The 115343-nt window shown below is 63.3% G+C and carries 104 protein-coding genes, 1 tRNA gene and 1 pseudogene (2 of these 106 cut by a window edge); 52 read left to right on the forward strand and 54 right to left on the reverse strand.

The features are described 5' to 3' along the window. Nucleotides 1-94, reverse strand: partial view of a LysR family transcriptional regulator gene (locus FA04_RS16120; protein WP_034802325.1) — the 5' portion only. 851 nt of this gene lie to the left of the window's left edge; the window shows 94 of its 945 coding nt (coding positions 1-94); its start codon is at nt 92-94; the stop codon falls past the left edge of the window. 122 nt (nt 95-216) lie between these two features. On the opposite strand from FA04_RS16120, the gene FA04_RS35205 reads away from it, so the two are divergent. The 3 genes from FA04_RS35205 to FA04_RS16130 all read left to right on the forward strand — a co-directional run bounded on the left by FA04_RS35205 (nt 217) and on the right by FA04_RS16130 (nt 3267). Further along, nucleotides 217-363: a hypothetical protein gene (locus tag FA04_RS35205; RefSeq protein ID WP_156553007.1), complete on the forward strand. Its 147-nt coding sequence runs from the start codon at nt 217-219 to the stop codon at nt 361-363. A 62-nt stretch (nt 364-425) separates the two neighbouring features. Further along, entirely contained in the window at nt 426-2021 is a 1596-nt protein-coding gene (locus FA04_RS16125; RefSeq protein WP_034802327.1) for a GMC family oxidoreductase, read from the forward strand. A 241-nt stretch (nt 2022-2262) separates the two neighbouring features. Then, a complete protein-coding gene (locus FA04_RS16130; protein ID WP_371273172.1) occupies nt 2263-3267 on the forward strand; it encodes a Tim44 domain-containing protein in 1005 nt (334 codons plus the stop codon). A gap of 74 nt (nt 3268-3341) precedes the next feature. Here the strand turns inward: FA04_RS16130 and FA04_RS16135 are convergent, their stop codons facing one another. Next, nucleotides 3342-4271: a LysR family transcriptional regulator gene (locus FA04_RS16135; RefSeq protein ID WP_234798713.1), complete on the reverse strand. Its 930-nt coding sequence runs from the start codon at nt 4269-4271 to the stop codon at nt 3342-3344. Nucleotides 4272-4351: 80 nt separating this feature from the next. Between FA04_RS16135 and FA04_RS16140 the strand changes: the two genes are divergently transcribed. From FA04_RS16140 to FA04_RS16180, 9 genes are all read left to right on the forward strand, one after another. Continuing rightward, a complete protein-coding gene (locus tag FA04_RS16140) occupies nt 4352-4840 on the forward strand; it encodes a DMT family transporter (protein ID WP_034802333.1) in 489 nt (162 codons plus the stop codon). 257 nt (nt 4841-5097) lie between these two features. Then, nucleotides 5098-6342, forward strand: coding sequence for an MFS transporter (locus tag FA04_RS16145; RefSeq protein ID WP_034802335.1), 1245 nt, complete (start codon nt 5098-5100; stop codon nt 6340-6342). Between the two features lie 63 nt (nt 6343-6405). After that, nucleotides 6406-7884, forward strand: a complete 1479-nt coding sequence (locus FA04_RS16150; protein ID WP_034802338.1) for an aldehyde dehydrogenase family protein — start codon at nt 6406-6408, stop codon at nt 7882-7884. A gap of 116 nt (nt 7885-8000) precedes the next feature. Continuing rightward, nucleotides 8001-8921, forward strand: coding sequence for a polyphosphate kinase 2 (ppk2, locus tag FA04_RS16155; RefSeq protein ID WP_034802341.1), 921 nt, complete (start codon nt 8001-8003; stop codon nt 8919-8921). 122 nt (nt 8922-9043) lie between these two features. Next, the gene (locus FA04_RS16160; RefSeq protein ID WP_034802348.1) at nt 9044-9886 is read left to right on the forward strand and encodes a MurR/RpiR family transcriptional regulator; all 843 of its coding nucleotides are present in this window, start codon (nt 9044-9046) and stop codon (nt 9884-9886) included. A gap of 292 nt (nt 9887-10178) precedes the next feature. Further along, on the forward strand, nt 10179-11642 hold the full coding sequence (locus tag FA04_RS16165; RefSeq protein WP_034802351.1) for an MFS transporter: 1464 nt from the start codon (nt 10179-10181) through the stop codon (nt 11640-11642). Then, entirely contained in the window at nt 11639-12298 is a 660-nt protein-coding gene (locus FA04_RS16170) for an aspartate/glutamate racemase family protein (RefSeq protein WP_034802354.1), read from the forward strand. Before FA04_RS16165 ends, FA04_RS16170 begins: the two co-directional genes overlap by 4 nt. 132 nt (nt 12299-12430) lie before the next feature. Further along, nucleotides 12431-13021 carry an ankyrin repeat domain-containing protein gene (locus FA04_RS16175; RefSeq protein ID WP_034802356.1) on the forward strand — a complete coding sequence of 197 codons (591 nt, stop codon included), beginning with the start codon at nt 12431-12433 and terminating at the stop codon, nt 13019-13021. 22 nt (nt 13022-13043) lie between these two features. Beyond that, a complete protein-coding gene (locus FA04_RS16180) occupies nt 13044-13547 on the forward strand; it encodes a YHS domain-containing (seleno)protein (protein WP_051659626.1) in 504 nt (167 codons plus the stop codon). A gap of 27 nt (nt 13548-13574) precedes the next feature. Here the strand turns inward: FA04_RS16180 and FA04_RS16185 are convergent, their stop codons facing one another. Next, nucleotides 13575-15794, reverse strand: a complete 2220-nt coding sequence (locus FA04_RS16185) for an adenylate/guanylate cyclase domain-containing protein (RefSeq protein WP_034802358.1) — start codon at nt 15792-15794, stop codon at nt 13575-13577. A 170-nt stretch (nt 15795-15964) separates the two neighbouring features. Here FA04_RS16185 and FA04_RS16190 point away from each other — a divergent pair, with 170 nt between their 5' ends. The 3 genes from FA04_RS16190 to FA04_RS16200 are packed head-to-tail and all read left to right on the forward strand — an operon-like array spanning nt 15965 to nt 19285. Further along, nucleotides 15965-17383 carry a DUF1254 domain-containing protein gene (locus tag FA04_RS16190; protein WP_034802360.1) on the forward strand — a complete coding sequence of 473 codons (1419 nt, stop codon included), beginning with the start codon at nt 15965-15967 and terminating at the stop codon, nt 17381-17383. A 17-nt stretch (nt 17384-17400) separates the two neighbouring features. Further along, complete coding sequence (locus FA04_RS16195) at nt 17401-18423, forward strand: DUF1254 domain-containing protein (protein WP_034803068.1); 1023 nt, start codon at nt 17401-17403, stop codon at nt 18421-18423. Between the two features lie 34 nt (nt 18424-18457). Continuing rightward, on the forward strand, nt 18458-19285 hold the full coding sequence (locus FA04_RS16200; RefSeq protein ID WP_034802362.1) for an alpha/beta fold hydrolase: 828 nt from the start codon (nt 18458-18460) through the stop codon (nt 19283-19285). Between the two features lie 48 nt (nt 19286-19333). Here FA04_RS16200 and metH read toward each other — a convergent pair whose 3' ends face one another. The 4 genes from metH to FA04_RS16220 form a co-directional block, all read right to left on the reverse strand. After that, nucleotides 19334-23104: a methionine synthase gene (gene metH / locus FA04_RS16205; protein WP_034802365.1), complete on the reverse strand. Its 3771-nt coding sequence runs from the start codon at nt 23102-23104 to the stop codon at nt 19334-19336. Nucleotides 23105-23269: 165 nt separating this feature from the next. Next, nucleotides 23270-24424: an AGE family epimerase/isomerase gene (locus tag FA04_RS16210; RefSeq protein ID WP_034802367.1), complete on the reverse strand. Its 1155-nt coding sequence runs from the start codon at nt 24422-24424 to the stop codon at nt 23270-23272. Between the two features lie 9 nt (nt 24425-24433). Further along, complete coding sequence (locus FA04_RS16215; protein ID WP_034802370.1) at nt 24434-24928, reverse strand: heme-degrading domain-containing protein; 495 nt, start codon at nt 24926-24928, stop codon at nt 24434-24436. Nucleotides 24929-24933: 5 nt separating this feature from the next. Next, nucleotides 24934-25830 carry an ROK family protein gene (locus FA04_RS16220; protein WP_034802372.1) on the reverse strand — a complete coding sequence of 299 codons (897 nt, stop codon included), beginning with the start codon at nt 25828-25830 and terminating at the stop codon, nt 24934-24936. 252 nt (nt 25831-26082) lie between these two features. Here FA04_RS16220 and FA04_RS16225 point away from each other — a divergent pair. Both FA04_RS16225 and FA04_RS16230 read left to right on the forward strand, forming a co-directional pair. After that, nucleotides 26083-26159 (forward strand) — tRNA-Arg (locus FA04_RS16225). 54 nt (nt 26160-26213) lie between these two features. Beyond that, nucleotides 26214-26750, forward strand: a complete 537-nt coding sequence (locus tag FA04_RS16230; RefSeq protein WP_234798714.1) for a GNAT family N-acetyltransferase — start codon at nt 26214-26216, stop codon at nt 26748-26750. Between the two features lie 7 nt (nt 26751-26757). Here the strand turns inward: FA04_RS16230 and FA04_RS16235 are convergent, their stop codons facing one another. Next, nucleotides 26758-27660: a LysR family transcriptional regulator gene (locus FA04_RS16235; RefSeq protein WP_034802377.1), complete on the reverse strand. Its 903-nt coding sequence runs from the start codon at nt 27658-27660 to the stop codon at nt 26758-26760. A 112-nt stretch (nt 27661-27772) separates the two neighbouring features. Here FA04_RS16235 and FA04_RS16240 point away from each other — a divergent pair, with 112 nt between their 5' ends. Beyond that, nucleotides 27773-28495: an SDR family NAD(P)-dependent oxidoreductase gene (locus FA04_RS16240; protein WP_034802380.1), complete on the forward strand. Its 723-nt coding sequence runs from the start codon at nt 27773-27775 to the stop codon at nt 28493-28495. Between the two features lie 282 nt (nt 28496-28777). After that, entirely contained in the window at nt 28778-29047 is a 270-nt protein-coding gene (locus FA04_RS16245) for a hypothetical protein (protein WP_034802382.1), read from the forward strand. Nucleotides 29048-29087: 40 nt separating this feature from the next. Here FA04_RS16245 and FA04_RS16250 read toward each other — a convergent pair whose 3' ends face one another. The 3 genes from FA04_RS16250 to FA04_RS16255 form a co-directional block, all read right to left on the reverse strand. Beyond that, on the reverse strand, nt 29088-29456 hold the full coding sequence (locus FA04_RS16250; RefSeq protein WP_034802384.1) for a VOC family protein: 369 nt from the start codon (nt 29454-29456) through the stop codon (nt 29088-29090). 126 nt (nt 29457-29582) lie between these two features. Then, nucleotides 29583-29744, reverse strand: a complete 162-nt coding sequence (locus FA04_RS35210; RefSeq protein ID WP_089044368.1) for a Thivi_2564 family membrane protein — start codon at nt 29742-29744, stop codon at nt 29583-29585. Nucleotides 29745-29898: 154 nt separating this feature from the next. Next, nucleotides 29899-30621: an META domain-containing protein gene (locus FA04_RS16255; RefSeq protein WP_034802387.1), complete on the reverse strand. Its 723-nt coding sequence runs from the start codon at nt 30619-30621 to the stop codon at nt 29899-29901. Nucleotides 30622-30830: 209 nt separating this feature from the next. Here FA04_RS16255 and dxr point away from each other — a divergent pair, with 209 nt between their 5' ends. After that, complete coding sequence (dxr, locus tag FA04_RS16260; protein WP_034803071.1) at nt 30831-32006, forward strand: 1-deoxy-D-xylulose-5-phosphate reductoisomerase; 1176 nt, start codon at nt 30831-30833, stop codon at nt 32004-32006. Nucleotides 32007-32051: 45 nt separating this feature from the next. On the opposite strand, the gene hemA is transcribed toward dxr, so the two are convergent. The 4 genes from hemA to FA04_RS16280 form a co-directional block, all read right to left on the reverse strand. Further along, entirely contained in the window at nt 32052-33266 is a 1215-nt protein-coding gene (gene hemA / locus FA04_RS16265) for a 5-aminolevulinate synthase (protein ID WP_034802389.1), read from the reverse strand. Between the two features lie 327 nt (nt 33267-33593). Further along, nucleotides 33594-34391 (reverse strand): FAD binding domain-containing protein, encoded by a 798-nt coding sequence (locus tag FA04_RS16270; protein WP_034802393.1) that lies wholly within the window; start codon nt 34389-34391, stop codon nt 33594-33596. 15 nt (nt 34392-34406) lie between these two features. Further along, entirely contained in the window at nt 34407-36752 is a 2346-nt protein-coding gene (locus FA04_RS16275; protein WP_034802395.1) for a xanthine dehydrogenase family protein molybdopterin-binding subunit, read from the reverse strand. Between the two features lie 99 nt (nt 36753-36851). Beyond that, the gene (locus FA04_RS16280; protein ID WP_034802397.1) at nt 36852-37340 is read right to left on the reverse strand and encodes a (2Fe-2S)-binding protein; all 489 of its coding nucleotides are present in this window, start codon (nt 37338-37340) and stop codon (nt 36852-36854) included. A gap of 430 nt (nt 37341-37770) precedes the next feature. Between FA04_RS16280 and FA04_RS16285 the strand changes: the two genes are divergently transcribed. From FA04_RS16285 to FA04_RS16300, 4 genes and pseudogenes are all read left to right on the forward strand, one after another. Then, nucleotides 37771-38028, forward strand: coding sequence for a glycine zipper domain-containing protein (locus FA04_RS16285; protein ID WP_034802400.1), 258 nt, complete (start codon nt 37771-37773; stop codon nt 38026-38028). Between the two features lie 221 nt (nt 38029-38249). Then, complete coding sequence (locus FA04_RS16290) at nt 38250-39479, forward strand: MFS transporter (protein WP_034802403.1); 1230 nt, start codon at nt 38250-38252, stop codon at nt 39477-39479. A 257-nt stretch (nt 39480-39736) separates the two neighbouring features. Beyond that, nucleotides 39737-41650: an autotransporter assembly complex protein TamA gene (locus tag FA04_RS16295; RefSeq protein WP_082572989.1), complete on the forward strand. Its 1914-nt coding sequence runs from the start codon at nt 39737-39739 to the stop codon at nt 41648-41650. Nucleotides 41651-43130: 1480 nt separating this feature from the next. Then, nucleotides 43131-45932, forward strand: a pseudogene (locus FA04_RS16300) (translocation/assembly module TamB domain-containing protein); the annotation flags it as partial. 202 nt (nt 45933-46134) lie between these two features. Here the strand turns inward: FA04_RS16300 and FA04_RS16305 are convergent. Continuing rightward, a complete protein-coding gene (locus FA04_RS16305; protein WP_051659627.1) occupies nt 46135-46629 on the reverse strand; it encodes a MerR family transcriptional regulator in 495 nt (164 codons plus the stop codon). A gap of 231 nt (nt 46630-46860) precedes the next feature. Between FA04_RS16305 and FA04_RS16310 the strand changes: the two genes are divergently transcribed. After that, nucleotides 46861-47652, forward strand: coding sequence for an APH(3') family aminoglycoside O-phosphotransferase (locus FA04_RS16310; RefSeq protein WP_034803077.1), 792 nt, complete (start codon nt 46861-46863; stop codon nt 47650-47652). Nucleotides 47653-47719: 67 nt separating this feature from the next. Here FA04_RS16310 and FA04_RS16315 read toward each other — a convergent pair whose 3' ends face one another. Further along, nucleotides 47720-48202: a VOC family protein gene (locus FA04_RS16315; protein WP_034802409.1), complete on the reverse strand. Its 483-nt coding sequence runs from the start codon at nt 48200-48202 to the stop codon at nt 47720-47722. 111 nt (nt 48203-48313) lie between these two features. Continuing rightward, nucleotides 48314-48748: an Lrp/AsnC family transcriptional regulator gene (locus FA04_RS16320; protein WP_034802411.1), complete on the reverse strand. Its 435-nt coding sequence runs from the start codon at nt 48746-48748 to the stop codon at nt 48314-48316. A 155-nt stretch (nt 48749-48903) separates the two neighbouring features. Here FA04_RS16320 and rocF point away from each other — a divergent pair, with 155 nt between their 5' ends. From rocF to FA04_RS16340, 4 genes are all read left to right on the forward strand, one after another. Then, nucleotides 48904-49827, forward strand: a complete 924-nt coding sequence (gene rocF, locus FA04_RS16325; protein WP_034802414.1) for an arginase — start codon at nt 48904-48906, stop codon at nt 49825-49827. 137 nt (nt 49828-49964) lie between these two features. Beyond that, nucleotides 49965-51170, forward strand: coding sequence for an ornithine--oxo-acid transaminase (gene rocD / locus FA04_RS16330; protein ID WP_034802416.1), 1206 nt, complete (start codon nt 49965-49967; stop codon nt 51168-51170). Between the two features lie 285 nt (nt 51171-51455). Beyond that, nucleotides 51456-51935 (forward strand): chemotaxis protein CheW, encoded by a 480-nt coding sequence (locus tag FA04_RS16335; RefSeq protein WP_034803080.1) that lies wholly within the window; start codon nt 51456-51458, stop codon nt 51933-51935. A gap of 421 nt (nt 51936-52356) precedes the next feature. Next, nucleotides 52357-54141: a methyl-accepting chemotaxis protein gene (locus tag FA04_RS16340; protein WP_034802419.1), complete on the forward strand. Its 1785-nt coding sequence runs from the start codon at nt 52357-52359 to the stop codon at nt 54139-54141. A gap of 144 nt (nt 54142-54285) precedes the next feature. Here the strand turns inward: FA04_RS16340 and FA04_RS16345 are convergent, their stop codons facing one another. The 7 genes from FA04_RS16345 to FA04_RS16375 form a co-directional block, all read right to left on the reverse strand. Next, nucleotides 54286-54519 (reverse strand): formate dehydrogenase subunit delta, encoded by a 234-nt coding sequence (locus FA04_RS16345; RefSeq protein WP_034802422.1) that lies wholly within the window; start codon nt 54517-54519, stop codon nt 54286-54288. Continuing rightward, nucleotides 54509-55348: a formate dehydrogenase accessory sulfurtransferase FdhD gene (gene fdhD, locus FA04_RS16350; protein ID WP_034802424.1), complete on the reverse strand. Its 840-nt coding sequence runs from the start codon at nt 55346-55348 to the stop codon at nt 54509-54511. Before fdhD ends, FA04_RS16345 begins: the two co-directional genes overlap by 11 nt. 21 nt (nt 55349-55369) lie before the next feature. Further along, nucleotides 55370-58249, reverse strand: coding sequence for a formate dehydrogenase subunit alpha (fdhF, locus tag FA04_RS16355; RefSeq protein ID WP_034802427.1), 2880 nt, complete (start codon nt 58247-58249; stop codon nt 55370-55372). Between the two features lie 10 nt (nt 58250-58259). Next, nucleotides 58260-59816, reverse strand: a complete 1557-nt coding sequence (locus FA04_RS16360) for a formate dehydrogenase beta subunit (protein ID WP_034802429.1) — start codon at nt 59814-59816, stop codon at nt 58260-58262. Next, nucleotides 59813-60292 carry a formate dehydrogenase subunit gamma gene (locus FA04_RS16365; protein WP_034802432.1) on the reverse strand — a complete coding sequence of 160 codons (480 nt, stop codon included), beginning with the start codon at nt 60290-60292 and terminating at the stop codon, nt 59813-59815. The genes FA04_RS16360 and FA04_RS16365 overlap by 4 nt, the downstream gene beginning before the upstream one ends. Nucleotides 60293-60468: 176 nt before the next feature. Next, nucleotides 60469-61365, reverse strand: coding sequence for a LysR family transcriptional regulator (locus FA04_RS16370; RefSeq protein WP_034802435.1), 897 nt, complete (start codon nt 61363-61365; stop codon nt 60469-60471). A 204-nt stretch (nt 61366-61569) separates the two neighbouring features. Next, nucleotides 61570-62337, reverse strand: coding sequence for an SDR family NAD(P)-dependent oxidoreductase (locus tag FA04_RS16375; RefSeq protein ID WP_034802437.1), 768 nt, complete (start codon nt 62335-62337; stop codon nt 61570-61572). A 172-nt stretch (nt 62338-62509) separates the two neighbouring features. Between FA04_RS16375 and FA04_RS16380 the strand changes: the two genes are divergently transcribed. The 8 genes from FA04_RS16380 (at nt 62510) to FA04_RS16415 (ending at nt 71152) form a co-directional block, all read left to right on the forward strand. Beyond that, nucleotides 62510-63274 carry a DeoR/GlpR family DNA-binding transcription regulator gene (locus FA04_RS16380; RefSeq protein ID WP_034802440.1) on the forward strand — a complete coding sequence of 255 codons (765 nt, stop codon included), beginning with the start codon at nt 62510-62512 and terminating at the stop codon, nt 63272-63274. A gap of 131 nt (nt 63275-63405) precedes the next feature. Then, complete coding sequence (gene glpD / locus FA04_RS16385) at nt 63406-64923, forward strand: glycerol-3-phosphate dehydrogenase (RefSeq protein WP_034802443.1); 1518 nt, start codon at nt 63406-63408, stop codon at nt 64921-64923. Between the two features lie 130 nt (nt 64924-65053). Next, nucleotides 65054-66124 (forward strand): ABC transporter ATP-binding protein, encoded by a 1071-nt coding sequence (locus FA04_RS16390; protein ID WP_034802446.1) that lies wholly within the window; start codon nt 65054-65056, stop codon nt 66122-66124. A gap of 21 nt (nt 66125-66145) precedes the next feature. Continuing rightward, complete coding sequence (locus FA04_RS16395) at nt 66146-67216, forward strand: ABC transporter ATP-binding protein (protein WP_034802449.1); 1071 nt, start codon at nt 66146-66148, stop codon at nt 67214-67216. Between the two features lie 2 nt (nt 67217-67218). Next, nucleotides 67219-68085 (forward strand): carbohydrate ABC transporter permease, encoded by an 867-nt coding sequence (locus tag FA04_RS16400; protein ID WP_034802451.1) that lies wholly within the window; start codon nt 67219-67221, stop codon nt 68083-68085. 22 nt (nt 68086-68107) lie between these two features. Next, entirely contained in the window at nt 68108-68926 is an 819-nt protein-coding gene (locus FA04_RS16405; protein WP_034802454.1) for a carbohydrate ABC transporter permease, read from the forward strand. Then, a complete protein-coding gene (locus tag FA04_RS16410; protein ID WP_034802456.1) occupies nt 68926-69348 on the forward strand; it encodes a DUF2160 domain-containing protein in 423 nt (140 codons plus the stop codon). Before FA04_RS16405 ends, FA04_RS16410 begins: the two co-directional genes overlap by 1 nt. A gap of 82 nt (nt 69349-69430) precedes the next feature. Continuing rightward, nucleotides 69431-71152, forward strand: a complete 1722-nt coding sequence (locus tag FA04_RS16415; protein ID WP_034802459.1) for an ABC transporter substrate-binding protein — start codon at nt 69431-69433, stop codon at nt 71150-71152. Nucleotides 71153-71268: 116 nt separating this feature from the next. On the opposite strand, the gene FA04_RS16420 is transcribed toward FA04_RS16415, so the two are convergent. Next, nucleotides 71269-71724 (reverse strand): hypothetical protein, encoded by a 456-nt coding sequence (locus tag FA04_RS16420; RefSeq protein ID WP_143106236.1) that lies wholly within the window; start codon nt 71722-71724, stop codon nt 71269-71271. Between the two features lie 336 nt (nt 71725-72060). On the opposite strand from FA04_RS16420, the gene FA04_RS16425 reads away from it, so the two are divergent. Both FA04_RS16425 and FA04_RS16430 read left to right on the forward strand, forming a co-directional pair. After that, nucleotides 72061-73545, forward strand: a complete 1485-nt coding sequence (locus FA04_RS16425; RefSeq protein WP_034802466.1) for a nucleobase:cation symporter-2 family protein — start codon at nt 72061-72063, stop codon at nt 73543-73545. 154 nt (nt 73546-73699) lie between these two features. Then, complete coding sequence (locus FA04_RS16430) at nt 73700-74611, forward strand: DMT family transporter (protein ID WP_034802469.1); 912 nt, start codon at nt 73700-73702, stop codon at nt 74609-74611. A 61-nt stretch (nt 74612-74672) separates the two neighbouring features. Here FA04_RS16430 and FA04_RS16435 read toward each other — a convergent pair whose 3' ends face one another. Beyond that, nucleotides 74673-75101 (reverse strand): Fur family transcriptional regulator, encoded by a 429-nt coding sequence (locus tag FA04_RS16435; RefSeq protein WP_034802472.1) that lies wholly within the window; start codon nt 75099-75101, stop codon nt 74673-74675. A gap of 121 nt (nt 75102-75222) precedes the next feature. Between FA04_RS16435 and FA04_RS16440 the strand changes: the two genes are divergently transcribed. The 4 genes from FA04_RS16440 to FA04_RS16455 are packed head-to-tail and all read left to right on the forward strand — an operon-like array spanning nt 75223 to nt 78765. Further along, nucleotides 75223-76128: a metal ABC transporter substrate-binding protein gene (locus FA04_RS16440; RefSeq protein WP_034802475.1), complete on the forward strand. Its 906-nt coding sequence runs from the start codon at nt 75223-75225 to the stop codon at nt 76126-76128. After that, the gene (locus FA04_RS16445; RefSeq protein WP_034802478.1) at nt 76125-77060 is read left to right on the forward strand and encodes a manganese/iron ABC transporter ATP-binding protein; all 936 of its coding nucleotides are present in this window, start codon (nt 76125-76127) and stop codon (nt 77058-77060) included. The genes FA04_RS16440 and FA04_RS16445 overlap by 4 nt, the downstream gene beginning before the upstream one ends. Next, complete coding sequence (locus FA04_RS16450; protein WP_034802481.1) at nt 77057-77917, forward strand: metal ABC transporter permease; 861 nt, start codon at nt 77057-77059, stop codon at nt 77915-77917. The genes FA04_RS16445 and FA04_RS16450 overlap by 4 nt, the downstream gene beginning before the upstream one ends. After that, the gene (locus FA04_RS16455) at nt 77914-78765 is read left to right on the forward strand and encodes a metal ABC transporter permease (RefSeq protein ID WP_034802483.1); all 852 of its coding nucleotides are present in this window, start codon (nt 77914-77916) and stop codon (nt 78763-78765) included. Before FA04_RS16450 ends, FA04_RS16455 begins: the two co-directional genes overlap by 4 nt. A 40-nt stretch (nt 78766-78805) precedes the next feature. On the opposite strand, the gene FA04_RS16460 is transcribed toward FA04_RS16455, so the two are convergent. Both FA04_RS16460 and FA04_RS16465 read right to left on the reverse strand, forming a co-directional pair. After that, entirely contained in the window at nt 78806-79555 is a 750-nt protein-coding gene (locus tag FA04_RS16460; RefSeq protein ID WP_089044351.1) for a F0F1 ATP synthase subunit A, read from the reverse strand. 330 nt (nt 79556-79885) lie between these two features. Further along, entirely contained in the window at nt 79886-80791 is a 906-nt protein-coding gene (locus tag FA04_RS16465) for an aminoglycoside phosphotransferase family protein (protein WP_034802488.1), read from the reverse strand. A gap of 41 nt (nt 80792-80832) precedes the next feature. Here FA04_RS16465 and FA04_RS35215 point away from each other — a divergent pair, with 41 nt between their 5' ends. After that, nucleotides 80833-80994 carry a hypothetical protein gene (locus FA04_RS35215; RefSeq protein WP_156553009.1) on the forward strand — a complete coding sequence of 54 codons (162 nt, stop codon included), beginning with the start codon at nt 80833-80835 and terminating at the stop codon, nt 80992-80994. Nucleotides 80995-81075: 81 nt separating this feature from the next. Beyond that, nucleotides 81076-81990, forward strand: a complete 915-nt coding sequence (locus FA04_RS16470; protein ID WP_051659628.1) for a DUF6030 family protein — start codon at nt 81076-81078, stop codon at nt 81988-81990. 36 nt (nt 81991-82026) lie between these two features. On the opposite strand, the gene FA04_RS16475 is transcribed toward FA04_RS16470, so the two are convergent. Then, the gene (locus FA04_RS16475) at nt 82027-82458 is read right to left on the reverse strand and encodes an Lrp/AsnC family transcriptional regulator (protein WP_034802493.1); all 432 of its coding nucleotides are present in this window, start codon (nt 82456-82458) and stop codon (nt 82027-82029) included. 125 nt (nt 82459-82583) lie between these two features. Here FA04_RS16475 and FA04_RS16480 point away from each other — a divergent pair, with 125 nt between their 5' ends. Next, nucleotides 82584-83687: a saccharopine dehydrogenase family protein gene (locus tag FA04_RS16480; protein WP_034802496.1), complete on the forward strand. Its 1104-nt coding sequence runs from the start codon at nt 82584-82586 to the stop codon at nt 83685-83687. 86 nt (nt 83688-83773) lie between these two features. Here FA04_RS16480 and FA04_RS16485 read toward each other — a convergent pair whose 3' ends face one another. From FA04_RS16485 to FA04_RS16520, 8 genes are all read right to left on the reverse strand, one after another. Continuing rightward, nucleotides 83774-85201, reverse strand: coding sequence for a mannose-1-phosphate guanylyltransferase/mannose-6-phosphate isomerase (locus FA04_RS16485; RefSeq protein ID WP_034802500.1), 1428 nt, complete (start codon nt 85199-85201; stop codon nt 83774-83776). A gap of 178 nt (nt 85202-85379) precedes the next feature. Further along, nucleotides 85380-85781 (reverse strand): F0F1 ATP synthase subunit epsilon, encoded by a 402-nt coding sequence (locus FA04_RS16490; protein WP_034803086.1) that lies wholly within the window; start codon nt 85779-85781, stop codon nt 85380-85382. 120 nt (nt 85782-85901) lie between these two features. Continuing rightward, complete coding sequence (atpD, locus tag FA04_RS16495) at nt 85902-87419, reverse strand: F0F1 ATP synthase subunit beta (RefSeq protein ID WP_034802502.1); 1518 nt, start codon at nt 87417-87419, stop codon at nt 85902-85904. A gap of 24 nt (nt 87420-87443) precedes the next feature. Continuing rightward, a complete protein-coding gene (locus FA04_RS16500; protein ID WP_034802504.1) occupies nt 87444-88325 on the reverse strand; it encodes a F0F1 ATP synthase subunit gamma in 882 nt (293 codons plus the stop codon). Between the two features lie 27 nt (nt 88326-88352). After that, a complete protein-coding gene (gene atpA / locus FA04_RS16505) occupies nt 88353-89882 on the reverse strand; it encodes a F0F1 ATP synthase subunit alpha (RefSeq protein ID WP_034802507.1) in 1530 nt (509 codons plus the stop codon). Then, nucleotides 89882-90448 (reverse strand): F0F1 ATP synthase subunit delta, encoded by a 567-nt coding sequence (locus tag FA04_RS16510; RefSeq protein ID WP_034802509.1) that lies wholly within the window; start codon nt 90446-90448, stop codon nt 89882-89884. Before FA04_RS16510 ends, atpA begins: the two co-directional genes overlap by 1 nt. 257 nt (nt 90449-90705) lie before the next feature. Then, nucleotides 90706-91092 carry an AGROH133_08824 family phage infection protein gene (locus FA04_RS16515; protein ID WP_034802512.1) on the reverse strand — a complete coding sequence of 129 codons (387 nt, stop codon included), beginning with the start codon at nt 91090-91092 and terminating at the stop codon, nt 90706-90708. 138 nt (nt 91093-91230) lie between these two features. Beyond that, a complete protein-coding gene (locus tag FA04_RS16520; protein ID WP_034802515.1) occupies nt 91231-93447 on the reverse strand; it encodes a primosomal protein N' in 2217 nt (738 codons plus the stop codon). A gap of 179 nt (nt 93448-93626) precedes the next feature. On the opposite strand from FA04_RS16520, the gene fsa reads away from it, so the two are divergent. Further along, on the forward strand, nt 93627-94280 hold the full coding sequence (gene fsa / locus FA04_RS16525; RefSeq protein ID WP_034802519.1) for a fructose-6-phosphate aldolase: 654 nt from the start codon (nt 93627-93629) through the stop codon (nt 94278-94280). 55 nt (nt 94281-94335) lie between these two features. Here fsa and FA04_RS16530 read toward each other — a convergent pair whose 3' ends face one another. Continuing rightward, nucleotides 94336-95469 (reverse strand): AAA family ATPase, encoded by a 1134-nt coding sequence (locus FA04_RS16530; RefSeq protein ID WP_034802522.1) that lies wholly within the window; start codon nt 95467-95469, stop codon nt 94336-94338. A gap of 68 nt (nt 95470-95537) precedes the next feature. Next, on the reverse strand, nt 95538-96461 hold the full coding sequence (locus FA04_RS16535) for a GNAT family N-acetyltransferase (protein WP_034802530.1): 924 nt from the start codon (nt 96459-96461) through the stop codon (nt 95538-95540). Nucleotides 96462-96596: 135 nt separating this feature from the next. Here FA04_RS16535 and FA04_RS16540 point away from each other — a divergent pair, with 135 nt between their 5' ends. Both FA04_RS16540 and FA04_RS16545 read left to right on the forward strand, forming a co-directional pair. After that, nucleotides 96597-97532 carry a tyrosine recombinase XerC gene (locus tag FA04_RS16540; protein ID WP_034802532.1) on the forward strand — a complete coding sequence of 312 codons (936 nt, stop codon included), beginning with the start codon at nt 96597-96599 and terminating at the stop codon, nt 97530-97532. Nucleotides 97533-97631: 99 nt separating this feature from the next. After that, nucleotides 97632-98717 (forward strand): TraB/GumN family protein, encoded by a 1086-nt coding sequence (locus FA04_RS16545; RefSeq protein WP_034802533.1) that lies wholly within the window; start codon nt 97632-97634, stop codon nt 98715-98717. Between the two features lie 44 nt (nt 98718-98761). On the opposite strand, the gene FA04_RS16550 is transcribed toward FA04_RS16545, so the two are convergent. Then, nucleotides 98762-100000, reverse strand: a complete 1239-nt coding sequence (locus FA04_RS16550; RefSeq protein WP_034802536.1) for an MFS transporter — start codon at nt 99998-100000, stop codon at nt 98762-98764. Between the two features lie 124 nt (nt 100001-100124). Between FA04_RS16550 and FA04_RS16555 the strand changes: the two genes are divergently transcribed. Continuing rightward, nucleotides 100125-100721, forward strand: coding sequence for a TetR/AcrR family transcriptional regulator (locus FA04_RS16555; protein WP_034802538.1), 597 nt, complete (start codon nt 100125-100127; stop codon nt 100719-100721). Here FA04_RS16555 and FA04_RS16560 read toward each other — a convergent pair. Beyond that, nucleotides 100718-101194: a DUF2867 domain-containing protein gene (locus FA04_RS16560; RefSeq protein WP_034802540.1), complete on the reverse strand. Its 477-nt coding sequence runs from the start codon at nt 101192-101194 to the stop codon at nt 100718-100720. The genes FA04_RS16555 and FA04_RS16560 overlap by 4 nt on opposite strands. Nucleotides 101195-101393: 199 nt before the next feature. Between FA04_RS16560 and FA04_RS16565 the strand changes: the two genes are divergently transcribed. Next, entirely contained in the window at nt 101394-101888 is a 495-nt protein-coding gene (locus tag FA04_RS16565) for an acyl-CoA thioesterase (protein ID WP_034802542.1), read from the forward strand. Between the two features lie 146 nt (nt 101889-102034). Here FA04_RS16565 and lpdA read toward each other — a convergent pair whose 3' ends face one another. From lpdA to FA04_RS36560, 6 genes are read right to left on the reverse strand one after another with little or no spacing between them, the layout of a single operon-like run. Then, nucleotides 102035-103441 carry a dihydrolipoyl dehydrogenase gene (lpdA, locus tag FA04_RS16570; RefSeq protein WP_034802544.1) on the reverse strand — a complete coding sequence of 469 codons (1407 nt, stop codon included), beginning with the start codon at nt 103439-103441 and terminating at the stop codon, nt 102035-102037. A gap of 24 nt (nt 103442-103465) precedes the next feature. Then, on the reverse strand, nt 103466-104218 hold the full coding sequence (locus FA04_RS16575) for an SDR family oxidoreductase (RefSeq protein WP_034803090.1): 753 nt from the start codon (nt 104216-104218) through the stop codon (nt 103466-103468). Then, nucleotides 104215-104715, reverse strand: a complete 501-nt coding sequence (locus tag FA04_RS16580; RefSeq protein ID WP_034802547.1) for a hypothetical protein — start codon at nt 104713-104715, stop codon at nt 104215-104217. The genes FA04_RS16575 and FA04_RS16580 overlap by 4 nt, the downstream gene beginning before the upstream one ends. 2 nt (nt 104716-104717) lie before the next feature. Then, nucleotides 104718-105359 carry a LysE family translocator gene (locus FA04_RS16585; RefSeq protein ID WP_034802549.1) on the reverse strand — a complete coding sequence of 214 codons (642 nt, stop codon included), beginning with the start codon at nt 105357-105359 and terminating at the stop codon, nt 104718-104720. Next, nucleotides 105356-105781, reverse strand: a complete 426-nt coding sequence (locus FA04_RS16590; protein WP_034802552.1) for a VOC family protein — start codon at nt 105779-105781, stop codon at nt 105356-105358. Before FA04_RS16590 ends, FA04_RS16585 begins: the two co-directional genes overlap by 4 nt. 31 nt (nt 105782-105812) lie before the next feature. Next, on the reverse strand, nt 105813-106061 hold the full coding sequence (locus tag FA04_RS36560; protein WP_335667549.1) for an MAPEG family protein: 249 nt from the start codon (nt 106059-106061) through the stop codon (nt 105813-105815). 1 nt (nt 106062) lies between these two features. Between FA04_RS36560 and FA04_RS36565 the strand changes: the two genes are divergently transcribed. Further along, entirely contained in the window at nt 106063-106350 is a 288-nt protein-coding gene (locus tag FA04_RS36565) for a hypothetical protein (protein WP_335667551.1), read from the forward strand. A 25-nt stretch (nt 106351-106375) separates the two neighbouring features. Here FA04_RS36565 and odhB read toward each other — a convergent pair whose 3' ends face one another. From odhB to zapE, 6 genes are all read right to left on the reverse strand, one after another. Next, a complete protein-coding gene (gene odhB, locus FA04_RS16600; protein WP_034802554.1) occupies nt 106376-107617 on the reverse strand; it encodes a 2-oxoglutarate dehydrogenase complex dihydrolipoyllysine-residue succinyltransferase in 1242 nt (413 codons plus the stop codon). A gap of 56 nt (nt 107618-107673) precedes the next feature. Further along, a complete protein-coding gene (locus FA04_RS16605; protein WP_034802556.1) occupies nt 107674-110670 on the reverse strand; it encodes a 2-oxoglutarate dehydrogenase E1 component in 2997 nt (998 codons plus the stop codon). 244 nt (nt 110671-110914) lie between these two features. Beyond that, nucleotides 110915-111817, reverse strand: a complete 903-nt coding sequence (sucD, locus tag FA04_RS16610) for a succinate--CoA ligase subunit alpha (RefSeq protein ID WP_034802559.1) — start codon at nt 111815-111817, stop codon at nt 110915-110917. Nucleotides 111818-111834: 17 nt separating this feature from the next. Further along, a complete protein-coding gene (gene sucC, locus FA04_RS16615) occupies nt 111835-113028 on the reverse strand; it encodes an ADP-forming succinate--CoA ligase subunit beta (protein WP_034802562.1) in 1194 nt (397 codons plus the stop codon). A 108-nt stretch (nt 113029-113136) separates the two neighbouring features. After that, on the reverse strand, nt 113137-114102 hold the full coding sequence (gene mdh / locus FA04_RS16620) for a malate dehydrogenase (RefSeq protein WP_034802565.1): 966 nt from the start codon (nt 114100-114102) through the stop codon (nt 113137-113139). Between the two features lie 183 nt (nt 114103-114285). After that, nucleotides 114286-115343: the 3' portion of a cell division protein ZapE gene (gene zapE, locus FA04_RS16625; RefSeq protein WP_034802567.1), read on the reverse strand. Its footprint extends 97 nt past the window's final position; the window shows 1058 of its 1155 coding nt (coding positions 98-1155); the start codon falls outside the window, past its right edge; its stop codon occupies nt 114286-114288.

Raw genomic sequence — 115343 nt, forward strand, 5'->3', positions numbered from 1 at the left:
TGGTCCTCAAGCGCCGCGCCGCCGTCGACAGTTGCCCGGTGCGGGCCACCGCCAGAAAGAACTGCAGATCGTCCCAGGTGAAATTCGGATTCATGCTTACTCCCCGTCTGTCCGAAAATGAACAGATCCTGTTTTGCAATTTACGGTTCCGGACGCTTGCATCCAAGCGGTTTTTTCCCGATTGTACGCGTCAGAGCGGACATCTGAGGAGCATGTTTGGCCAAATATGAACAGACCGAAACGAACGCCCCCGGCGGCCACCATCCGGCGCCGGAGTATTCCTGCGTTCGTTCGCGGCGGCTGGCGGTTCAGGACGAAGACAAGATGACGAAGCTCAAGAATGCGGCGCCGGGGCGCGGCTGAAGGAGCGATGTCGCCCGAACCCGGGATCTGAAGGGTCGCGCCGTACATATCGAGGGAGAACCATGGACATATACGACTTCATCGTCGTTGGGGCAGGTAGCGCCGGCTGCGTGCTTGCCAACCGCCTTTCGGAAAACCCGGGGCATCGCGTGCTGCTGCTCGAAGCCGGCGGCCGCGACAACTACCATTGGATCCACATTCCGGTCGGCTATCTCTATTGCATCAACAATCCGCGCACGGACTGGTGTTTCACGACCGCAGCGGAAGAGGGCCTGAACGGCCGTTCGCTCGGCTATCCCCGCGGCAAGGTGCTCGGCGGCTGCTCGTCGATCAACGGCATGATCTATATGCGCGGCCAGGCTGAGGACTACGACCACTGGCGCCAGCTCGGCTGTACCGGCTGGGGCTGGGACGACGTGCTGCCGCTCTTCAGGAAATCCGAGGACCACTATCGCGGTGCCAACGAGATGCACGGCGCCGGCGGCGAATGGCGGGTGGAAAAGGCGCGCGTGCGTTGGGACGTGCTCGACGCCTTTCAGAAGGCGGCAAGCGAAGCCGGCATTCCCGAGACGCCGGATTTCAACCGCGGCAGCAACGAAGGCTCCGGTTATTTCGATGTCAACCAGCGTTCCGGCATCCGCTGGAACACCGCAAAGGCATTCCTGCGCCCGGCGCACAAGCGCGGCAACCTCACAGTTCTGACCAAGGCGCATGTGCGCAAGCTGATCATCGAGGGCGATCGCATCGCCGGCGTTGAATTCCAGCATGACGGCACAGTCAAGCGCGCCGGCGCAACCCGCGAAACTGTGCTCTCCGCCGGCGCGATCGGCTCACCCCATATCCTCGAACTCTCCGGCATCGGCCGTGGTGACGTGCTGCAGGCAAACGGCATCGAGCTTCGCCACGAACGCGCCGGCGTCGGCGAAAACCTGCAGGATCATCTGCAGCTCCGCATGGCCTACAAGGTCACCGGCGTGCCGACGCTCAACGAAAAGGCAAACTCGCTGTTCGGCAAGGCGTCGATCGGGCTCGAATATCTGCTGAAGCGTTCCGGGCCGATGGCAATGGCGCCGAGCCAGCTCGGCATCTTCACCCGCTCCGGGCCGGAAAAGGAAACGCCGGATCTGCAGTATCACGTGCAGCCGGTGTCGCTCGACAAGTTCGGCGAGCCGGTTCATTCCTTCCCGGCAATCACCGCCAGCGTCTGCAATCTGCGCCCGGAAAGCCGCGGATCGGTACATCTGAAGGGTCCGGATTTTGCCGCCGCGCCGGACATCAGGCCGCGCTACCTGACGGCGGAGGCCGACCGCGATGTCGCGGTCAGCGCCATCCGGTTGACGCGGCAAATCGTCAAGCAACCCTCGTTCGCCCGCTTCAACCCGGTCGAGTTCAAGCCGGGCCCGTCCTACGAGACCGAGGAGGACCTGAAGCGCGCGGCCGGCGATATCGGCACGACGATCTTCCATCCGGTTGGGACCTGCCGCATGGGCGCCGATCCGGAGAGCGTCGTCGATCCGGAACTGCGCCTGCGCGGTCTGAAGGGATTGCGCATCGCCGACGCCTCGGTCATGCCGACGATCACCTCGGGCAACACCAATTCGCCGACGATCATGATCGCCGAAAAGGCGGCGACGATGATCCTGGCAGTCAATCGCTAGGTGTCAGCGGCAAGGGCGGGCTGCACTCGGGCGTCCGCCGAAGATGCTGATTCCACGCCGGATTCGGCCAGCTAGCGGTGTCGGATAACGGTAAACTGGCCGAAAAGCGACGCGAAAAGCTTAAATCTCAGGCGTTGAGCCCCTATATCAGGTCCTGATGGCTCGGTTTGAGCCCAAGCAAGATTTAGGGGTTGTGATGGCAATGCAGCGATTTGGGCGTTTTGGACGAACTCTGGCAATGATGGCGATCGGCATGGTCGTTGCGCTGACCGTTGTGGACGTCGCCGAAGCGCGGCGTTCGGGCGGCGGCTTCGGTAGCCGCGGCACCCGCACCTTCTCGCAGCCGCCGGTCACCCGTACCGCGCCGACCAACGCGGCACCGATCGACCGTTCGATGACGCCGCGCCAGGACGCAGGCCCGGCCGCAACCAATCCGGCAGCCGGCCAGACGCGCCCGAACGCCACCCAGCCGAACGCCCGTCCGGGCTTCCTCAGCGGCTTCGGCGGTTCGCTGCTCGGTGGCCTGATGGTTGGCGGCCTCATCGGCATGCTGATGGGCGGCGGTTTCGGCGGTGCTGCCGGCTTCCTCGGCCTGATCGTGCAGATGCTCCTGATCGGTGGCCTGATCATGCTCGCCATGCGCTTCTTTAACCGCAACCGCCAGCAGACAGCCTATGCCGGCCCGTCCGAGCGCTCGTCGGGCCAGCAGCCATCGAACGGCATGCCGTCGTTCAAGATCCCGAGCATCGGCGGCGGCCAGGCAAGCGGTCAGGCGCAGGCTCGACCCCAGGCAGCCCCTCAGGCGGCGCCCGTCACCGACGGCCCGGCCGATGAAATCGGCGTCCAGGGGTCTGACCTCGAGCAGTTCGAAAAGATGCTGAAAGACGTGCAGGCGGCTTACGCCGCGGAAGACTACGGCACGCTGCGTCGCCTGACGACGCCGGAAGCCATGTCGTACCTAGCCGAAGAGCTCAGCGACAACGCCACGAGCGGCGTCAAGAACGATGTGCGCGACGTGCACCTCGTTCAGGGCGACGTCGCCGAAGCCTGGTCGGAAAACGGAACCGAATTTGCGACCGTCGCCATGCGCTACGAGAGCATCGACGTCATGCGCGACCGCACCACCGGCAAGGTGATCAGCGGCGATCCGGACAATCTCACGGAAGCCGTCGAGCTCTGGACTTTCGTGCGCAAGCCGGGTTCCGAATGGCAGGTTTCGGCGATCCAGGGCGTCAGCCACGACTGACGCGCAGCAAAGCCTATAAAAAAGGCCCGGTCGGCATCTCCGCACCGGGCCTTTCCGTTTTCAGGCTTGTCCAATCACACGGCCGCGGGGGCCCCAGTCGGCGGCGCGAGGATGCCGGTGATCAGATCTCGCAGCCAGCGATGGGCGGGGTCGCCGTCGCGCCGCCGGTGCCAGATCTGCCGGAAGGCGAAGGGCGGGATCGCGAAGGGTGGCGCGAAGATGGCGAGCGGCCCGATCTCCCCGTCGCGGGGCAGGATCCGGCGCGCAACCGTAAGCACGAGATCGGTTCCGGGAACGAGACCCGGCGCCGCACTCCAATGAGGCAGGGCCAGCGCAATGCGGCGCTTGTGTCCAATAGCCGAAAGCGCAAGGTCGATCTCGTTGCCGGTATCGCCACGCAGGGAGACGAGAATATGCGGCCGCTGCAGATAGGCCGAAAGTTCCATCGTCTTTTCGCCGCCGAGGCTCGCGCGATCGGCCAGGCAGGCGAAGTGCTCCTCGAACAGCAATGATGTCCTCAGATCCTCGGCAAGCGTCGGGAAAACCCCGAGCGCCAGATCGATTTCGCCGTCGACGGCCTGTGCCATCATCACTTCGCGGCTTGCCTGGCTGACGAGGAGATCGACGTTCGGCGCCTGCCGGCGCAGCACGGTCATCAGTTGCGGCAGCAGCACAAGCGCAGCGTAGTCGGACATCGCCAGCCGGAAGACGTGGGGCTCGCGCGCCGGATCGAACGGATGAGACCCCATGAGCAGACGCATATGCGCGAGCGCTTCGGCAAGCTGCGGCGCGATCTCCAGCGCCCGCACCGTCGGCTCGAGCTGGCCGCCATGGCGAACCAGCAAGGGATCGTCGAACAGAGCGCGCAACCGCGCCAGCGCATGGCTGACGGCAGGCTGGCTCTTGTTCAACCGCAGAGCCGCGCGCGAGACGTGGCGCTCCGCCAGGAGCGCGTCGAGCACCACGAGCAGGTTCAGGTCGATTGCGCCGAGATTATTCATCATACGAATATAGCACGTGAAAAATTGGAATTTCCATTCCCAAGATAGATGATGGAGGATCGCCGCAACAAAAAGGAAAAACAATGCCCAATCTCTCCTCCCTCCTGTTGCTTGCCGTGGCGATCTTCGCCGGCGCCGTCGTCCCCCTCCAGGCCGGCGCCAATGCCAACCTTGGCCGCCTCCTCGGCCATCCGCTCTGGGCGACGGTCGTCTCGCTCGGCGTCAGTCTCGCGCTCATCCTGCCGATGCTGATTGCCTTCCGGGCGCCGTTGCCCAGCCTGGCTGTGGCATTCAAGGGTCCGTGGTGGATCTGGATCGGCGGCCTCGCCGGCGTGATCTACATCACCGCGGCTCTCCTCCTTGCGCCGAAGCTCGGCGCGGCAAGCTTCATTGTCGCCGTCATCGCCGGCCAGATGGCCATTTCCATGTTGATCGATCACTACGGCCTGATGGGTTTCCCGCAAAAGCCGGTCAATGCGGCGCGGCTGACCGGCCTGTTCTTCATCGTCGGCGGCATGGTGATCACCCAGATCGCCAATGTCACGCCGGCCTTGGCCAACGCGCCGCGATAGCACAGAGCCGCATCTCGGCAGCGGCAGCCATGACGATCAAGGCTGCCGCTTGTCACCTGAGAAGCACCCATGGTAAATGGCTGACCATGTCGAGCGAACCCGATTTGATGGCCTGATTTGCCCCGCAAGGCGGGGTTTGCATCTGTGAGCCCAGAACCGTCCGCCTCTTGCGCGGGCTTATCCTGTTCGCGTTCGATCTCATCAAACCTGCCCAATACAGCAGACCCGAGATCGATTGCGTCTCATCGGGCTCTCCTATGGACAAATCCAATCTTTGGGGCGTTGCCGCCTTCCGGCGCATCAGCCTCGTCCTCACCGTCGATTCCTTCTGCTCCTGGATGCTCGTCGCCGCGCTGCCGCTCGTCGTTGCACGCCGCTTCGGCGCCGGTGCGGAACTGGTCGGCAGTCTTGCCTTGCGTCTGCTGCCGAGCCTCCTGCTTGCGCCGATCGTCGCCTCGCTCCTACGGCGCAGCGGCCCGCAGCTTCCGGTGCTGTGCTGCCTGTCGGTGACCGCCATCGCCATTCCCGGCCTTGCGTTCGCGCCGGACGCAATGACATTGCACGTGATCGTCCTGGTCATCGGCGCTGCGGACGCGGTGGTCACGCCGGGTCTGTTGATGCTGCGCGCCGCCGTCGTTCCAGCCGGCCGCAACATGGAGGCCAACACCGCCTTCCAGGCGATCGACCGCTTCGCCAAGATTTTCGGTCCGCCGGCGGCGGGTCTGGCAGCTGCCTCCACCTCGATCGTGACAACCCTTCTTGCGCTGTCCCTTGCCCAGATCGGGGCAGCCCTTCTGCTGGTGCTTCAACCACGCGACAAGCCGGGGCAAGAGAACGCGGCACCCTCGCACGCATCGGGCTTCGGACGGGAAACCCTTGCGATGTTTCGCGAAAACCCCTTGCTCTGGGCTTTGCTGCTCCCGGCCTTCGGCTACATGGTCTCGCTCGGGACACTGCAGCCGTTCCTGTTCTGGCTCAGTCGTGACCAGTTTCATCTCGGCCCGGAGATGTGGACCTTGCTTCTGGCGGCACAGGGCGCCGGCGCCCTGATTGGTGCTGTCGTCTCGCACCGATTGGCGGGAGCTTTGACCAGTACGCAGGCGCTGCTTCGCGCCTATCTTCTCTCCAGCCTGCTCGAAGGCCTTTCGTCCTTCGCGCTGATTTTTGCCCCCAACTCCCTGGTGGCCAGCGGACTGCTGATCGTCGGCGGCATACCGGAGATGATCGCTTTCGCTACCTACTTTACCCTCCTGCAACGCTGCCTGTCCCTGGAGCGCCAGGCAGTGTTTTACGCCGTGAGCTTGCCACTCATGGATGCCTGCTTGATCGCCGGCATCGTCTCGGGAGCCTTCTATACCAGCAATCTCGTGACCCTCGGGCAGTTCTGGCTCTTTGCCAGCGCCTGCGTCGTGCTTCCGGTTCTGCCGTTCCTCGCGTGGCGCGGGTCGGCGACCGACCGTCAGAGCAGTGTCTCGCGGCAAAAAGATCAACGCCAGCCGTAACTTACGGCTGGCGTGTTTCGCTTTGACTGGCCATACTCGCACCGGGCTATAAAGGGGTATTGCATGCAGGACCGGTTGTTCATCGATGGCAAATGGGAAAAACCGCGGCGCGGCGGCACGCTCGACGTGATCGATCCGGCGACGGAGGAGATCATCCATCGTGCGCCTGCGGCAACCTACGAAGACGTGGACAGGGCCGCAAAAGCGGCCCGCATCGCCTTCGACAGCGGCCCCTGGCCAAAACTTTCGGGCAACGAGCGCGCCGCCTATCTGCGTGCAATCGCCGCCAAGATCGAGGAAAAGCGCCACTCGCTGGCCCGGCTCGAAGTCGCCGACAACGGCAAGCCGCTGCCGGAAGCATTGTGGGACATCGACGATGCCGCAGGCTGCTTCCGCTATTATGCCGGTCTCGCCGAGGAACTGGACACCAGCCCTGAGGAGGCGATCGCCGTCGGCGACAGCCGCTTCACGTCACGCGCCGTGCGCGAACCGCTCGGCGTCGTCGGCGCGATCACCCCGTGGAACTATCCGTTGCTGATGGTGTCGTGGAAGGTGGCGCCGGCGCTGGCCGCCGGCTGCACCATCGTGCTCAAACCGTCGGAGCTGACACCGCTGACAGCACTTGAGCTCGGCGTCATCGCCGAGGAAGTCGGGCTGCCGGCCGGCGTGCTCAACATCCTCACCGGCACCGGCCAGGACGCCGGCCAGCCGCTGACCGAGCATCCGCTGGTCGACAAGCTTGCCTTCACCGGCTCCGTCGTCACCGGCCGCAAGGTGATGATGGCCGGTGCCCAGGACATCAAGAATGTCAGCCTCGAACTCGGCGGCAAGTCACCCTTCGTCGTCTTTGCCGACAGCGACATCGACAAGGCCGTCGAATGGATCATGTTCGGCATCTTCTGGAACCAGGGCCAGGTCTGCTCGGCGACCTCGCGCGTGCTCGTCGAGGAGTCAATCTACGAGACCGTCGTCAAGCGCCTCTGCGAAGAAGCGGCGAAGATCACCATCGGCAATGGTCTGGAAGACGGCACCCTGCTCGGGCCGATCGTCTCGAAGGGGCAGTACGACAAGATCATGGGCGCGATCGACCGCGCCCGCCAGGACGGCGCCACGGTGGCTGCCGGCGGCGGCCGCCCGGCCGGCCTCAACAGCGGCTACTTCATCGAACCGACGGTGCTGACCGATATGCGCGAAGACAGTTACGTCTGGCGCGAGGAGATCTTTGGTCCGGTCGTCTGCGTCAAGCCGTTTGGCGAAGAGGCCGACGCGATCCGCATGGCCAACGACAGCCGCTTCGGTCTTGCAGCCGCCGTCATGTCGGCCGACAGGGACCGCTGCGAGCGCGTCGCCCGCGCTTTTCGCGCTGGCATCGTCTGGATCAACTGCTCGCAGCCGACCTTCGCCGAAGCACCCTGGGGTGGCTACAAGCAATCGGGCATCGGCCGTGAGCTCGGCCGCTGGGGCCTCTCCAATTATCTGGAGACCAAGCAGATCACCAGTTTCGACGCCGACGAGCCCTGGGGCTGGTACATCAAGGGATAGCGCCGATCGGGGCGTGGAGGTCAGCGTCAAATTCCCTTCATGCGGCTGTGAAATAAGCCGACTAACGATGGCATCACGCAAAGTTGTCGTCGAACACACGCAATCCGGAGGGTCAGATGAACAGGTCGAACGACGAGATCGAAACGCAGGACTGGCTGGAAGCAGAACTGGCCGACACGCTCGACGAGGACTACGAACTCGAGCTTTCCGAACCGGCGCTGTCGGAAGAGATCCGCAAGATCTACCGCAAGAACCACCCGCCATCGATCCCGCGCATCGATTACTTCCGCTCGCTGCTGAAGTTGCAGTCGGAGCTGATCAAACTTCAGGACTGGGTGGTCCATCACAAGGAAAAGGTGGTGGTGATCTTCGAGGGCCGCGATTCCGCTGGCAAAGGCGGCGTCATCAAGCGCATCACCCAGAGGCTCAATCCCCGCGTCGTGCGTGTCGTCGCGCTGCCGGCACCGTCCGACCGCGAAAAGACGCAATGGTATTTCCAGCGCTACGTGCCGCACCTGCCGGCCGGCGGCGAGATCGTGCTCTTCGACCGCTCCTGGTACAACCGCTCCGGCGTCGAGCGCGTCATGGGCTTCGCCACCGAGGACCAGGTCGAGCAGTTCTTCGACGACGTGCCGGAATTCGAGCGCATGCTGGTTCGCTCCGGCATCCGGCTGGTGAAGTACTGGTTCTCGATCACCGACGAGGAGCAGCAGATGCGCTTCCTGGTGCGCATTCACGACCCGTTGAAGCAGTGGAAGCTGTCGCCGATGGATCTGCAGTCGCGGGTGCGCTGGGAAGGTTACACCAAGGCCAAGGAGGAGACCTTCGCCCGAACCAACATCCCGGAAGCGCCCTGGCATATCGTCGAAGGCAACGACAAGAAGCGCGCCCGTCTGAACTGCATCGACCACCTGTTGAGGCAGATCCGCTACGAGGACGTGCCGCACGAGGAAATCTCCCTACCGGAACGCGTCTTCAACCCGGATTACGAGCGCAAGGTTCTGCCGCCGGAACTCTACGTGCCGTCGAAATACTGACGCACGCGGGCAACTGCCCGCGTCTGCAGCCGTTGAAAGCAAGGCGGCATCCGCCCGCCTCGCTTGCAATATCCCCGCGAAAATCAGAGATTGCCGTGAAACGCCAGTTTCATGGACATCGCATGAGCCCGAAAGAACGTTCCTTCCTCACCCGTGTTCGCCAAGTGCTGCCGGAACTGCATCCGGCCGAGCGGCGGCTGGGCGACTTCCTCTGCGATTTTCCAGGCGAGGTCGCCAGCTACTCAGCCCAGGAACTGGCGGCGCTCGCACATGTGTCGAAGGCGACGGTCTCTCGCTTCATCCAGCGGCTCGGCTACGACAATTACGAAGAAGCGCGTCGGCATGCCCGCGCCGACAAGCAGACCGGTTCGCGCCTGTTCCTTGCAACCGCCACCGACAGCGGCGGCGAGCAGTCGCTCACGTCCCATGTGGCGCAGGGCGTGGCCAATATCGAAGCGACCTTTCTCGCCATTTCCGAAACCCAGGTGACGGCGGCGGCAACCGCCATCCTTGGCGCCCGCAAAGTCTGGGTCATCGGCTTTCGCGCCAGCCATTCCTTCGCCACCTATCTGCAATGGCAGATGACACAGGTGGTCGAGCACATCTCGGCCATTCCCGGCGGCGGCCAGACGCTCGGCGAACATCTGGTCAGCATCAACAACGACGACGTCGTCATCCTTTTCGGCCTGCGCCGGCGCGTCACATTGATGGAACCGATCCTCGCGCAGCTCGAAAAATCGGGCGCAAGGCTGCTCTATATCACCGACGAAGGCGTTCCCTTCCTCAACCAGGCAGAATGGCATTTCCGCTGCCAGACGCTAGCGCCGGGGCCCCTGTTCAACCACGTCTCTGTGATGGCGCTCTGCCATCTGCTCACCACGCGTTGCATCGAAATCGCCGGTCCCGCCGGCCGAAACCGCCTGCGCGGCATCGAGGCGATCAACGACGCGCTCGACGAATTGTGAGCGCCGATTGGGCATTTGCCTGAAACGGCAGAACATTTTTCGAGCACAAGAAATCTGGGTTTCAACCGCCCGTTAGAGTGCAATTTGTCGCCAAGCTTTTGACGGCAAACGAGAAACTTTCGTTTCCCACCGAGTGGCACGAAATCTGCATTCCATAGCCTGGGTTGCGAGCGGCCATTTCCTTTCGCAGCGCGTCATAGAATCTCCTATGAAACTCAGATTTCATGCTGTAGATTTCATGAAACTGAATTTTCACATTTTCACGTTGTTAAGCCATAAAGGGGAACGAACCATGGCAGCGGAAAATATGGTACCGTCCGGCAGGTCATCGCCGGTCATCAGACAGTTGGAATCAGCCTTCACCAAGATCGGCGTCACCGGCGCCCACAAGCAAATTCTCGCCCTCGTGCTCATCGGCTGCCTGTTCGACAGCTTCGAACAGAACACCATCGGCGTTGCCGGCCCGATCCTGAAAGAACATTGGGGCCTTACCGGCACCGACATCGGTTTCCTCAACACCATCACCTTCGGCAGCGCGGCGATCGGCCGCCTGCTTTCAGGCATCCTCGGCGACCGCTACGGCCGACGCGTGATGCTGACCATCAACCTCCTGCTCTTCACCATTGGCTCGGCCGCCTGCGCCATGGCGCCGAACTTCGCCACGCTCTGCTTTGCCCGTGCCATCGTCGGCTTCGGCGTCGGCGGCGAAATCTCGACGGCCGTTACCATGCTGTCGGAATTCTGCTCGCCGAAATTCCGCGGCACGGCGGCCGGCCTCGTCAATGTCGGCGCCGGCGGCTTCGGCAACTTCCTGGCGCCCGCCTTCGGCCTGATGATCTTCACCCTCTTCCCGGGTGAAAACAGCTGGCGCTGGCTCTTCGCCGCCCTCGCGCTCCCGGCTCTGCTCGTCGTCTTCTATCGCCGCTTCGTGCCGGAGACCCCGCGCTTCCTGGCTTCACAGGGCAAGATCGACGAAGCCAACAAGGTGCTCTCCATCCTTGCCTCCGGCTCGTTACGCCCGCGCAATCTCAAGGTCCAGGAGTATCTGACCAAGGATCACCTGAAAGACGAAGAGCCGGCCAAGAGCGACTGGAAGGAACTCTTCCGCGCGCCCTTCATCGGCCGCACGATCCCCGTCGCCATCGCCATCCTGATGAGCTACGGCGCCCAGCTTTCGGTGCTGACGCTGATGCCGATCATCTTCGTCTCCATGGGCTATACGCTGCAGGGCAGCCTGCTCTACAGCATGATCATCCAGAGCGGCAGCGTGCTTGGTGCCATCGCCGCCTCGATGTTCGGCTACTACTTCCCGCGCAAGAAGGTGCTGACGCTCGGCGCCGTGTTCGCCTGCCTTGCGGCGGTTTCGATCGCCTATCTCGGCACCAACATCTATCTGGTGCTGATGTTCGGCGCGATCTTCCAGTTCTTCGTGCTGCTGCTCAACACCTCGATCTGGATCTATGCGCCCGAACTCTTTCCGACCCGCATCCGCGCCTTCGGCGTGGCGCTGATCCTGGCAACCGGTTCGGCCGCGGGTTCCTTCGTCCCCACCATCGCCGGCGCCCTCTTCGACGTCTACGGCATGGTCGGTGTCTTCGGGCTTGCCGCCGGCATGTATGCGGTCTTTGCCTTCTGCATCCAGCTCGGCCCCGAAACCTACGGCATGTCGATGGAAGACCTCACCCAGCCTGCCGATGCCGACCTGGCAAAGGCTGACACTTCTGAAATCAAAGTCGGCGTGGAACTGAGAACGTGAGCGCACATATCCTTCTGATCAACCCGAACAGTTCGCGTGCCACCAGCGACATGATGGTCGCCATCGCACGCCGGGCAGCATCAGGACGCATGGCCGTGGCAGTCGCCACGGCCATGCGGAACCCGCCGATGATCGTCACACCGGAGCAGCTGGACGCATCCGCTGCCGAGGTCGTCGAGATCGGCGAAAAGCATGAGGTCGGATGCCTCGGCATCGTCGTCAGCGCCTTCGGCGATCCCGGCCTTGCCGCGCTCAAGCACCGGCTCGATATCCCCGTCATCGGAATCTGTGAGGCCTCGATGATCGAGGCCTCACAGGGCGGCCGCAAATTCGGCGTCGCCACCACGACGCCGGAACTGATCCAGGCGATCGACGACCGCGCCCGCGATCTCGGCGTCTGGGAACAATATACCGGCATCCGTTGCACTTCGGGTGATCCGCTGGCGCTTTCCGCCCACCCGGATCGGCTGCTTTCGGCTCTCGGCGAGGCGGTCCGCCAATGCATCGAGCTCGACGGCGCCGAGGCCGTCATCATCGGCGGCGGCCCGCTCGGCCAGGCGGCCGACGAGCTCCAGCCGATGTTTTCGACGCCGATTATCGCCCCCATCCCGAGCGCAATCGGCCGCATGCTCGACCTGATGCAGGTCGCCGCCTGACAGGCATTCCTCATCGCAGACACCCAAAAGGAGTATGGATCGGGCGGCGCTAATGCCTGTTTCCGCCGGCCGCCCTGTGGTATTTTCGCCCTTCCTAATTGGCGAGACCGAAGCTGGGGCGGAGGTTACGCGATGAAATCTCTCTTTGCTTCGCTGGTCGCGGTGGCGTTCTTCGCCGCGGCGGCGAACGCGGGTCCTTTGCATGACGCGGCACGGGACGGCGACACGGAACGCGTCAAACAGTTGCTCGATCAGGGAACCGATATAACCGAGCCGGATGCGGCCGGTGAACCGGCGCTGTTGATTGCCGCTCTCAAGGGTCGCGCCGAGGTCGTCGCCCTTCTCATCGACCGCGGCAACGACATCGAGATCCGCAACAAGGGCGGTCTCACCGCGCTTCACGCCGCGGCCTATGGCGGCAATCTCGAAACCGTCAAACTACTCGTCGCCAAGGGCGCGGCGGTCAACGACGTCGCCAACTTCTACAAGATGTCGCCGCTGCATGCGGCGGCCGAAGAGGGCCACGCCGAAGTGGTCGCCTTCCTGCTTGCCAACAAGGCAGACATCGAAGCCAAGGAGCGCAATGGCTATACGCCGCTCACCCAGGCCGGCTGGCGGTCCTACTGGCCGGCCGCCGAACTTCTGTTGAAGGCCGGCGCCACCTGCCAGAAGGCCGAGCTTGTCGGCGAATGGCTCTACGGCGAATGCACGAAACGTCAATAGATCCGGAAACGGAGGAAACGGCATGTCTCGACACTCCATACGATTTATAATCGCGGCGACAGCGGCGTTCCTTGCGCCGGCCGTCCCGTCACTGGCAGAAGAGCCCGTCAACACCGGCTACTTCGGTGACGTGGCGATCAAGGGTTACGACCCGGTCGCCTATTTCACCGAGAACAAGGCTGTCGAAGGATCACCCGAATTCAGCTATCGCTGGCTCGGCGCCACCTGGCAGTTTGCCAGCGCCGAACACCGTGACCAGTTCATCAAGGAGCCCACCCGCTATGCGCCGCAATATGGCGGCTACTGCGCCGATGGCGTCTCCTTCGGCACGGTCACGACCAACATCGATCCCAAGGCCTGGCGCATCATCAAGGACAAGCTCTATCTCAGCTACGATCCGGGCGCAGCCGACGGACTGGTGAAGAACCCGAACAAGGTGGTCGATTCGCGCAAGCACTGGTCCGAGGTCGAGCAGACGCTGCTCACCGAGAAGGCGAACATCAACTGGACGCAGCCCCGGCCCTGAAGGCCGGCGGCTCGGCGATGACAACCGTCACTTCTCGATCGAGAAGAACTTCAGCGACTGCGGCGTGACATTGATGTAGTCCGCCGTGCGCTCGCCCTTTGCCGTATTGCGGTAGACATAGCCGCAGACCATGCGGTCGAGAAAATAGCCGTCATATTTTTCGCAGAGCTGGTTGCCCTTCACTTCAATCCGACCGGTGATGTTGGTGTTGCTGGTGCGATAGGCGGTGTTGCCGTCCATGTCGAAAAACTGCGCAAAGCCCGTGCCGTTCTTGTGCACGCCGACCCAGGTCTTGTCGGTGGTCAGTTGTTTCAGCTCGGCCGGGCCGAGCCGGTCGCTGGCGGCGCCGACGAAGCCGAAGGGCCATTCCGGAATACCGGCGACGCGAAGGCCGAAGAGGTGGCGATAGAGATCCTCTTCGCGCCAGTAGTCGTAGAGATAGCCGTAGTAGCTCAGGTTCGTGTCCGGGAAGAGCTTCAACAGCTCGGCCGCTTCGGCGGCCGCACTCTGCTGGTCGCCGCGCTGGGCATAGGCCGACGCCAGATACTCCCGCACCGCCTCCGCCTTTGGCAAGGATGCGCCGGCCGCTTCGATCAGCGGGATCGCCTTCTCAAGGTGACGCGTCGTGTAATAGACGATGCCCGAAAGCAGTTGCAGGCTCGAAGATGGCGACGGATCAAGCCTCAGCGCCCGCTCGATATCGTCGAGCGCCTGCTCGTGTTCACCGGTCTGGGCCAGTATCAGCGCCAGATTGGCGAGCGCCTCGGCATCCCCCGGCTGCGCCGAGACGGCTCGAAGCGCTGATTCCTTTGCCTCAAGGGGACGGCCGTCCACCAGCTGCAGCAGCGCCAGCACGGTATGGGCGCGGGCGTTGTTGGCGTCGAGCTTCAGGGCCTGTCCCGCCGCATCATAGGCGATCTTGCGCGCCACGGCCGCGGACCAGAGATAGTTGTAGTCGTTGCGCCAGACGTCGACGGCGACCCGGGCGATACCGGCATGCGCATCGGCGAATTTCGGATCGAGATCGATCGCCCGCTGATAATAGGAAAGCGTCTGGCGATAGGTGTCGACGTCGCGCCAGATCAAGCCCTGCTGCTCGGCGCGCATGTAGTTGTCGTAGGCCTCGAGATTGTCCGTCGGAATGCGCGCCAGCTGGTCGCGTTCGCCCTCGCTGAGCTTGACCTCGAGCGCTGCGATGATCTTGCCGATCACGTCGTCCTGAACCGCAAAGAGGTCGGCGTATTGCCGATCGTAGCGCTCGGCCCAGAGCGAAAGACCGCTCATCGCATCGATCAGCTTGACGTTGATGCGCAACCGCTGGTCCGCCCGCTGCAGCGTGCCCTCCAGCACATAGTGTACGCCAAGCTCGGCGGCCACGTCCTGGATCTTGTCGGTACTGCCCTTCAGCGCGAACACCGAATGGCGCGCGATGACAAAGAGGCCGGACACTTTCGAGAGTTCTGTGATGAGATCGTCCGTCAGCCCCTCGGCCAAATGGTCGTGATCGCTGTCGCCGCTGACATTGATGAAGGGCAGCACGGCAACCGAAGGCTGGTCCGGCAGCGGATAGGCGAAACGCTGCGCCATCCCCTCCTGCCCGATCCACGTCCACGGCTGCCACCAGGCGACCGCAGTCGACAGCGCAATCGCGACGAGACCAACGACCGATCCCTTCACCCAGGCCGCATTGCGTCGAGGCTTCTCGACAACCGTCCTGCCGGCGGCCCCCGGATCGAGGAGGACCCGGTAAACCCGGATCGGCTCGGCAAGCCCCTTGACCGTCTGTTGACCCAGGGACGCAAATCCGACTTTCAGCTTGGAGCTGACCTGGTCGTAAGCCGTGCCGGAGATCGCAATACCACCCGGCTCGGCAAGTCCCTGGACCCGATCGGCGATGTTGACGCCGTCGCCATGGATGTCGTCACCCTCGACGATGATGTCGCCAAGATTGATGCCGATGCGGAAGTCCAGCCTCTCGCCATTTGGCGCCTTGTCGGCTTCCGCCTCCGCCTTGCGCCGCTGGATCTCGACTGCGCATTGGGTCGCGTCGACAACGCTGCGGAATTCGACGAGCAGGCCATCGCCCATCGTCTTCACCAGACGCCCGTGATGCTCGCGGAAAAGCGGCTCGAGAATATGGCCGAGATCCGACTGGAATCGCAAGCGCGTCCCTTCCTCGTCCAGCCGGCTCAAGCGGCTGTAACCGACGACATCCGCGATCAGGACGGCTGCGAGACGGCGCTCCATCGACGGGCTCTCAACGTGCGATGTACTCCAGCGGCAATGGTACCGCAGCTTGGCGGGCGGCGCCATCGGCACGCATGGATGAGACGCGTCGACCAGGCCGTAACCGTTACGTACTTGCAGGACCTCGCTGAAGTGCCACGATTACAGGCGATCATCTGAGGGAATGTGCCATGCTGAAAAGACGGTCACTGCTGATGTTCGGCGCCCTTGCAACGGCACTGCCGGCATTCAAGGTAACGCGGGCAGGCGCCGCCGATTCCGCACTCACGGCGGACGAGGCGCGCGCCATTGCCAAAGACGCCTATATCTACGGTTTCCCGCTGGTCGACAGCTACAGGGTGCAGCATTCCTATTTCGTCGATCACGGCAATCCCGAGTTCAAGAGCGGCTGGAATACGCTCAACAATACCGCGCGGGTCTATACGCCTGACGACAAGGCTATCCAGACGCCAAATTCCGATACGCCCTACTCCTTCCTGGGCGCGGACCTGCGCGCCGAGCCGCTGGTCCTGACCGTGCCGGCGGTCGAGAAGGAGCGCTACTACTCGCTCCAGTTCGTCGACATGTACACGTTCAATTTCGCCTATGTCGGAAGTCGCGCCACCGGCAGCGAGGCTGGCACCTTCCTGCTGGCGGGACCGGGCTGGAAGGGTGAAACCCCGCCCGGGATCAACGCGGTGATCCGGTCGGAAACGGAATTCGCTTTCGTGCTTTACCGCACGCAGATGTTTGATCCCGCCGACATCGAGAACGTCAAGAAGATCCAGGCGGGCTACAGGGTCGAGCCGCTGTCGAGCTTCCTTGGTCAGCCGGCTCCGGCACCGGCCGCGGCCGTCGATTTTATCACCCCGTTGAGCGCGGCTGACGAAAAGACCTCGCCTGACTTCTACAGGGTCCTGAATTTTATCCTGCAGTACTGCCCGACGCACCCGTCCGAAACGGCGCTGATGCAGCGTTTCGCCGATCTGAACATCGGTGCGGGCAAGACGTTCGACATCACGGCTTTCTCGCCGGAGATCCAGAAGGCGATCACTGACGGCATGGCGGACGCCTGGGCGGCGTTCAAGGAACACAAGGAAACCGAAATCGACACCGGCAAGGCTTCGAGTGCCGACGCGTTCGGCACGCGGGAGTTCCTGAAGAACGACTATATGCAGCGCATGTCCGGCGCGGTTCTCGGTATCTACGGCAACTCGAAGGACGAAGCTCTCTATCCCGCCTATTTCGTCGATGACCAGAAGAAGCCGCTGATCGGGTCGGGCCACTACACCTTGCGCTTCGAACCCGGGCAACTGCCGCCGGTCAACGCCTTCTGGTCGCTCACCCTCTACGAACTGCCGTCGAGCCTGCTCTACGCCAATCCGCTTAACCGCTATCTCATCAACTCGCCGATGCTACCGAACCTGCAAAAGGACGCCGATGGCGGCGTGACGCTCTACGTCCAGCACGAGAGCCCTGGGCCTGACAAGGAAGCAAACTGGCTGCCGGCGCCGAGCGGCCCGTTCTTCACCGCCATGCGGCTCTACTGGCCAAAGCCGGACGCATTGGACGGAAAATGGAAAGCGCCGCCGATGCGGCGCGCCAACTGATCAACGAGGATTTGAATATGAAACACTATCGTTCGTTCCTCATTGCCAGTGCACTGGCGATGGCTGCCGCAACCCAGGCAAGCGCCGCCGACCCCGTAACCGTCGGTGTCGACAACTTCGTTCGTGCCGAGAGCGACATGTACCTCGCCTCCATGGTCAAGGACGGCGCCTTCGGCAAATTCGTGCATCGGCGCGAACCGGCTTCGATCGACAATCAGACCGTCATTCGCCTCAACCGCGATACGCTCTATTCATCGGCCGTGTTCGATCTCGACGCGGGCCCGGTTACGGTCACCATGCCGGACGCGGGAGAACGCTTCATGTCGCTGCAGGTGGTCAATGAGGACCACTATGTGCCGGAGGTCGTCTACGGCGCCGGAGAGGTGACGTTGACCAAGGAAAAGGTCGGCACACGCTACGCCGTCGTCGGCGTCCGCACCCTGGTCGATCCGACCGACCAGAAGGATATCGCCGAAGTCCACGCCCTGCAGGATGCGATCAAGGTGACCCAGCAGAAGGAAGGCACGTTCGAAATCCCGGCCTGGGACCCGGCCAGCCAGAAGAAGGTGCGCGAAGCCCTGCTTGCGCTCGGCGCCACTATGCCGGACTTCAAGAAGGCCTTCGGCACCAAGGCCGACGTCGACCCGATCCGCCATCTGATCGGCACCGCGACCGGTTGGGGCGGCAACCCCGACAAGGATGCGACCTATCTCAACGTCACGCCCGCCAAGAACGACGGCAAGACCATCTACAAGCTCGACGTCAAGGACGTACCGGTCGATGCCTTCTGGTCGGTCAGCGTCTACGACGCGCAAGGCTTCTACGAAAAAAACGCCTACAATGCCTACGCGATCAACAACATCACCGCCAAGAAGGGCGACGATGGCAGCGTCTCGATCCAGTTCGGCGGCTGCGACGGCAAGATCGCCAACTGCCTGCCCGTGGTCGACGGCTGGAACTATACGGTGCGGCTCTACCGGCCGCGCAAGGAAATCCTCGACGGAACCTGGCACTTTCCCGAGCCGCAGCCGGTAAACTAGGCGTGCCGCGAATTTGGCAGCGGAGGCCGCATGCATGGAACACAGCGATGACAACCTTGCGGCCTTCGCCGAGCATGGCGCAACGCCCCTGCCCGCGGCAACGGTTGAAGGCCGTGTCGAGCGTGACGGCGCACGAATCTGGTATGCGACCTATGGATCGGGCGAACCGGTTATCCTCTTGCACGGCGGCCTTGGCCACAGCGGCAACTGGGGCTTTCAAGTCCCGGCCCTGCTTGACACTGGCCACCGCGTCATCCTGATCGACAGCCGCGGCCATGGCCGCAGCACCCGCGACCGAAAGCCCTACACCTACGAACTGATGGCGGCGGACGTGCTTGCCGTGATGGACAGGCTGGATATTCAGAAGGCCGCCTTTGCCGGCTGGAGCGATGGCGCCTGCATCGCACTTACCCTCGCCTCACAGACGCCGGAACGCGTCAGCGGCGTCTTCTTCTTCGCCTGCAACATGGACCCGAGCGGAACGAAGGACATCGAGCCGAGCCCGGTGCTCGACCGCTGCTTTAGCCGTCATGCCGAAGACTACCGCGCGCTGTCGGCGACGCCGGACGATTTCAGCGCCTTCGTCGACGCCGTCAGCGAAATGCAGAGAACCGAGCCGAACTACACGGCAGAAGATCTCGGCAAGATCCGCGTGCCGGTCGTGATCGTCCAAAGCGAAAACGACGAGTTCATCAAACACGAGCATGCTGACCATCTCGCCCGCAGCATTCCCGGCGCCGCGTTCATCCTTCTCGACGGCGTCAGCCACTTCGCCCCGCTGCAGCGGCCCGACCGCTTCAATGCCGCGCTCACGGCTTTCCTTGTCGCACTCGAAGACGAGCCCAAAGGCGACGCGCAATGACGGCAGTGACGAGCCCTTGTCGGCTCGTCATCACGCCCTCCAGCGACGCTACTCGGCCGCTTCGGTCTCCGGCATCGGCACGTAGTTGAGGATCGGCGACAGCCAGCGCTCGACCTCGCGCACCGGCATGCGTTTACGTGTCGCATAGTCCTCGACCTGGTCGCGCTCGACCTTGGCGACACCGAAATAATAGGCTTCGGGATGGCCGATGTAGAGGCCGGAAACCGACGAACCCGGCCACATCGCATAGCTCTCGGTGAGGCTGACGCCGATCGTTGCTTCTGCGTCAAGCAGCCGGAAGAGCGTTGCCTTTTCAGTGTGATCGGGCTGGGCCGGATAACCCGGCGCCGGGCGGATGCCGGCATAGGGCTCCCCAATCAGCTCCACGGGCGTAAACGTCTCGTCCGCCGCATAACCCCAGAGTTCGGTGCGCACATATTCATGCATGCGCTCGGCAAAGGCCTCGGCGAAACGATCGGCCAGCGCCTTCACCATGATCGAGGAGTAATCGTCGTTGGCGCGCTCGAACCGCTCGGCGATCGCCACTTCCTCGATGCCGGCTGTGACAACGAAACCGCCGACATAGTCGTTGGAGCAGCTATCAACAGGCGCGACGAAGTCGGAAAGGGCCACGTTCGCACGGCCATCGCGCTTGCTGAGTTGCTGGCGCAGCGTGAAGAAGGTCGCAAGTTCAGCGGCCCGATCCTCTCCGGTAAAGAGCCGGATATCGTCGCCGACCGTGCCCGCCGGCCAGAAGCCGACGACCGCCTTCGGCGCGAACCACTTCTCCTCGATGATCTTTTTCAGCATCGCCTGTGCATCGTCGAACAACTGGCGGGCAGCCGCACCTTGCGCCTCGTCGTCGAGGATCTTCGGATAGACGCCCTTCAGCTCCCAGGTCTGGAAGAACGGCGTCCAGTCGATATATCGGGCGAGTTCGGCCAGGTCCCAGCTCTCGAACACGCGGCTGCCGAGGAAGGACGGGGCTTTTGCCTGGTAGCTCGACCAGTCAATCCGATGCTGATTGGCGCGTGCCTGCGACAGGGGAAGGCGGCGCTTTTCCGCCTCGTTGCGCGCATGCGCGTCGGCGACCTTGCGATATTCCGCCCGAACCGTCTCCATGTAATTGTCGCGCGCTTCGGGCGAGAGCAAGCTCGATACGACGCCGACCGCGCGGCTGGCATCGGTGACATAGACCGTCTGGCCGCGGTCGTAGCGCGGATTGATCTTGACGGCAGTGTGCACGCGGCTGGTGGTCGCGCCGCCGATCAGCAGCGGTACATCGAAGCCTTCGCGCTCAAGCTCTGAGGCGACATGCACCATTTCATCCAGTGAGGGCGTGATCAGGCCGGAGAGGCCGATGATGTCGACCTTCTGCTCGCGCGCCACTTCGAGGATCTTCGCCGAGGGCACCATGACGCCGAGATCGATGATCTCGTAATTGTTGCAGGCCAACACGACGCCGACGATGTTCTTGCCGATGTCGTGCACGTCGCCCTTGACCGTCGCCATCAGGATCTTGCCGGCACTTTCGCGCGCCTCGCCGCCATTGGCGAGCTTTTCCGCCTCCATGTGCGGCAAGAGCACGGCGACCGCCTGCTTCATAACGCGTGCGGATTTGACCACCTGCGGCAGGAACATCTTGCCCGAACCGAAGAGGTCGCCGACGACGTTCATGCCGGCCATCAGCGGGCCTTCGATGACATGCAGCGGCCGCGCTGCCTCAAGCCGAGCCTCCTCGGTATCAGCCTCGATGTACTCGGTGATGCCATTGACCAGCGCATGTTCGAGGCGCTTTGCCACCGACCATTCGCGCCAGGAAAGATCCTTCTCGCGGCCCTGCGAGCCGCCCTGTCCGCGATAGCGCTCAGCGATCTCCAGCATGCGCTCGGTCGAATCGGCGCGGCGGTTGAGCACCACGTCCTCGCAGGCCTCGCGCAGATCGGCATCGATGGCGTCATAGACGGCGAGCTGGCCGGCGTTGACGATGCCCATGTCCATGCCCGCCTGGATGGCGTGGTAGAGGAACACCGCGTGCATTGCCTCGCGCACCGGCTCGTTGCCGCGGAACGAGAAGGAGAGGTTGGAGACGCCGCCCGACACATGGACGTGCGGCAGCGTCTTGATGATCTCGCGCGTCGCCTCGATGAAGTCGACACCGTAGTTGTTGTGTTCCTCGATGCCCGTCGCCACGGCGAAGATGTTCGGATCGAAGATTATGTCTTCGGGCGGGAAGCCCGCCTGTTCCGTCAGGAGCTTGTAGGCGCGTGTGCAGATCTCGATCTTGCGCGCCTGGGTGTCGGCCTGGCCGACCTCGTCGAAGGCCATGATGACGACGGCGGCACCGTAGGCGCGGCAAAGCCTGGCGTGATGCAGGAACGCCTCTTCGCCTTCCTTCATCGAGATGGAATTGACCAGCGGCTTGCCCTGAACGCATTTCAGGCCCGCCTCGATCACTTCCCACTTCGACGAATCGATCATCACGGGAACGCGGGCGATATCGGGTTCGGAGGCGACGAGGTTCAAGAACTCGATCATCGCCTGCTTCGAATCGATCAGGCCCTCGTCCATGTTGATGTCGATGATCTGGGCGCCGTTCGCCACCTGGTCGCGCGCGACGTCGAGAGCGGCCGAATAATCGCCGGCAGTGATCAGCTTGCGGAACTTCGCCGAGCCAGTGACGTTGGTGCGCTCGCCGACGTTGACGAAGGGAATGTCGGAGGTGAGCGTGAAGGGCTCCAGCCCGGAGAGCCGCATCAGCGGCTCGACCTTGGGGATCTCGCGCGGCGGATGCTTGGCAACGGCCTTGGCGATCGCGCTGATATGGGCCGGCGTCGAGCCGCAGCAGCCGCCGACAATGTTGAGCAGCCCGTCGCGCGCAAAGGCTTCCACCTGGGCGGCCATCTGCTCCGGCGTTTCGTCGTACTGGCCGAACTCGTTCGGCAGGCCGGCATTGGGATAGGCGCAGACGAAGGTATCGGCAACGCTTGAAAGTTCGTCGATGTGGGCGCGCATCGCATTGGCGCCGAGCGCGCAGTTGAGCCCGATGGTGAAAGGCTCGGCATGGCGCACCGAGTGCCAGAAGGCGGTCGGCGTCTGGCCGGACAGGGTGCGGCCCGAGAGGTCGGTGATCGTGCCGGAGATCATGACCGGCAGGTCGATACCCTTCTCCGCAAAGACTTCCTTGGTCGCGAAGATCGCCGCCTTGGCGTTCAGGGTGTCGAAGATAGTCTCGATCAGAATGATGTCGGCGCCGCCGTCGATCAGACCGCGGATCTGTTCGGCATAGGCGACGCGCAAATCGTCGAAGGTGACGGCGCGATAACCGGGATTGTTGACGTCGGGCGAAATCGACGCCGTGCGGTTCGTCGGCCCGAGCGCGCCGGCGACGAAACGGCGGCGACCGTCTGCGGCTTCGGCCCGCTTGGCCGCGCGCCGAGCCACTCGGGCACCATCGCGGTTGAGATCATAGACCATGTCGTCCATGCCGTAATCGGCCTGGGCGATGCGGGTCGAAGAGAACGTGTTGGTTTCAAGGATATCCGCGCCGGCGATCGCATAGGCGTAATGGATGTCCTCGATCGCCTTCGGCTGGGTCAGCGTCAGAAGGTCGTTGTTGCCCTGTTGATGACAGGCGCAGCCGCCGAATCGGTCGCCGCGGAAATGCTGCTCGACAAAGCCGAGCTGCTGGATCTCCGTGCCCATCGCGCCATCCATGATCAGGATGCGTTCGCGCGCAGCCTGGGCCAGCGCCCGCTTGATCTCGGAGCCATCCGGCTTGGAGGAAACATCGCCGAAAAGGGCGTCGATGGCGGACATGGGAAATCTCCCGTTCTGAAAACGACAAACACTAGGGCAAGTCAATCACATAAAGATATCTTTATGTCAACATATGCAGCAATCACATTTACCCCTCGGAGCAAAGAAAATGGCCCGCCGCAATCGCGACGGGCCTTAACGAAAGCGATACTCTGGATCGGCAAATCAGATCCGGGCTAGGCAGTCCTCGGTTTCATAAATGGCGCAGAGGATATGGTAGAAGCTGCTCGCCGGCGCCGGCTCCTCGACGAAGGTGCCGTCGGCCTTCTGCTTGTCGCGCCAAAGGCCCCCAACCGGCGTCGCCAGAAACGTCTGAAGGGCCGCCGCTGCTCGCGCGGCCGAAGCAAGATAACGCTCGCGCTCGGCACCATTGGTGAGTGCGGCAAAGCGGACGGCCGCCTTCAGCCACTCGGTCTGCGGCCAAAGCCGCGCGATCGGATCGGCCACCGACAGATCGTCGAGAAGCGTCATGATCGCGACGTTGCGGTTCGCGCAGATGCCGTGGGCCTCACCGATATCGAACAGCCGCCGGGCCTTGACGATCGCCTCGGCGCTGCCGCGGCGCTCCGCCCAGCGCAAAAGCAGCCACGCCCATTCGAACAGATGTCCAGGCTCGACGATCCGGCCCTTTTCGCCTGCCATCGGCGCCCAGTCGTGATCGAAGAATTCGCGCAGCACACCGCTCTCGGCATCGATGAAATAATCCATCGCCAGATGCGCAATTTCGTCGGCGAGGTTCGCCCAGCCAACCCGATCGAAGCCCTCGACCGTCTCGCTCGCCAGGCACGCCTCAAAAAGATGCATATGCGGATTGGAGCAGAGCGGCAGGCGCGAGGGATTGTCTTCCTCGAAGCCGGCGACCGGATGCTTGACATGCGCCTCGATCCGCGAGCGAAGGTCATTGCTGCGCTCGATCATCTCGGCCTTGCGGGCCGGCACGACCTCGCCCAGATAGGCGAAGGCAAGCAGCGCGAAGGCCTGGTTGTAGAGGTCAAAGGACGGATCGAGCAGAATGCCGTCGGCATCGGCGAGCGCGCCGTAAAAGCCGCTCGGCTGCTTGAAAATGCGATCGAAATAGGCAAGCCCGCCTTCGGCGGCACCGCGCCAATCACCGGACCAGCCGCGCCGCCCGGCCTCGGCGAAACAGTAGACCTGCCGCGGCTGAACGCGTGCACGCCGGTTGGCGCGGGTCGGCTCGCCTGCCATATCGATCGTCTCGACGAAGCCGCCTGAATGATCGACACCCTTGTCGCGCCAGAGCGGCAGGGCCTTGTCTGCCAGCCAATCCGACAGCACGCGTGATCGCGAAATTATATCCAATGCCAATTCTCAGTCCTCGAGCTTCAAGGCGCCATGATCCTTGCCGAGCAGGGCCGAGAGCGCTTCGACCACCATGTTGTGGTCCTCGCGTTGCGGCAGGCCGGATACGGTGACGGCACCGATACAGCCGGTACCTTTGACGACGATCGGGAAGCTGCCACCGTGCGCCGCATAATCCGCATCGGCAAGGCCGAGCTTGGCCTGCAGATTGGTCTGCGCCTTGGCCAGCTCGCGGCCGGTGGCATAGCTGCTCTTGAACAGGCGGAACACGGTGTTGCGCTTGCGGCGCACCCAGTTCGGATTATCCGGCGTCGCCCCGTCGAGCGCGGCATAGAACACCTGCATCGAGAAGAGCGTGATGTCGATGACGACGCCAAGCTTGCGCTCGGCCGCCATCTTGCGCAGCAGTGAGCCAAGCTCCCACGCCGCATCGAGATCGAAGCGCTCGAACTGCAATTCCTGTTCCTGCCGCGCGATGCGGGCGAGGTCCTTGTCGATATTCATGGGGGTCAGTCCTTCCAGAGCCAGGCCGCACCGCGCACGCCGGAGCTGTCACCGTGCAGGGCCTTGCGGATGGGGGTTTCGAACGTGTCGCCGAAGAGGTAGTTGACCACCCGTGGCGGCACGTCCTGGTAGATCTCGTCGACATTCGACATGCCGCCGCCAAGCACGTAGACATCCGGGTCGACGATGTTGGTGAGCAGTGCCAGGCTGCGCGCCAGCCGGTCGACGAAGCGCTCATAGACGCCCGTTGCAACCAGATCGCCCGCCCGCTTCGCCTCGATGATATCGCGCCCGCGCTTCTCGACGCCGGTCGTCAGGCGATAGTCGAGCTCGACACCCGTGCCGCAGGCATACATGTCGAGGCAACCGTGCTTGCCGCACCAGCATTTGTGGCCAGGATATTCGTCCTGCGTCATCCAGGGCAGCGGATAATGGCCGATCTCGGCGGCAACGCCCTGGTAGCCGGCGTGCACCTTCTTGTCGATCGCAAGGCCGCCGCCATGGCCAGTGCCGACGATAACGCCGAAGACCACATGCTCATTCTTGCCGGCGCCATCGACCGCCTCCGAGACCGCCAGGCAATTGGCGTCGTTGGCAAGCCGGACCGGGCGGCCAAGCGCCGTTTCGAGGTCACGCCCAAGGGGCTTGCCATTGATCAGCACCGCATTGGAATTGCGCACGATTCCGGTGCGCGGATTGGGACTGCCGGGAATGCCGATGCCGATCGAGCCCTGTTCGCCCGCCGTCTGCTCGGCGGCAGCAACGAGATCGAGAACGGCGCGGATGCAATCGTCATAGCCGCTGGTCGGGGTCGAGACGCGATGACGGGCGCGTGTTTCGCCATCGCGGCCAAGCGCGATGACTTCCATTTTCGTGCCGCCCCAATCTATTCCGATGAACATATGTGGATCAGGTCTCTGATGAAGGACTCAATGGGGAGCGCCAGCTTCCTCGGGCCGGCGCTTGCTTTGCTTAGCATTCGGAGGACATGGAAGACCAGCCCCCGTTTCATCGTCGTTTTCAAGCCTGCCGGTCCGCGTCGGGACACCACCCGGACGAGACCACCCAAGCTCGCCGCCGCCTGCATTTCCTCGGGCACGCACGCGAAAACACTTGGCGAAGAGCCCTTGCTTTTGTATGGGTGCTATTCAAGTGGTCCCGTAGCTCAGCAGGATAGAGCACCAGATTCCTAATCTGGGGGTCCCGCGTTCGAATCGCGGCGGGATCACCATTCTCCAAGACCCCCCTTAATCGAATTGGACGCGGCGCACGCCGTGCTGACGCCGTGGATGACAGCAAAGCAACCCCCTCCGGAGAAAACACGGTTCATCTGCTCGTGACCTATATGGAAATGCTCGAACGTCCGGCGGACGATGCGTTTCCGGCACCGATCGCGCAAGCGGTGGTCGCGTCCGAACGTCCGGATGCCGCTGCGTTTCTTTCGCTCTATCGCGCCGTCGGCGAACCGTTGCGCTGGGATCAGCGGCTGCGCATGCCGACGGCCGATCTCGACAACTTTCTCAGAAGCGCCTCCACGATCCTCTACATCCTCCGGCTGGATGGCCGCGCAGTCGGGCTCTGTGAATTCGACCGCGCCGATACCGAGGATGTCGAGCTCACCCATTTCGGCCTGATCCCGGATGTTTACGGCCAAAGGCTGGGGCCATTTCTGCTCGATAGCGCGCTGCGCGCCGTCTGGGACCGAGGTGCAAACCGGATCTGGCTACATACGGACGAATGGGATCACCCGAAGGCGCAGGCTACCTATCGCCGCGCCGGCTTCAGCGCCTTTGCGCAGAAGCTCGAGGAGATCATGCCCTAACGCACGCTCACCGAAGCGGCTGCCACGCCGGGCCGCGCCAGGCTTTGAGTTCCTGCAGAAACACCTGCAGCCGCGATGGCAGGAAGCGCCGCGTCGGATAGACCGCATGCACAAAGACATCCGGCGCGGACCATCCCGGAAGCACGCGCAGAAGCTTGCCGCTCGCAAGCAGGCTGTCGCAGAAGATCGGCGGGAGCCGGCCGATGCCGTGGCCGCGCTCGGTCATGGCACTCGCCGACTGGATATCGTGGACCGACACCGCCCCGGTCACACGCAGGCTGGCCGCTTCGCCACCCTTTACCAGATGCCATTCGGCCTCGTTGCCCCGGGCATTGACCAGGACACAGCGGTGGCCACTCAGGTCTTCGGGTCGCGATGGGGTGCCATGTTTGTCGAGATAGCCGGGTGCGGCCACCAGGAAATGGGTGCTTCGACCCAAACGCTGCGCGACAAGCGACGAATCGCGCAAGTCTCCGAACCGCACTGCGACGTCGATGTTTTCGGCAACGAGGTCCATGAACATATTGGTGACGAGCAGATCGACCTCGATCTCGGGATACGTCTTCAGAAATGCGGACAGGAAATCAAAGAAGGGCGGCTGCCCGAGGGTCATGGGAACGGTGACCCGCAGCAACCCCTCCGGTCTTCTCTGCGCCTCGCTCAGCACCCGCTCCGCGTCGCGAAGCTGCTTCAGCGGTTCGCCGCATTCCGCATAATAGGCGCGCCCCTGCGCCGTGAGACTGAGCTTGCGCGTCGTGCGCTGGATGAGCGTGACGCCCAGTTGCTCCTCGAGCGCCGTGACCTTGCGGCTGACGGTGGAGACCGGCATGCCGAGCGAACGTGCCGCCCGGCTGAAACTCTCGAATTGGGCAACGGCCGCAAAGACCGCGATATCGTTCAGATCGACCATGGGAAGATTTTTGCATCGTTGGAAAAGTAATTCCAGATATTTCCGCCTAATCGCACAATCTGGCAGCAGCCATATTGATCTCACCGAAACCGTCCATCCACGGAGAGATCAGATGACAAACAAAGTCGCCATCATCACCGGTGCATCCCAGGGCATCGGCGCGGGCCTCACAAACGCTTTTCTGGCAGAGGGCTACAGCGTCGTCGCAACCTCGCGCAATGTCAGCCAATCGCGCGAAATCACCGAATCGGACCGGCTGGCCCGGGTCGACGGCGATATCGGCGATCCGGAGACGGCGAAACGCGTGGTCGAAACCGCGATCGCCCGGTTCGGCTCGATCGACGCGCTCGTCAACAATGCCGGCATCTTCTTCACCAAGCCCTTCGTCGACTACACCGCCGAAGACTACCGGCAGCTGAGCGCCACCAACATCGAGGGATTCCTCCACACGACCCAGCTTGTGATCAAGCAGATGCTTTCGCAGAAAAGAGGCGGCAGCATCGTCAGCATCACGACACCCCTTGCCGACAGACCGATTGCAGGCATGAACGCTTCGGTCGCCATGCTGACCAAGGGCGGCATCAACGCGATCTCGAAGAACATCGCCATGGAATACGCAAGGGACGGAATCCGCGTCAACGTCGTGGCCCCCGGTGTCGTCGACACGCCGCTCCACAAGGACAACCCGCGGGATTTCCTGAACACGCTCTCGCCGATGCACAGCATTTCCAGCGTGGCCGAGATCGCGGATGCCGTCCTGTTCCTGACCAGGGCGCCGCGCATAACCGGGGAGGTGCTGAACGTGGACGGCGGCGCGCATCTGGGCAAATGGTAGAGTGGGAGCGCCCGTTGCTGGCGCAGAGCAGCGCAGGGGAAAAGAAACGCGCTGACGTCATGCGCCTGTCACGAACGACAGCTAAACAACACTCACATCTTCCTGATGACCACGGATGAACTGGCATCGACGGAAGGTGATGAGGAAGGTCGGGTTTGCCCCGGCCTTTTTTGTTGGGCCGGTCCCGTTCCTTCGATCACGATCGCAAGGTTGCCGCGCTGGGCGGCTGGCTTGACAGGAGATGCAGTCTGCCTGACGGTGCGCGCATGACGGGAGGACACCATGGGTAAGCTTCTGCAAATCATCGGCATCGTCATCATCCTGGCCGCTCTGGCCGCCGCGATCGCGCTGCTCGTTGCCGATCCGGCAACGGCGCAGCTTCGGGCGCTCGTCATGCTCCCTTGGGCCTTGAGCGCGATCCTGAGCGGCATACTTCTCGCGGCTTTCGGCTCGATGCTGCGGCAGCTCAGCGCGATCCGCGCTGCGACCGAGCGTCAGGCCGCCCTGTTCCAGGCCATCCTTGACCGCAGAGCGCCGACGGCCGCGCAATAAGCGTTGCTATCCGCGTTCGGTCCACCAAAACCTGATGATTTCAATCATCGGGCCTGCACACGCGCAGCCGATGGCCATCCGGGTCAAGCGCGACGAAGGTGCGGCCGAAGACCGCCGTCTTCAGCTCCTGCTCGATCGTGATCCCTTTGCTGCGCCATTCCGCATAAAGGCGCTCGACCTCGACATCGTCCTTCACCATGAAGGCGACTTCAGAGCGGTGACCGCTTCCCGACGAAACGAAATCCCGTGCACCGGTGGACCAGAGACTGAACGTCAGCCCGTTTTCGAGTTGGAAGGCGACATAGGTCGGGAAGGATGCAACAGGTTCGCGTCCAAGCAGGCCGGTATAGAAGGCAGCGCTTCCGGTTGGGTCTTCGACATAGAGCAGGATGAGGTTCGGTGACAGCATCGTCGGGTCTCCTTTTCGATGCCCGGACCCTAGGCACTGCCGCTGTCAGATCCTGTCAGCATCAACCGGACAGCCAAAGGCCGCCGGGCCTTGCGATCCGGCGGCCTTTGGCTGGAAGGCGACACATCAGAAGACGGCGAGATATTTCAACAGAGAGATGATGCCGATGATGATGACGATGATCTGGACGATCTGCTTGGCGCGCGCGTCGAGCGGCAGACGCTGGACGAGATAGAGCACCAGCACGATGACGAGGAAGGTAATCAGAATTCCGATAAGCAGCCCCATGGAACACTCCCATTTTCACACAACAGCGCCGCGATGGCGTCGGGATTGTAACTAGGACGCGAAGGAAAAAGTTCCAATCGAGGCGACAACTTATGCCACTCGTTCACCCAGGCGCAGGCCGAGCCTGGTGTTTCCGCTCAGGCGAGAAGCCGGCTCAGGATGCCGGCTTGCAGGCGGTTCCCCGATCCTCGTCGCCTTTGGTGGCATCATACAGCGTTGCTTCCTCGCCCTTCGTCCACCAGACATATTGCCCGCCGGCATATTTGGCTCCGGACGCAGCTATCACGTTTGAGGCGACGACGAATGTGCCGTCGATGGTGAAGGTCACCAGCGAAACCGGGCCGGCATTGATGTATTCCGCCTCGATCGCCTTGCCGCCGCAGTCGTAGCGGACCGATTGCCGGTCCACCGCATCGGCGCCGGGAACGCGGATCGTCACGTCGGCGCCTCCAGACGCTGCCGTCATAGACGCCAGTTTCAGGGCGATGCCGCCGCCGGCCTTGCCAAGCACGAGCTTCGATCCTTCCACCGACCAGGAAAGCTCGTTGCTGAGCGCCTTGAGGAACTTCTGCTCCTGGTTCATCACCGCGGGCACGCACATCTTGCGTGTCGATGCCGCCGGGCCGAAGGTGATCTTCGAGCCGGAGAGACTGAAAGTACCGGTGAAATGGTTGCAGCCGGCCATGCCGCCATAGGTCCCGTCCTCGCGGATCTCCAGGGTCGACTGGAGATTGTCGATGACCCCACCCCCACCGATATCTTCGGCAAGCCAGGTGGCGACGAGCTGCGGCGGCACGTTTTCCGCCGCAACCGGCTGCATCGATGCCATTTCGATCGCGACACAGGCGCAGGAAACGGCGGTTATGATTTTCAGCATCGCGAACTCCTCCGGACCCCGACTCAAGGCACCCAATTCTTAGCCTGCGGACGAGACGGAATGAAGACCGCACCCTTGTTGCCGGCGGATTTCGCCTGTAGAGCCTAGCAAACAACATAAAAGACTCGGATCGATCTCGTGAAGATCATGCGCCCGCGGCGAAGGCTCAGCCGGGCATTCCGTCCGAAAAGAAGAACATGGGTATTGGCATGGCATCCCACGACAGTGCGAAGCGCCGACTGACGATCCTCGGCTCGACCGGTTCGATCGGCACCAACACGCTCGACGTTATCGAGCGCCTTGGCGGCCGTGAGCGCTTCGACGTCGTCGCCGTCACCGGCAACGGCAACATTCCCCTGCTCGCCGAGCAGGCCGTGAAAGTTCGCGCCGAACTCGCCGTCACCGCCAACGATAGCCAGTACGAAAACCTGAAGGCCGCGCTCGCCGGCACCGGCATTCAGGTTGCCGCCGGCAAGAGCGGCCTGATCGAGGCGGCCGAGCGCAACGCGGACTGGGTGATGGCGGCGATTGTCGGCAATGCCGGCTTGGCGCCGACGCTTGCCGCGGCCCGCCGCGGCGCCGACATCGCGCTTGCCAACAAGGAGTGCCTGGTTTCCGCCGGCAGTCTGTTCATCGACGCGGTGAAGAAAGGCGGCGGTCGGCTGCTTCCGGTCGACAGCGAACACAATGCCATCTTCCAGGTTCTGGAAGAACACCAGCGCCATGCGGTCGAGCGTATCATCCTGACCGCTTCCGGCGGCCCGTTCCGCACCAAGTCGCTGGAAGAAATGCGTCACGTGACGGCGGACGTGGCGCGCGCCCATCCGAACTGGTCGATGGGGCTGAAAATCTCGATCGACAGCGCCTCTATGTTCAACAAGGCGTTGGAGATGATCGAGGCAAAGCACCTCTTCGCGCTCGAACCCGCGCAGGTCGAGGTGATCGTGCACCCGCAGTCGGTGATCCACTCGATGGTCGGCTATACCGACGGATCGGTGCTCGCCCAGCTCGGCTGCCCGGACATGCGCACCGCCATCGGCTATGCGCTCTCCTATCCGAGCCGCTGCAGCCTGCCGATCGAGCGGCTCGATTTCGCCAAGCTGTCGCGCCTCGATTTCGAGGCGCCGGACGAAGTGCGCTTCCCTGCCATCCGCCTGGCGCGGCGCGCCATGGTCGAAGGCGGCGTGCAGGGTGCGGTCCTCAACGGCGCCAAGGAAACCGCGCTCGACGCGTTCATCGCCGGCCGCACCGGCTTTCTCGCCATGGCAGAGATCGTCGAAAAGGTCATGGACAAGCTTGCCGACCTGCCGGCGGCCGCAACGATGGACGACGTCTTTGCCGCCGACGAAAAAGCCCGGCACTTGGCGGCCGGGCTGCTTCGGTAATTCAGAGCTTTCTGACCGGCGCGCATGGCGCCGGCAAGATTGGCCTTACGCGACAGCGCGGGCCAGCGCACAGCGCGACCACAGCGAATGCAGCGCGCCGACGAGATGGTCGATGTCGGCATCCGAATGGAGCGGCGTCGGGGTGATGCGCAGGCGCTCGGTCTTCTTCGGCACCGTCGGATAGTTGATCGGCTGCACGTAGACGCCGAAATTGTCGAGCAGGAGATCCGAGATCCACTTGCACTTGGCAGCGTCGCCAACCATGACCGGCACGATATGGCTCGGGTTCGGCATGTGCGGAATGCCGCGCTGGTCGAGCAGCGAGCGCAGACGACGCACACGCTCCTGGTGCGCGAAACGTTCGACCTGGCTTTCCTTCAGGTGGCGGATCGAGGCGAGCGCACCGGCGGCAAGCGTCGGCGGCAGCGCCGTCGTGAAGATGAAGCCGGAGGCAAACGAGCGGATGAAGTCGCAGAGTGCGGCTGAGCCGGTGATGTAGCCGCCCATCACGCCGAAAGCCTTGCCGAGCGTGCCTTCGATCACCGTCAGGCGGTGCATCAGGCCTTCGCGCTCGGCAATGCCGCCGCCGCGCGGACCGTACATGCCGACCGCATGCACTTCGTCGAGATAGGTCATGGCGCCGTACTTGTCGGCGAGGTCGCAGAATTCCTTGATCGGCGCGATGTCGCCATCCATCGAATAGACGGACTCGAAAGCGATGAGCTTCGGCGCACGCGGATCGGCGGCAGCGAGCTTGGCCTCGAGGTCAGCGACCGAATTATGCTTGAAGATGACGCGTTCGCACTTGGAGTGACGGATCCCCTCGATCATCGAAGCGTGATTCCCGGCGTCCGAGAAGACGATAACACCGGGAATCTTGGAACAGAGCGTTCCGAGCGCGGCCCAGTTGGACACGTAGCCCGAAGTAAAGAGCAGCGCCGATTCCTTGCCATGCAGGTCCGCGAGCTCGCGCTCAAGCAGGACGTGGTAATGGTTGGTACCGGAAATGTTGCGGGTGCCGCCGGCGCCGGCGCCGCATTCGTCGATGGCGCGCTTCATCGCCTCGGTGACGACAGAATGCTGGCCCATGCCGAGATAGTCGTTCGAACACCAGACGGTGACTTCCTGAACGCCTTCAGCCGTATGGCGCGCGGCCTTCGGGAATTGGCCGCGATGACGGGCGAGGTCTGCGAAAACCCGGTAGCGGCCTTCCTGATGCAGCCCGTCCAGCTCGTTCTTAAAGAAATTCTCGAAATCCATCATTTTCTCCAGTGCCCGGCCGCTTTCTTCAATCAAAGCGACCTGGGGTCAACCTCGGAATGCCCGGCATCTGCCAACTGCGGCAAAAGGCCCTTGACGCGCTGCCTTCCCAGCGAGTGCATCCGAGATGATCTAGCATTTTTGAGCCTGAGCATCTTCGCTGCTTTCACTGAAACCGTTTCAACGGGAACAGCCCTAGTTTTGAAACATTCCAAAGAAAGCCTTAGTGCATGTTCATCACGTCAAGCTTGATCGAAGTCAAGCAAGGATGAAAAAAGGACGGCCGAAGCCGCCCTTTTTCGATGTTGGTGTGACGGCGAAGGCTGGTCATGCCGCCGCAACGGCGCGTTTGGCCATGACCTTCACCAGATTGGCGCGATAGGCCGCATCCGCGTGAATGTCGGAGAGCAGCTCCGAGGCATCGACGCTAATATTGCCAAGCGCATCCGGCGTCCAGTTGGCAGCAAGGGCTGCCTCCATCTCCGCCTGACGGAAAACGCCATTTGCGCCCGCACCCGTGACCGCGACCCGGACCTCGCCATTGTCGCGCTTGGCGACGAAGACACCGGTCATCGCGTAGCGCGAGGCCGGGTTGGCGAACTTCTGGTAGGCGGCCTTTGCCGGGGCGTCGAAGCTGACCGCGACGACGATCTCGCTGTCTTCCAGCGCCGTTTCGAACAGACCGGTGAAGAAATCGTCGGCCGCGATCTCCCGCCGGTTGGTCACGATCGTCGCGCCGAGCCCGAGCATCGCTGCCGGATAATCCGCCGCCGGATCGTTGTTGGCGATGGAGCCGCCGATCGTGCCCATGTGTCGCACATGCGGATCGCCGATATGGCTGGCAAGGCTGCAGATCGCCGGACAGACGGCTTTGAGCGCCGCCGACGAGGCGACGTCATAATGGGTCGTGGCCGCGCCGATCCGCACGGATCGGCCGTTGACTGAGATGCCCTGCATCTCGGCGATGTGCCGAAGGTCGATCAGATCGCTCGGCGACGCCAGCCGCTGTTTCATCGTCGGAATGAGGGTCATGCCGCCGGAGACGTACTTGCCTTCGCCGGCCGCATCCATTCGGCTGACGGCGTCCTGAACCGAGGACGCCCGGTGATATTGGGTCTCGTACATGAGGTGTCCTCCCGTTCACTTGGCCGCGTGCGCCGCCGCCCACACCTTCTGCGGTGTCGCCGGCATGGTAAGTGCGTTGTTGCCAATGGCATCTGTGATGGCGTTGATCAGCGCCGGTGGCGAGCCGATGGCGCCGGCCTCGCCGCAGCCCTTGATGCCCAGCGGATTGTTCGGGCAGGGCGTGTTCGAGGTCGAGACCTGGAATGACGGCAGATCGTCGGCGCGCGGCATGGCGTAATCCATGTAGCTCGCCGTCAGCAGCTGGCCGGATGGGTCGTAGTGCACGCCCTCGAGCAGCGCCTGGCCGATGCCCTGGGCAATGCCGCCATGCACCTGTCCCTCGACGATCATCGGGTTGATGATGTTGCCGAAGTCGTCGGCCGCGACAAACTGGATGATCTTGGTTCGGCCCGTTTCCGGATCGACCTCCACCTCGCAGATGTAGCAGCCGGCCGGGAAGGTGAAGTTGGCAGGGTCGTAGAAGGCCCCTTCCTTCAACCCCGGCTCCATGCCGGCCGGCAGATTGTGGGCGGTATAGGCGGCAAGCGCCATCTGGAACCACGGCACGGCCTTATCGGTGCCGGCGACCTTCAGTTCGCCGTTTTCGATGACGATGTCGCTTTCGTCCGCTTCCATCAGATGTGCGGCGATCTTCTTCGCCTTGGCTTCGACCTTGTCGAGCGCCTTGACGACGGCCGACATGCCGACGGCACCGGAACGAGAACCATAGGTGCCCATGCCCATCTGCACCTTGTCGGTATCGCCATGCACGATGTTGACGCTGTCGATCGGCACACCGAAGCGGTCGGCGACAAGCTGGGCAAAGGTCGTCTCGTGGCCCTGGCCATGGCTGTGCGAGCCGGTCAGGACCTCGATCGTACCGACGGCGTTGACCCGCACTTCGGCCGATTCCCAAAGACCGACGCCAGCACCGAGCGAACCCACCGCTGCCGACGGTGCGATGCCGCAGGCCTCGATGTAACAGCTCATGCCGATGCCGCGCTTCATGCCGCGACCGGCGGCTTCCGCCTTGCGACCGGCAAAGCCGTTCCAGTCGGCCGCCTTCATCGCCGCTTCGAGCGAAGCGTCGTAGTCGCCGGCGTCATAGTTCATGATGACAGGCGTCTGGTGCGGGAAGGAGCGGATGAAATTGACCCGACGCAATTCGGCAGGCGAGACGCCGAGTTCGCGGGCCGCCGTCTCCATCGTGCGTTCCAAGAGATAGGTCGCCTCCGGCCGCCCGGCACCGCGATAGGCGTCGACGGGCGCGGTGTTGGTATAGACGGTGCGCACATTCGCATGGATCGCCGGGATGTCGTACTGCCCGGAGAGCAGCGTCGCATAGAGATAAGTCGGCACCGCCGAGGAGAACAGCGACATGTAAGCGCCGAGATTGGCGATCGTATCGACCTTGAGCCCGATGATGCGATTGTTGGCGTCAAAGGCCATCTTCACCTTCGACACATGGTCGCGACCATGCGCATCGGTGAGGAACGCTTCGGTGCGGTCCGACGTCCATTTGACCGGCACGCCGGTGCGCTTCGACGCCCAGAGACAGACGATCTCCTCCGGATAGATGTAGATCTTCGAGCCGAAGCCGCCGCCGACATCGGGCGCGATCACCCGCAGCTTGTTTTCCGGCGCGACATTATAGAAGGCGCTCATCACCAGCCGCGCCACATGCGGGTTCTGGCTGGTCGTGTAGCAGGTATAGTGGTCGTCTCCGGCGTCGTAGATGCCGAGCGCCGCACGCGGCTCCATCGGGTTGGGCGAAAGCCGGTTGTTGTGGATGGTGATTTCGGTGACATGCGCCGCAGCGCCGATCGCCTTGTCGGTCGCCGCTTCGTCGCCGATCTGCCAGTCGAAGATCAGGTTACCAGGCGCTTCCGGGTGAAGCTGCGGCTGTCCCGCCTCAAGCGCCTTTGAGGCGTCGATCACGACGGGAAGCTCCTGGTATTCGACGACGACGGCTTCGGCAGCATCACGCGCCTCGGCGACGCTGTCGGCAACGACGATCGCCACAGCATCGCCGACGTATCGCACGGTCTCGTGCGCGAGCGGCCGCCAGGCGCCCATCTTCATCGGCGATCCGTCCTTGGAATGGATCATCCAGCCGCAGATCAGGTTGCCGATACCATCGGCGAGCAACTGCTTGCCGTCGAGCACGCCGATCACGCCTGGCATGCCGATCGCCGCCGACCCGTCGACTTTGAGGATCTTCGCATGCGCATGCGGGCTGCGCACGAACACCGCATATTTCATCCCCGGCACGGACATGTCGTCCGTATAGCGGCCCTTGCCGGTCAGGAACCGCTTGTCCTCCTTGCGCGCCACGCGCGCGCCAATGCCTTCAACGCCCATTGCCTATCTCCTCCCGAGATATCCAGCGACAGTCCCGACGGCCATGCATCGGTCCTGAGTGACATGCGTCAGGGGCGAGATCCCGCCCCCGTTCTGCCGCTATTCTGCGGCCACACGGGCGCCGCTCATCTCGGCGGCGGCGGCAAGGATCGCTTTCACGATGTTGTGGTAACCGGTGCAACGACAGATGTTGCCTTCGAGCTCGGCGCGCACCGTCGCCTCGTCCAATTGACCCTGATGCCTGCGGATCATGTCGACGGCCGTCATCACCATGCCGGGCGTGCAGAAGCCGCATTGCAGGCCGTGATTGGCCTTGAAGGCCGCCTGCACCGGATGCAGTTCGCCATCGGCCGCCAGCCCTTCGATGGTGGTGATCGTAGAGCCTGCGGCTTGCGCGGCGAGGATGGAACAGCTCTTGACCGACTTTCCGTCCATATGGATGACGCAGGCGCCGCACTGCGAGGTATCGCAGCCGACATGGGTGCCGGTCAGTCCGAGATTTTCGCGTATGAATTGCACCAGCAATGTGCGGTCGTCGCAATGACCGCTCACCTGACGGCCGTTGACCGTCATTGTTACTTTCGCCATTTCGCTCCTCCGGGGTCGGTCAATGCCAACACGAGCGCGGCCGGAAAGTCGGGTGAGATGGTTCACGCGACTAGGGTACGCGCCAACTGATATCGATGCCCGTCGCCCACGGATCCGCTCCTCCGGATTTTCGCAGGCTTGTTTGTATCATTTGTCTTTTTTTGGAATGCCGCAACCGCCCCTGCCCGCCGAACGACAAAATTTTTCCACGCCGGTTGTGCCGAAGGGAACTGCCTTCATGTCCCGTTCAGGAACGATATCATTATCTTGCCGGCAGGAAGAAACCGCAGCGCTCCCGTAGACTTTCGATGGGGACCGCGTATTTTCCGAACCGCAAGTTCCGGTGGAGCGGGATGTTCCCGGCTTCGCCATCATCCACGGGACGGACTGAGCGATAGGCTTGAGATCCGTAGACATCGGAGAGAACAACATGAAGAAAGCCATCGCACTTGTGCTGGTCGCCCTGGCGGTCGCAAGCTGCACCCAGACGGAAAAGGGCGCCGGCATCGGTGCCGTTTCCGGCGCGATCATCGGCGGCGCTGTTACCGGCGACGTCCGTGGCGCTGCAGTCGGCGCGGCAATCGGCGGTGTTTCCGGCGCAGTCATCGGCAACGTCACCGAGCAGCCCGGCCAGTGCTACTATCGCGACCGCTACGGCCGCCGCTACATCGACTCCTGCCCGCGCTAAGGCGACAGGCAGCCTGCCGTCGGCTGCAGCTTGAGCCGCCCGACGGTCTGGTTTGATGTTTCCCCCTCACGGCTGACCGCCCTGAGGGGGTTTTTCGTTGCGGCAACCGCATCCTCTGCCGCACACAACGCGCAGCGGCCAACGAAGGCGCCGAAATCGGGTGGCAACCGCCGAAGCAATCTCGTCTGCTGACCTCGACGTTTCATGATCGAGGTTCTTCCATGCCAAACCCACCACGCGACACCCTGCCACCGGCCTTCAAGCGCATCGGCTGGTCCAACCTGTTCGCACAGTTTTCCGAGCAGATGGCGCTGGCCGCCGCTCCGCTCGCCGCCGTGCTTCTGCTCGCCGCAGGCCCTGCGGAAACCGGATGGCTGCAGATGGCGCAGACGCTGCCATTCCTTCTGCTCTCCATTCCCGCCGGTCTCGTTGCCGACCGCGCATCGCGGCGCAGGCTGATGGTCTCCTCGGAAATGCTGCGCGCGCTGTCGCTGGTTGCCACGCTGTTGCTGATGCTCGGCGGCCTGCTGTCGCTGCCGCTGCTCGCCGTCATGGGCTTCGTCGGCGCCATTGGCACGGTCTGCTACAATGTCGCCGCCCCAGCCCTGGTGCCGGCGATCGTGCCCCGTCACCAACTCGCCGACGCCAATCGCTGGCTGGAGCTCGCCCGCAGTCTCGCCTATTCCGGCGGACCGGCGATCGGCGGCGCGATCGTCGCATGGACCGGCGCATCGCTCGCCTATGTCGCCGCCACATCCCTGTCCCTTCTCTCTGTCGTCCTGCTCGCCGGCCTTGGCGACCAGCAGCAACCGACCGCTCCCAGGCGCAACCTCCTTCAGGATCTCGCCGAAGGCGCCCGGTTCCTGGGCGGCCACCCGCTGCTCAGGCCCATTCTGGTGACCGCCATCGTCTTCAACACGGCCTGGTTCGTGCTGCAGGCGGTCTATGTCGCCTATGCCATTCAGACCCTCGGGCTGACGGCGACCGGCGTCGGCATCACGCTTGGCATCTATGGCGCCGGCATGATGATCGGCGCCTTCGCAGCCCCCGCCATTGCGCGCCGGATCCCCTTCGGCCTGATGATCGCCCTCGGCCCGCTCGGCGGGTTGACGGCTGCGGCCGTGATGCTCTCGACCATCTGGATTCCCTCAGGCGCCCTTGCCGGTCTGAGCTTCTTCCTGTTCGGCGCCGGCCCGGTGCTCTGGTCGATCGCCACGCTCACTTTGCGGCAGGCCGTCACCCCCAATGCGATGCTCGGGCGCGTATCGGCCTTCATCACCACCGCCACCTTCGGCGCCCGGCCGATCGGTGCAGCGCTCGGCGCCGTCGTCGCCACACGCTTCGGCGTCGAGGCGTGCCTTGCCGTCGCAGCGGTCGGTTTCCTCATCCAGTTCCTCGTCATCATCGCTTCCGGCGTACCGCAATTGCGGGCGCTGCCCGAGGCCGCGTAGCGGCTCGATACAGCGGACAAGGCGGCATTTAAGCCTCCCAAAAGGCGCAGCGCCCTGCTGGTTGTCGGCGGTGGTTGTGCTGCGCCGACAACATTTCCGCGCTTTTTCGACGGAATCGGCACCGAAATTCGGCATCAGGGGTGGATGCAGCGGATCGTCATCGTTAACAGATGGAAAACCTTAGGCATGCGATAGTGACCCAGCCGCATAAGCAGGCAGTTTGTATTGGGTCGCCTGAAGACGGGATGCGGAAGCGAATGTCCCCACCACGGTCGAGTATTGCGTACTGGAAGGCAGCGACTTCGCTTGCTGTTGCCTTTTCGTGCGCGCTCGGCCCGCTTTCCGCCGAGAAGGCCTATGCCTTCAAGCTCTTCGGCATGAAGTTTTTCGAGAGCGACGAGGAAGAGGCGCCGGTCATCGACCCGGTCAACTATACCCTCACCTTCGACGCCGGCACCGAAGACAAGGAACTGAAGGAAGCGCTGGAAAACAGCTCGCAGCTCGTGCAGGGCCAGGAAAAGCCTGTCTCCGGCGATCTTGGCCTGGCAATTCGGGCGCGTGACGACCGCGACCGGCTGCTTGCCGCACTCTACGAAAAGGCCCGCTACGGCGGCACCATCGCGATCCGCATCAACGGCCAGGATATCGACAGTCTGCCGCCGGATCCGTCTTTCCCGGATGGCAAGCCGATTCCGGTCACCGTCACCGTGACGCCGGGTCCGGTCTTCAACGTCGGTTCCGTCAAGTTCGAAGGCGATGCGGCCGGTTTCAGTCCCGCTGATTACGGCCTGCCCGGCGGCGCGCGTGCCGATTCCACCTTGATCATCAAGGCCGGCGAAAAGGTCGTGAACGATCTGCGCGAGCAGGGTCGCCCCCTGGCCAAGCTCACCGAACGCAGCGCTGTCGCCAACCACGCCAACTCGACCGTCGACATCGTCATCGGCGCCAGCGGCGGCCCGGTTGCCCCAGTCGGCGAAGTCAGCGTCGACGGAACGAAGACCGTCGACCCGGGTTTCGTGCGCGACTACTCACGCCTCAACGAAGGCCGTCCCTATTCGCCCGCGGACATCCGCAAAGCCTCCGAGCGCCTGCGCCAGCTCGGCGTCTTCTCGAGCGTCACCATCAAGGAAGCCAATGCGCTTTCGCCCGATGGATCTCTCCCGATGAAGATCGAGGTGTCCGAAGGCAAGCACAAGTATTTCGGCTTCGGCGCCCAGGTCTCGACCACCGACGGCCTCGGGCTTTCGGGCTACTGGGGACACCGCAACCTTTTCGGCCGCGCCGAATCGCTGCGCATCGAAGGATCGGTCGACCGCATCGGCGAGACCAAGGAACTGGACAAGCTCGACTATTCGGTTGGCATCCTGTTTGCCAAACCCGGTGCCTTCGGCCCGGCTTCCACCTTTACCGCGAGCGTCAAGGCCAACATCCAGGACCCAGACGCCTACCGCGCCAAGATCCTGACGGCAGCGGCCGGCGCCACCTTCGAGCTCTCGGACACCGACACCGTCTCAGGCGGCGGCGAGCTCAGCTGGGCCAACATCGACGACGCCTTCGGCTCGAACTCCTATCTGACGGCCGCGATCCCGCTCGAATATGTGCGCGATACCCGCAACGACAAGCTGAACGCGACCGAAGGCTACCGGGCGATGATCAACGCCAAGCCGAGCTACGAAATCAAGGGGCAGACCTTCTTCTCGTCCTTCGAAGCCTCGGCATCCGGTTACCATGCGCTCGGCGACGAGAAGCGCTTCGTGCTTGCCGGCAAGATCGGCGCCGGCATACTCGTCGGCGGCAGCGGGCTCGAAGACATTCCTGCCAACCGCCGCTTCTACCTCGGCGGTGGCGGCTCGGTACGCGGCTATTCCTACCAGGAGATCGGCCCGCGCAATTCCGACAACGAGGAGACCGGCGGACGTTCCTATGTCAACGCCTCGCTCGAAGCCCGCATCGCCATCACCGACACGATCGGGGTTGTTCCCTTCATCGACGCCGGTACGGTGTCTGCGAAGACGACGCCGGATTTCTCCGACATCCGCGCCGGCGCCGGCATCGGCCTGCGTTACGCCACGCCCTTCGGCCCGATCCGCCTCGACTTTGCCGTTCCGCTTAACAAATATCCCGGCGGCACCAAGTACGGCATCTATGCCGGTATCGGCCAATCCTTCTGATCCGGGCCGTTTCTTCCATCAGAACCGGCAAATCGCCGCCATTGCCGGATAGTTTCTGCCGGCGGAGATTCCGCTTGGGAGCAACTTGCGTTATGGGTAGATCATGAATCAGGTCGTCCGCTTCCTTCGCGCGACGCTGCGCTATGGCCTTCGTGTGCTTGGCGTGATTGCGGTCGTTGCCCTTCTTCTCGTCGCCTTCGTGGGCTTCACCACACCCGGCGCAAGGCTCGTCGCCTGGGCAATCGAGAAGTATGCGGCAACCCCTGACCAGATCGTGCGGATCGCCGATCCGAGCGCGCTGTTGACCGGCAAGTTCACGGCCGGAAGCATCACGCTGTTCGATGGCGAGGGCGTCTATGCCGAAGTGCGCGACCTCGATCTCACCTGGTCGCCCGCCGCCCTTCTCTCCTTCCGCTTCGAAGCCGCGGCGCTCTCGGCCGGCTCGGTGCGCGTCGAGCGCCTGCCGATCCCCTCCACCGAGACCAAGGAAGTCCGCTCGACCTTTGCGCTTCCCGTCGACGTCAAGATCGACGCGATCGATCTCAAGGAGATCATCATCGGCAAGGCGATCGCCGGCGAGGACCAGTTCCTGACCGCCAGCGGCAAGGTGAACGCGACCAACGAAAGCATCGCCCTTCAGCTTGCGGCCGCCCAGCGCGACCGGCCGGAAGCGCGCGCGGTTGCCGATATCGTCTTCAATCCGGCAGGCAACGAGCTGAAGCTCGAGGCGACCGTGGACGAGCCCAACAACGGCGTGCTGGCAAAGCTGCTTCGCCTGCCCAACGAGCCCGCAGTCAACATCAAGCTGACCGGCGAAGGCCCGCTTTCCGACTGGGTCGGCAGCGCCACGGCCGCACTCGACGGCAGCGAAATTCTCAAGCTCGACGGTCGCCACGTCCAGACGCCCGACGGAATGCACCGGCTGACCGTTAACGGCGGCGGCGGTTTCGGCTCGCTGATGCCGCCGGCGCTGCGCCCGATGTTCGAGGGTGACACCAGTCTCGACATCGCCGCCGCGTTCAACGACCAGGGGCTGGTTCAGGTCGACAAGGCTCATGTGACAACGGGCGCGCTCTCCTTTGCCGCTTTCGGTACTTACGACAGCAAGGGCGAGAACAACCTCAAGGCCAGGCTTGCCGGCACCAACGGCCCTGTCGACTTCCGCTGGCCGCTGCAGAAGGGTGAAGCGCAGGCCAAGATCAATGCCGTCGATTTCTCGCTGATCGGCGACGCGCAAGCCGCGATCCTCGATCTCACCGCAGACGTCACCTCCCTGGCGGTGCCCGACGTGGCGCTTGGCGCAGTCAAGCTTTCGGCACGCAGCGACGGCTTCAATCTCCAGGCGCAATCCGGTCCGGTGAAGGCGGCAATCGAGGTGGGCGAAGCCGGCTTCAACGACCCCAACCTCGCCCGCCTGGTCCAGGTGCCGCTGAAGGTGGACGCAATCCTCTCCGTGACGAAGGAAAACATCGCCTTCAACCCGGTGACGATCGAAAGCCCCGGTATCGGCGGTTCGCTCACCGGCGCCTTTTATCGCGACGAGAACACGGTTTTCGCGGCCTTCAAGCTCTTCGCCATTCCGGACGCGTTGCCGCCGGCGGCCGCCGCGAAATTCGATGGCACGATCGCACTCTCGGGCGAAGTGAAGACGGCAACCGACGGCGGCGTCACCGTGGAGGGCCTCGAGCTCAAGTCGGGCACGATCGAGGCCGCCGGCACCGTTGCGCTCGCGCAGAGCAACCTGACGGCCGACCTTAGGGGTACCCTGCCTGATCTCGGCAAGCTGCTTGCCGATGCCAAGGGCAAGGCCGACTTTACCGCCGCCGTGACCGGCCCGCTTTCGGAACTCGGCATCAAGGCCGAGTTGACGTCGAGCGGCGCGACACTGGCCGGACGCACGCTCAGCGACCTCAACGTCAAGGCCGACGCCAAGGCCAACCCTTCGAGCCCGCAGGCAAGCCTGACGGCGACCGGTGCACTCGACGGCCAGGCCATCGACGTCAAGGCCGACGTCGTCTCGAAGGATGGCCAGACCGCAATCCCGGTGCTCGAGGCCAGGATCGGCGAGAACAAGCTGACCGGGGCAATCAGCTTCACCCCCGATTTCAAGCCGGACGGCACGGTCAGCTTCGACCTGCCCGATCTCGGCCTCTTGGCCGCCATGGCCGGGCAGAAGGCCTCCGGCGACCTCAACGGCTCGGCGGCCATCAAGACCCAAAACGGCATCACCTCCGTCGTCGTCAAGGCCGGCGGCAGCGGCATCAAACGCGACCAGCTGACCATCTCCAGGCCGACCGCCGACATCACCATCGCCGACCTCGCGGCCCTGGCGATCAAGGGCAGCATCCGCGCCGAAACGGTGGCGCAGGGCGAAAACCGTGTTTCCGGACTTGCCGTCGATTTCGAGCAACGAGCCGGCCGCACCGGTTTTGCCGTCGACGGCAAATTTGACGGCGGACCGCTGACGGTGAAGGGCGACCTTGCGAGCGCCAAGGGCCGCACGGAAATCCGCCTCGCATCCTTTGGCGCAACGCCGAAGGGCATTGCCCTGAAACTGGCGCAGCCGACGGTGATTGCCATCGAAAGCGGCACCGTCCGTCTCAACGCGCTGACGATCCAGGCATCGAAAGGTACGATCGCCGTCAACGGCACGGCTGGCGAAAAGCTCGACATCACTGCGAAGCTCAACGCCCTGCCCGCAGCACTGGTCAACGCCTTTGCGCCGGATCTTGGCGCCGAGGGCACGATCGCCGGCACCGTCGATGTCGAGGGCGCAGCGTCTGCCCCGGTCGTCGCCTACGACCTCAAATGGTCGGGCGCCTCGCTCGCGGCAGCCCGCACCGCGGGCGTTGCGGCCTTCGATGTCACGGCGGACGGCAATTTTGCCAACAACAAAGTGACGCTCGATACGACGCTTTCGGGCGCCGGCGGACTTTCCTTCAAGGGCGGCGGCAATGTCGACATCGGCGGCAACATGCCGATCGCGATGAAGTTCAGTGGCAACGTCCCCTTCGCCCTCATCGCCAACCTGATGGCGGAGAAAGGCTTCACGCTGACGGGCCAGGCAAATGTCGATGTGGCAATCTCCGGTTCCGCGAAGGCGCCGCAGATCGCCGGCACGATCACCACGTCAGGCGGGCGCCTCGTCGACGTGCGTCGCAACCTGGCGCTCAACGACCTGACCGCCAATGTCGCGCTCGATGGCAAGCAGGCGACGATCTCCAGGCTCTCGGCCAATCTCGCGACCGGCGGCTCGGTCGAAGCCAGCGGTACCGTCGGCACCGTACCCGGTTCCGGCTTCCCGGCCAACCTGACGATCAAGCTGAACAACGCGACCTACGTCGATGGCACCCTGTTCAACGCCAACGTTGCCGGCGAGATGACCTTGACCGGTCCCCTGGTCGCGACCCCGACGCTCGGCGGCAAGGTGACGATCCGCAAGGCATCGATCACCATTCCGGAGAAGTTGCCGACGTCGCTTTCGGCCATCGACATCAAGCACAAGAATGCGCCGCCCAAGGTGCGGAAGATGGTCAAGGACCTGCGCAAGGACGAAGTGCCGGCCGCAGGTGCCAATGCCAGCGGCGTGATTGCCTTCGATCTCGGCGTCAACGCCCACCAGATCTTCGTGCGCGGCCGCGGCATCGACGCGGAGCTTGGCGGCGACCTGACGATCCGTGGCACCGCCGTGCAGCCAATTGTTTCCGGCGGCTTTGAGATGCGTCGCGGACGGCTCGAAATCCTCGGCAAGCGCCTGACCTTCACCGACGGCAATATCGGCTTTGGCGGTGACCTGATCCCGACGCTCGACCTCAAGGCGACCTCCAGCGTCGGCGCGACCACCATCACCGTCGCGGTCGCGGGCCTCGCCAACAATCCGCAGATCGCCTTCTCTTCCTCCCCGGCGCTGCCGCAGGACGAAATCCTGGCGCAGTTGATCTTCAACCGGTCGCTGTCAAACCTCTCGGCCTTCCAGATCGCCCAGCTCGCCTCGGCCGTCAGCCAGCTTGCCGGTGGCGGATCGACCTCGCTGCTCGACGGCCTGCGCAACAAGCTCGGCGTCGACGATCTCGACGTCACCACCGACGAGAATGGCGGCGCCTCCGTGCGCGCCGGCAAGTATCTCAACGACCGCACCTATATCGAGCTGCAGCAGGGCTCCGATTCCGCCTCCAGCAAGGCGGTCATCAATCTCGATGTCGGCAAGGGCGTGAAGCTCAAGGGCTCGGCCGCCGGCGACGGTTCGGCCTCGGGCGGCGTCTTCTTCGAAAAGGAATATTGAGCGGCGGCGGGCGTAAACACGCCTGTCCCGCCCGCATGACAAGGAAGCCGGTGGGTCGATCGCGATCCACCGGCTCCAGAGCCCCTGTGTTGCCCGCTCGACAGCAAACTCACTATGGTCTTTTGGAGGCACCGGCGGCGTCTGAAGCCGTGATCGGTCGCATGTCATCGGCGCGGAGCGCGCTGCCCTTCTTGCGCCTGTTTCAGGCCCAGCCATTCTCGGGGACGAAGGAGACCTCGCGGCGTGGGCGCGTCAGCTCGTAGCGGTTCCATGCGACGGCGTCAGGTGACAGGCCGGTCATCTCGGTTTTTCGGGCGAGCATGAGGAGTTCGTCGATCGACAGGGCATCGCCGCGCTCGATCTTCTGGAGCGCCGCATCGATCAAGGACAGGCTGTGTTCGACACGGTCGCGCAGGTCCAAGAACGCCGATTGCTGGACGGCTAGCGTTTGTCCGAGGGCCGGCGCAGTACCGGCGAGCATTTCGGTAATCCGGGTGAGGCTAAGGCCAAGCCGCCTCAAAGCCATGATTTCGGTCAGCCGCGCGATTTCGACCGCACCATAGAGCCGCCACTTCTTCTCCGTCCGCCGCGGCGTGATCAGGCCGCGGTCCTCATAGACCTTGAGAGCGCGGATGGTAAGGCCAAGACGGTCGGCGCATTCGGCCGCCGACAGCAGTTCATTGTGGTTCACGCCCATGAGCACCTCTTCGAAACACTTCTAAAAAGGTGACTTTGCGGTCGACCCGAGCGGGCTTTGCGAAGCTTTGATGGAGATTTGGCGAAGACGCACCGTGAAAGGCGATTTACCGGCACGCGCCGTCAAAACTTGCGGGACCGCTCCGTGGAAATGCCACTTTGCCAAACCTACATCGGCATCCAGGCGCGACCGCGCGCCCCGTTGTTTCATTCCTTTTTTCAGGTGATTGCCTTGCCCTCTTCTTTTCCGCGTCCCGAACTGCCCGAACCATTCCGCCCTCTTGTCGCTGGCTATCAGTGGAACCGTGATCTGCTCGGGCAATCCGACTCGAGCATCTTTCTTCTAAAGGCGCCCGATCGACCCATGCTGGTGCTGAAGCTCGAGGAAGCCGGCCCGTTCAGCGAGTTCGTCGACGAGGCGGCGCGGCTTGATTGGCTGGCATCAAAGGACTTGCCCTGCCCGCGGGTGATCGCTCGTGCCTTCGGCGCGGAGACGAACTGGCTGCTGCTGCAAGCAGTGCAAGGGACGGACCTCGCCTCCACGACGCTCTCGCCCAAGGACCAGATCGTCATCCTCGCGGACGCGCTGAAGCAACTGCATGCGCTGGATATCGCCAACTGCCCCTTCGATCACCGGATCGAAGAGCGCATCGCCATCGCGAAGGCGCGCACCCAGGCAGGCGTGATCGATGAAAGCGACTTTGACGAGACGCGGCTCGGCCGAACGGCGGCGGATCTCTTTGCCGAACTGCAGGCGCGCGTGCCCCAACCCGGCGAACTCGTCGTCACCCATGGCGACGCCTGCCTGCCGAACATCATCGAGAAGAACGGCCGGTTTTCCGGCTTCATCGATTGCAGCCGGCTGGGCGTCGCCGACCCCTACCAGGACATCGCTCTTGCCTGCCGCAGCATCGTCCACAATCTCGGCGAGGAGTGGGTTCAGCCGTTTCTGACCCGCTATGGCCTCGACAAGGACGATTCGGAGAAACGTGACTTCTACTGCCTGCTCGACGAGTTCTTCTGATCGTCAGGCAGCAGGCATAAAATCCACCCAGAGCACATGCCCGGGCAGCGAAAGGGCCCGCAACGCCTCAGGCGGCGTTGCGGGCCTCGATGCTCAGATCGACGACGTCGGCATCTTCCATAGCGTTGAACAACGCCCAGATGTGGCCGAAGGGGTCGATGAAGGCGCCGACGCGATCGCCCGTCGACAAGGTTTCGGCCGCATTGCGAAGGCTTGCGCCTGCGCCGATCGCTCGGCCGATGACGCGATCGACGTCGCGCACATGCAGCTCCAGGATCACCGCCGTGGTGCCGAGCGCATGCGGCGAGCGCGGCCCGCCGAGCTTGGGTTCCGCATCGCGGCGCGGATTGGCCCCGGCAATACGGAACACCGATTCCCCGATCCTCAGATCCGCACTCGTCAGAATGCCGCTCGGCCATTCATGCCTTTGCAGCAGTTCGGCGCCGAGTGCTTCGCGATAGAAGGCGATGGCGCGATCCTCGTCGCCATGCCTGACGAACAGCTTCACACAGATCTGCCGATCGGCAAGCCTGCCGCCATTGGCAACCATGACATCCTCCATCTTGGGTGAGGCGGCCATCATAGCGAAGTACTAGAACAAAGCAAGAACAATTCGACTCTGAGAGGCAATTTCCTCACCGCTTCGGGCGGCCAGAAATGCTCAGAACGCCCCGGTCATCTTACTGGTTTTCAACAGGATATTCGTCTCCGTAACGGTGATGCCGTCGATCAGGCGGATGCGCCGCAGCGTTTCGTCGAAAGAGACGAGATCGCGGTCCTGAAGCTCGGCGATGAAGTCCCAGCGGCCATTGGTGCTGTGCAGCGCCCGCACCTGCGGCAGTCCGCGCAATTGCTCGGCGACACGATCGGCCATCTTGCCGTGCACCTCGATCATGACCACGGCGCGCACCCCGGAGGTCGGGATTTCGGCACCGGTGCGGATGGTGAAGGCGGCGATCGTACCATTGGCCACCAGCCTGTCGATACGGGCCGCCACCGTCGCCCGCGACACGCCCGTCATTTCCGATAGCGTCGAAACGGGAATGCGCGCATTCTGGCGCAGAGCGCTTATCAGCGCCTGGTCGAGATCATCCATAGCCTGCCACTTTGTAAAATCGGACTTAGCAATCTATCGAATCTAGCTCACTAATCGGCAGTTTTCCATCTTTTTGCTGACGCCCATTTTGGCCATAATCCACACATCCCGGACTGGGTCACATCGGAATTATCTTGAGAAGGAATCGGGCGGACATGACGACTATCACGCTGATCGGCGCACCCATCGAGGAAGGTTCTGGACGACGCGGCGCGGCCATGGGTCCGACGGCCCTGCGCATCGCCGGCATCGACACGGTGCTGCGCGATCTCGGCCATACGGTTCACGACGAAGGCGACGTCAAGCCGCTGCCGGCGCGCGATCTCGCCAACCATCCCGGCGCCAACAACCTGCAGATCGTCGCAGCCTTCGCCCGCGCCCTGCATGATTCCGTGCACGACACCGTGCGCAAGGGCCATTTCCCGATCATTCTGGGTGGCGACCATGCGCTTTCGATGGGCAGCGTCTCCGGCATGGCGCGCCATGCCGCAGACGTCGGCCGGCCGCTGTTCGTGCTCTGGCTCGACGCCCATGCCGACTTCAACTCGCCGTCGACCTCGCCCTCCGGCAACATGCACGGCATGCCGGTCGCCTTCTTCTGCGGCCAGGCCGAATTCGCCCCGATCCTGCCGTCGGACCGTCCGCTCGTCGATCCGAAGAAGGTCTTCCAGGTCGGTATCCGCTCGGTCGACGACCGCGAGCGCGAAGAGATCACAGAACATGGCGTGCGCGTCTTCGACATGCGCGCCGTCGACGAACTCGGCATGGCTCACATCATGCGCCAGATCCTCGAAGAGGTCCGCGCCGCCAATGGCCTGCTGCATGTCAGCCTCGATGTCGATTTCATGGATCCAGAACTGGCGCCCGGCGTCGGCACCACCGTTCCGGGCGGCGCCACCTTCCGCGAGGCGCACCTGATCATGGAAGTGCTCTGGGAAAGCGGGCTCGTTTCCTCGCTCGACGTCGTCGAGCTCAACCCCTTCCTCGACGATCGCGGCAAGAGCGCGCGCATCCTGGTCGAACTGACGGCGAGCCTCTTCGGCCGCCGTGTTCTCGACCGGCCGACCCGCAGCGCCTAGATCACGGAGATCTTGGGTCGACTGGATCCAAGATCATAAGCGTGAACGGCTCTCATAAGTCTAAGCGGGATGCGGGCGGAAAACCGCGCACACTTTTCCTCTTCCCGCTCAGACAAAGAAACACCGGAGGACGATATATGAACACGACGGCTGCCCTGATCGAAACCGAATACCGGCTCGGCGCCCATAACTACAAGCCGCTCGACGTGGTGCTTTCGCGCGGCGAAGGTGTCTATGTCTGGGATATGGAAGGCAACCGCTACCTCGACTGTCTCTCGGCCTATTCTGCCGTGAACCAGGGCCATTGCCACCCGAAGATCCTGAAGGCGATGATGGAGCAGGCGCAGAAGCTGACGCTGACCTCCCGCGCCTTCCGCAACGATCAGCTGGCGCATTTCTACGAAGAGATCGCTGCGCTGACCGGCTCGCACAAGGTGCTGCCGATGAACTCCGGCGCCGAAGCCGTCGAGACCGCCGTCAAGGCCGTGCGCAAGTGGGGCTACGAGGTCAAGGGCGTGGCCGAGAACAAGGCCGAGATCATCGTCTGCTCCAACAACTTCCACGGCCGCACCATGGGTATCGTCGGTTTCTCGACCGATCCGGACGCCCGCACCGGCTTTGGCCCGTTTGCGCCGGGCTTCAAGGTCGTACCCTTCGGTGACATCGACGCCTTCCGTGCGGCGATCAACGAAAACACCGTCGCCTTCCTGGTCGAGCCGATCCAGGGCGAAGCCGGCGTCATCGTCCCGCCGGTCGGCTACTTCACGACGGTGCGCGAGCTCTGCACCAAGCACGGCATCACGCTGATCCTCGACGAGATCCAGACCGGGCTTGGCCGCACCGGCAAGCTGCTTGCCGAAGAGCATGAGGCGATCGAAGCCGACGTGACGCTGATCGGCAAGGCTCTGTCCGGCGGCTTTTATCCGGTCTCTGCGGTGCTTTCGAATTCCGAAGTGCTCGGCGTCTTGAAGCCCGGCCAGCACGGCTCGACCTTCGGCGGCAACCCGCTTGCCTGCGCCATTGCCCGCGCGGCGCTGAAGGCGCTGACCGAGGAAGGCATGATCGAGAACTCGGCAAAGATGGGCGAGCGCTTCCAGAAGGGCCTCACCGACATCCGTTCCAACATCATCAAGGAAGTGCGCGGTCGCGGCCTGATGCTGGCGGTGGAACTGGTGCCGGAAGCCGGCGGCGCGCGCAAGTATTGCGAAGCGCTGAAGCAGCTCGGCATCCTTGCCAAGGACACCCACGGCGACACGATCCGCATCGCGCCGCCGCTCGTCATCACCGCCGAGCAGGTGGATTGGGCGGTCGAACAGTTTGCCAGGGTTCTCGCCTCCGCTTGATCGCAAATCGCTTCCGCCCCGGGGTCACGCCCGGGGCGAGATCTTCGTAAGCACTTGCAAAAGCAAGTCTTAACGAATCCCGGCCTATAGTCCTTTCCCAAAGCGCAAAGCGGTTCCTCCGCGCATGATGCAGCTGCGCCCTGCCGGATGTGATCGGCGGACTGGAAGGATCTCTCCTTTACGGATCATTGACCGCGCCTGATGCGCCGTCAGCCATGCGGAGAGATCTGGAGTATGGCGGTGTCGCGCCCAGAGGCGTCGACCGGAAAGCTGGAAGGACCTTCGATGACAAGCACACTCAGGACGGCCGGGTTCGACGGCGAGACGCTGGAAATCATTGCGTTCCGCCTCCACGATCAGGAATTCTGCGTCAAGACGACGACGATCCGTGAAATCCGCGGCTGGGCGCCCTCGACGCCTATCCCGCATTCGCCGCCGGAAGTGATCGGCGTCATGAACCTGCGCGGCACGGTGATCCCGATCATCGACCTCGCCCACAAGCTCGGCATGAAATCGACCACCGCCAACGAGCGCAGCGCCATCGTCGTCGCCGAAGTGCACAACATGGTCATCGGCCTCGTCGTCGACCGCGTGTCGGATATCCTCACGGTCCAGGGCAGCCAGGTGCAGCCGGTGCCGGAAGTGACGGCCTCCTTCGACAAGAGCTTCGCCGAAGGCATCATCGCCAACGAAACCGGCATGATCTGCTTCCTGAACCTTGCCCGCATGTTCAAGGAACGCGAGGTCGAGGAACTGGCCGCCTAAAGCAACAGCTCAGCGATATTCAAGGCCGTCCGACGTCTCGTCGGGCGGCTTTTTTGTTGGTTATTTGCTCAGCCAGAGGGCAATACTTTAGAAAAACAGGAGAAACTAATTCAACTAAAATTGGGATCTACGAGTTCTTACAACTGAAATTTGATAGTTGCTATTTTAACACCTGCTTAATAGTCCTATCACTAACCTAGATTGCATAAACACGGCGCCTGGGCATGAAGCCCGCCAGTTCGAACTCCCCTCACGAAGCACTAAATCGCTGACCCGGTGGGCCGGCGCGGGACGACCAGACATGTTTCGGCAGGCCGGCATTTGTCTTAGTCCGGGAGTTTGCGCCGCTTCGGCTCCGCAAACCCTGTCAAAGAAGGCACGAAGCCCCCGGCTTGAGCCAACAAACGAGAAGAGGGTTACAATGTTCGCTCTCGGAAAAATTGCAGACGCGAACCAGATCATCGCCGCGCTCTCGAAGTCGCAGGCTATCATCCAGTTCGACCTGACCGGCAAGATCCTGACCGCCAATGAGAATTTCTGCCAGGCACTCGGTTACAACCTCAGCGAAATCGTCGGGCAGCACCACCGCATGTTCTGCCCCGCCGACTACGCCCAGACGCAGGAATACCGCGACTTCTGGGCCCGGCTCGGCCGCGGCGAATTCGACGCCAATGCCTACAAGCGTGTCGCCAAGGGCGGCCGCGAAATCTGGATCCAGGCGACCTACAACCCGGTGCTTCGGGGCGGCAAGCCCTACAAGGTGGTCAAGTTCGCAAGCGACATCACTGCCGCCAAGGCAAGGGCCACGGAAGATGCCGGCAAGCTCGACGCGATCTCCCGCTCCCAGGCTGTAATCGAATTCACCCCATCGGGCGAGATCCTGACCGCCAACGAAAACTTCTGCGCCGCGCTCGGCTACAGCCTCCAGGAAATCCAGGGCAAGCACCACAGCATGTTCTGCGAGCCCAACTATGCCCGCACCGCCGAATATGCCGACTTCTGGAAGCGGCTCGCCGCCGGCGAGTTCTTCTCCAACGAGTTCGTGCGCTACGGCAAGGGTGGCAAGGAGATCTGGATCCAGGCGGCCTATAACCCGATCCGCGACTTCAGCGGCAAGGTCTACAAGGTCGTCAAGTTCGCGACCGATGTCAGCGAGCGCATGAGCGCCATCAACAGCCTCGGCGCGGGCCTGCGGGCGCTCGCCGAAGGCGATCTGACGCGCAACCTCGACACGCCCTTCGTACCAAGCATGGAAGCGGTGCGGATCGACTTCAACGATGCCACCGCAAAGCTGCGCGGGGCGATGCGAACCGTCGGCGACAATGCCAGCGCGATCGCCTCCGGCGCCCGCGAGATCCGGGCCGCCGCCGACGACCTGTCGAAGCGCACCGAGCAACAGGCCGCTTCCGTGGAAGAGACCGCCGCAGCGCTCGACGAGATCACCACGACCGTCTCGGACTCCAGCCGCCGCGCCGAGGAGGCCGGAGGCTTGGTCGCCAAGACCAAGGCCGGTGCCGAACGCTCCGGCAATGTGGTCAAGAGCGCGATCGGCGCCATGGACCAGATCGAACAGTCGTCACGCGAAATCTCCAACATCATCGGCGTGATCGACGACATCGCCTTCCAGACGAACCTTTTGGCGCTGAACGCCGGCGTCGAGGCGGCGCGCGCCGGTGAAGCCGGCAAGGGCTTCGCCGTCGTCGCCCAGGAAGTGCGTGAACTGGCCCAACGCTCCGCCAGTGCCGCCAAGGACATCAAGTCGCTGATCGGCACCTCGACCGAACACGTCAAGAACGGCGTGTCGCTGGTCGGCCAGACCGGGGCGGCGCTTGAGGAAATCCTCGTCCAGGTCCAGGAGATCAACGCCAACGTCTCGGCGATCGTGGAAGCGGCACGGGAACAGTCGACCGGCCTCAAGGAGATCAACCAGGCGGTCAACTCGATGGACCAGGCGACCCAGCAGAACGCCGCGATGGTCGAGGAAAGCACGGCCGCAAGCCACGCCATGGCCCGCGAGGCCGAAGCCCTGCACGAACTGCTCCGCCAGTTCCGCTACGGCGAGCAGGCCCAGGTCGTCGACGCGAACCGCCACCTCGAAGATCGCGCGCAGCCATCACGCCTGCATGCCACCGCCCGCGCCATGCGCGGCGGACAACGAACAAGCCTGGCCGCGGCACCGGCCGCGGATGGCTGGCAGAATTTCTGAGCGCACATCCCTGCACCCCGCGCTCGGGAATGGGGAAGGCGGCGACCGGTAGCCGCCTTCCCTTAAATCTTTTCAGGAGAGTGCCCGCTTAGGAAAACACTCTCGATGAGCGCGCAGAAAGCGCTGGCGGGTAAGGAATGCAGGCTAGGCCGCTTCCGGACGTTTGATCTTTGCGGCCGCCTCCAGCACCAGCGGCGTCAGCCCCTCGCCGCCATTGTCGATATGCTCGAACAATTTGCGCCGCATGCGCGGCTCCCAGTACTTGTTGATATGGGTGGCAACGCCCTGCGCCGCCTCGCTCTCGGGCTGGCTCTTGAAGAAGGTGGCGATCTGGTTCGCCATATAGATCAGCTTGGCGTTGGTATTGTCATGCGACATCGACGGCAGCTCCGGACTTGATGCGTTCGGCATGGGTGAAAATCTCGAATTCGTCGCCGCGCACGAGCGCAATCAGCGTCATGCCCGCAGCTTCCGCCGTGCGAATGGCAAGCGCCGTCGGCGCCGAAATGGCGATGATCACAGGGCTGCCGACGACTGCCGTCTTCTGCACCATCTCGACGGACACGCGGCTGGTGACGACCACGGCGCCCTCGCTGCCCTTGAAGCCGGCGCGTGCGGCGGCACCGACCAGCTTGTCGAGCGCATTGTGGCGGCCGACATCCTCACGCACAGCGATCAGCCCGCGGCCCGGCACATAGAAGGCGGCACCGTGCACGGCGCGCGTTTCGAAATGCAGCGGCTGCTGGCCATTGAGCAGCGCTACGGCCGAAACCACGTCCTCCTGCGACAACGTCAGTCTCGAACGGGAAACGTCCGGCGTCGGCCGTACCGCCTGCTCGATCGATTCGATGCCGCAAAGACCGCAACCGACCGGCCCCGCCATGTGCCGTCGGCGTTGACGCAGCATGTCGTTCTCTTCGTCCTGAAGCACGATCTGCAAGTCGATGCCGAGATTGCCGGCGACCGTCTCGGAGACGACCTCGACCGTTTCAATCTGGCCGGGATCGGTAATGATGCCTTCGGTCAGGCTGAAGCCGACGGCGAAATCCTCGAGATCGCCGGGCGTCGCCATCATCACCGCATGGGTCGAACCACCATAGCTGAAAGCGACCGGCGTCTCCTCCGGCACGGCGCGCGCACCGTCCCGAAGCGCGCCGTTGCGGCGGGCGGCCTCGGGAACGGTCTTGGATGTCCTAAACGTCGCCATGATCGGTCGCAGCGAAAGGCATTACTCCGCCGCCTCCAGCTTACCGGAAATCCGGCGCGACTGGCGGGCCTGCTCGTCATAGTCGACCTGCCAGTCCGACGGGCCGTTCGACGGCATCACTTGCACCGCCGTCACCTTGTATTCCGGGCAGTTGGTGGCCCAGTCGGAGAAGTCGGTGGTGATGACGTTTGCCTGCGTCGTCGGGTGGTGGAAGGTGGTGTAGACGACGCCGGGCGCGACGCGATCGGTGATCAGCGAACGCAGGGTCGTCTCGCCGGCGCGGCTTGCGAGCCGGATCCAGTCGCCATCACGGATGCCGCGCTGCTCGGCGTCGTGCGGGTGGATCTCCAGCCGGTCTTCCGCATGCCAGACGACGTTGTCGGTGCGTCGCGTCTGGGCGCCGACATTGTACTGGCTAAGGATGCGGCCGGTCGTCAAAAGCAGCGGGAAGCGCGGGCCGGTGCGTTCATCCGTCGCCACATATTCGGTGCGGATGAACTTGCCTTTGCCACGCACGAAACCGTCGATATGCATGATCGGCGAACCCTCAGGATGCGCCTCGTTGCAGGGCCACTGCACCGAGCCCATCTTTTCGAGATAATCGTAGGAAACCAGCGCGAAGCTCGGCGTCGTCGCGGCGATCTCGTCCATGATCTCGGACGGATGGCGGTAGTTCCAGTTGAGGCCCATGGCCTGGGCGAGCTTCTGCGTGACCTCCCAGTCGGCATAACCGTTCTTCGGCGTCATCACCTTGCGCACGCGGTTAATGCGGCGCTCGGCATTGGTGAAGGTGCCGTCTTTTTCGAGGAAGGTCGAACCGGGCAGGAAGACGTGCGCGTAGTTGGCCGTTTCGTTCAGGAACAGGTCGTGCACGACGACGCATTCCATCGCGGCGAGGCCGGCTGCCACATGCTTGGTGTCCGGGTCGGACTGCAGGATGTCCTCGCCCTGGATGTAGAGCGCCTTGAAGGTGCCGTCGACCGCGGCATCGAGCATGTTGGGGATGCGCAGACCCGGCTCGTTGGAGATCTCGACGCCCCAGAGCTTCTCGAAGGTCTCGCGGGTGGCATCGTCGGAGATGTGACGGTAGCCCGGCAGCTCGTGCGGGAACGAACCCATGTCGCAGGAACCCTGCACGTTGTTCTGGCCGCGCAGCGGGTTCACGCCGACGCCCGGCCGACCGATATTGCCGGTGACCATGGCGAGGTTGGCGATCGCCATGACCGTCGTCGATCCCTGGCTGTGCTCGGTGACGCCGAGACCGTAATAGATCGCGCCGTTGCCGCCGGTGGCATAGAGCCTGGCCGCGCCCCGCACGAGATCGGCCGGCACGCCGGTATAGGCTTCGGTCGCCTCCGGGCTATGGTAGGGCTCGGCGACGAAGGCGGCCCAATCCTCGTACTCCGACCAGTCGCAGCGCTCGCGGATGAACTGTTCGTTGGCGAGGCCTTCGGTGACGATCACATGGGCGATCGACGTCAAGATCGCGACGTTGGTGCCGGGCTGGAGCGGCAGGTGATAGGCGGCCTCCACATGCGGCGAGCGCACGATGTCGGTGCGGCGCGGATCGATGACGATCAGCTTGGCGCCTTCGCGCAGCCGCTTCTTCAGTCGCGAGCCGAAGACCGGATGGCCGTCGGTCGGGTTGGCGCCGATGATGACGGCGACGTCGGTGAACTCGACACTGTCGAAGTTCTGCGTACCGGCCGAGGTCCCGAAGGCCTGGCCGAGGCCGTAGCCGGTCGGCGAATGGCAGACGCGGGCGCAGGTATCGACATTGTTGTTGCCGAAGCCGGCGCGCACCAGCTTCTGCACCAGATAGGTCTCTTCATTGGTGCAGCGCGACGAGGTGATGCCGCCGACGGAATCGCGGCCGTACTGATACTGGATCCGCCGGAACTCGGAGGCCACATGCGCGTAAGCCTCCTCCCAGGTGACCTCGCGCCAGGGATCGGAGATCTTCTCGCGGATCATCGGGTTGAGGATGCGGTCCTTGTGGTTGGAATAGCCGTAAGCGAAGCGGCCCTTGACGCAGGAATGGCCGCGATTGGCCTGGCCATCCTTCCACGGCACCATACGCACCAGTTCCTCGCCGCGCATTTCCGCCTTGAACGAGCAGCCGACGCCGCAATAGGCGCAGGTCGTCACTTCGGAATGTTCGGGCTGGCCGATCTCGATCACCGACTTTTCGATGAGCGTCGCCGTCGGGCAGGCCTGGACGCAGGCGCCGCAGGAGACGCATTCCGACGACATGAAGTCTTCCGCCATCCCGGCCGAAACGCGGCTGTCGAAACCGCGGCCGCCGATCGTCAGCGCGAAGGTGCCCTGCACTTCCTCGCAGGCGCGCACACAGCGCGAGCAGACGATGCATTTGGCCGGATCGTAGGTGAAATAGGGATTGGACTCGTCCTTCGGCATCCACTTGGCGTTGATCTCGCCATTGTTGCGCGCCGTGACGTGGTTCTCGCCCTCATAGCCGTAGCGCACGTCGCGCAGGCCGACTGCGCCGGCCATGTCCTGCAGCTCGCAATCGCCATTGGCAGCACAGGTCAGACAGTCGAGAGGGTGGTCGGAAATGTAGAGCTCCATCACCCCGCGGCGCACGTCCTTCAGCCGCGGCGTCTGGGTGGAGACCTCGATACCGGCTGCAACCGGCGTCGTGCAGGAGGCCGGCATGCCGGCGCGTCCCTTGATCTCGACGAGACAGAGCCGGCAGGAGCCGAAGGCATCCATCATGTCGGAAGCGCAGAGCTTCGGCACTTCTATGCCGGCATCCATCGCCGCGCGCATGATCGAAGTGCCCTCGGGCACGGTGACCTCGCGTCCGTCGATCGTCAGCGTCACCAGTTTTTCGGACTTGGAGGCCGGAGTGCCGTAGTCGATTTCATGAATGAGAGACATGGTCTTTTCCTCACTCCGCCGCTTGAACGCGCGGTGCCGGCTGAAAATCATCCGGGAAATGGGTCATGGCGCTCATGACCGGATAGGGCGTGAAGCCGCCAAGGGCGCAGAGCGAACCGAACTTCATCGTGTTGCAAAGATCGGCGAGCAGTTCGCGGTTCTTCTCCGGCTCGATGCCAGCGGCGATCCTGTCGGTCACCTCGACACCGCGCGTCGAACCGATGCGGCAGGGCGTGCACTTGCCGCAGCTTTCTACCGCGCAGAATTCCATCGCAAAGCGCGCCTGGTGCAGCATGTCGACGGTGTCGTCGAAGACGACGATGCCGGCATGGCCGATCAGACCGTCACGCGCGGCAAAGGCTTCGTAGTCGAACGGCGTATCGAACAGGGCACGGGGAAAATAGGCGCCGAGCGGACCGCCGACCTGCACGGCCTTGACCGGCCGGCCACTCGCCGTGCCGCCGCCGATGTGATCGATGATCTCGCCGAGCGCCAGGCCGAAGGCGGTTTCGTAGAGACCGGCATGCTTGACGTTGCCGGCGATCTGGATCGGGATCGTGCCGCGCGACCGGCCCATGCCGAAGTCGCGGTAATAGGCGGCGCCCTTGTCCATGATGATGGGGACGGAGGCGAGCGAGATCACGTTGTTGATCACGGTCGGACAGTCGAAGAGGCCCTTGTGCGCGGGAAGCGGCGGCTTGGCCCGCACGATGCCGCGTTTGCCTTCGAGGCTATTGAGCAGCGCCGTTTCCTCGCCGCAGACATAGGCACCTGCGCCCTCGCGCACTTCCATATCGAAGGCCCGACCGGAACCGAGCACCGAGGTGCCGAGCACGCCGGCCTTGCGGGCGATCTCGATCGCCTCAGCCATCGCCGCGATCGCATGCGGGTATTCGGAGCGGGTGTAAATGAAGCCCTTGGTCGCGCCGGTCGCGATGCCGGCGATCGCCATGCCCTCGATCAGCACGAAGGGATCGCCTTCCATGATCATCCGGTCGGCAAAGGTGCCGCTATCGCCCTCGTCGGCGTTGCAGACGATGTACTTCCGATCACCCGCCGCATCGAGAACGGTCTTCCACTTGATGCCGGTCGGAAAGCCTGCGCCGCCACGGCCGCGAAGGCCGCTTTCGGTCACCTGCGCGACAATGTCCTGCGGCGCCATGGCAATGGCATTGCGCAGACCGGCGAGCCCGCCATGGGCCTGGTAATCGTCGAGCGAAAGCGGATCGATGATACCGCAGCGGGCAAAGGTCAGCCGCGTCTGCTGCTTCAGGAAGGGGATCTCCTCGGTCTTCCCGAGACAGAGGGCATGATCGCCGCCGTCGAGCAGGGCGGCATCGAGCAGTGAGGAAACGTCATGTGCCTTGACCGGGCCATAGGCAACGCGGCCGTCAGCCGTTTCCACCTCGATCAGCGGCTCCAGCCAATGCATGCCGCGCGAACCGTTGCGCACGATCGTGGCGTCGAGGCCGCGTGCGCCGATCGCCTCGGCCATGGCCTTGGCTACCTTGTCGGCGCCGAGCGCCACGGCCGCGGCGTCCCGCGGAATGTAGATCTTTGCGGTCATCGACGCGCCTCCTGAACGAGCGCTTCGAGATCGGCGGCATCGACCCGGGCATGCACCTCTCCGTCCAGCATGGCGGAGGGTGCGCAGGAACAGAGCCCGAGACAGTAGACCGGCTCCAGCGTCACCGCGCCATCCGGGGTCGTCTGGTGAAAATCGATGCCGAGCAGCCGCTTCGCGCGCTCGGCCAGCTGGTCGCCGCCCATCGACTGACAGGCTTCGGCGCGACAGAGCTTCAGCACGTGGCGCCCCGCGGGGTGATCGCGGAAATCATGGTAGAAGCTCATCACCCCATAGACTTCGGCGCGCGAGAGGTTGAGTTCGCGGGCAATCACCGGAAGACATTCCTGCGGCACATAGCCGAACTCTTCCTGCAGTTCGTGCAGGATCGGCAGCAAGGGCCCTTCCAGCCTCTTCAGCTCCTCGACGATGGCGAGCGTGGTTTCCGCGATATCGGCGCGCGGCTGATGGATGTTCAACGGGAGCCCTCCCGGCTCATGGGCGAGGCGGCAGCACCCGAAACGGACGACCGGCCCAGCCGACATTTCACTTCTGGCGAAGGCCGTTCCTCGGCGGTCTCCGGCCATGATCAAAAAGCTTCGCGCTTATGGCCGCATGGGTCAATAAGGCTGTTCCGTCGATCGATAGAAAAAATCTATCGAGCCTGATTTCGCTCGCCGAGAATGCGTGCTTCGTGCAGCAAGGCCGACACCAGCGGCGTAAACGGCTCACGATGCGTCGCAACCAGGCCGACCGTGTGACGAGCGTCCGGATCGACGATCGGGATCATCCGGATATCTTCGTGAAAACCGAATGATTTCGCGACGTTGAATGGCATGATGCTGGCCCAGCGGCCGGTGCGCACATGCGAAAAAAGCACGATCATCGAGTTCGATTCGAGCGTCGGTTTGGCGACGGCACCGGCCTCCGAAAAATGCTGGTTGATGATGCGGCGGTTCTGCATATCGGCCGTCAATAGACAAAGCCGAACGTCGCTAACCTCTTTCCACGTCACGCTTTCCCGCTCCGAAAGCGGTGTTCCGGCGGCGGTGACGAGGTGATAGCGCTCGACCTGGAGCGGAACGCTCGTCACCCGGCCGAGCGGCTCGTTCTCCAGATAGGTGAGCCCCGCATCGATCTCGAGATTTTCGAGCAGCGCCAGGATCTGCACCGACGTCGTCGAGAGCACGGAAAAGGTGACATCAGGGTGCTTTTCCTGGAATGGCGCCGTGATCATCGGCACCATGGCAAGTGTCGTCGGCACCGCGGCCAGCCGGATATGGCCAGAAAGACCCTTGCGCGCCGCCCGCATCTCCTCACGCATGGTGCGGGTATCGCCGACGATGCGCCGCGCCCATTCGAGTACGCGCTGGCCCTCGGGCGTCAGGCCCTGAAAGCGCGACCCGCGGCTGACGAGCATGACGCCGAGCTGATCCTCAAGCTGGCGGATGGCCGCCGACAGCGTCGGTTGCGTCACCCCACACTCCTCCGCCGCGCGACCAAAATGCCTTTCGCGGGCGAGAACGAGGAACATTTCCAGCTTGTCGATCATGTCCGGCCTTCAGTTGTTGTGGCTCTGCCCCTCACCCTAACCCTCTCCCGCTCGCGGGACGTGGCGCTTCGCGAGGTCGCCCCTTCATGATGCAGGCCCCGAATGGAGTGGGGGACGCGAGCGGGCGCCGCAGCCTTCCTTCTCCCCGCAAGCGAGGAGAAGGTGCCGGTAGGCGGATGAGGGGCAGCCGACTTCATCTACCGCTCAAACGATCAGCTGCCCGCCATTCACCTCCAGCACCTGCCCGGTGATGTAACCCGACAGCGCGTGCGAGGCGAGGAAGAGATAGGCGGGCGCGCAGTCTTCCGCCGTCCCGAGCCGACCAAGCGGAATGGTCTTGCGGGTCGCCTCCAGCTTCTCCGGCGATGAGTAGCGCTCGTGGAATTCGGTGGTGATCGTCCCCGGCGAAACGCAGTTGACACGGATGCCATCGGGCGCGAGTTCCCGCGCCAAGGCCTTGGAATAGGTGGAAACGAACGCCTTCGTCGCCGAATAGATCGACGATCCGGCGCTGCCGCCGGTAACCGCAGAGATCGAGACGGTGTTGACGATCGCCGGATGCGTACCCTTGCGCAACAGCGGCAGCATCGCCCGCGTCATCTCGACGACCGCGGTCTGGTTGAGCTGGACGACGGTCTGGTACTGCTCGTCGGACAGCTCCGCCGCCGGGAAGCGGCCGACCATCGTGCCGGCATTGTTGATGAGGATATCGATGCTCTCGAAGCGGCTGCGCACCACGTCGGCCAGCCCCTCGACACCATCCGGCGCGAGAAAATCCGCCGTCGCCACATAGGCCCGGCCTTCCGTCGCCGCAGATTCGAGAAAATCGGGCAGGTCGCCGATCGACCGGCCGGCATGGACGAGTACATGCGCGCCACAATCCAGGAACTGCCGGGCAACCTCGAGCCCGATGCCGCGCCCGGCACCGGTGATCACGACGGTCATGCCCTTGAACAAGGCCGGATGAAACATGTCTTTCCCCTCTTCACTCCTAAGGCAGGGTCGCCTATCGCCGTAGCGAATGCAACGCGCGCCGACACCCTGGACCCGCTGCGAAAGCGATTTCGCCGCAAACGCCGATTCTGAAATTGCGCGGCTTTCGTTTTTGCATATTATGAAACAAAACGAAAATGGGGAGGATGGAATGTATTTGACCGGTCGGCAGGAGGAGATCCTGGAACTGGCAAAAAGCGAGGGCCGGGTACTGGTCGAGGAGCTGGCGCAGCGCTTTTCTGTCACGCCGCAGACCATCCGAAAGGACCTGAACGACCTCTGCGACGCCAAGATCCTGAACCGCATTCATGGCGGCGCGATCTTCCCGAGCGGCAAGGAAAACGTCAAATACGACGCCCGCCGCCAGATCGCGGCACCGGAGAAACAGGCGATCGGCAAGGCCGCCGCCGAACTCATCCCCGACAACGCGTCGCTGTTCATCAATATCGGCACCACCACCGAAGCTGTGGGCGAGGCCCTGCTCGACCACAAGGAATTGATGGTCATCACCAACAACATCAATGTCGCCAATCGCTTACGCGTTTTCCCCTCGATCGAGGTGGTGATCACCGGCGGCGTCGTGCGCGGCTCGGACGGCGGCATCGTCGGCGAGGCCGCCGTCGATTTCATCAAGCAGTTCAAGGTCGACTTCGCCGTCATCGGCGCCTCGGCGATCGACCATGACGGCGCGCTGCTGGATTTCGATTTTCGCGAAGTGAAAGTCGCCCAGGCGATCATCGCCAATGCGCGCCATGTCATTCTGGTTTCCGACTCGACCAAATTCGAAAGAACCGCGCCTGTTCGCATCGGCCATATATCGCAGGTCCAGACCTTCATCACCGACCGCTGCACGCTCGAAAACGTCAGGAAAATCTGTGTTGAACAGGACGTTCGCCTGATCGAAACCGACGCCTGACACGGGAGATTTAGCCACCCCTAAAGATTCGGGGAGCATTCGTTTGACATTCGATATGTTTTCGTTTTAACTGATTTCACTTTCGCTGATGCATCAATTTGTGCATCGCGAAATGTGGAGGGGAAACAGCAGTGTCAGAGCAGGCAATCTACGACGTCTTCGTCATCGGCGGCGGCATCAACGGATGCGGCATCGCGCGCGACGCGGTCGGCCGTGGGTACTCGGTCGCCTTGGCCGAAATGAACGATTTCGCTTCCGGCACGTCCTCCGGCTCCACCAAGCTCATTCACGGCGGCCTGCGCTACCTCGAACATTACGAATTCCGCCTCGTGCGCGAAGCGCTGATGGAGCGCGAGGTGCTGTGGGCAATGGCGCCGCACGTCATCTGGCCGATGCGCTTCGTGCTGCCCTATCACAAGGGCGGCCTGCGCCCGGCCTGGCTCATCCGCCTCGGCCTCTTCCTTTATGACCATATCGGCGGCCGCAAGCTGCTGCCGGCAACGGCGACGCTGGACATGAACCGCGATCCCGCCGGCAAACCGCTGAAGCGCCTGTTCAACAAGGCCTTCGAATATTCCGACGGCTGGGTCAACGACGCCCGCCTCGTGGTCTTGAATGCCCGCGACGCTGCCGACCGCGGCGCCGTCATCATGGCCCGTACCCGCGTCGTCGCTGCACGTCGCGACGGTGGGCTCTGGGCCATCGAAACCGAGAACCAGGCAACCGGCGAACGCAAGACGCTCAAGGCCCGCATGCTCATCAATGCCGCCGGCCCCTGGGTCGACGCGGTTCTCTCGGGCGCGCTCGGCAAGAACGACGTGCACAATGTCCGCCTCGTTCAGGGCAGCCACATCGTCGTGAAGAAGAAGTTCGACGATCCGCGCGCCTATTTCTTCCAGAACCCGGATGGCCGCATCATGTTCGCCATCCCTTACGAAGAAGACTTCACGCTGATCGGTACCACCGACCGCGACTACACCGGTAATCCGGGCGAGGTGCGCATCAGCGACGCGGAGGTCGACTATCTCTGCCGGGCAGCAAGCGAGTATTTCCTTGAGCCGGTGGAAAAGGACGACATCGTCTGGACCTATTCGGCCGTTCGCCCGCTTTACGACGACGGCGCCAGCAAGGCGCAGGAAGCGACGCGCGACTACGTGCTGCGGGTCGAGGGTGACAAGGGTGCGGCACCACTGCTCAACGTCTTCGGCGGCAAGCTCACGACCTATCGCCGCCTCGGCGAATCCGCGCTGGAAAAGATCGGCGAGGCGATCGGCGTCAAGGGTTCGAAATGGACCGCCGGCTCCAGGCTTCCGGGCGGCGATTTTCCCGCCCAGGGTTATGCCGACGAAGTCGCAAGACTGCGAAAGCAATATCCCTTCCTTGCGCCCCAGCATGCGCGTCGCCTCGTGCGCCTCTATGGCACGCGCGCCGCAGCACTTCTGGGTTCGGCGTCGAACGAGGCCGGTCTCGGCCACCATTTCGGCGCCGATCTCTACGAGGCCGAGGTCAAGTGGCTGATGACGCAGGAATGGGCGCGGCACGCCGAGGACGTGCTGTGGCGGCGCACGAAATTGGGATTGAAGCTGACGCCGGGCGAGGCGGCAGCGCTGGAGGAATACATGCGAGGCGCGGCCAACGCAGCCGCCTGACAACGCTCGCATTCAATGCATTTCCAACACGGGCGCGCGCGCCCGGAAATGCAGAAAACCGATGAGATAGAGCGTTTCCGCGCTGGGGTGGAAAACGCTCGGACTGCCGACAGGCTGGGTGGAGAATTCAATGCTTGAAATGAAGAAGATATCCAAGGTCGTAGGCGGGGAGACGCATATCTACCCGACCGACCTGGTGCTGGAGAGGGGGTCGCTGAACGTTCTCCTCGGCCCGACCCTTTCCGGCAAGACGTCGCTGATGCGGCTGATGGCCGGTCTCGACAAGCCCGCCTCCGGTTCGCTCCTTTTCGACGGCGCCGACGTCACCGGCCTGCCGGTGCAGAAGCGTTCGGTCGCCATGGTCTACCAGCAGTTCATCAACTATCCGGCGATGACCGTTTACGAAAACATCGCCTCACCGATGCGCATCAGCGGCGCCGACACCGCCACCATCGACCGCGAGGTGCGCAAGGCGGCCGATCTGCTGAAGCTGACGCCTTATCTCGACCGCACGCCCTTGAACCTCTCAGGTGGCCAGCAGCAGCGCACGGCACTTGCCCGCGCCATCGTCAAGAACGCCGATCTGGTGCTGCTCGACGAGCCACTCGCCAACCTCGACTACAAGCTGCGCGAGGAACTGCGCGAGGAACTGCCGAAGATCTTCGCCGCCTCCGGCGCCATCTTCGTCTATGCGACGACCGAGCCTTCGGAAGCGCTGCTGCTCGGCGGCAACACCGCAGCCCTCAGCCAGGGCCGCATCACCCAGTTCGACAAGACAATCGACGTCTATCGCCGCCCGGTCGACCTGATCACCGCCCGCACCTTCGCCGATCCGCCGCTGAACTGCATCGAGCTGGTCAAAGCGGGCTCGGCCTTCACGCTCGACGGCAAGTCTGTGCTCACCGTCCCGGCACATCTGGCTGGCATCGGCAACGGTCCCTGCACCGTCGCGTTCCAGCCGCATCACCTGTCGTTTGACCGCCCGCAGGGTGGCGGCGATGCCCTGACGGTGAAGACGGCGATCTCCGAAATTGCCGGCTCCGAAAGCTTCATTCACGTCGGTTTTGCCAATGCGCGCTGGGTGATGCTGGCGCCGGGCATTCACGACATCGAACCCGACGCAACCCTCGAGGTCTTCGTCGATACCCGCCATCTCATGGCCTTCGGGCCGGACGGACGCGCCATCGGCGGCACGGCCTAAAGGAGGCGCTGGGAGGAAAACATGGCACGCATCAATCTCAACCATATCCGCCACGCCTATGGCGCCAAGCCGAAGTCGGAAAACGACTACGCGCTGAAGGAAGTGCACCACGAGTGGAACGACGGCGGCGCCTATGCGCTGCTCGGGCCCTCCGGCTGCGGCAAGACCACGCTGCTCAACATTATCTCTGGCCTGATCAACCCGTCCGAAGGCGAGATCCTCTTCGACGGCAAGGACGTGACGCATCTGTCGACCCAGGAACGCAATATCGCCCAGGTGTTCCAGTTCCCGGTCATCTACGACACGATGACGGTTTACGATAATCTGGCCTTCCCCTTGCGCAACCGGCATGTGCCGGAGGCCGAGGTCGACCGCCGCGTCAAGGAAACGATCGAGATGATCGGCCTTGGCGGCTGGGCGAAGAAGACGGCTCGGGGCCTCACCGCCGACCAGAAGCAGAAGATCTCGCTCGGCCGCGGCCTCGTGCGCAACGACGTCAGCGCGATCCTCTTCGACGAACCGCTGACCGTCATCGATCCGGAAATGAAGTGGGTGCTGCGCTCACAGATCAAGCGCCTGCACAAGCAGTTCGGCTTCACCATGGTCTACGTCACCCACGACCAGACCGAGGCGCTGACCTTCGCCGACAAGGTCGTCGTCATGTATGACGGCCAGATCGTGCAGATCGGCACGCCGGCGGAACTCTTCGAGCGCCCGCGCCACACCTTTGTCGGCTACTTCATCGGCTCGCCGGGCATGAACGTGCTGCCGGTCAAGCTCGACGGCGGCACCGCGACGATCGGCGGCGAGCAGTTGGGCCTCACCTTCCAACCCAAGGTCAAGGCCGGCGCCAAGACCGAGCTCGGCATCCGCCCGGAATTCGTCTCGCTCGGTCGCGAAGGCATGCCGGTCGCGATCACCAAGGTCGAGGATATCGGCCGCCACAAGATCGTGCGCGCCCGTTTTGCCGACCAGCCGATCTCGATCATCGTCGATGAGGACGGCGAGATCCCCGCCGAGCCGCGCGTCACCTTCGATCCGAAAGCCATCAACATCTACGCCGATTCCTGGCGCGTCGGCGAGGAGGCCTGACCATGGAGAAAACCTGGAACAACAAGGCCTGGTTCATGGTGCTGCCGGTCCTCGTGCTCGTCGCCTTCTCGGCCGTCATCCCGCTGATGACCGTCGTCAACTATTCGGTCCAGGACACCTTCGGCAACAACCAGTTTTTCTGGGCCGGCACCGACTGGTACGTGCAGGTGCTGACGTCGGACCGCTTCTGGGACGCGCTCAGCCGCAACCTGATCTTCTCGGCGATCATTCTGGCGATCGAAATCCCGCTCGGCATCATCATCGCGCTCAACATGCCGAAGAAGGGTCTTGGCGTACCGGTCTGCCTCGTCCTGATGGCGCTGCCGCTCTTGATCCCGTGGAACGTCGTCGGCACCATCTGGCAGGTCTTCGGCCGCGTCGACATCGGCCTGCTCGGCCGTACGCTCGAAGCGATCGGTATCAACTACAATTACGTGCAGAACCCCGTTGCCGCCTGGGTCACGCTGATCGTCATGGACGTCTGGCACTGGACGAGCCTCGTCGTCCTGCTCTGCTATGCCGGTCTCGTCTCGATCCCCGACGCCTATTACCAGGCGGCCAAGATCGACGGCGCCTCGCGCTGGTCGGTGTTCCGCTACATCCAGCTGCCGAAGATGAAGCGCGTGCTTTTGATCGCCTTCCTGCTGCGGTTCATGGATAGCTTCATGATCTACACCGAGCCCTTCGTCGTCACCGGCGGCGGTCCCGGCAACTCGACAACCTTCCTGTCCATCGACCTCGTCAAGACGGCCATCGGCCAGTTCGACCTCGGTCCGGCGGCAGCGCTATCGATCATCTACTTCCTCATCATCCTGCTGCTCTCGTGGATCTTCTACACCGTGATGACCACGAGCGACGCGCAGGGCTGACAAAGGCGGGAGGAGAAACAAAATGCAAAAACAACCACTTACCGAACGCCTCTCCTGGCTGGTGCCGACGGTCTACATCGTCTTCCTGCTCCTGCCGATCTATTGGCTCGTCAACATGAGCTTCAAGGAAACGAGCGAGATCCTGAGCACCTTCTCGCTCTGGCCGGTCAATCCGACGCTCCGGAACTACCAGGTGATCTTCACCGACCCCTCCTGGTACAACGGCTACATCAACTCGATCATCTACGTCGTCATGAACACGGTGATCTCGGTGACGGCAGCGCTGCCGGCGGCCTACGCCTTCTCGCGCTACCGCTTCCTCGGCGACAAGCACCTGTTCTTCTGGCTCTTGACCAACCGCATGGCGCCGCCGGCCGTCTTCGCGCTGCCCTTCTTCCAGCTCTATTCGGCCTTCGGCCTGATCGACACGCACATCGCGGTTGCCCTTGCGCACTGCCTGTTCAACGTGCCGCTCGCGGTCTGGATCCTGGAAGGCTTCATGTCGGGCGTGCCGAAGGAGATCGACGAGACCGCCTATATCGACGGTTACTCGTTCCCGCGCTTCTTCGTGAAGATCTTCATGCCGCTGATCGCCTCGGGCATCGGTGTCGCTGCGTTCTTCTGCTTCATGTTCTCCTGGGTCGAACTGCTGCTTGCCCGCACGCTGACGACCACGGACGCCAAGCCGATCGCCGCCACCATGACCCGCACGGTCTCCGCCTCCGGTCTCGACTGGGGCGTGCTGGCGGCCGCCGGCGTGCTCACCATCATTCCGGGCGCACTCGTGATCTATTTCGTTCGCAACTACATCGCCAAGGGCTTTGCCCTGGGGAGGGTATGATGACCGCTCAACCCGTTCGCAACGCCCGCTGGCAACTGCCGTTTGCCGCCGTTCTCGTCGTCTACGCCGCCGTTGCCGGGCTGCTCTTCAGCATGCTGCCCATCAAGGACGGCGCGCGCGACTGGTTCGCGCCGCTCATCCCCGGTGGCTGGATGGCCTGGTCGTTTCCGTCGGCCATGTTCTTCCTGACGATCTTCGCACTGCTGTCGATGATGGCGGTCTGGGAATATGCCTCGCCCGGCGGCAACCCGCGCGTCGGCATCCTGCGCTTCGAGACGACACGGGGCGATCGCCTCTTCGTGTCACTGCTCGGCAGCGCCTTCATTCACCTCGCATGGCTCGGCTTCGTCGGCGGGCAGAACCTGTGGTGGGCGCTCGCGCTCTCCCTGGTCTATGCCGTCGGCGTCTTCCGCTACGTCTGAGGCGAACCGATTTGAGGGGCCGCCAGACGGGCGGCCCCTCGAAAGATAAAGAACCGCATTCGCAAACCTAAGGGAGGGAATTATGCGACGGCATCTTTTGACTACGACGGCAGCTATGCTGCTGGCTTTCACCGGCAGCGCTTTTGCCGGCATGGACGAAGCCAAGAAATTCCTCGACAGCGAGATCGGCGACATGTCCTCGCTCGACCGCGCCGGCCAGGAAGCCGAAATGCAGTGGTTCGTCGATGCGGCGAAACCCTTTGCCGGCATGGAAATCAAGGTCGTTTCCGAAACGATCACCACTCATGAATACGAATCGAAGACCCTGGCCAAGGCCTTCTCCGACATCACCGGCATCAAGATCACCCACGACCTGATCGGCGAAGGCGACGTCGTCGAAAAGCTGCAGACTCAGATGCAGTCGGGCGAAAACGTTTATGACGCCTACATCAACGACTCGGATCTGATCGGTACCCATTGGCGCTACCAGCAGGCCCGCAGCCTGACCGACTTCATGGCCAATGAAGGCAAGGACGTCACCAACCCGAACCTCGACATCGACGACTTCATCGGCAAGTCCTTCACGACAGCACCGGACGGCAAGCTCTACCAGCTTCCCGACCAGCAGTTCGCGAACCTCTACTGGTTCCGCTACGACTGGTTCAACGACGAGAAGAACAAGGCGGACTTCAAGGCGAAGTACGGCTACGACCTCGGCGTTCCGGTCAACTGGTCGGCCTATGAGGATATCGCCGAGTTCTTCACCGGTCGCGAAGTCGATGGCAAGAAAGTCTATGGCCACATGGACTACGGCAAGAAGGACCCGTCGCTCGGCTGGCGCTTCACCGACGCCTGGCTGTCGATGGCCGGCAACGGCGACAAGGGCATCCCGAACGGCAAGCCGGTCGACGAGTGGGGCATCAAGGTCGACGAAAACTCGCGCCCGGTCGGCTCCTGCGTTGCCCGCGGTGGCGACACCAACGGCCCGGCCGCTGTCTACTCCATCCAGAAGTATCTCGACTGGATGAAGGCCTACGCACCGGCAGCTGCGCAGGGCATGACCTTCTCGGAATCCGGCCCGGTTCCGTCGCAGGGCGAAGTCGCCCAGCAGATGTTCACCTACACGGCGTTCACCGCCGACTTCGTCAAGCCGGGCCTGCCCGTCGTCAACGAGGACGGCACGCCGAAGTGGCGTTTTGCTCCGAGCCCGCATGGTGTCTACTGGAAGGACGGCATGAAGCTCGGTTACCAGGACGCCGGTTCCTGGACGCTGCTGAAGTCCACGCCTGACGACCGCGCCAAGGCCGCCTGGCTCTATGCGCAGTTCGTCACCTCGAAGACCGTCGACGTGAAGAAGAGCCATGTCGGCCTCACCTTCATCCGCCAGTCGACGCTCGACCACAAGAGCTTCACGGACCGCGCTCCGAAGCTCGGCGGTCTGATCGAGTTCTACCGTTCGCCGGCCCGCCTGCAGTGGTCGCCGACCGGCACGAACGTTCCTGACTATCCGAAGCTGGCTCAGCTTTGGTGGCAGGCGATCGGCGATGCATCCTCGGGTGCCAAGACCGCTCAGGAAGCCATGGACTCGCTGTGCGCCGAGCAGGAGAAGGTTCTCTCCCGTCTCGAACGCTCGGGCGTTCAGGGCGACATCGGTCCGAAGCTCGCCGAAGAGCACGATCTCGAGTACTGGAACAAGGATGCCGTTTCCAAGGGCAACCTCGCTCCGCAGCTGAAGATCGAGAACGAGAAGGAAAAGCCGCAGACCGTCAACTACGACGATCTGGTCAAGAGCTGGCAGAAGTAAGAAACCAACGGCCGCCTGCAAAACGGGCGGCCCTCATCTCCTCGGGAGATGCGGCACCGGGGTCGGCAACGGCCCCGGTATTTCTTTGCCCATAGGCGTGAAAGGACCTGTCGCGCCTACATGTGGGCAAGCCGCAAGCGTCCGGATTTCTCGGATCGTCGCTTGTCGAAGATGGCCCTGACCGCCTGCGTCGAGCCATCATCCATCCGCACGCTCATATCCATGTGGAGATGCTCATCGACGATCGTGATGCGGATGTCGAACGGCTTGCCGCGATAGCGGCCGGCGCCGTCCTCGTTCCAGCGCCCGATGCCCGCAGCGCTCGAACCGCCGCCGACGCGCCCGAGATGGGTCACCGCGAACCATCCATCCCTCCCCGTCACCTTCAGCACGGGGCCGTTCCGCCGGATCTCGACCGAGCAGCTCTCGCAGTCACCGGCGCCGGACGTGACCTGCTGCCATTGCCCCTGGAAGCTGACGCCGCTCGCCCCGGCGACCGCCGGCCAGAGAACGATCAGCAGCACGAAAAGCGCACGGCAGGGAGACGAAAAGGCCACTCTGCAAGAATTCATCGACATGATCCCAAACGAACCGCGGCGGAGCCTTCGCACCCGGCGCGACGAACCATCGTCGCTTCGCATTGCAGCAACGTTGCATCGTTGCTAGGATCAAGCTGTTCGTTGGCGCGCCTTGAGGCCTTCTTCGGCAATACCTGCCCGGTCGGCGCCGTTCGACGGTCAAATCCGAACCTTTCCCGCCCCGATCACCCCTCGACAACTTCCCCCGAAATCCGGAAAGTGTTTTCGTTCCGGCGATACTTGCGACATTCTGTCTCGACAACCGAAGATAGCGTTTCCCCTGTTGGAGGACGGGGGGCCGGACTGGTCGATGTAATGGGAGGAGGAACCATGAGCGACGTTTCCAGCATACACCCGGTGGACGAGATGCTGCCCGTGGGCAGACTTGCGACCCTCGGGTTGCAGCATGTCCTTGTCATGTATGGCGGCGCCGTCGCGGTGCCCCTGATCGTCGGCCGCGCCTTGCAGCTCAGCCCCCAGGACGTCGCTTTCCTGATTTCCGCCGATCTTTTCGTTTGCGGCCTCGTCACCATCATCCAGTCGCTTGGCCTCGGCCGCAGCATCGGCATCCGGCTTCCGGTCATGATGGGCGTTACTTTCGCCTCAGTCGGCCCGATGGTCTCGATGGCGGCGATGACACCCGGGCAAGAGGGTGCCCGGATGATCTTCGGCGCCATCATCGGCGCCGGCCTCGTCGCGCTCCTGCTCGCGCCGGTCATGGGCCGGCTTCTGAGGTTCTTCCCCCCCGTCGTCACCGGCACGATCATTCTCGTCATCGGCGTTTCGCTGATGCGCGTCGGCGTGAACTGGATCTTCGGCAATCCCTTCGGTCCGACCGCACCCAAGCTCGTCGATCCGAGCCATGCGGAATGGCTGGCGGAGCTCAAGAAGGCCGCGGCCACCGGAGGCCCGGCGGTACCGGACGGCCTGGTGCTTGGCGCCAGCGTGCCGAACCCGCTTTACGCCGAGCCGAGCCACATCGCGCTGGCCGGCTTCGTGCTCCTCTCCATTCTCGTGATCGCCCGCTTCGGCCGCGGACTGATCAGCAACATCGCGGTGCTGACCGGCGTCGTCGTCGGCTGCGTCGTCGCCGCAGCACTCGGCATGATGCATTTCGACCGGGTGGCCGATGCCGGCTGGTTTGCCGTGGTCACGCCGCTGCGCTTCGGCATGCCGATCTTCGATCCGGTGCTGATCGCCACCATGTCGCTGGTGATGATCGTCGTGATGATCGAATCGACCGGCATGTTCCTGGCACTCGGCGAAATCACCAATCGCGAAGTCTCGCGGCAGCAGTTGACGGCGGGGCTCAGGGTCGATGGCCTCGGCACCATGATCGGCGGCCTGTTCAACACCTTCCCCTACACGAGCTTCTCGCAGAATGTCGGGCTTGTCGGCGTCACCGGCGTCAAGAGCCGCTACGTCTGCGTGATGGGGGGCGTCATCATGATCGCGCTCGGCCTCATCCCGAAGATGGGCGCACTGGTCGAAGCGGTTCCGACCTTCGTGCTCGGCGGCGCCGGCCTGGTGATGTTCGGCATGGTCGCTGCGACCGGCGTGCGCATCCTGTCGACCGTCGATTTCAAGTCGTCGCGCAACAACCTGTTCGTGGTCGCCGTCTCGGTCGGCTTCGGCCTGATCCCGCTGATCGCGCCGAACTTCCTGATCTGGCTGCCGCATGCGATCCACCCGATCATCGAGTCCGGCATCGTGCTTGCCTCGATCTCGGCCGTCGTGCTCAACGCCTTCTTCAATGGCCTCAGCTTCGAAAGCACAGCCAGCGTCAACGCGGCCAAGCTCGCCGACAGCCATTGAGCCACCCGCAATCACGGAACCCCGGCCCGCGAAAGCTGGGGTTTCGCTTTTCCACATCTCGGAGGATCCCGATACTTCGATCGCCAACGAAGCATCCGCCGTAAGCGTCGCGCTAGAACGATGGCAACAATGACGACACAAGGATGCGATCCCGATGGCCAAGACCAACCTTTCTCTCGAACTCCTGCTGCTTCTTGCGCTCGCAACGCTCTGGGGCGCCTCCTACACCTTCATCAAGATCGGCATCGAGACCATTCCGCCGGTCACGCTGATCGCCGCCCGCACCCTGATTGCCGGCGCGCTTCTTCTTGCCGTTCTGCGCTGGCGTGGTCTCAGCCTGCCGCGTGACGCGGCGACTTGGCGGCGCTTCCTGTTCCAGGCCTGCCTCAACAGCGTTGTGCCCTTCACGCTGATCGCCTGGGCCGAGCAGACGATCGATGCCGGCATCGCCTCGATCCTCAATGCGACGACACCGATCTTCGCCTTCCTGATGACGGCGCTGATCACCCGCCACGAAGCGGTCACGGCCCGCAAGCTCGTTGGCATCGTCGCCGGCATGACCGGCATCAGCCTGATCATCGGCATGGAGGCCTTCGGCGGCCTCGGGGAACAGTTGCTGCCACAGTTGGCCGTGGTGCTCGCCACCGTCTGCTACGCGGGCGCCGCCATCTTCGGTCGCGGCTTCAAGGGACTCGACCCGATGATGCCCGCCGCCGGCTCGTTGATCGCAGGTGCTGCCCTGCTGATCCCGGTAAGCCTCGTCGTCGACAGGCCCTGGACGCTTGCGCCGTCGACGGAGTCGCTGCTGGCACTGCTCGGCCTCGCCGTCTTCTCGACCGCCCTTGCCTTTGCCATCTACTTCCGGCTGATCCAGACACTGGGCTCGGTCGGCGCCACGGCACAGGCCTATCTGCGCGTGCCGATCGGCGTTGCCATCGGCGCGCTCTTCCTCGGCGAACGGCTGTCGGACACCGCCTGGATCGGCCTTGGCTGCGTCATCGTCGGGGTCGCGGCCATGACCATTCCGGCGCGGCGACGCGGCGACGCGATCGCCGACCGCGGCTGAGGCCACTTACGGATAAAGAGAAGAGATTGCGCGCGCCGTCTGGCGCGCCATTGCCGACGCCTCAGTCCTTGCGCTTGCGGCAGTAGAGTTCCAGCCGGTGACGTACGAGGTCATAGCCGAGTTCGGCGGCGATTTCCGCCTGAAGCTGCTCGATCTTGTCGGAGCGGAACTCGATCACCGCACCGGTGTCGATGTCGATCAGATGATCGTGATGCGGCGCGTCGGCGGTCTCGAAGCGAGCGGTCGCACTCTCAAAGGCATGGCGCTGCACCACGCCCTGTTGCTCAAGCGCAGACAACGTCCGGTAGACGGTCGATAGCGAGACGGTGGCGTCAATTTCCTTCGCCCGGCGATGCAGTTCGTTTGCATCCGGATGGTCTTCGGCGGTGGCGAGGATCTTCAGAATAGCGGCACGCTGGCGCGTCACGCGCACGCCGCCATCCCTCAACACGCCTTCCAGTTCTTCGACACGATTCTTGTTCTGTTTCATGGTCGTACACTAGCCAAGGGCACGGCCTTTGAAAATAGCCAGTTGCGAATGCTTCTCATTTGCATTGACTTATGCAAATCATTCCCCTACTCCTGTGAGCATCAACATCTGGGAGTAAAGGATGATCGATCAGACGAGGCGCGCGATCCTGGCGGCAATGACGGCCGTCGCAGCCATTGCGCTCGTTCCAGGCGCCGCTTACGCGCAGGAGAAATTCAAGGCAGTGACGACTTTTACGGTCATTGCCGACATGGCAAAGAACGTCGCGGGCGACGCGGCCATCGTCGAATCGATCACCAAGCCGGGCGCCGAGATCCACAACTACCAGCCGACGCCGCGCGATATCCTGAAGGCGCATGACGCCAAGCTGATCCTCTGGAATGGCCTGAACCTGGAGCGCTGGTTCGAGAAATTCTTCCAGAACTTCGACGATGTTCCCGGTGTCGTCGTCTCGACCGGCATCGACCCCATGGGCATTGCCGAGGGCCCCTATACCGGCAAGCCCAATCCGCATGCCTGGATGTCGCCATCGGCCGCGTTGATCTATGTCGACAACATCCGCGACGCCTTCGTGAAGTATGACCCTGATAATGCCGAGACCTACAAGGCCAATGCCGAGGCCTATAAGCAGAAGATCGAGGCGACCATTGCACCGATCCGCGCCGAGATCGCCAAGATCCCCGAGGACAAGCGCTGGCTGGTCTCGAGCGAAGGCGCCTTCAGCTACCTGATCCGCGATTTCGGAATGAAGGAACTCTATCTCTGGCCGATCAACGCCGACCAGCAGGGTACCCCGCAGCAGGTCCGCAAGGTGATCGACGCCGTCCGGGCGAACCATATCCCGGTCGTCTTCTCCGAAAGCACGATTTCGCCGGACCCGGCAGAACAAGTGGCGCGCGAGACCGGTGCAAAATACGGCGGTGTGCTCTACGTTGATTCCTTGAGCGAAGCGGACGGCCCGGTTCCGACCTATGTCGACCTGCTGCGCGTCACATCGGAAACCATCGCCAAGGGTCTTGCACAATGAACCTTCAGGTGAAGACGCGCTCCGGGCCAGCACCTTCTTCCGGTGAGCAAGGAAGCGGCATCCGCGTCGCGGGTGCCACCGTCACCTACCGCAACGGCCTGCGGGCGCTGCGTGACGCCAGCTTCGAGATCCCGACCGGCACGATCACTGCGCTCGTCGGCGTCAACGGCAGCGGCAAGTCGACGCTGTTCAAGGCGATCATGGGCTTTGCCCGCCTGTCGCGCGGCGAGATCGCGATCCTCGGTCTTTCCGTGCCGGACGCGCTGAAGAAAAACCTCGTCGCCTATGTGCCGCAGGCCGAAGAAGTCGACTGGAACTTCCCGGTGCTGGTCGAGGACGTGGTCATGATGGGCCGTTACGGCCACATGAACATGTTGCGCATCCCGAAGAAAGTCGATCACGAAGCGGTCGAGGCAGCCCTTGCCCGCGTCGGCATGAGCGACTACCGCAAGCGCCAGATCGGCGAACTCTCCGGCGGCCAGAAGAAGCGCGTCTTCCTCGCACGCGCCCTTGCCCAGGACGGCAAGGTCATCCTGCTCGACGAACCCTTCACCGGCGTCGACGTCAAGACCGAGGACGCGATCATTCGGCTTTTGATCGGCCTTCGCGACGAGGGCCGGGTCATGCTGGTCTCGACCCACAATCTCGGCAGCGTACCGGAATTCTGCGACCGCACCGTGCTTCTGAAGAACACCGTGCTCGCCTATGGCCCGACCGAGACGACCTTCACCCGCGAGAACCTCGAGCTCGCCTTCGGCGGCGTGCTGCGGCACTTCGTGCTCGGCGGCGATAGCCTGCACGACGACGCCGATCCCCGCCAGCTTGCCGTCATCACCGACGACGAGCGTCCGCTCGTCATGTATGGCGACAAGGACCGCATGGTAGCGCAGCCGGCAAAGCCCGAGACCAACGGGGAACAGAACGGCAAATGATCGCCACGCTCTCCGAACCCTTCACCTACGGCTACATGCTCAACGCCATGTGGGTGAGCGCACTGGTCGGCGGCGTCTGCGCCTTCCTGTCCTCCTATCTGATGCTGAAAGGCTGGTCGCTGATCGGCGACGCGCTCTCGCACTCGATTGTGCCCGGCGTTGCCGGCGCCTACATGCTCGGCCTGCCCTTCTCGCTCGGCGCCTTCTTCTCCGGCGCCCTTGCCGCCGGCGCCATGCTGTTTCTCAATCAGCGCACAAGGCTCAAGGAAGACACGATCATCGGGCTGATCTTCACCTCCTTCTTCGGCCTCGGCCTCTTCATGGTCTCGCTGTCGCCGACGTCGGTGAACATCCAGACAATCGTGCTCGGCAACATCCTGGCGATCACGCCCGCCGACACGCTGCAACTGGCGATCATCGGCATCGTCTCGCTCATCATCCTGACGGCCAAGTGGAAGGACCTGATGGTGACCTTCTTCGACGAGAGCCACGCCCGCTCGATCGGCATCCCGACGACCTTCCTCAAGGTCTTGTTCTTCACGCTGCTTTCGGCCTGCACGGTCGCGGCCCTCCAGACCGTCGGCGCCTTTCTCGTCATCGCCATGGTCGTAACACCGGGCGCCACCGCCTATTTGCTGACGGATCGTTTTCCGCGGCTGATCCTCATCAGCGTCGCCATCGGCACGCTGACGAGCTTCTTCGGCGCCTATTTCAGCTATTTCCTCGATGGCGCCACCGGCGGCATCATCATCGTGCTGCAGACGCTGATCTTCCTGACGGCCTTCGTCTTTGCCCCGAAGCACGGGCTTCTGGCCGCGCGCCGGCGCGGCGCCGAACCGGTGGAGGCCGGCCGATGATCTCGCTCGACATGATGCTTGCCGTGTTCGAATTCGAGTTCATGCGCAACGCGCTTTTGATCTCGGTGCTGGTGGCGATCCCGACCGCGATGCTCTCCTGCTTCCTGGTGCTGAAGGGCTGGTCGCTGATGGGCGATGCGATCTCACATGCCGTCTTTCCCGGCGTGGTGATCTCCTACATCGTCGGCCTGCCGCTCGCCGTCGGTGCCTTTGCCGCCGGCATGTCCTGCGCGCTGCTCACCGGCTATCTCAAGGAAAACAGCCGCATCAAGCAGGATACGGTCATGGGCGTGGTCTTCTCCGGCATGTTCGGTTTCGGCTTGGTGCTCTACACCAAGATCCAGAGCGACGTGCACCTCGATCACATCCTCTTCGGCGACATGCTCGGCATCGGCTGGCCGGACATTGTCGAGACCGGCGTGATCGCGCTCGTCGCCGCCGGCATCCTCGCGGTCAAGTGGCGGGATTTCCTGCTGCATGCCTTCGACCCGGCCCAGGCCAAGGCGGTCGGCCTGCCGGTCAACTGGCTGCACTATGGGCTGCTGGCGATCCTGTCGCTGACGATTGTCGGTGCGCTGAAGGCGGTGGGGCTGATCCTCGCCATCGCCATGCTGATCGCGCCCGGCGCCATCGCCTTCCTGATAACCCGGACAATGGGCATGATGCTCATCGTCGCCGTGCTGATCGCGATGACGGCGTCCTTCACCGGCGTCTATCTGTCCTTCTTCATCGACAGCGCGCCGGCGCCGACCATCGTGCTCCTGATGACCGCAATGTTCCTGATGGCCTTCGCCTGGTCGTCCTGGCGGACCTACCGAAACGAAGCCCGGCGCGTGGCGGCCGAATGAAAAAAAGGCTCCCCTTGGCGGGGAGCCTCCTTGCCTTATTTCAGTGGCTCGGATGCAGCGCGTCGTTGAGATACATGCAGGTCAGCATGGTGAAGATATAGGCCTGGATCAGGGCCATCAGCAGCTCCAGCCCCGTCAACGCCACCGTCATCAGCAGGGGCATGATCGCCGCCAGAATGCCCAGCGCGCCGAAACCGCTCAAGCCCACGACGAAGCCGGCGAAAACCTTGAGCGTGATATGACCGGCGAGCATGACCGCGAACAGACGGACCGAGTGGCTGACCGGGCGCGACAGGTAGGAGACCACCTCGATCGGGATGATGATCGGTGCCAGGATCAACGGCACGCCTGAGGGCATGAACAGCCTGAGAAAGCCGAGGCCGTGCCGGTAGAGGCCGTAGAGCGTGACCGTCAGGAACACCAGCATCGCCAGCGCGAAGGTGACGGCGATATGGCTCGTTACCGTGAAGGCATAGGGAAACATGCCGATCAGGTTGGCGGTCAGGATGAACATGAACAGCGAGAAGACCAGCGGGAAAAAGCGCATGCCCTTTTCGCCGGCATTGTCGCGCAGTGTTTTCGCCGCAAACTCGTAGAGGATTTCGGCCGCCGATTGCGCCCGGTTCGGCACGAGGCCGCGTCTCCTGGTCGACAGGATCAGGAACAGGCTGGCGATCGCGATCGTCAGCACCATGTAGGCGGCCGAGTTGGTAAAGCTGATCTGGTAGCCGCCGACTTCGGCGATCGGGAAGAGCGACTTGATCTCAAATTGTTCGATGGGTCCGGCCATCATCAACCTCGTGCGTTGGTGACGAAACGTCGGCGGCGCGCGCAGGCGGCCACCTGCGCGCTTCAATATGTTGGGAAAGCGATCGGCGGCCGAGATCGTTCCACGAAACGATGGCTTCCGGCGGGGCAATCGGGCTGCTCGATGAAGGAATTGGTCACGCGGACGTGCCGCGGGCTACGGGGCTGCATGGTACGATCGTCTCCAATATCTCGGTCGAGATAATGGGGCCGTCCCCAGGCGAAACACCGACGCGGGTCGTCCCGCGTGCGCCTGACCTAGAGGCAATTTGCGCCGGGGTCAAGTCGGCGCTTGGCCGCCGCCCAACCGGTCTCAGCCGTAGCGACGGTGATCCGCAAGCACCTCGTCGATCACCACGCGCTGCTTTGCCTTTTCGCTCGCGGGCGCGCCAGTCATGTCGGCAAGGACGATCAGCGCCTTCCACAGGGTCCAGCCGCGGCCGCGCGCCCAGGCGCCGCGATCGAGAGCCATGCCGTCGCGGAAAACCTCGCGGTTCTCGCCGTCGAAAAACGTCCAGGCGATCGCCAGATCGCAGGCCGGATCCCCGACGCCGGAGGTGCCGAAGTCGATGACGCCGCTCAAGCTGCCGTTCTCGACCAGCAGGTTGCCCCAGGCGATATCGCCGTGAAACCAGACAGGCGCTCCTTCGAAAGGCGCGGCAAGTGCGGCCTCCCACACCTCTGCTGCCACTGTCGTATCGACATTGTCCGCAAGCAGCGTGAGCGCCTGACGCGTCTGCGCATCATAGAAGGCGGGCGGTCCGCCGCTATGGAAATTGTGATCGCCGGGCAAGGGTGCCCCGATGGCATCCGCTTGCATCAGCGCGCGCAGGAACCGCGCCAGGTCCTTCGCCACCTGACTGACATCGTCGACCCGCTCGACAGCCAGTGTTTGCCCGGGGAGATAACGATAGACCGACCAGGGCCAGGGAAAACCTTCTCCCGGCACGCCCTTGCCGAGAGGCACCGGAATGGGCAGCGGCAGTTGCGACGCCAGCAGCGGCAGCCAGCGATGTTCCTTTTCGACCTGCAGAACGTAGTGTTCGGCGCTCGGCAACCGGACGGTCATCCGGTCGCCGAGGCGAAACGTCCGGTTATCCCAGCCGCCCGGGTCGATCGGCCGTACGTCGAGTTCCGACCATTGCGGAAACTGCGCCGCGAGCAGCCGGTGCACCAGTGGTACGTCGATCGAGGGAGTTGCGGATGTCGGCTCTGTCATGACGAACGTACGCCCCGTTTGAATGTCTGCGGACGCAAGCTATGCAATCGCTTCCGGATTTCAACTTTTTAGTTCACGCCGACAACCATTCACCGGCGCGTTGTGCCGAGATGCAACAGTCGCCGCGCGGTTATCGGCGGTTGCATATTGCCGCCGCGACGGATTTCGAGGATGAAGAAAGCTTGGACATCTTGCTAGCCTGAGATCATGGAAACCCGGCAGACCGATCGCCCTTCGCTGGAGGCTCCGCAGCTCATCGCCCATCATCGGGCGGGCGAGGCTGCATGAGCACGGCCAAGGGCAAGACGCCCGCCGGCAAGCCGGCCCGCAGCACCGGTCTGCGCTTCTTCATCGTGGCCCTGCTGCTGATCGTCACCGCCATCGTCGCGACGGCCCTGCTCGCCAACGAGCAGCGCAATCTGAAAAGGGTTCTGCTCGCATTCGGCCTGCCGACGACCTTCCTCGAACGGGGAAAGCCAGACGAGACGACGGGCACGAAGCGCGCGAGGCGCGTGCCACCGCGCATCGCCCTGCCCGCCTGGACCTTCCAGGATCTGCAGACGCCGGAGCAGCCGTTCCTGCGCGCCATCCGCAGCGACCCCAAGGCGCTTTGCGACGAGTTGCGCGACGCCGGCTTTCGGGAACTCGAATGGAAATCGAGCGCCGGCGAACAGGCTCAATGGGAATGCTCCTCGCTCATTTCCTTCCCCCGGCCGGGCGAGGACAAACCCTCCTCGATCTTCATCTTCGTCAAGGGCAGCGGCGAGGAAGAGATCTCATCGTTCCGGGTCAAGCTCAACATCGAGCGCCAGGAGGACAGCCAGGCGGTGACGACGGCGGCGGCGCGCGCGGCATCCGTGTTCCTCGACCACGTGCGCTGGGCGGATGCGGCCAGCGTCACCTTGCAGATCCAGGCGCTGAGGGAATTCGACCTCAAGCGCTTCGGCAGCCGCATCCAGCTCAAGCGTGAATCCGACGAGGAGACGCAGCGCTACAATTTCCTCGCCAATCAACCCGCCCGCGCCCGCCCGAAGAACATTGCCGAACAATATTTCGACCGCAGCAAGTGGCTCGCCTATGGCGATGGCAGCCTGCGCAGTTTCGTTCGGGGACCGAGCGCCTGGAACGCTCCAGCCAAGGTGCCCGACGGAACGGGTAGCAACAAAGAGGAATCCGCGCCGTCCGTTAGCCCACCCTGACGGCCGCGTCGCTTGTCGCTTGAGCCGAAGGACGGCCTAGCGGTCGATCCGCGTCGAGAGGATGATCGACGACAGCGTCCGGTCGACACCGTCGATTTCGCCGATCCGATCGATCAGCAGGTCGAGTTCGCTGATCGACATCGCGGCGACCACGGCGATCAGGTCGAAGCTGCCGCTGACCGAATGCAGCGTCTGGATTTCCCGGATGGCGCTCAGTTCCGGGGTCACGCGCGAGAGCGCCCGCGGCGCAATGGTGATCAGCACATGCGCCTTGACCAGCCCCTTCTCGTAGCTTTCCGAGAGGCGCACGCCATAGCCGGCGATGATGCCTTCGCGCTCCAACCGCTCGATACGGGCCTGCACCGTCGTGCGCGACAGACCAAGCCTTCGGGCAATCGTCGCCGTCGGCATGCGGGCGTTCTCGCTCAAGATGGCGAGAAGCTCGCGATCCTTGTCGGTGATCTGCATTTCGTCTGTCCTGTTGGGCAATCTGCCGAATTTAGATAGGCGATTTAGTCATATTAGCGCTTCAAATCAACGGCCCCTCCCTCGACAATAGAGACACAAACAGTTCTCATACCCCGGGGGAAAGAATGAAGAATATCGTCGTCATCGGAGCAGGCAAGATCGGCTCCACCATCGCTCGCATGCTGGCCCACACCGGCGACTACAGCGTCTGCGTCGCCGACCGCGCCGCCGAGCAGCTGGAACAGGTCGAAAAGCATGCCGCGATCACGACGGCAACCGTCGACATCGGCGACAAGAAGGCGCTCGTCGCCCTTCTCTCCGGCAAGTTCGCCGTGCTCAGCGCCGCTCCGTTCCACCTGACGGTCGCAATCGCCGAAGCCGCTGCCGAAGCCGGCATCCACTACCTGGATCTTACCGAAGACGTCGAATCCACCCGCCAGGTCAAGGCGATCGCCGCCAAGGCGAACACCGCCTTCATCCCCCAGTGCGGCCTCGCACCGGGCTTCATCTCGATCGTCGCCAACGATCTCGCCAGCCGCTTCCAGACGCTGGAAAGCGTGCGCATGCGCGTCGGCGCCCTGCCGCAGTACCCGTCGAACGCTCTGAACTACAACCTCACCTGGAGCACCGACGGCGTCATCAACGAATACATCGAGCCCTGCGAGGCGATCGTTGAGAGCAACCTGATCGAAGTTCCGGCCATGGAAGAACGCGAAGAATTCTCGCTTGATGGCGTCACCTACGAAGCCTTCAACACCTCGGGCGGCCTCGGCACGCTCTGCGAAACGCTGAAGGGCAAGGTCCGCACGCTGAACTACAAGACGATCCGCTACCCGGGTCACGCCGCCATCATGAAGGCGCTGCTGAACGACCTCGGCCTGCGTCACCGCCGCGAAGTCCTCAAGGACATCTTCGAAAATTCGCTGCCGACCACCACCCAGGACGTCGTCGTGATCTTCGTTACCGTTTCGGGCTTCCGCGACGGTCGCCTGATCCAGGAAACCTACGCCAACAAGGTCTATAGCGGCGTCGTTGCCGGTCGCATGCAGAGCGGCATCCAGATCACCACGGCCGGCAGCATCTGCGCCGTGCTCGATCTGCTCGCCGAAGGCAAGATCGCCCAGAAGGGTTTCGTTCGTCAGGAAGACATCGGCCTCGACACCTTCCTCGCCAACCGCTTCGGTCACTACTACGCCCAGAAGGGCGAGAGCGCGCGCGTCGCCGGCTGAGCCAATCAGTCCTGATGCGCCGACTTCAATGCCCGGGTTCAGCCCGGGTATTTTTCGTTTCACGGTCCGCCAACGATGCGATGCGCTTAGTTGCGGCCGAATTCGTCCTCGATGCGAACGGTGTCGTCGTCGCCGAGATAGGAGCCGGTCTGCACCTCGATCAGCTCCAGCGGAATCTTGCCCGGATTGTGCAGCCGGTGCACCGTGCCCTGCGGAATGAACACCGACTCGTTCTCGTGCAGGAGCCGCGTCTCGCCGCCCATGGTGACCTCCGCCGTGCCGCGCACGACGATCCAGTGCTCGGCGCGGTGATGGTGCTTCTGCAGGGAGATTTTCTTGCCGGGCGTCACACGTAGCCGCTTCACCGAGAAGCGCTCGCCGTCGGAAAGCGCGGCCACCGCGCCCCAGGGGCGGTAGGAGGTCGGGTGCACCTCCGTCAGCGCCGCGGTTTTGGGAGAACGCGCCAGCGCCTTGACGATATGGCCGACGCTCTGGCTGTCGTCCAGCCGCCCGACATAGACGGCGTCCTCGCCGGCAATGACGGCCACGTCTTCCAACCCCTGCACCGCCAGGTGAATGTCGCGTGACAGAACCAGCGAGTTGCGGGTGTTCGACACCGTCGCCCGGTCCGTGACGACATTGCCGTCGTCATCCTTGCGCCCGGTCTTCCACACCGCATCCCAGCTTCCGAGATCCGACCAGGGGAAGGACGACGGCACAACGGCTGCATGGTCGGTCTTTTCGAACACGGCGTAGTCGACGGAAATATCCGGAGCGGCTGCGAAGCTCTCGCCGTGCAGCCGGGTGAAATCGAGATCCTTGTAGGCACCTTCGACGGCAGCCTTCGCTGCGTCGAAGACTTCGGGCGCAAAGCGCTTCAACTCGTCGAGAAAGAGCGTCACCGGCAGCATGAACAGGCCGGAGTTCCAGAGATAGCGCCCGGTCGCGATCATCGCCTCGGCTTTCGCCCGATCCGGCTTCTCGACAAAACGCGCCACCCGGTTCGTACCTTCGGCCAGCTCGTCGCCACACTCGATATAGCCGTAACCGGTGGCCGGCTCGGTCGGCGTGATGCCGAAGGTCACCAGCTCTCCCCGCCCGGCGGCCGCCTGCGCTCTCAGGATGCAGTCCTCGTAGAGGACGCCGGCATCGATCTCGTGATCGGAGGCGAGCACCTGCATGATCGCCCCTTCGCCGTAGCGCCCAAGGACTGCAAAGGCGGCGGCCGCAAGGGCCGGTGCGGTGTTGCGCGCCACCGGCTCCAAGAGGATGTCGCCGAGCTCAGCCTCGATCGTACGGGCCTGCTCGGCGACGATGAAGCGAAAGTCGCTGTTGGTGACGACGATGGCCGGCTCGTATCGCGTGCGGTCGCCCACGCGTTCGAGCGTCTGCTGGAACAGCGATCGCTCGGAAAGAATCTGCAGGAACTGCTTGGGCGCGGCTGAGCGCGAGAGCGGCCACAGTCGGGTGCCCTTTCCGCCGGCCATGATGACAGGAACAATCTTCGACGTCATGCCAGCGGTCTCTCTTCCTAGGCTGAACGATGCCGGCTCAGTACAGCAGCTCTAATGAAGAATGGCTAAAGCGGCCGGTCCGGCTGCTATTGGTTACAAGATCGGGCAAAACAGGCAACAAAAAACCCCGCTCGAAGGCGGGGCTTTCTCATTCGCTTCACCCTTCCGGGTGTCCCTTTCAGGCCGGGATCACGATCTCGCCGAGCTTCGTCAGTTCGGCGACGAACTGCTCCAGACGGGTCTTCTTTTCGTCGCCGGCGCCTTCCAGCTCGGCACGAACCGCGTCGATACGGCTTTCGAGAGCCGTGCGGTCGAGTTCATCGACATGAACGGCGGATTCGGCGAGCAGCGTGCAGCCGGTCGGCAGGATGTCGGCAAAGCCGCCAAACACCGCAAAGCGCTCCGTCTTGCCGTCGGCCAGCTTCACCGTGACCACGCCGGGCTTCACCGTCGTCATCGTCGGCGCGTGATTGGCCATCACGGTCATCTCGCCCTCGGTCGCCGGAATGACGACTTCCGTCACCTTTTCGGAGACGAGCAGGCGCTCGGGGGAAACAAGCTCAAAGTTGAAATCGGCCATGACCATTCACTTCTTGTGGGCGCGCCACCTGAGAGGCGGCTGTGCATGTCTTCCCTATCCTTGCGAAAGGACAGGATGAAAGCCTCGGCGCTTGTGCAGCGCCGAGGCTTAACAGTGCTATCAAGCGGCTTCGGCAGCCAGCTTCTTGGCCTTTTCAATCGCTTCTTCGATCGAGCCAACCATGTAGAAGGCAGCTTCCGGCAGGTGGTCGTACTCGCCGTTGACCAGGCCCTTGAAGCCCTTGATCGTGTCTTCGAGAGCGACGAGCTTGCCCGGCGAACCCGTGAAGACTTCGGCGACGAAGAACGGCTGCGACAGGAAGCGTTCGATCTTACGAGCGCGGGCAACGGCCAGCTTGTCTTCTTCAGACAGTTCGTCCATGCCCAGGATGGCGATGATGTCCTGGAGCGCCTTGTAGCGCTGCAGGGTCGTCTGCACCTTACGCGACACTTCGTAGTGCTCTTCGCCGACGATCATCGGGTCGAGCATGCGCGAGGTCGAGTCGAGCGGGTCAACGGCCGGGTAGATACCCTTTTCGGCGATCGAGCGCGACAGAACGGTCGTTGCGTCCAGGTGGGCGAACGAGGTTGCCGGTGCCGGGTCGGTCAAGTCGTCGGCCGGAACGTAGATGGCCTGAACCGAGGTGATCGAGCCCTTGGTCGTCGTGGTGATGCGTTCCTGCATCTGACCCATGTCGGTCGCCAGCGTCGGCTGGTAACCCACGGCCGACGGAATACGGCCGAGCAGAGCCGACACTTCGGAACCTGCCTGGGTGAAGCGGAAGATGTTGTCGACGAAGAACAGAACGTCCTGGCCCTTGTCGCGGAAGTCTTCAGCGATCGTCAGACCCGTCAGAGCGACACGAGCGCGGGCGCCCGGCGGTTCGTTCATCTGGCCGTACACGAGGGCAGCCTTGGAGCCTGCGCCACCGCCGTGCTTGTTAACGCCGGACTCGATCATTTCGTGGTAAAGGTCGTTGCCTTCGCGGGTACGTTCACCCACGCCTGCAAACACCGAGTAACCACCGTGCGCCTTGGCGACGTTGTTGATCAGTTCCATGATGAGAACGGTCTTGCCGACGCCTGCGCCGCCGAAGAGGCCGATCTTGCCGCCCTTTGCGTAAGGAGCGAGAAGGTCGACGACCTTGATGCCGGTGACGAGGATCTGCGCTTCCGTCGACTGCTCGACGTAGGACGGCGCTTCCTGGTGGATGGCGCGCTTGCCCGAGGTGACGAGCGGGCCCGCTTCGTCAACCGGCTCGCCGATGACGTTCATGATGCGGCCGAGCGTTTCGTCGCCAACCGGAACCGTGATCGGTGCGCCGGTGTCGGTGACCGACTGGCCGCGGACGAGACCTTCGGTCGAGTCCATGGCGATCGTACGGACGGCGTTTTCGCCGAGGTGCTGTGCGACTTCGAGAACGAGGCGGTTACCGTTGTTGTCGGTTTCCAGCGCGTTCAGGATCTGCGGAAGCTGGCCTTCATCGAACGCGACGTCGACGACGGCGCCGATGACCTGCGTTACGCGACCGACAGCGCCGGTTGCGGCTGCTGCTGCGGTCTTGGCGGAAGCTGCCTTCCTCGGTGCAGCGGGCTTCTTCTCCGCTGCGGTTTCTTTCGGGGTAGCTGCCTTAGCCATAATCCTTACCCTCTTCTCGTGACCTTAGAGCGCTTCCGCGCCCGAGATGATTTCAATGAGTTCCTTGGTGATCTGAGCCTGGCGCTGACGGTTGTAGTTCAGCGTCAGCTTGTTGATCATCTCACCAGCATTGCGCGTCGCGTTATCCATCGCGCTCATCTTGGCGCCCATTTCGCCGGCGACGTTCTCGAGCAAGGCCCGGAAGATCTGCACCGAAATGTTGCGCGGAATGAGATCGCTGAGGATCGCGCCCGCGTCCGGCTCATATTCGTAGACAGCCGAAGCATCCGATGCTTCCGCTGCGACCGGGCCGGCCGAAGCGGGGATCAGCTGCTGAGCCGTCGGAATCTGGGCGATAACGGACTTGAACTCAGAATAGAACAGCGTGCAGACATCGAACTCGCCCTTTTCGAAGAGCGCGATGATCTTGTGGCCAATCTGGTCGGCGTTTTCAAAGCCGATCTTCTTGACCTCACGCAGGTCGACACGATCGATGATCAGCGACGCGTATTCGCGGCGCAGAATATCGAAGCCCTTCTTGCCGACGCAGATGATCTTGACCGTCTTGCCGGCTGCAAGCAGCTTGCGAACGTGGTCACGGGCATGACGGGCGATCTGCGAGTTGAAGCCGCCGCAAAGGCCGCGTTCAGCCGTGCAGACGACCAGAAGGTGCGTATCGTCCTTGCCGGTTCCGGTCATCAGCGCAGGCGCGCTGTCGTCCGCGCCAACCGCCTGGGCGATGTTGGCGAGAACGGCAGCCATACGCTGCGAGTAAGGCCGGGCGGCCTCGGCCGCCTCCTGCGCGCGCCGAAGCTTCGCCGCGGCGACCATTTTCATCGCCTTGGTGATCTTCTGCGTCGCCTTGACGGAGGCGATCCGGTTCTTCAGATCCTTAAGTGAAGGCATCCGTTATCCGTCCTAAATGAAATCCGCTCAGGCGAAAGACTTGGCGAAGCTGTCGATTGCAGCCTTCAGCTTGCCCTTGACGTCGTCGGAGATCGCCTTGTCCTTGCGGATGGTTTCCAGGATGTCCTTGCCTTCCGAACGCATGTACGAAAGCAGGCCCTGCTCGAACTTGCCGACCTGGTTGACCGGCAGCTTGTCGAGGTAACCGTTGACGCCTGCGAAGATGACAGCGACCTGTTCTTCCGTCTTCAGCGGCGAGAACTGCGGCTGCTTCAGGAGTTCGGTCAGGCGGGCACCGCGGTTCAGCAGGCGCTGCGTAGCGGCGTCGAGGTCCGAGCCGAACTGCGCAAAGGCGGCCATTTCGCGATACTGGGCGAGTTCGCCCTTGATCGAGCCGGCAACCTGCTTCATCGCCTTGATCTGCGCAGCCGAGCCGACGCGCGAAACCGACAGACCGACGTTAACGGCCGGACGGATGCCCTGGTAGAACAGGTCGGTTTCGAGGAAGATCTGGCCGTCGGTGATCGAGATCACGTTGGTCGGGATGAACGCCGAAACGTCGTTACCCTGCGTTTCGATGACCGGCAGAGCCGTCAGCGAGCCAGCGCCCATGTCGTCGTTCAGCTTTGCAGCGCGCTCGAGCAGACGGGAGTGCAGGTAGAAAACGTCGCCGGGGTAAGCTTCGCGGCCCGGCGGGCGGCGCAGCAGGAGCGACATCTGGCGGTAGGAAACAGCCTGCTTCGACAGGTCGTCGTAGCCGATCAGGGCATGCTTACCGTTGTCACGGAAGTATTCGCCCATCGCGCAACCGGCGAACGGTGCGAGGTACTGCATCGGAGCCGGGTCGGAAGCGGTCGCAGCAACGATGATCGAGTACTGCAGAGCGCCACGCTCTTCCAGAACCTTCACGAACTGGGCAACGGTCGAACGCTTCTGGCCGATTGCGACGTAGACGCAATACAGCTTGTCACCTTCCGGACCATTGTCGTGAATGGCCTTCTGGTTGAGGATCGTGTCGAGGATGATCGCGGTCTTGCCGGTCTGGCGGTCGCCGATGACGAGTTCGCGCTGGCCACGGCCAACCGGGATGAGGGCGTCGATGGCCTTGAGGCCGGTCGACATCGGCTCATGCACCGACTTGCGCGGAATGATGCCCGGAGCCTTGACGTCAACGCGCGAGCGCTGCTTGGCGTTGATCGGGCCCTTGCCGTCGATCGGGTTGCCGAGCGCGTCGACGACGCGGCCGAGCAGTTCCGGACCAACCGGAACGTCCACGATGGCGCCAGTCCGCTTGACGGTGTCGCCTTCCTTGATGTCGCGGTCCGAACCGAAGATAACGACACCGACGTTGTCGGCTTCGAGGTTCAGCGCCATGCCGCGAATTCCACCCGGGAATTCGACCATTTCGCCTGCCTGGACATTGTCGAGGCCGTAGACGCGGGCAATACCGTCACCGACGGAAAGCACCTGACCGACTTCGGAGACTTCTGCTTCCTGGCCGAAATTTTTGATCTGATCTTTGAGAATTGCGGAAATTTCCGCGGCGCGGATATCCATCAGCCGACCTCTTTCAGTGCAAGCTTAAGGGTAGAGAGTTTGGTGCGAAGGGAAGTGTCAATCTGGCGGGACCCGACCTTGACGATCAGACCTCCAAGAATAGACGGGTCGACGGTGACGTTGACCGCCACGTCTTTGCCGGTGACGCTCTTCAGCGTCGCCTTCAATTCAGTTTCCTGCGCCGCGGAGAGCGCATGGGCCGACGTGACGTCGGCGGAAATTTCACCACGATGGCGCGCGGCGATCAGGCGGAACGCCTTGATCATGCCCGGCAGCGCGAAGAGGCGGCGATTGCGGGCAACGACCTTGAGGAAGTTACCGACGAGCCCGGAGATGCCAGCCTTCGCGGCAACTGCCGAAATGGCCTTGAACTGGTCGTCTGCAGAAAAGACCGGGCTGGCGATCAGCCGCTTCAGATCGTCGCTGCCGTCGATCAGGGCCTGGACGCGGGTAAGATCCGCACCGACTGCCTCGACCGAACCGGCGCTGAGCGCGAGTTCAAAAAGCGAGGACGCATATCTTTCTGCAACACCGGAAATAAGCTGGGATGTGTCTGCCACGGGCACAAGCTTCTCTCAATTTCATCCAAGAACTGCGCTGGCGGTGGGCCGTCAACTTAAAATCTTGAATTTGCTGCAATAATTTGCAGGATATCGAGGCCTGGCGACCCACTTCCCCCGCAATTCGCGGTTCGTCTAGCATAGGATGTTTGGACTCGCAACACGCGAAGGGCAGGAATGCGGCATAAGTCGGCCACCTTTGGCCGAATTTTGCCGTAAATTCGGTCCTGCGCTGTGAATCGCGGGGAAGCCCGCAATCGCAATCAGATCATGCCGAAGACATAGGCGAGCGGAAGGATGGCGAGTGCCGCCTGAACGATGAGCGCCGCCCAGTTGTAGAGCGTGCTGCCGTTGTCGCTCATCATCGAGAGGATTCGGCCGAAGGCGGCGAGCGCAAAGGCCGCGCCGACAGCGAGATAAACCATCGGCTGGGCGAGCAGAATGGCGGCAAGACCGAGCCCCACATGCATGCCGCCCATGGTCGAGCGCGCCTCGGCAAGGCCGCCGCGCCGCCCCTCGGCAATACCGATGCCGGCTGCGCGAAAGGTCAGCCGCGGAGCAAACAGCATGACGACGCCGATCAACGCTGCTACCGCCGCCGCGCAGAAGGCGAGGAACTCGCCGGTTTCCGTCGGAATATAAAACTCCATGCCCGTTCCCGCAGATGAGCCCGTTGTCATGCTGCCCCGTCGTCGGCCGGAGCAATGCGTCCCTGACCTCTAGCGCATGTCGCCCCGGTTGTGAATCGCCCACGGGCTTCAGAATGCGGCGATCACAGGAAACTTGAACTACAGGAAGCTCTGCGGATCGATGTCGAGCTGGACGCTGATCGAGCCGCGCTCCTTGGGACCGGCGGCGATCATCGCCTTGACGAAGGCCTGCATGTCGCTGTTACGCCGGCCATGCACCAGCAGCCGGAAGCGATGCCGCCCGCGCACCAGCGCCAGCGGCGCCTCGGCCGGACCGAGAATACTGATACCCTCGGTGCGGGGGGCGGCCATCCGCAAGCCGCGCGCGTGGCCCTCGGCATCCTGGCGCGTGTCGGCCGAAACAATCAGCGAGGCAAGCCGGCCAAAAGGCGGCAGCAGCGCTTTCTCGCGCTCGGCGATCTCGCGGTCGTAGAAGGCGTCGGCATCGCCGGAAACGATCGCCTGCATCACCGGATGCTGCGGCTGATAGGTCTGCAGCAAGCCGAGGCTTTTGAGACCCGTTCGGCCCGCACGACCCGTCACCTGCGAGAGCAGCTGGAAGGTCCGCTCCGCCGCACGCGGATCGCCGTTCGCAAGACCCAGATCCGCATCGACAATGCCGACCAGTGTCATCAGGGGGAAGTTATGTCCCTTGGCGACGAGTTGCGTGCCGATGACGATATCGGCTTCGCCACGCGTGATGGCTTCAAGCTCCAGCCTCAACCGTTTGACGCCCATCAGGTCGGAAGAAAGCACGATGGTGCGCGCCTCGGGGAAATGCCGCTCCACCTCTTCGGCGATGCGCTCGACCCCCGGCCCGCAGGCCACCAGATGATCGAGCGTGCCGCATTCCGGGCAGGCTTCCGGCGTGCGCTCGGAGTAGCCGCACTGGTGGCACTGGATCTGCCCGCGGAAGCGATGCTCGACGAGCCAGCTCGAACAATCCGGGCACTGGAAGCGATGGCCGCAGACGCGGCAGAGCGTCAGCGGTGCGTAGCCGCGACGATTGAGGAAGAGCAACGCCTGTTCGCCACGCTCGACCGCCTTGCCGACCTGGTTCAAGAGCACCGGCGACAGAAAGCCGCCGCGTGCCGGCGGGTGCTGACGCATGTCGACGACGCCGAGCCGCGGCAGCGCCGCATCGCCGAAACGGGTCGGCAGGTGGATCGGCTTGTAACGGCCGACATCGCCATTGACCCGGCTTTCGAGCGACGGCGTCGCCGAGACGAGCACGACGGGAAAGCCGGTGATGCGACCACGAACGACCGCCATGTCGCGCGCATTGTAGAAGACGCGATCTTCCTGCTTGTAGGCGGGGTCGTGCTCTTCGTCGACGATGATGAGGCCCAGTTCCTCGAAGGGCAGGAACAGCGCCGAGCGGGCGCCGGCCACGACGCGGACGGTGCCTGTCGTCACCTGGCGCCAGACCTTTTCGCGGGTGCGGGGAGCCAAGTCCGAATGCCACTCGGCGGGCTTGGCGCCAAAACGATCCTGGAAGCGCTCGAGGAAGCTCGACGTCAGCGCGATTTCGGGAAGCAGGATCAGCACCTGCTTGCCGGCGCGAAGGGTCGCAGCGATCGCCTCGAAATAGACCTCGGTCTTGCCGGATCCGGTGATGCCGTCGATGAGCGACACCGAGAAGCCGCCCTCCTCTACCGCTGCCAGCAGATCGGCGGCCGCATCCTTCTGCGGGCCTTCGAGCCGGGGCGCGGTGAAATCGGGATCTGGCAAGGCGACGACAGGCGGCGGCGCCATGAAGACGGTCTCGAATACGCCTTGCTGGGTTAGCCCTTCGATCACACTCGATGACGTGCCGGCGGCATGCGCCAGCCCCGAGCGCGTCCAGGAAAAACCGTCACTGGCGGCAGCGATTACGCGCTCGCGCGCAGCCGTCATGCGCTCCGGCCGCATCTCGGTGAGACGCAGTGCCTCCACCATCGGTTCAGGATCGAACGCCGCCGGTGCGCGGAGCGCCATACGCGCCACCAGCCCCGGCGGCGTGACGGTATAGGCGGCCACCCAATCGAGAAAGGTCCGCATGTCGCGCGTCAGCGGCGGGCAGTCGAAAGCCTTCTCGATCGTCTTAAGTTTCTTGGCATCGACGCTCCCGTCATCATCGCCATCCCAGACCACGCCGACGACGAGACGGGGGCCCAGAGGCACCTGCACGATCGAGCCCGGTTCGACCGCCATGCCGTCGGGAACCGCATAGGAATAGGCTTTCGGCGCCGGCAAGGGCACCAGGACCGGCACGACGCGACGGGCCGAAACGGGCCCGAGCAAATCGCCGAATAAATCGGTTGAATCGCGAGTCATTTTGCCGTGACCTTGCCACGTGTTTCGGTTAAAGAAAACTGCGCTGCGAACCGCAGCCTTGCAGGCCGCAGGGTTTGTCACGGTTCCACCAGAGTTTCAACGCGCGCGATCTCTGCCAACGGAATTCCTCCCCGGTAGATATGCGCCGAACGGCAATCGTGCCCCAAGGGAGTGACCCCATGAAATTTTTCGTTGATACCGCCGACGTCAAGGAAATCCGTGAGCTGAACGATCTCGGCCTTCTCGATGGCGTCACCACCAACCCGTCGCTGATCCTGAAGTCGGGCCGTGACATCACGGAAGTCACCAAGGAAATCTGCGGCATCGTCGAAGGCCCGGTTTCGGCTGAAGTGACCGCAACCGAATACGCCGAGATGATGAAGGAAGCCGCCGTTCTCTCGAAGATCGCCGACAACATCTGCATCAAGCTGCCGCTGACGCTCGACGGCCTCAAGGCCTGCAAGGCGCTGACGTCTGACGGTCATCAGACCAACGTGACGCTGTGCTTCTCGGCCAACCAGGCGCTGCTCGCCGCCAAGGCCGGCGCGACCTTCGTCTCGCCTTTCGTCGGCCGCCTCGACGACATCGCGTTTGACGGCATGGACCTGATCCGCGAGATCCGCCACATCTACGACAACTACGGCTACGAGACCGAAATCCTTGCAGCTTCGATCCGCACCGTGAACCACGTCAAGGAAGCCGCCCTCATCGGCGCGGACGTCGTCACCGCACCGCCGGCAACGCTGAAGGCGCTGGTCAAGCACCCGCTGACCGACAAGGGCCTCGAAACCTTCCTGGCCGACTGGGCCAAGACCGGCCAGAAGATCGCCTGATACTTTCAGGAAAGTTCAGAAAGAGCCCGGCCACCGCGCCGGGCTTTTTTGTTGCCTACTCGTCATCGTCCATCAGCCCTGTCAGCCGCATGCCGTCGATCCAGGTGGCGCTGTCCTTGCGGATCACTCGCCGCGGACGAATGCCCGAGCGTTGACGCACTTCCTGCGCCAGCCGCTCCGAATGGGTGACGATCCAGATCTGGCTTTCGCGCGACGCGCTGGCGATCATGTCGGCAAGCGCCGGCAGCATGTCCGGGTGCAGGCTCGTCTCCGGTTCGTTGAGCGCGATGAAGCGCGGCCGGCGATAGGAAAGCAGTGCGGCCGCCAGCGCCAGAAAACGCATCTGGCCGTCGGAAAGCTCGCGCGGCGAAAACGGTCTGTTGGGAAAATCCGGAAAGACCAGCGAAAATTCGGCGAACTGGCCAGGTTCGGGAACATCGAGGTAAGCGCCGCCGAACGCATCGGCAATGGCCCGGTCGAGATCGACCGTGTCCTCGCGCGTGTGGCGGAGCGTTGCAAAGACGGCCGCCATATTGACGCCGGTCTCGTCGAGCATCGGCGCGGTCACCGCAAGGCAGGGCAGCCGCAACGGCGAATCGCGATCGGTGCGGAAGCCGTGAAAGAAGCGCCACTGCTCGACCGCTCGGCGGAAGGTGCCGACCTCCGGATAATGGCCGGCATCGCCGAGCAGCGAGATCGCCGTTTCGGACGTCAGCGCCTGCTCCGGATAATCCTCCATCCGCCCGCGTTCGCCGCGCACGAAGATGCCGGGGCCCACGCGTTTCATCATCGTCACCGGGCGGCGGCCGGTTTCGACCGTCAGTTCCTCTTCCTTGACCTGTGGCTCATAGGCGAACCCGGCCGCAGCCTTCGGCGGACGCAGCCCGGCCTCGATGCGGTAGCGGAAGGTGATGGCCCGCTCCTCGTCCAGAAGCTCGGTTTCGAGCCTTATGCGCGCCGGCTTGTCGGCACGCCGGCGGCCGCTCCAGAGCGCCGACGACATTCCGCCCTCTTCGGCAATCTCGCGCGCCAAAGTGCCCCGCGTGGCGGCTTGCACGAGTTGAAGCGCCCGGTAGAGATTGGACTTGCCGACGCCGTTTTCGCCGATGAACAGGTTGACCCCGGTCAGATCCATGCGGATCGACCTCAGCGAACGGTAGTTTTCGGCAAACATGGATTGAAGCTGCATGGCTCAGACCTAGCCGATCCGCCGCGCGGGGTGAAGCCCGCCAGCGTTTCCGTAAGCCACGACAGTCGCTAGAGCGCGGCCGCCGTTTGCAGCCGGGGCTTGAAGGCCGCGTCGGCATCCAGCGCCAGATCGAAGACCGTGTGTCGTTCGAGCGCCTTCGTCACCTCGCCCGTTTCACCTTCCAGCGCCTCCGGCGGGATGAGGTTGCCGATGCGAAAGTCGAAAAGATCGCCCTTCTTGTTCAGCAGTTCGTGGAACACGGTCATGTCGCGCAGCTCGGTCGACCATTTGGCGAACCAGTAGAACAGGCCGGAATTGCGGGCGCTCATATGCACCGGCAGGATCGGCAGGCCGTATTTGCGCGCAAAGCCCACGGCCGATGTCTTCCATGGCCGCTCGTTGAGACATCCTTCGGCCCAGTAGGCGATGCGTCCCGAGGGGAAGAGCACCGTCGCCTTACCCTCGCCGATCGCCCGGTTGGTCACCTGCAGCGTCTCACGCGCCTTCAGCTTGCTCTTGTGTTCCTCGCGCCATTCGACCGGGATGACCATTTCGACGAAGCGCGGATTGACGCGGATGGCGTCGCGATTGGCGAAGAACATCATGTCCGGCCGCCGGCTCTTCAAGAGGTCGAAAACGGCGATCCCATCGGCAATGCCGGTCGGGTGGTTGCTGACGAGCAGGAAGCCGCCCTTGGCGGGAATGCGCTCGGCCCGGTCGACCCGCACCTCCAGCGAAAGCAGCGAGCTCAGGTGCTCGAAGGCCTGGAATCCCGGCATATTGGCGACGGCATCGGCGAACTCGTGCGCCTTGCGATAGTTCAGCAACGTGTAGAGAAAGGGCCGCATCAGCGGCCATAGCGGGCTCTTGACGATCCGCTGGCCACGCTCGGCGATCAGGGTATCGACGATGTGGCCAGGCTGCCCCTGGGAGACCAGGGTGATTACTTCTGCAAAATGCGCGAATCCGTTCACCGAATCCCGTCCCGCCATAGTCCGATCCGTTTGTTTGCGGCTGACCATCGCAATTCTATATGATCGAAGGATGACAGATTCCAAGGGTGCATTAGCAAAAACCTAAGATGCGTCAGGGCATTGTCGCGGACCGACAAACTCAGGAAAACGACAATGAACGAGTTCCTCGTCATCGGCCATCCCGAGCTACTTGCCGAGCGTCAGCGCTGGCTGGACGGGCTCATGCGGGAGCGCCGCCTCTCCGACAATACCGTCGAGGCCTATGAGCGCGACACCCGGCAATTCCTGACATTTCTCACCGGCCATCTCGCCGGGCCGCCACGGCTTTCCGATATCCGCACGCTGAGGCCGGCCGACCTTCGCGGGTTCCTCGCCCAGCGTCGCAAGGGCGGCGCCGGCGCCCGCACGCTCGGCCGCGGGCTGGCCGGGCTTCGCTCCTTCCTGCGCTATCTCGAACGCAACGGCCTTGCCAATGCGGCCGGTGCGGCTGCGGTGCGTTCGCCCAAACAGCCCAAATCCCTGCCGAAGCCGCTCACCGATCGCGAAGCGCTGAATGTCGTGACGTCCGAGGCGCAACTTGCCGAGGAACCCTGGATCGCGGCGCGCAACGCAGCGGTGCTGACCCTGCTCTACGGCTGCGGCCTGCGCATTTCCGAGGCGCTCGGCCTCACGCCGTCAGCATTTGCCGGCGCGCCCTCGTCGCTGCGCATCGTCGGCAAGGGCGACAAGACCCGCATCGTGCCGCTGATCGAAGCGGCGCGCGAGGCCGTCGCCACCTACTTGAAGCTCTGCCCCTATCCGATCGCGGCCGATGCGCCGCTGTTCCTGGGCGCGCGCGGCGCCAAGCTGCAGCCGGCGATCATCCAGCGCGAAATGCAGAAGCTGCGCGGGGCGCTCGGCCTGCCCGAGACGGCAACGCCGCATGCGCTGCGCCACTCCTTCGCCACCCATCTGCTGGCCGGCGGCGGCGATCTCAGGACCATTCAGGAACTGCTCGGCCATGCCAGCCTGTCGACCACCCAGGTCTATACCGGCGTCGATTCGGCTCGGCTTCTGGAAATCTACGACCGCGCCCACCCGCGCGCCTGATTTTCGGCGAAAGAGCGGATTAACCATGCCCGTTAAGGAAGCCGTGACCGACCCGGGCCTAGGGTCGACTATCGACCATGCGACTGTCAGGGAAGAACGATGACCGCCTTTGCGAGACCTCAGCAAAACCTGCCGCGGCACCTGCTTGCGCGGCTCGCCGATGGCGCACTTTGGCTGGCCGCCCTGCTCCATGTCATGCTCGCCGCCTGCCTCCTCGTCGCTCTCGTCTTCGTCGCCGAGGCTGATGCCACGGAGGTCGAATGTGGCGGCGCGAATGTTCTGACCGCGCTTGCAAAATCCGACCCGACGAAACTGGCCGCACTCGAAGCGGAAGCTGCCGCCATCCCGAACAGCAAGGGCATCTTCTGGAAGATCGAGAAGGACGGTGTCGCGCCGTCCTGGCTGCTTGGCACGATGCATGTCACCGATCCGCGCGTGCTGGCCCTGCCGACTGAGGCGCCCGCCGCCTTTGAGGCAGCCTCGACCGTCATCGTCGAATCGGACGAGATCATCGACGAGAAGAAGTCGGCCGCCGCGATCCTGATGCGGCCCGATCTCACCATGCTTCCGGACAACAAGACGATCGCCGACTTCCTGAAGCCCGACGACCGCGAACAGCTCGAAACAGGCCTCAAGGCACGCGGCATTCCGCTGACCCTGGTTTCCCGCATGAAGCCCTGGATGATCGCGAGCTTCGTCGCGCTGCCCGCCTGCGAAATGAGCCGCAAGGCTGCAGGCGCCTCCTTCCTCGACAAGAAGATCGCCGAGGATGCCGTCAGTCAGGGCAAGAGGCTGAAGGGGCTGGAAACGCTGGTCGAGCAGCTCGCCGCCATGGACTCGCTGCCGACTGAACTGCATCTACGCGCCCTCATCGAGACGCTCGCGCTCGGCAAGACCATCGACGACGTCTTCGCGACGATGACCGATCTCTATCTCGTAGGCGACACCGGCATGATCATGCCGATGATGAAAGCCGTTTCGGACAAGAGCGCCGAGGATTTCGGCTATGCCGATTTCGAGCAGCGCATCATCGTCGACCGCAACAAAACCATGGCGACGCGCGCCGAACCGATCCTCAAGGACGGCGGCGCCTTCATGGCGGTCGGCGCACTGCACCTGCCGGGCAAGGAAGGTCTGGTCGAACTGCTTCGCGCCCAGGGTTTTACGGTCACGCGCGCCAACTGACGGGCCGGCCGTCAGCGAGCGCCCGCCGGCACGACGCTCCCTTCTCAGCCTTGCGCACCGGCACGGGAAACGACCTCGGACGCGCGCGCAGTGGTAGAATCACTCTCGATCCACGACAGACGGCGATAACCCCAGAACGCTGCGGCAAGGATCAAGGCCCCGGCGGCGAGCGCAATGGTGAAGCCGGCCTGAACGCCGAAGCGCGCGACCACGCCGCCTGACACCGCCGCGCCCGCCGCAACACCGATGCCGAGACCGGTGGTCAGCCAGGTCAGCCCTTCCGTCAGCTTCGACGGCGGCACGGCGGTTTCGCCGATGCTCAAGGCGACGATCATCGTCGGCGCAAAGAACACGCCCGAAATGAACATCATCGTCGCAAGGCTGCCGATCCCGTCGGCAAAGAGCAGCGGCAATGTGCTGGCGGCGGTCATGCCCGCACCGATCATGAACAGCTTCGCCAAAGGCAGGCCGATCCGGACCGCACCGAACGCCAGACCGGCGATGCAGGAACCGAGGGCATAGAGGGAGAGCACGAGGCTCGCCGCCGCTGGTCGCCCTTCGGCCTCGGCAAAGGCGACGCTGACCACGTCGATCGTGCCGACAATGATGCCCATGCCGGCAAGCGCGACAATCAGCACGCGCAGCGCCGGGTAACGAAGGACCGAACCGGGCGCCATCGTCTCGGCCGGCTTGACCGGTGGCTCGGTGCCTTTCTGCAGCACGAAGGCGGTGACCCCGATGGCCAGGCATGCCGCAGCCGCCAGCGGTCCGGCCTCGGGAAACAGGCCGACGCTTAAGCCCACGGCGATCGGCGGCCCGACGATGAAGCAGATCTCGTCGAAGACCGATTCGAGCGAAAAGGCGGTCTTCAGCTCCGGACGGCCGCGATAGAGCTCGGTCCATCGCGCCCGGGTCATCGCCGACATGCTGGGCGTGCACCCGGCAAGAATGGCAAAGACGAAGAGTGTCCAATCCGGCGCCCGCCAATGGGTGAAGACGAGGAGAGCCGAGCTGCCGAGAAGACTGAGTGCCGCGGCGACCGGCAGGACGTGGCTCTGGCCGAAGCGATCGACGAGCCGGGAAACCTGCGGCGCCAGCAGCGCCGAGGCCAGCGTGAAGGCGGCGGCCACACCGCCAGCCAGCCCGTAGCTGCCGCGGGACTGGGCCAGCATGGTGATGATGCCGATGCCCATCATCGACAACGGCAACCGTGACACCAATCCCGCCAAGGTGAAGCCCACCGTGCCTTTGGCAGCAAAGATCTGTGCATAGGGATTGGCCATGAAAACTCCTGCAATACATGTCTGAGCGTCGCGTCATTAACATACGCTGCGTATGGCAGTGATATTGACATACGCTTCGCATGTCAATTAACATACGAACCGTATGCAAAAGGAGGAGCTGCAAATGACAAGGCGCGCGCGCAGCGACATGATCGCGGAAACGAAGGCAAAGCTGATCGCCGCCGCCCGGGAAGCGTTCAGGCAACGCGGATATGCGGAGACTTCGATGGACGATTTCACCGCCTTGGCCGGGCTCACGCGTGGCGCGCTCTATCATCATTTCGGCGACAAGAAGGGCCTGCTGCGTGCGGTCGTGGAGACTCTGGACGGCGAGATGGACGCACGGCTCGACGCAGCCTCCGCGACCCCGGTCCCGTGGGACGGTTTCGTGCGCCGCTGCAGGCTGTATCTGGAAATGGCGCTCGAACCGGAAATCCGACAGATCGTGTTGAAGGATGCGCCGGCCGTACTCGGCGCAAGCGTGCTGGAACCGAGCCGGCGCCAATGCCTCGCGTCGCTTGCCACCAGGCTTTCGGCGATGATCGCCGCGGGCGTCGTACGTCCGGGAAATGCCGAGACATTGGCGCGGCTGATCAATGGCGCACTCTCCGATGCGGCGCTCTGGATTGCCGAGGCGGACGATCCGGCCATGCGCCTCACCAGCGCACGCGACAATCTCGACCTGCTTTTGTCCGGACTGAAAATTGAACCCCGGACTTAACCGCCGGGACCTGCCACCCGCGCCAGAAGTGTCGGCACGATCGCCTTGTGAAACGGCGTGACGGCCATGAGGTAAACCCGCCCGAGCGTGTTGTGCCTGCGCACAAGCGTGGTGACGCCGACGATCTGATTGACCGCCGACCCCGCCCGGACATCGACGACGATGCGGAAATCGAGATGCTTGTCATCGAAACCGAGCACCACTTCGTCATCACTCTTCGAAACGACAGGAAACGCCCCGATCAGTCCCAGACGGCTGGACGGCGCCGCCGACTTCAGGCCGATGATCGAGACGATGCGGTTGCGCAGGCGCAGCAACATGCGGACCCATCGTGGCGACCGGCCAAGCGAACGTTCGGCGGCTTCCGCCGCGGTCACGCCCTTGCCATCAAGGGCAAGCTCGAAGCGGTCGGCCCAATCGGCATTCGGTAGATGCCGGCTCGGCAACGATATGGCCACGGCTCTCGGTTTCATCTTTCCTCCTGACGCGCGCGTCGTCTGTCCTTGCAGACATGATCGCGCCCTCCCCCGTGCCTGGACAGAAGACCGCTTGTCGCAGCCCTCGGGCCAATCGTCACATCCCCTCTTCCAGATCCTCCGCCCTCCACCCCTTCCCTTCGCTCCGGCAAGCTGCATAACTCAGGCGGGACGCTGCAAAATCTGGAGATGGACAATGGAAACCAGCTACGACACACGCGAACTCGAGATGGTCGTACTGATGACGCCGGATATGGCGAACTTCAGCGGTAAGGTCCATGGCGGTGCGCTGCTCAATCTCCTCGATCGCGTGGCCTTCTCCTGTGCCTCGCGCTATTCTCAGCAATATGCCGTGACGCTCTCGGTCGACCAGGTCACCTTCCGCCAGCCGATCCATGTCGGCGAGCTCGTCACCTTCCGTGCAGCCGTCAACAATGCCGGCCGCACCTCGATGGAAATCGGCATCCGGGTCGAGGCCGAGAACATCAGGAGCGGCGAGCGCCGCCACACCAATTCCTGCTATTTTACCATGGTCGCCGTCGATGCCGACGGCAGCCCGACTCCGGTTCCGACCCTTGTCACCGACACGGCCGACCGCAAACGCCGGCAGCGCGCTGCCGAGGCCCGGCGCAGCCTGAGGCGCGAGTTCGAGGAGCGTTTCCACGCCCTCAGGTCTGCTTCAGAAGAATGATACGGTCGCTTGGCGACCGGAAACGCCGATAGCGGCAATGCGGGCGCTGACGCCGATAAGGTGAGCAATGGCCACAAGGGCCAGCCGGCACGCAGAAACGCGGCCGGAAACAGGGGGCCGCGTGATCGCAGCCCCCTGCATGATCCTTACATGTGGATCGGCTTGAAGAAGGTCGAAAGTGCCGCTTCCTTGACCGCTTCCGACATGGTCGGGTGCGCGTGGCAGGTGCGGCCGAGGTCTTCCGACGAACCGCCGAATTCCATCAGAACCGCGATCTCGTGGATCATCTCGCCGGCGCCGAAGCCGACGATATGGCCGCCGAGCACCTTGTCGGTTTCCTTGTCAGCCAGAATCTTGACGAAACCGTCGGTCGCCTGCATCGCCCGCGCGCGGCCGTTGGCCGTGAATGGGAACTTGCCGACCTTGTAGGCGACGCCAGCCGCCTTCAGTTCTTCCTCGGTCTTGCCGACGGAGGCGACTTCCGGCTGGGTGTAGACGACGCCGGGGATGACGTCATAGTTCACGTGGCCGGCCTGACCGGCGAGGATCTCGGCAACGGCAACACCTTCGTCTTCCGCCTTGTGGGCGAGCATCGGGCCGCGCACGACGTCGCCGATCGCGTAGACGCCGGCGACGCTTGTCTGGAAGTGATTGTCGATCTCGACGCGGCCGCGCTGGTCCATGACGACGCCCGCTTCCGCAAGGCCAAGACCGTCGGTGTAGGGCTTGCGGCCGGTGGCGATCAGCACGACATCGGCATCGAGCGTCTGGGCGTCACCGCCCTTGACCGGCTCGAACGTCACCTTGGCGCCCTTGCCGTCCTTGACGACGCCGGTCACCTTGGCGCCGAGCTTGAAGTCCATGCCCTGCTTGGCGAGCATGCGCTGGAACTGCTTGGCAACCTCGCCATCCATGCCGCCGAGAAGCGTGTCGAGATACTCGACAACGGTGACCTTGGCGCCGAGGCGGGCCCAGACCGAGCCGAGTTCGAGGCCGATGACGCCGCCACCGACGACGATCATGTTGGCCGGAACTTTCTCGAGCGCGATGCCGCCCGTCGACGAGATGATCACCTTCTCGTCGATATCGACCTTGACGCCCGGGATGCCAGCGACGTCGGAGCCGGTGGCGATCACGATGTTCTTGGTTTCGAGGATCTGTTCCTCGCCCTTGTCGTTGGTGACGGAGACCTTGCCCTGGCCGAGCACCTTGCCGGTGCCCTGGATGCCGTCGATCTTGTTCTTCTTGAACAGGAACGAGACGCCGTCGACATTGGCCTTAACGGTCGCGTCCTTGTGGGCCATCATCTTTTCGAGGTTCAGCTTCGGTGCCGCGACTTCGACGCCGAGCGCGTCGACGCCGTGGGCAACCTGATGGAACATCTCGGAAGCATGCAGCAGCGCCTTCGACGGGATGCAGCCGATGTTGAGGCAGGTACCGCCGTAGGTGGCGCGCTTTTCGACGACGCCGACCTTCAGGCCGAGCTGGGCCGCCTTGATCGCGCAGACATAGCCGCCGGGGCCGCTGCCGATAACGATGAGATCATAAGCCATTAGAATATCCTTCCTTCAGGACGGTTACCGTCCGCCGCTGACATTGAGAATTGCCCCCGTCACATAAGTCGCCTTATCCGACAGGAGGTAGAGAACCGCGTCAGCGACTTCCTCGGCCGTGCCGGGTCGCTGAACGGGTATGGTGAAGGCGAGATCACGCGCCCGGTCCGGCAAGCCGCCGGAGGCGTGGATCTCGGTATCGATGATGCCGGGCCGTATCGCGTTGACGCGAATGCCTTCGGTCGCGACCTCGCGCGAAAGCCCTGTCGTGAAGGTGTCGATCGCACCTTTCGAGGCGGCGTAATCGACATACTGCGCCGGCGAGCCAAGCGTGGCGGCAACCGAGGAGATGTTGACGATGACACCGCCCTGGTGCCCGTATCGTGTTGACATGCGCCGGACGGCTTCCGCTGCACAGCGGATGGAGCCGGTGACGTTGATGCGGAACATGCGCTCAAGCCGCTCGGGCGACATCTCGTCGACCCGTGCCGTCTGTCCGACGATGCCGGCATTGTTGACGAGCCCGTCCAGCCGGCCGAAAGCCGAATCGACGGCAGCAAAGATCGCTTGGACATCCGCCTCGGAGCCGACATCGCCCTGAACTGCGATCGCCGTGCCGCCAGCCCGCTCGATCGCGCCGACAACCGCATCGGCCGCATCGCGGTTCGACGCATAGTTGACAGCGACCCGCCAGCCGGCTTTTGCAGCGCCAAGGCAGATTGCAGCACCGATGCCGCGGCTGCCGCCGGTCACGAGAAGAACAGGGCTCGCACTCATGCGGCGCATCCCTTGAACGTGAAGGCATCCCAACTGTCGGCCTCGGCCTTGCCCTTGCCCCAGGCGGTCGAAGCGCGAAGCGACGGACCGAAGTCGGGAAGCAGCAGTTGCTCGGCCGCCGTCTCGCTCTCTTGCGGGATCTCGCTGATCGCGCCGGCCTTGTCGAGCGCGTAGACGACACCCTGCCACACAGTACAGGCGCGCAGTTCCTCGCCGGTCGCATCCCCCTCGGGGCAATTGTGCATGATCAGCCCGGTCGCCCGTTCCGGCTCGCCCGCCGGCATGACGACGCCATCGAGCAGCAGGCCGGGCTTGAGAACCGCCACCTTGAAGTGGTTGCTGGTCGCGGCGCTTGCCGAGCCGACCGGTTCGAAACGCAGCTCGTAGGCTCCGTCGCGGTCGCCGTAGATCGCGTGCGACTGCTTGCAGTCGGCGGCAATCGCCGGCGCGGCAAAGGCAAGACCGAACAGGGCTGAAAGGAGACGACCGGAGCGCATGATCAGGCAGCCTTCTCCGTCGCGAGCTTGAGGCCGAGCGCGATGAAGACCACGCCGCTGGCGCGGTCGATCCACTTGCTGGCGCGGGTAAACGCAGCACGCATGCGCGGCGTCGTCATGAACAGGCTGACGCCGACGAACCACGCGATCAGGCAGGTCGCCATGACAAGGCCGTAGCCGAACTTGATCATCATCGGCGTATGGGCGTGAACGACCGTCGAGAAGATCGACAGGAAGAAGAACACCGGCTTGGGGTTGAGCGCGTTGGCGGCAAAGCCGAGGCCGAAGGCCTTGGCCGCCGACTGGCCCTTGATCGACCGGTTGCCTTCCGTGTGGTCGACGTTGATCTCCGTCTGGCCGGCGCGAAGCGCCTTGATGCCGATATAGATCAGGTAAGCGACGCCGCACCATTTGACGATGTTGAACAGATAGATCGACTGCGAAATGATCAGGCCGAGGCCGAGGATCGTGTAGGTCACATGGAACATCAGCGACGTGCCGATGCCGAAGGACGTGATGATCGCCGGACGGCGGCCATGCACGATCGACTGGCGCATGACCATCGCGAGGTCTGCGCCGGGCGAGACGATGGCGAAGGCGAAGATCGCCATCAGCGATGCGAGTTCGAAGAAATACTGGCTCATGGGTTTGCGACCGGTGCGTTGAAGGCCCAGACGTGGCCGAAGGGATCCTGGATGCGCGCGTAGCGTGCGTGCCAGAAGGTATCCTGCGGCTCCAGAACTGTCGATGCCCCGGCGGCCACCGCCTTGTCGTAGGCTGCGTCGACATCGGCAGGCTTCGCCAGGTTGATGCTGATCGCAACGCCGGTACCGCCGATCGTGTTCGGCGAAAGCACGCTGCCGCCGAATTCGGGGAATTCGTCGTGCAGCATCACCTCGCCGCCGTAGATCGCCAGATTGGCGTGCATGACGCGTTTGCCGTCCTCGGCCATCGCGTGGAATGTATTCACCGCACCGAGCGCCTTGGCGTAAAAGGCGATGGCGGCAAGCCCGTCCTTGACGCAGATATGCGCCTGGATCGGCGGAACGTCGGGTCCGAATGCCATGCCAGTCTCCTCTTGCCTTGTCGCCAGGATGCTATGCCATGAGCCGGACGACCATCAGCAACAGCGCAATGATCGACACGAACCAGACGAGGGTGCGCAGCACGGGAACGCCGGCCGCGTAGAGAACGGTGTAAGCCAGCCGTGCCAGAAGCCAGGTCACTGCGCCGATGGCGCCGAGACCGCCGGTCTTGCCGGTCACCGCCAGGGCGAGCGCAAGCCCAACGAAGGCCGGATAGGTTTCCAGCATGTTGCGAAGCGACCGCAGCAAACGTCCTGCCACGATGCTCTTCGATGCGCTGTTCGTCGCGGGGGCCGAGCAGATATTTGAAACCGAGATCGCCGGCGAGATCGAGCGACAGCGCCTGCACCAGGATGTGCACGATCAGGAACACCACGCTCCAGCCAAGCACCCAGATTTCAGTCGACGCTGCGGCGGCTTCCATCATCCCTCGCAATCGCAGGAGCGGTTCGGATCGACATCATCGGCCCTGACGGCCAATCTCTCCGGCCAGGCCGCAGAGACGGTTTTCGCCGCGCGTGATCGCGGACGGCGAACGGCGGGGGCATGAAGGACGCCCCCGCTGTTTCCGGATATCAGAGATCGAGAACCAGGCGTTCCGGATCTTCCAGGCTTTCCTTGACGCGCACGAGGAAGGTCACGGCTTCCTTGCCGTCGACGATGCGGTGATCGTAGGAGAGCGCGAGGTACATCATCGGGCGGATGACGACCTGGCCGCCGATGGCGACCGGACGCTCCTGGATCTTGTGCATGCCGAGGATGCCCGACTGAGGCGCGTTGAGGATCGGCGAAGACATCAGCGAACCGTAGACGCCACCGTTGGAGATGGTGAAGGTGCCGCCCTGCATGTCGGCCATCGACAGCGCGCCGTCACGGGCAGCCTTGCCGAGGCGACCGATGTCCTTTTCGATCTCGGCGATCGACATCTGGTCGGCATCGCGAACGATCGGAACCACAAGACCCTTGTCCGTGCCGACGGCGACGCCGATGTGGCAGTAGTTCTTGTAGATGATGTCGGTGCCGTCGATCTCGGCGTTGACAGCCGGGATTTCCTTCAGCGCGTGGGTGACGGCCTTGGTGAAGAAGCCCATGAAGCCGAGCTTCACGCCGTGCTTCTTCTCGAAGATGTCCTTGTACTTGTTGCGCAGCGACATGACGGCGCTCATGTCCACCTCGTTGTAGGTGGTGAGCATGGCGGCAGTGTTCTGCGCATCCTTGAGGCGACGGGCAATCGTCTGGCGCAGGCGGGTCATCTTGACGCGCTCTTCGCGAACGACGTCTTCAGCCGTCGACGGCGCACGGGCCTGGACCTTGGCTGGCTCGGAAGCGGCCGGCGTCGAGATGCCCTTGGCGACGGCTGCAAGGACGTCGCCCTTCAGCACCTGGCCACGCTTGCCGGAGCCGTCGACCTGATCGGCCGAGAGGTTGTTTTCGGCAAGCAGCTTGCCAGCCGACGGTGCCGGCGGCATCGACGAAGCAGCCGGTGCTGCAGCAGCGGCCGGGGCAGCCGGAGCGGCAGCAGCCGGCTCGGCCTTCTTTTCGGCGGCAGCAGCCGGAGCGGCCGCTGCGGCGCCAGCGGCACCTGCAGCGATCTGGCCGAGCAGCGCGCCGAGACCGACGGTCTCGCCGGCCTGGGCGACGATTTCAGAGAGCGTGCCTGCGGCCGGAGCCGGAACTTCGATCGTCACCTTGTCGGTTTCGAGTTCGAGCAGGGGTTCATCGGCCTTGATGGCGTCGCCGACCTTCTTGAACCAGGTGCCGACGGTCGCTTCGCTGACGGATTCGCCAAGGGTGGGAACGCGGATTTCTGTTGCCATGATTTTTGTTCCGTTGATCAGATATCTGTTTCTATTGGCTCAGAGCGTGGGGAGCATCAGCCCCCCAGCGCGTCCTCGAGGAAGGCGGCAAGCTGCGCCAGGTGCTTCGACATCAGGCCGGTCGCCGGCGATGCGGCAGCCGGACGGCCGGTGTAGCGCACGCGCTGATACTTGGCGTCGATATGGGCGAGAACCCATTCGAGGTACGGGTCGATGAACGACCAAGCGCCCATGTTCTTCGGCTCTTCCTGGCACCAGACCATCTCCGCGTTGCGGAAGCGGCTGAGCTCGTTGATGAGCGCCTTGGCCGGGAACGGATAGAGCTGTTCGACGCGCAGCAGGTAGATGTCGTCGATGCCGCGCTTTTCGCGTTCTTCGAGCAGGTCGTAGTAGACCTTGCCCGAGCAGAGCACGACGCGACGGATCTTCGAGTCCTTCTGCAGCTTGATCGGGCCGTCCTTGATCACCTCGGCATCGTCCCACAGCAGGCGGTGGAACGAGCTCTCGCCGGCCATTTCCGACAGGCTGGAGATCGCACGCTTGTGACGCAGCAGCGACTTCGGCGTCATCAGGATCAGCGGCTTGCGGAAGTCGCGCTTCACCTGGCGGCGCAGGATGTGGAAGTAGTTCGCCGGCGTCGTGACGTTGGCGACCTGCATGTTGTCTTCCGCGCAAAGCTGCAGGAAGCGTTCCAGGCGAGCAGACGAGTGCTCCGGACCCTGGCCTTCATAGCCGTGCGGCAGCAGGCAGACGAGACCCGACATGCGCAGCCACTTGCGTTCGCCCGACGAGATGAACTGGTCGAAGACGACCTGCGCACCGTTGGCGAAGTCGCCGAACTGAGCTTCCCAGAGGGTGAGCGCGTTCGGACGGGCGAGCGAGTAGCCGTACTCGAAGCCGAGAACTGCCTCTTCCGAAAGCATCGAGTTGATGACTTCGTAGCGCGCCTGGGTCGGCGACAGGTTTGCGAGCGGGATGTAGCGCTCTTCCGACTGCTGATCGTAGAGCACCGAGTGGCGCTGCGAGAAGGTGCCGCGTTCGCAGTCCTGACCCGACAGGCGGATCTTGGTGCCTTCCGTGACCAGCGTGCCGAAAGCGAGCGCCTCAGCCATGGCCCAGTCGACACCCTCGCCGGTCTGGATCATGTTGGCGCGGTTTTCCATGAAGCGCTGGATCGTGCGGTGCGCGCTGAAACCAGCCGGGATCTCGGAGATTTTGCGGCCGACTTCCTTCAACTGCTTCATCGGCACCGAGGTCTTGCCGCGGCGCTGTTCGTCCTGGTTGTCGGCCGAGCGCAGGCCCGACCAGACACCGTCAAGCCAGTCGGCCTTGTTCGGCTTGTAGGACTGGCCGGCCTCGAACTCCTGTTCGAGATGCGCACGCCAGTCGGCCTTCATCTTCTCGACTTCGCCTTCGGAAATCAGGCCTTCGGCGATCAGGCGGTCGGAGTAGACCTGGACGACGGTCCTGTGGGCGCGGATGACCTTGTACATCTTCGGCTGCGTGAACGCCGGCTCGTCGCCTTCGTTGTGGCCGAAGCGGCGATAGCAGAACATGTCGATGACGACAGGCTTGTGGAACTTCATCCGGAATTCGGTGGCGATCTTGGCCGCGTAGACAACCGCTTCCGGATCGTCGCCGTTAACGTGGAAGATCGGCGCTTCGATCATCTTGGCGACGTCGGACGGATAGGGCGACGAGCGCGAGAAGGCCGGATTGGTGGTGAAGCCGATCTGGTTGTTGATGATGAAGTGGACCGTACCGGCAACGCGGTGACCGCGCAGGCCGGAAAGCCCGAGGATTTCAGCAATCACGCCCTGGCCGGCAAAAGCGGCGTCACCATGCAGCAGCAGCGGCATGACCTTGGAGCGTTCGCGCAGCGGAATGATGTCGCCTTCAAAGACGGTCGCCATCTGGTCCTGCTTGGCGCGTGCCTTGCCCATGACCACAGGGTTGACGATTTCCAGGTGCGACGGGTTTGCCGTCAGCGACAGGTGAACCTTGTTGCCGTCGAATTCGCGGTCGGAAGACGCACCGAGGTGGTACTTCACGTCGCCCGAACCTTCGACGTCGTCAGGCGCGTAGGAGCCGCCCTTGAACTCGTGGAAGATGGCGCGGTGCGGCTTTGCCATGACCTGGGAAAGCACGTTCAGACGGCCGCGATGGGCCATGCCGAGCACGATTTCCTTGAGGCCTTCCTGGCCGCCGCGCTTGATGATCTGCTCGAGCGCCGGAATGAGCGACTCACCGCCGTCGAGACCGAAGCGCTTGGTGCCCTTGTACTTGACGTCGATGAACTGCTCGAAGCCTTCGGCCTCGATCAGCTTCTGCAGGATCGCCTTCTTGCCTTCAGGCGTGAAGTCGACGCCCTTGTCCGGACCTTCGATGCGCTCCTGGATCCAGCCCTTCTCTTCCGGGTTGGACATGTGCATGAACTCGACGCCGATCGTCGAGCAGTAGGTGCGCTCGAGGATTTCGACCATCTCACGGAGGGTCGCGTATTCAAGACCGAGCACGTTGTCGATGAAGATCTTGCGGTCGAGATCCTTGTCCTCGAAACCGTAGTTCGAGGGCGAAAGCTCGTTGTAGTCTTCAACCGGGGCAGCCAGGCCGAGCGGGTCGAGCTTGGCATGCAGGTGGCCGCGGGCGCGATAGGCGCGGATCATCATGATGGCGCGGACGGAATCGCGCGTCGCCTGGTGGATGTCGGCAGCGCTGGCGACGGTGCCGGTGGCGGCCGCCGCTTCCTCGGCCTTCGCCTTGACCTTCTTCTCGATGACCTTCTCGACCGTGCCCCAGTCGCCATCGAGCGCCGAGACCAGTTCGCCATTGGCCGGGATCGGCCAGTTGTTCTTTTTCCAGGAGGCGCCCTTGGCTGCCTTCACCACATCTTCCGGCCGGTCGGCGAGCGCCTTGAAGAAGGCCTGCCATTCAGCCGACACGGACGCCGGGTCCGCCTCGTAGCGTGCATGGAGCTGCTCGATATAGGCGGCGTTGGCGCCGTCCAGAAACGAAGTGAGCTGGAATTGCTCGTTGGCCTCTTGCCTTGTCATGGTCTCACGCGGACTGATCTGTCCGCCTCCTGACTGAAGTTGGGTTGCCGGGTATCCCGGTCGTTCATGTTCGTTCGGCGCGTCCGGGCGCCGGGCCTTTTTCCTACGGCGCCGCGCATCGTCAGGACGCGCTGGGTCACCGTGGCAGTCATTGCCGCATGTCCTGATCTTCAATCAGCCAAGGAAACAGGCGGCAGGCACGTTGTCCGGGCCGGATCGACCGGCCCGGACAAATGGTTTGAGATCAGCCCTTGAGGACTTCGACCAGCGTCTTGCCGAGACGAGCCGGCGAAGGCGATACGCGGATGCCTGCCTGCTCCATCGCAGCGATCTTGGATTCCGCATCGCCCTTGCCGCCGGAAACGACAGCGCCGGCGTGACCCATGGTACGGCCCTTCGGAGCGGTACGGCCCGCGATGAAACCGGCCATCGGCTTCTTGCGGCCCTTCTTGGCTTCGTCGATGAGGAACTGTGCAGCATCCTCTTCGGCCGAGCCGCCGATTTCACCGATCATGATGATCGAGGTCGTGGCTTCGTCCGCCAGGAACATCTCGAGCACGTCGATGAACTCGGTGCCCTTCACCGGGTCGCCGCCGATGCCGACGGCCGTCGTCTGGCCGAGGCCTTCGTTGGAGGTCTGGAACACGGCTTCATAGGTCAGCGTGCCGGAGCGCGAGACGATGCCGACCGAACCCTTGCGGAAGATCGAGCCCGGCATGATGCCGATCTTGCATTCTTCCGGCGTCAGGATACCGGGGCAGTTCGGGCCGAGCAGACGCGACTTGGAGCGGTCGAGGCGAGCCTTGACGCGTACCATGTCGGCAACCGGGATGCCTTCGGTGATGCAGGTGATGAACGGGATTTCCGCATCGATCGCCTCGATGATCGCGTCCGCGGCACCTGCCGGCGGAACGTAGATCACGGATGCGTCCGCGCCGGTCTTTTCACGGCCTTCGGCAACCGAGGCGAAGATCGGCAGACTTTCGCCCTTGGAGCCGGTCCAGGTTTCGCCGCCCTTCTTCGGGTGAATGCCGCCGACCATCTGCGTGCCGTAATAGGCAAGCGCCTGTTCGGTATGGAAGGTGCCGGTCTTGCCGGTCAGGCCCTGAACGAGGACCTTGGTGTTCTTGTTGACGAGAATCGACATGTGGTCTGGTCCTTCAGTTAGCCGTTGATCGCGGCGACGATCTTCTTGGCAGCATCGTCCAGATCGTCGGCGGCGGTGATCGCCAGGCCGGATTCGTTCAGGATCTTCTTGCCAAGCTCGACATTCGTGCCTTCGAGACGAACGACCAGCGGAACCTTGAGGCCGACTTCCTGCACGGCGGCAACGACGCCTTCAGCGATGACGTCGCACTTCATGATGCCGCCGAAGATGTTGACGAGGATGCCCTCGACCTTCGGGTCGGCCGTAATGATCTTGAAGGCTGCCGCAACCTTCTCCTTGCCGGCGCCGCCGCCGACGTCACAGAAGTTCGCCGGCTCCTTGCCGTAGAGCTTGATGATGTCCATCGTCGCCATGGCAAGGCCGGCGCCGTTGACCATGCAGCCGATGTTGCCGTCGAGCGCGACATAGGCGAGATCCCACTTCGAGGCCTCGATTTCCTTGGCGTCTTCTTCGGTCTCGTCGCGCAGAGCCTTGATGTCGTCGTGGCGGAAGAGCGCGTTGCCGTCGAACGAGACCTTGGCGTCGAGAACGCGCATGCGGCCGTTCTTCATGACGATCAGCGGGTTGATCTCGAGCAGGCTCATGTCCTTCTCGACAAAGGCCTTGTAGAGGATCGGGAAGAGCTTTTCAGCGTCAGCCTTGGCTTCGCCTTCAAGCTTCAGGGCCGCGGTGAGCTTGGCAAGATCAGCGGCGGTGACGCCGGCTTCCGGGTTGATCGCTACGTTGACGATCTTTTCCGGCGTGTCGTGCGCAACAGCCTCGATGTCCATGCCGCCTTCCGTCGAAACGACGAAGGCAACCTGGCCGACCGAGCGGTCGACGAGCAGCGATAGATACAGTTCGCGGTCGATGTCGGCGCCGTCCTCGATGTAGAGGCGGTTCACCTGCTTGCCGGCCGGGCCGGTCTGGGCAGTAACGAGCGTGTTGCCGAGCATTTCCTTGGCATGGGCCTTGGCTTCGTCGATCGAGAAGGCAAGACGAACGCCGCCCTTGGCGTCGGCGGACAGTTCCTTGAACTTGCCCTTGCCGCGGCCGCCCGCATGGATCTGGCTCTTGACCACGTAGAGCGGGCCCGGGAGCGACTTGGCAGCAGCTTCAGCTTCGTCAGCCGAGAAGATCGCGACACCTTCCGCGACCGGTGCGCCATAGCTCTTCAGGAGAGCCTTGGCCTGATATTCATGAATGTTCATGGTGTTTTTCCTGTCTGAGCATTGTGCGGGCAGGTGGGGCACCTACCCGCACCAATGCGGCAAAAACAATGAGGTCGAGCGGATCAGCGTCCGCCCGACGGGAGGCGATTACTGCTTGAGGCTCGGCGCAATGCCGATGCAGGCTTCGCAAAGACCGGCGACCGAAGCAACGGACTTGTCGAACGCTTCCTTCTCGGCCTTGTTGAGATCGATCTCGATGATGCGCTCGACGCCGCCGGCGCCGATAACGGTCGGAACGCCGACATACATGTCCTTGACGCCGTACTGGCCGGTCAGGTGTGCCGCGCAGGGCAGAACGCGCTTCTTGTCCTTGAGGTAAGCTTCAGCCATTTCGATCGCCGAGGCGGCCGGTGCGTAGTAGGCCGAACCGGTCTTGAGCAGGCCGACGATTTCGGCGCCGCCGTCACGGGTGCGCTGGATGATTTCTTCGAGGCGTTCCTTGGTGACCCAGCCCATCTGCACGAGGTCGGTCAGCGGGATGCCGGCAACGGTCGAGTAACGGGCGAGCGGCACCATGGTGTCGCCGTGGCCGCCGAGAACGAAGGCGGTGACGTCCTGGACCGAGACGTTGAATTCCTGCGAGAGGAACAGGCGGAAGCGCGAACTATCGAGAACGCCGGCCATGCCGACGACCTTGTTCTTCGGCAGGCCCGAGAACTTCTGCAGCGCCCACACCATGGCGTCGAGCGGGTTGGTGATGCAGATGACGAAGGCGTTCGGGGCATACTTCTTGATGCCGGCGCCGACCTGTTCCATGACCTTGAGGTTGATGCCGAGCAGGTCGTCGCGGCTCATGCCCGGCTTGCGAGCGACGCCGGCGGTGACGATGCAGACATCAGCGCCTTCGATGGCGGAATAGTCGCTCGCACCCGTCAGGTTCACGTCGAAGCCTTCGACCGGGGAGGACTGGCCGATGTCGAGACCCTTGCCCTGCGGAATGCCGTCGGCGATGTCGAAGAGGACGATGTCGCCCAGTTCCTTCAGGCCGGCGAGATGCGCCAGCGTGCCACCAATCATCCCTGAACCGATAAGTGCGATCTTGTTGCGAGCCATGAAAGTGCTTCCTTTGTGATCCCAATATGATCAAGGCCTGAAACGCGGCAAACGCCAAACCTTCGCCGGAAGCCATTAAACGGCAATCGGTAAAATATCAATCGATACTTTTTGGTGGAACAATTTCAATCGGTTAGATCATAAAATTCTTACGTAAACGTAAGAGTTTGCGCCACATCTGCGTCACGAAACAGCAACATTTGCGGGATGCGCAGCGGCATATTCCTCGCTTTGCATCTCGATCAGACGTGAAACCGTGCGGTCGAACTCGAAGCCTTCCGTGCCCTTTTTCTGGGTCAAAAGATCCTGCGGCTCTGCCGCCGCCGAGGCAAAGAGCCGGGCGCCGTTGTCGTAGAGCGTATCGACCAGCAGGATGAAGCGCTTGGTCTCGTTGCGCATATGCGGACCGAGATGCGGTACGTGGTCGACGAAGATCGTCGAATAGCGCTCGAGGATGGCGAGATAATCGGCAGCCCCAAGCGGTTGCTGGCAGAGGTCGGCGAAATTGAAGCGGGCACTCTTTCCGGACGCGGCCGGTACGGGGATCTTGCGCCCCTTACGCGGCACGTCCGCCGGAGCGGCCGGCGCATTGCGGGTCTCATGGGCCCAGGCGCGCGCCATCGCCGCATCCGCCTCAGGCCCGAGCGGCGAGAGCCACACCGGGCTGCCGTCGGTCTTCGTCAGCCGGTAGTCGGTGTCCGTGTCCAGCGAGATAACCTCGGCATTTGCCTTAAGGAGTTCGATGAACGGCAAAAACAGGCTGCGGTTGAGGCCATCGCGATAGAGATCGTCGGGCGCCACGTTCGAGGTGGCAACCAGCACGCAGCCCTTGGCGAAGAGTTCGCCGAACAGGCGGCCGAGGATCATCGCATCGGCGATGTCGGTCACGGAGAATTCGTCGAAGCAGAGCAGCCGCGCTTCACCGAAGAGCTCGGAGGCGACGGGCGGGATCGGATCGGCCTGCTTGGTCTCGCCGTTCTTCAGCTTCTGCCGGTGCTTGTAGATGCGCTCGTGCACATCGGCCATGAACTCGTGGAAATGCGCCCGGCGCTTGCGCTGGATCGGCACCGCCTCGAAGAACATGTCCATCAGCATGGTCTTGCCGCGCCCCACGCCGCCGTGGATGTAGAGACCCTTGACCGGCGGATGGTCCTTCTTGCGCGAGGCAAACAGCCAGCCGAGCGCATTGGTCTTGCGCGACGGGCGGCTGGCGAGCAGCTCGGCCGAGAGATGATCGAACC

Origin of the sequence: Ensifer adhaerens (genome assembly GCF_000697965.2) — a bacterium.
Lineage (GTDB): Bacteria > Pseudomonadota > Alphaproteobacteria > Rhizobiales > Rhizobiaceae > Ensifer > Ensifer adhaerens.

Bases quoted from the DNA above. Each gene is read 5' to 3' on its own strand.
- FA04_RS16200 (WP_034802362.1), top strand. From the start codon at position 18,458: ATGGAACACAGCGATGACAACCTTGCGGCCTTCGCCGAGCATGGCGCA.
- FA04_RS16450 (WP_034802481.1), top strand. From the start codon at position 77,057: ATGATCGCCACGCTCTCCGAACCCTTCACCTACGGCTACATGCTCAAC.
- sucC (WP_034802562.1), bottom strand. From the start codon at position 113,028: ATGAACATTCATGAATATCAGGCCAAGGCTCTCCTGAAGAGCTATGGC.
- FA04_RS16605 (WP_034802556.1), bottom strand. From the start codon at position 110,670: ATGACAAGGCAAGAGGCCAACGAGCAATTCCAGCTCACTTCGTTTCTG.
- FA04_RS16150 (WP_034802338.1), top strand. From the start codon at position 6,406: ATGCAGGACCGGTTGTTCATCGATGGCAAATGGGAAAAACCGCGGCGC.
- FA04_RS16405 (WP_034802454.1), top strand. From the start codon at position 68,108: ATGCAAAAACAACCACTTACCGAACGCCTCTCCTGGCTGGTGCCGACG.
- FA04_RS16135 (WP_234798713.1), bottom strand. From the start codon at position 4,271: ATGATGAATAATCTCGGCGCAATCGACCTGAACCTGCTCGTGGTGCTC.
- FA04_RS16545 (WP_034802533.1), top strand. From the start codon at position 97,632: ATGACCGCCTTTGCGAGACCTCAGCAAAACCTGCCGCGGCACCTGCTT.
- FA04_RS35210 (WP_089044368.1), bottom strand. From the start codon at position 29,744: ATGGGGCTGCTTATCGGAATTCTGATTACCTTCCTCGTCATCGTGCTG.
- sucD (WP_034802559.1), bottom strand. From the start codon at position 111,817: ATGTCGATTCTCGTCAACAAGAACACCAAGGTCCTCGTTCAGGGCCTG.
- FA04_RS16560 (WP_034802540.1), bottom strand. From the start codon at position 101,194: ATGAAACCGAGAGCCGTGGCCATATCGTTGCCGAGCCGGCATCTACCG.
- FA04_RS36565 (WP_335667551.1), top strand. From the start codon at position 106,063: ATGCTCTTCGATGCGCTGTTCGTCGCGGGGGCCGAGCAGATATTTGAA.
- FA04_RS16460 (WP_089044351.1), bottom strand. From the start codon at position 79,555: ATGGCCGGACCCATCGAACAATTTGAGATCAAGTCGCTCTTCCCGATC.
- FA04_RS16540 (WP_034802532.1), top strand. From the start codon at position 96,597: ATGAACGAGTTCCTCGTCATCGGCCATCCCGAGCTACTTGCCGAGCGT.
- FA04_RS16185 (WP_034802358.1), bottom strand. From the start codon at position 15,794: ATGGAGCGCCGTCTCGCAGCCGTCCTGATCGCGGATGTCGTCGGTTAC.
- FA04_RS16480 (WP_034802496.1), top strand. From the start codon at position 82,584: ATGAAGAATATCGTCGTCATCGGAGCAGGCAAGATCGGCTCCACCATC.
- FA04_RS16380 (WP_034802440.1), top strand. From the start codon at position 62,510: ATGTATTTGACCGGTCGGCAGGAGGAGATCCTGGAACTGGCAAAAAGC.
- FA04_RS16520 (WP_034802515.1), bottom strand. From the start codon at position 93,447: ATGACTCGCGATTCAACCGATTTATTCGGCGATTTGCTCGGGCCCGTT.
- FA04_RS16125 (WP_034802327.1), top strand. From the start codon at position 426: ATGGACATATACGACTTCATCGTCGTTGGGGCAGGTAGCGCCGGCTGC.
- FA04_RS16240 (WP_034802380.1), top strand. From the start codon at position 27,773: ATGACAAACAAAGTCGCCATCATCACCGGTGCATCCCAGGGCATCGGC.
- FA04_RS16470 (WP_051659628.1), top strand. From the start codon at position 81,076: ATGAGCACGGCCAAGGGCAAGACGCCCGCCGGCAAGCCGGCCCGCAGC.
- FA04_RS16465 (WP_034802488.1), bottom strand. From the start codon at position 80,791: ATGACAGAGCCGACATCCGCAACTCCCTCGATCGACGTACCACTGGTG.
- FA04_RS16550 (WP_034802536.1), bottom strand. From the start codon at position 100,000: ATGGCCAATCCCTATGCACAGATCTTTGCTGCCAAAGGCACGGTGGGC.
- FA04_RS16575 (WP_034803090.1), bottom strand. From the start codon at position 104,218: ATGAGTGCGAGCCCTGTTCTTCTCGTGACCGGCGGCAGCCGCGGCATC.
- FA04_RS16245 (WP_034802382.1), top strand. From the start codon at position 28,778: ATGGGTAAGCTTCTGCAAATCATCGGCATCGTCATCATCCTGGCCGCT.
- FA04_RS16535 (WP_034802530.1), bottom strand. From the start codon at position 96,461: ATGGCGGGACGGGATTCGGTGAACGGATTCGCGCATTTTGCAGAAGTA.
- lpdA (WP_034802544.1), bottom strand. From the start codon at position 103,441: ATGGCTTATGATCTCATCGTTATCGGCAGCGGCCCCGGCGGCTATGTC.
- FA04_RS16530 (WP_034802522.1), bottom strand. From the start codon at position 95,469: ATGCAGCTTCAATCCATGTTTGCCGAAAACTACCGTTCGCTGAGGTCG.
- FA04_RS16340 (WP_034802419.1), top strand. From the start codon at position 52,357: ATGTTCGCTCTCGGAAAAATTGCAGACGCGAACCAGATCATCGCCGCG.
- FA04_RS16370 (WP_034802435.1), bottom strand. From the start codon at position 61,365: ATGATCGACAAGCTGGAAATGTTCCTCGTTCTCGCCCGCGAAAGGCAT.
- fdhF (WP_034802427.1), bottom strand. From the start codon at position 58,249: ATGTCTCTCATTCATGAAATCGACTACGGCACTCCGGCCTCCAAGTCC.
- hemA (WP_034802389.1), bottom strand. From the start codon at position 33,266: ATGGATTTCGAGAATTTCTTTAAGAACGAGCTGGACGGGCTGCATCAG.
- FA04_RS16455 (WP_034802483.1), top strand. From the start codon at position 77,914: ATGATCTCGCTCGACATGATGCTTGCCGTGTTCGAATTCGAGTTCATG.
- atpA (WP_034802507.1), bottom strand. From the start codon at position 89,882: ATGGATATCCGCGCCGCGGAAATTTCCGCAATTCTCAAAGATCAGATC.
- FA04_RS16360 (WP_034802429.1), bottom strand. From the start codon at position 59,816: ATGACCGCAAAGATCTACATTCCGCGGGACGCCGCGGCCGTGGCGCTC.
- FA04_RS16305 (WP_051659627.1), bottom strand. From the start codon at position 46,629: ATGGGCGTGAACCACAATGAACTGCTGTCGGCGGCCGAATGCGCCGAC.
- FA04_RS16475 (WP_034802493.1), bottom strand. From the start codon at position 82,458: ATGCAGATCACCGACAAGGATCGCGAGCTTCTCGCCATCTTGAGCGAG.
- FA04_RS16555 (WP_034802538.1), top strand. From the start codon at position 100,125: ATGACAAGGCGCGCGCGCAGCGACATGATCGCGGAAACGAAGGCAAAG.
- FA04_RS16195 (WP_034803068.1), top strand. From the start codon at position 17,401: ATGAAACACTATCGTTCGTTCCTCATTGCCAGTGCACTGGCGATGGCT.
- FA04_RS16220 (WP_034802372.1), bottom strand. From the start codon at position 25,830: ATGTTCATCGGAATAGATTGGGGCGGCACGAAAATGGAAGTCATCGCG.
- FA04_RS16160 (WP_034802348.1), top strand. From the start codon at position 9,044: ATGAGCCCGAAAGAACGTTCCTTCCTCACCCGTGTTCGCCAAGTGCTG.
- FA04_RS16485 (WP_034802500.1), bottom strand. From the start codon at position 85,201: ATGACGTCGAAGATTGTTCCTGTCATCATGGCCGGCGGAAAGGGCACC.
- FA04_RS16490 (WP_034803086.1), bottom strand. From the start codon at position 85,781: ATGGCCGATTTCAACTTTGAGCTTGTTTCCCCCGAGCGCCTGCTCGTC.
- FA04_RS16515 (WP_034802512.1), bottom strand. From the start codon at position 91,092: ATGGAGTTTTATATTCCGACGGAAACCGGCGAGTTCCTCGCCTTCTGC.
- FA04_RS16420 (WP_143106236.1), bottom strand. From the start codon at position 71,724: ATGAATTCTTGCAGAGTGGCCTTTTCGTCTCCCTGCCGTGCGCTTTTC.
- FA04_RS16130 (WP_371273172.1), top strand. From the start codon at position 2,263: ATGGCGATCGGCATGGTCGTTGCGCTGACCGTTGTGGACGTCGCCGAA.
- FA04_RS16585 (WP_034802549.1), bottom strand. From the start codon at position 105,359: ATGAGCCAGTATTTCTTCGAACTCGCATCGCTGATGGCGATCTTCGCC.
- fdhD (WP_034802424.1), bottom strand. From the start codon at position 55,348: ATGGCGACGTTTAGGACATCCAAGACCGTTCCCGAGGCCGCCCGCCGC.
- FA04_RS16400 (WP_034802451.1), top strand. From the start codon at position 67,219: ATGGAGAAAACCTGGAACAACAAGGCCTGGTTCATGGTGCTGCCGGTC.
- rocD (WP_034802416.1), top strand. From the start codon at position 49,965: ATGAACACGACGGCTGCCCTGATCGAAACCGAATACCGGCTCGGCGCC.
- FA04_RS16315 (WP_034802409.1), bottom strand. From the start codon at position 48,202: ATGGTTGCCAATGGCGGCAGGCTTGCCGATCGGCAGATCTGTGTGAAG.
- FA04_RS16590 (WP_034802552.1), bottom strand. From the start codon at position 105,781: ATGGCATTCGGACCCGACGTTCCGCCGATCCAGGCGCATATCTGCGTC.
- FA04_RS16435 (WP_034802472.1), bottom strand. From the start codon at position 75,101: ATGAAACAGAACAAGAATCGTGTCGAAGAACTGGAAGGCGTGTTGAGG.
- FA04_RS16290 (WP_034802403.1), top strand. From the start codon at position 38,250: ATGCCAAACCCACCACGCGACACCCTGCCACCGGCCTTCAAGCGCATC.
- FA04_RS16410 (WP_034802456.1), top strand. From the start codon at position 68,926: ATGACCGCTCAACCCGTTCGCAACGCCCGCTGGCAACTGCCGTTTGCC.
- FA04_RS16320 (WP_034802411.1), bottom strand. From the start codon at position 48,748: ATGGATGATCTCGACCAGGCGCTGATAAGCGCTCTGCGCCAGAATGCG.
- rocF (WP_034802414.1), top strand. From the start codon at position 48,904: ATGACGACTATCACGCTGATCGGCGCACCCATCGAGGAAGGTTCTGGA.
- FA04_RS16430 (WP_034802469.1), top strand. From the start codon at position 73,700: ATGGCCAAGACCAACCTTTCTCTCGAACTCCTGCTGCTTCTTGCGCTC.
- FA04_RS16445 (WP_034802478.1), top strand. From the start codon at position 76,125: ATGAACCTTCAGGTGAAGACGCGCTCCGGGCCAGCACCTTCTTCCGGT.
- FA04_RS16390 (WP_034802446.1), top strand. From the start codon at position 65,054: ATGCTTGAAATGAAGAAGATATCCAAGGTCGTAGGCGGGGAGACGCAT.
- FA04_RS16180 (WP_051659626.1), top strand. From the start codon at position 13,044: ATGTCTCGACACTCCATACGATTTATAATCGCGGCGACAGCGGCGTTC.
- dxr (WP_034803071.1), top strand. From the start codon at position 30,831: ATGGCATCCCACGACAGTGCGAAGCGCCGACTGACGATCCTCGGCTCG.
- FA04_RS16335 (WP_034803080.1), top strand. From the start codon at position 51,456: ATGACAAGCACACTCAGGACGGCCGGGTTCGACGGCGAGACGCTGGAA.
- ppk2 (WP_034802341.1), top strand. From the start codon at position 8,001: ATGAACAGGTCGAACGACGAGATCGAAACGCAGGACTGGCTGGAAGCA.
- FA04_RS35215 (WP_156553009.1), top strand. From the start codon at position 80,833: ATGCAATCGCTTCCGGATTTCAACTTTTTAGTTCACGCCGACAACCAT.
- FA04_RS16295 (WP_082572989.1), top strand. From the start codon at position 39,737: ATGTCCCCACCACGGTCGAGTATTGCGTACTGGAAGGCAGCGACTTCG.
- FA04_RS16280 (WP_034802397.1), bottom strand. From the start codon at position 37,340: ATGGCGAAAGTAACAATGACGGTCAACGGCCGTCAGGTGAGCGGTCAT.
- FA04_RS16425 (WP_034802466.1), top strand. From the start codon at position 72,061: ATGAGCGACGTTTCCAGCATACACCCGGTGGACGAGATGCTGCCCGTG.
- FA04_RS16145 (WP_034802335.1), top strand. From the start codon at position 5,098: ATGGACAAATCCAATCTTTGGGGCGTTGCCGCCTTCCGGCGCATCAGC.
- FA04_RS16345 (WP_034802422.1), bottom strand. From the start codon at position 54,519: ATGTCGCATGACAATACCAACGCCAAGCTGATCTATATGGCGAACCAG.
- metH (WP_034802365.1), bottom strand. From the start codon at position 23,104: ATGTCCGCCATCGACGCCCTTTTCGGCGATGTTTCCTCCAAGCCGGAT.
- FA04_RS16215 (WP_034802370.1), bottom strand. From the start codon at position 24,928: ATGAATATCGACAAGGACCTCGCCCGCATCGCGCGGCAGGAACAGGAA.
- FA04_RS16580 (WP_034802547.1), bottom strand. From the start codon at position 104,715: ATGCGCTCCGGTCGTCTCCTTTCAGCCCTGTTCGGTCTTGCCTTTGCC.
- FA04_RS16165 (WP_034802351.1), top strand. From the start codon at position 10,179: ATGGCAGCGGAAAATATGGTACCGTCCGGCAGGTCATCGCCGGTCATC.
- FA04_RS16500 (WP_034802504.1), bottom strand. From the start codon at position 88,325: ATGCCTTCACTTAAGGATCTGAAGAACCGGATCGCCTCCGTCAAGGCG.
- FA04_RS16440 (WP_034802475.1), top strand. From the start codon at position 75,223: ATGATCGATCAGACGAGGCGCGCGATCCTGGCGGCAATGACGGCCGTC.
- FA04_RS16375 (WP_034802437.1), bottom strand. From the start codon at position 62,337: ATGTTTCATCCGGCCTTGTTCAAGGGCATGACCGTCGTGATCACCGGT.
- FA04_RS16140 (WP_034802333.1), top strand. From the start codon at position 4,352: ATGCCCAATCTCTCCTCCCTCCTGTTGCTTGCCGTGGCGATCTTCGCC.
- fsa (WP_034802519.1), top strand. From the start codon at position 93,627: ATGAAATTTTTCGTTGATACCGCCGACGTCAAGGAAATCCGTGAGCTG.
- FA04_RS16415 (WP_034802459.1), top strand. From the start codon at position 69,431: ATGCGACGGCATCTTTTGACTACGACGGCAGCTATGCTGCTGGCTTTC.
- odhB (WP_034802554.1), bottom strand. From the start codon at position 107,617: ATGGCAACAGAAATCCGCGTTCCCACCCTTGGCGAATCCGTCAGCGAA.
- FA04_RS16270 (WP_034802393.1), bottom strand. From the start codon at position 34,391: ATGTACGAGACCCAATATCACCGGGCGTCCTCGGTTCAGGACGCCGTC.
- mdh (WP_034802565.1), bottom strand. From the start codon at position 114,102: ATGGCTCGCAACAAGATCGCACTTATCGGTTCAGGGATGATTGGTGGC.
- atpD (WP_034802502.1), bottom strand. From the start codon at position 87,419: ATGGCTAAGGCAGCTACCCCGAAAGAAACCGCAGCGGAGAAGAAGCCC.
- FA04_RS16285 (WP_034802400.1), top strand. From the start codon at position 37,771: ATGAAGAAAGCCATCGCACTTGTGCTGGTCGCCCTGGCGGTCGCAAGC.
- FA04_RS16395 (WP_034802449.1), top strand. From the start codon at position 66,146: ATGGCACGCATCAATCTCAACCATATCCGCCACGCCTATGGCGCCAAG.
- FA04_RS16175 (WP_034802356.1), top strand. From the start codon at position 12,431: ATGAAATCTCTCTTTGCTTCGCTGGTCGCGGTGGCGTTCTTCGCCGCG.
- FA04_RS16250 (WP_034802384.1), bottom strand. From the start codon at position 29,456: ATGCTGTCACCGAACCTCATCCTGCTCTATGTCGAAGACCCAACCGGA.
- FA04_RS16190 (WP_034802360.1), top strand. From the start codon at position 15,965: ATGCTGAAAAGACGGTCACTGCTGATGTTCGGCGCCCTTGCAACGGCA.
- FA04_RS16255 (WP_034802387.1), bottom strand. From the start codon at position 30,621: ATGCTGAAAATCATAACCGCCGTTTCCTGCGCCTGTGTCGCGATCGAA.
- FA04_RS16235 (WP_034802377.1), bottom strand. From the start codon at position 27,660: ATGGTCGATCTGAACGATATCGCGGTCTTTGCGGCCGTTGCCCAATTC.
- FA04_RS16565 (WP_034802542.1), top strand. From the start codon at position 101,394: ATGGAAACCAGCTACGACACACGCGAACTCGAGATGGTCGTACTGATG.
- FA04_RS16275 (WP_034802395.1), bottom strand. From the start codon at position 36,752: ATGGGCGTTGAAGGCATTGGCGCGCGCGTGGCGCGCAAGGAGGACAAG.